This is a genomic window from Pandoraea sp. PE-S2T-3 (assembly GCF_002179965.1).
Lineage (GTDB): Bacteria > Pseudomonadota > Gammaproteobacteria > Burkholderiales > Burkholderiaceae > Pandoraea.
In genome coordinates this window covers 228,771-343,635 of record NZ_NGUQ01000035.1, presented here as the reverse complement: position 1 = coordinate 343,635, position 114,865 = coordinate 228,771, and the positions used below count along the sequence as shown (strand labels likewise).

99 protein-coding genes, 1 tRNA gene and 1 pseudogene (2 of these 101 only partly in view) are annotated in these 114,865 nt (G+C 63.3%); 54 read left to right on the top strand and 47 right to left on the bottom strand.

Going from position 1 to position 114,865, the window contains the following annotated elements:
- Positions 1-245, bottom strand: partial view of a hypothetical protein gene (locus CDV46_RS27725; RefSeq protein WP_249277403.1) — the start only. Its footprint begins 319 nt before the window's first position; the window shows 245 of its 564 coding nt (coding positions 1-245); it begins with the start codon at positions 243-245; its stop codon lies off the left edge, out of view.
- 28 nt (positions 246-273) lie between these two features.
- On the opposite strand from CDV46_RS27725, the gene rpoD reads away from it, so the two are divergent.
- The gene (gene rpoD / locus CDV46_RS21980) at positions 274-2,373 is read left to right on the top strand and encodes an RNA polymerase sigma factor RpoD (protein WP_441339351.1); all 2,100 of its coding nucleotides are present in this window, start codon (positions 274-276) and stop codon (positions 2,371-2,373) included.
- Positions 2,374-2,401: 28 nt separating this feature from the next.
- Positions 2,402-2,477, top strand: a tRNA-Ile gene (locus CDV46_RS21975).
- Positions 2,478-2,569: 92 nt separating this feature from the next.
- Here the strand turns inward: CDV46_RS21975 and CDV46_RS21970 are convergent.
- A complete protein-coding gene (locus CDV46_RS21970) occupies positions 2,570-3,025 on the bottom strand; it encodes a carboxymuconolactone decarboxylase family protein (RefSeq protein WP_087724972.1) in 456 nt (151 codons plus the stop codon).
- Positions 3,018-3,497 carry a cupin domain-containing protein gene (locus CDV46_RS21965; RefSeq protein WP_087724970.1) on the bottom strand — a complete coding sequence of 160 codons (480 nt, stop codon included), beginning with the start codon at positions 3,495-3,497 and terminating at the stop codon, positions 3,018-3,020. The genes CDV46_RS21970 and CDV46_RS21965 overlap by 8 nt, the downstream gene beginning before the upstream one ends.
- 109 nt (positions 3,498-3,606) lie before the next feature.
- Between CDV46_RS21965 and pdxR the strand changes: the two genes are divergently transcribed.
- From pdxR to CDV46_RS21940, 5 genes are all read left to right on the top strand, one after another.
- Positions 3,607-5,007 (top strand): MocR-like pyridoxine biosynthesis transcription factor PdxR, encoded by a 1,401-nt coding sequence (pdxR, locus tag CDV46_RS21960; protein WP_087724968.1) that lies wholly within the window; start codon positions 3,607-3,609, stop codon positions 5,005-5,007.
- Positions 5,008-5,010: 3 nt separating this feature from the next.
- Entirely contained in the window at positions 5,011-5,691 is a 681-nt protein-coding gene (locus CDV46_RS21955; RefSeq protein ID WP_087724966.1) for a Crp/Fnr family transcriptional regulator, read from the top strand.
- Positions 5,692-5,792: 101 nt separating this feature from the next.
- Positions 5,793-6,209 (top strand): RidA family protein, encoded by a 417-nt coding sequence (locus tag CDV46_RS21950; protein ID WP_087724964.1) that lies wholly within the window; start codon positions 5,793-5,795, stop codon positions 6,207-6,209.
- Position 6,210: 1 nt separating this feature from the next.
- The gene (locus tag CDV46_RS21945) at positions 6,211-7,260 is read left to right on the top strand and encodes a 4-hydroxyphenylpyruvate dioxygenase family protein (RefSeq protein ID WP_087724962.1); all 1,050 of its coding nucleotides are present in this window, start codon (positions 6,211-6,213) and stop codon (positions 7,258-7,260) included.
- Between the two features lie 17 nt (positions 7,261-7,277).
- A complete protein-coding gene (locus CDV46_RS21940) occupies positions 7,278-8,147 on the top strand; it encodes a prephenate dehydratase (RefSeq protein WP_441339350.1) in 870 nt (289 codons plus the stop codon).
- A 39-nt stretch (positions 8,148-8,186) separates the two neighbouring features.
- Here CDV46_RS21940 and CDV46_RS21935 read toward each other — a convergent pair whose 3' ends face one another.
- The 3 genes from CDV46_RS21935 to CDV46_RS21925 all read right to left on the bottom strand — a co-directional run bounded on the left by CDV46_RS21935 (position 8,187) and on the right by CDV46_RS21925 (position 13,077).
- The gene (locus CDV46_RS21935; RefSeq protein WP_176399152.1) at positions 8,187-10,562 is read right to left on the bottom strand and encodes an autotransporter outer membrane beta-barrel domain-containing protein; all 2,376 of its coding nucleotides are present in this window, start codon (positions 10,560-10,562) and stop codon (positions 8,187-8,189) included.
- An 81-nt stretch (positions 10,563-10,643) separates the two neighbouring features.
- Positions 10,644-11,852: a hypothetical protein gene (locus CDV46_RS21930; protein ID WP_087724958.1), complete on the bottom strand. Its 1,209-nt coding sequence runs from the start codon at positions 11,850-11,852 to the stop codon at positions 10,644-10,646.
- A gap of 151 nt (positions 11,853-12,003) precedes the next feature.
- The gene (locus tag CDV46_RS21925) at positions 12,004-13,077 is read right to left on the bottom strand and encodes a helix-turn-helix domain-containing protein (RefSeq protein WP_087724956.1); all 1,074 of its coding nucleotides are present in this window, start codon (positions 13,075-13,077) and stop codon (positions 12,004-12,006) included.
- Between the two features lie 172 nt (positions 13,078-13,249).
- Between CDV46_RS21925 and CDV46_RS21920 the strand changes: the two genes are divergently transcribed.
- A complete protein-coding gene (locus tag CDV46_RS21920; RefSeq protein ID WP_087724955.1) occupies positions 13,250-14,242 on the top strand; it encodes a sulfonate ABC transporter substrate-binding protein in 993 nt (330 codons plus the stop codon).
- Here CDV46_RS21920 and CDV46_RS21915 read toward each other — a convergent pair whose 3' ends face one another.
- Complete coding sequence (locus CDV46_RS21915) at positions 14,243-15,370, bottom strand: agmatine deiminase family protein (protein WP_087724953.1); 1,128 nt, start codon at positions 15,368-15,370, stop codon at positions 14,243-14,245.
- A 165-nt stretch (positions 15,371-15,535) separates the two neighbouring features.
- On the opposite strand from CDV46_RS21915, the gene CDV46_RS21910 reads away from it, so the two are divergent.
- Positions 15,536-16,420 carry a LysR family transcriptional regulator gene (locus CDV46_RS21910; RefSeq protein WP_087724951.1) on the top strand — a complete coding sequence of 295 codons (885 nt, stop codon included), beginning with the start codon at positions 15,536-15,538 and terminating at the stop codon, positions 16,418-16,420.
- A gap of 86 nt (positions 16,421-16,506) precedes the next feature.
- Here CDV46_RS21910 and CDV46_RS21905 read toward each other — a convergent pair whose 3' ends face one another.
- From CDV46_RS21905 to CDV46_RS21895, 3 genes are read right to left on the bottom strand one after another with little or no spacing between them, the layout of a single operon-like run.
- On the bottom strand, positions 16,507-17,028 hold the full coding sequence (locus CDV46_RS21905; RefSeq protein WP_087724949.1) for a phage tail protein: 522 nt from the start codon (positions 17,026-17,028) through the stop codon (positions 16,507-16,509).
- Between the two features lie 12 nt (positions 17,029-17,040).
- The gene (locus tag CDV46_RS21900) at positions 17,041-17,577 is read right to left on the bottom strand and encodes a phage tail protein (protein WP_087724947.1); all 537 of its coding nucleotides are present in this window, start codon (positions 17,575-17,577) and stop codon (positions 17,041-17,043) included.
- 9 nt (positions 17,578-17,586) lie between these two features.
- A complete protein-coding gene (locus CDV46_RS21895) occupies positions 17,587-18,138 on the bottom strand; it encodes a phage tail protein (RefSeq protein ID WP_087724945.1) in 552 nt (183 codons plus the stop codon).
- 665 nt (positions 18,139-18,803) lie between these two features.
- Between CDV46_RS21895 and CDV46_RS21890 the strand changes: the two genes are divergently transcribed.
- A complete protein-coding gene (locus tag CDV46_RS21890) occupies positions 18,804-24,155 on the top strand; it encodes an IPT/TIG domain-containing protein (protein WP_087724944.1) in 5,352 nt (1,783 codons plus the stop codon).
- Between the two features lie 83 nt (positions 24,156-24,238).
- Here the strand turns inward: CDV46_RS21890 and CDV46_RS21885 are convergent, their stop codons facing one another.
- Together CDV46_RS21885 and CDV46_RS21880 are read right to left on the bottom strand one after the other, a co-directional pair.
- Entirely contained in the window at positions 24,239-24,571 is a 333-nt protein-coding gene (locus CDV46_RS21885) for a hypothetical protein (RefSeq protein ID WP_140413455.1), read from the bottom strand.
- A gap of 137 nt (positions 24,572-24,708) precedes the next feature.
- Positions 24,709-25,521, bottom strand: coding sequence for a hypothetical protein (locus tag CDV46_RS21880; protein WP_087724942.1), 813 nt, complete (start codon positions 25,519-25,521; stop codon positions 24,709-24,711).
- Positions 25,522-25,907: 386 nt separating this feature from the next.
- Between CDV46_RS21880 and CDV46_RS21875 the strand changes: the two genes are divergently transcribed.
- The 3 genes from CDV46_RS21875 (at position 25,908) to CDV46_RS21865 (ending at position 30,148) form a co-directional block, all read left to right on the top strand.
- Entirely contained in the window at positions 25,908-27,788 is a 1,881-nt protein-coding gene (locus CDV46_RS21875; protein ID WP_087686898.1) for a methyl-accepting chemotaxis protein, read from the top strand.
- Positions 27,789-27,940: 152 nt separating this feature from the next.
- The gene (locus CDV46_RS21870; protein WP_176399151.1) at positions 27,941-28,297 is read left to right on the top strand and encodes a GFA family protein; all 357 of its coding nucleotides are present in this window, start codon (positions 27,941-27,943) and stop codon (positions 28,295-28,297) included.
- Positions 28,298-28,552: 255 nt separating this feature from the next.
- On the top strand, positions 28,553-30,148 hold the full coding sequence (locus CDV46_RS21865) for a methyl-accepting chemotaxis protein (protein ID WP_087724940.1): 1,596 nt from the start codon (positions 28,553-28,555) through the stop codon (positions 30,146-30,148).
- Between the two features lie 253 nt (positions 30,149-30,401).
- Here CDV46_RS21865 and CDV46_RS21860 read toward each other — a convergent pair whose 3' ends face one another.
- Positions 30,402-31,898 (bottom strand): acetyl-CoA hydrolase/transferase family protein, encoded by a 1,497-nt coding sequence (locus CDV46_RS21860; protein ID WP_087686900.1) that lies wholly within the window; start codon positions 31,896-31,898, stop codon positions 30,402-30,404.
- 235 nt (positions 31,899-32,133) lie between these two features.
- Between CDV46_RS21860 and CDV46_RS21855 the strand changes: the two genes are divergently transcribed.
- Positions 32,134-33,066: a LysR substrate-binding domain-containing protein gene (locus CDV46_RS21855; protein ID WP_087686901.1), complete on the top strand. Its 933-nt coding sequence runs from the start codon at positions 32,134-32,136 to the stop codon at positions 33,064-33,066.
- Here the strand turns inward: CDV46_RS21855 and CDV46_RS21850 are convergent.
- Positions 32,994-33,548, bottom strand: a complete 555-nt coding sequence (locus tag CDV46_RS21850) for a hypothetical protein (protein WP_087686902.1) — start codon at positions 33,546-33,548, stop codon at positions 32,994-32,996. The two genes, CDV46_RS21855 and CDV46_RS21850, sit on opposite strands and share 73 nt — an antisense overlap.
- 215 nt (positions 33,549-33,763) lie before the next feature.
- Between CDV46_RS21850 and CDV46_RS21845 the strand changes: the two genes are divergently transcribed.
- Together CDV46_RS21845 and CDV46_RS21840 are read left to right on the top strand one after the other, a co-directional pair.
- Positions 33,764-35,350: an EAL domain-containing protein gene (locus CDV46_RS21845; protein WP_087724938.1), complete on the top strand. Its 1,587-nt coding sequence runs from the start codon at positions 33,764-33,766 to the stop codon at positions 35,348-35,350.
- Between the two features lie 339 nt (positions 35,351-35,689).
- On the top strand, positions 35,690-35,956 hold the full coding sequence (locus tag CDV46_RS21840; protein WP_087686904.1) for a hypothetical protein: 267 nt from the start codon (positions 35,690-35,692) through the stop codon (positions 35,954-35,956).
- Between the two features lie 34 nt (positions 35,957-35,990).
- On the opposite strand, the gene CDV46_RS21835 is transcribed toward CDV46_RS21840, so the two are convergent.
- Positions 35,991-36,710 (bottom strand): hypothetical protein, encoded by a 720-nt coding sequence (locus CDV46_RS21835; protein ID WP_140413454.1) that lies wholly within the window; start codon positions 36,708-36,710, stop codon positions 35,991-35,993.
- A 470-nt stretch (positions 36,711-37,180) separates the two neighbouring features.
- Between CDV46_RS21835 and CDV46_RS21830 the strand changes: the two genes are divergently transcribed.
- The 3 genes from CDV46_RS21830 to CDV46_RS21820 all read left to right on the top strand — a co-directional run bounded on the left by CDV46_RS21830 (position 37,181) and on the right by CDV46_RS21820 (position 40,870).
- Positions 37,181-37,843: a cysteine dioxygenase gene (locus CDV46_RS21830; protein WP_087724934.1), complete on the top strand. Its 663-nt coding sequence runs from the start codon at positions 37,181-37,183 to the stop codon at positions 37,841-37,843.
- A gap of 307 nt (positions 37,844-38,150) precedes the next feature.
- Complete coding sequence (locus CDV46_RS21825) at positions 38,151-39,506, top strand: MFS transporter (RefSeq protein ID WP_087686907.1); 1,356 nt, start codon at positions 38,151-38,153, stop codon at positions 39,504-39,506.
- 149 nt (positions 39,507-39,655) lie between these two features.
- Positions 39,656-40,870, top strand: a complete 1,215-nt coding sequence (locus CDV46_RS21820; RefSeq protein WP_087724931.1) for a multidrug effflux MFS transporter — start codon at positions 39,656-39,658, stop codon at positions 40,868-40,870.
- Between the two features lie 48 nt (positions 40,871-40,918).
- Here the strand turns inward: CDV46_RS21820 and CDV46_RS21815 are convergent, their stop codons facing one another.
- Positions 40,919-41,350, bottom strand: a complete 432-nt coding sequence (locus CDV46_RS21815) for a thiol-disulfide oxidoreductase DCC family protein (protein WP_087724929.1) — start codon at positions 41,348-41,350, stop codon at positions 40,919-40,921.
- Between the two features lie 117 nt (positions 41,351-41,467).
- On the opposite strand from CDV46_RS21815, the gene CDV46_RS21810 reads away from it, so the two are divergent.
- Both CDV46_RS21810 and CDV46_RS21805 read left to right on the top strand, forming a co-directional pair.
- On the top strand, positions 41,468-41,998 hold the full coding sequence (locus CDV46_RS21810; RefSeq protein ID WP_058378005.1) for a GbsR/MarR family transcriptional regulator: 531 nt from the start codon (positions 41,468-41,470) through the stop codon (positions 41,996-41,998).
- Positions 41,999-42,101: 103 nt separating this feature from the next.
- Positions 42,102-42,554 (top strand): hypothetical protein, encoded by a 453-nt coding sequence (locus CDV46_RS21805; protein WP_087724927.1) that lies wholly within the window; start codon positions 42,102-42,104, stop codon positions 42,552-42,554.
- A 35-nt stretch (positions 42,555-42,589) separates the two neighbouring features.
- On the opposite strand, the gene CDV46_RS21800 is transcribed toward CDV46_RS21805, so the two are convergent.
- Positions 42,590-44,983, bottom strand: a complete 2,394-nt coding sequence (locus CDV46_RS21800) for a cytochrome P450/oxidoreductase (protein WP_087724925.1) — start codon at positions 44,981-44,983, stop codon at positions 42,590-42,592.
- A gap of 497 nt (positions 44,984-45,480) precedes the next feature.
- Between CDV46_RS21800 and CDV46_RS21795 the strand changes: the two genes are divergently transcribed.
- From CDV46_RS21795 to CDV46_RS21785, 3 genes are all read left to right on the top strand, one after another.
- Entirely contained in the window at positions 45,481-46,233 is a 753-nt protein-coding gene (locus tag CDV46_RS21795; protein WP_371328733.1) for an IclR family transcriptional regulator, read from the top strand.
- Positions 46,234-46,515: 282 nt separating this feature from the next.
- Positions 46,516-47,370 (top strand): hypothetical protein, encoded by an 855-nt coding sequence (locus CDV46_RS21790; protein WP_140413453.1) that lies wholly within the window; start codon positions 46,516-46,518, stop codon positions 47,368-47,370.
- Between the two features lie 184 nt (positions 47,371-47,554).
- On the top strand, positions 47,555-49,159 hold the full coding sequence (locus CDV46_RS21785) for an ABC transporter substrate-binding protein (RefSeq protein WP_058378009.1): 1,605 nt from the start codon (positions 47,555-47,557) through the stop codon (positions 49,157-49,159).
- A gap of 101 nt (positions 49,160-49,260) precedes the next feature.
- Here CDV46_RS21785 and CDV46_RS21780 read toward each other — a convergent pair whose 3' ends face one another.
- From CDV46_RS21780 to CDV46_RS21765, 4 genes and pseudogenes are all read right to left on the bottom strand, one after another.
- Positions 49,261-50,184, bottom strand: coding sequence for an NAD(P)-dependent oxidoreductase (locus tag CDV46_RS21780; protein WP_087724922.1), 924 nt, complete (start codon positions 50,182-50,184; stop codon positions 49,261-49,263).
- 3 nt (positions 50,185-50,187) lie between these two features.
- Entirely contained in the window at positions 50,188-51,927 is a 1,740-nt protein-coding gene (gene ilvD, locus CDV46_RS21775; RefSeq protein WP_087724920.1) for a dihydroxy-acid dehydratase, read from the bottom strand.
- A 48-nt stretch (positions 51,928-51,975) separates the two neighbouring features.
- The gene (locus CDV46_RS21770; protein ID WP_087724918.1) at positions 51,976-52,755 is read right to left on the bottom strand and encodes an SDR family NAD(P)-dependent oxidoreductase; all 780 of its coding nucleotides are present in this window, start codon (positions 52,753-52,755) and stop codon (positions 51,976-51,978) included.
- Positions 52,752-54,061 (bottom strand): annotated as a pseudogene (locus CDV46_RS21765) (MFS transporter). Before CDV46_RS21765 ends, CDV46_RS21770 begins: the two are co-directional and overlap by 4 nt.
- A 314-nt stretch (positions 54,062-54,375) precedes the next feature.
- On the opposite strand from CDV46_RS21765, the gene CDV46_RS21760 reads away from it, so the two are divergent.
- Positions 54,376-55,332, top strand: coding sequence for a LysR family transcriptional regulator (locus CDV46_RS21760; protein ID WP_087686917.1), 957 nt, complete (start codon positions 54,376-54,378; stop codon positions 55,330-55,332).
- 20 nt (positions 55,333-55,352) lie between these two features.
- Here CDV46_RS21760 and CDV46_RS21755 read toward each other — a convergent pair whose 3' ends face one another.
- On the bottom strand, positions 55,353-56,201 hold the full coding sequence (locus CDV46_RS21755) for an SDR family NAD(P)-dependent oxidoreductase (RefSeq protein ID WP_087686918.1): 849 nt from the start codon (positions 56,199-56,201) through the stop codon (positions 55,353-55,355).
- A 258-nt stretch (positions 56,202-56,459) separates the two neighbouring features.
- Between CDV46_RS21755 and CDV46_RS21750 the strand changes: the two genes are divergently transcribed.
- On the top strand, positions 56,460-57,407 hold the full coding sequence (locus CDV46_RS21750; RefSeq protein WP_087686919.1) for a GlxA family transcriptional regulator: 948 nt from the start codon (positions 56,460-56,462) through the stop codon (positions 57,405-57,407).
- Between the two features lie 511 nt (positions 57,408-57,918).
- Here the strand turns inward: CDV46_RS21750 and CDV46_RS27220 are convergent.
- Positions 57,919-58,149, bottom strand: coding sequence for a hypothetical protein (locus tag CDV46_RS27220; protein WP_176399150.1), 231 nt, complete (start codon positions 58,147-58,149; stop codon positions 57,919-57,921).
- Between the two features lie 952 nt (positions 58,150-59,101).
- Between CDV46_RS27220 and CDV46_RS21740 the strand changes: the two genes are divergently transcribed.
- Together CDV46_RS21740 and CDV46_RS27215 are read left to right on the top strand one after the other, a co-directional pair.
- Positions 59,102-59,905: a MetQ/NlpA family ABC transporter substrate-binding protein gene (locus CDV46_RS21740; protein ID WP_058378018.1), complete on the top strand. Its 804-nt coding sequence runs from the start codon at positions 59,102-59,104 to the stop codon at positions 59,903-59,905.
- Between the two features lie 167 nt (positions 59,906-60,072).
- Positions 60,073-60,237, top strand: coding sequence for a hypothetical protein (locus CDV46_RS27215; RefSeq protein ID WP_157125726.1), 165 nt, complete (start codon positions 60,073-60,075; stop codon positions 60,235-60,237).
- Here CDV46_RS27215 and prpR read toward each other — a convergent pair.
- On the bottom strand, positions 60,234-62,312 hold the full coding sequence (prpR, locus tag CDV46_RS21735) for a propionate catabolism operon regulatory protein PrpR (RefSeq protein WP_254916155.1): 2,079 nt from the start codon (positions 62,310-62,312) through the stop codon (positions 60,234-60,236). The two genes, CDV46_RS27215 and prpR, sit on opposite strands and share 4 nt — an antisense overlap.
- A gap of 433 nt (positions 62,313-62,745) precedes the next feature.
- Here prpR and prpB point away from each other — a divergent pair, with 433 nt between their 5' ends.
- From prpB to CDV46_RS21710, 5 genes are all read left to right on the top strand, one after another.
- Positions 62,746-63,636, top strand: a complete 891-nt coding sequence (gene prpB / locus CDV46_RS21730) for a methylisocitrate lyase (protein WP_058378019.1) — start codon at positions 62,746-62,748, stop codon at positions 63,634-63,636.
- A gap of 25 nt (positions 63,637-63,661) precedes the next feature.
- On the top strand, positions 63,662-64,813 hold the full coding sequence (gene prpC / locus CDV46_RS21725) for a bifunctional 2-methylcitrate synthase/citrate synthase (RefSeq protein WP_087724915.1): 1,152 nt from the start codon (positions 63,662-63,664) through the stop codon (positions 64,811-64,813).
- Positions 64,814-64,875: 62 nt separating this feature from the next.
- Positions 64,876-67,488, top strand: coding sequence for a Fe/S-dependent 2-methylisocitrate dehydratase AcnD (acnD, locus tag CDV46_RS21720; protein WP_176399157.1), 2,613 nt, complete (start codon positions 64,876-64,878; stop codon positions 67,486-67,488).
- A gap of 28 nt (positions 67,489-67,516) precedes the next feature.
- Positions 67,517-68,710 carry a 2-methylaconitate cis-trans isomerase PrpF gene (gene prpF / locus CDV46_RS21715; protein ID WP_087724911.1) on the top strand — a complete coding sequence of 398 codons (1,194 nt, stop codon included), beginning with the start codon at positions 67,517-67,519 and terminating at the stop codon, positions 68,708-68,710.
- 167 nt (positions 68,711-68,877) lie between these two features.
- Positions 68,878-70,326: a bifunctional 2-methylcitrate dehydratase/aconitate hydratase gene (locus tag CDV46_RS21710; protein WP_087686923.1), complete on the top strand. Its 1,449-nt coding sequence runs from the start codon at positions 68,878-68,880 to the stop codon at positions 70,324-70,326.
- Positions 70,327-70,340: 14 nt separating this feature from the next.
- Here the strand turns inward: CDV46_RS21710 and CDV46_RS21705 are convergent, their stop codons facing one another.
- On the bottom strand, positions 70,341-71,522 hold the full coding sequence (locus tag CDV46_RS21705; RefSeq protein WP_087724909.1) for an MFS transporter: 1,182 nt from the start codon (positions 71,520-71,522) through the stop codon (positions 70,341-70,343).
- A 202-nt stretch (positions 71,523-71,724) separates the two neighbouring features.
- Between CDV46_RS21705 and CDV46_RS21700 the strand changes: the two genes are divergently transcribed.
- Positions 71,725-72,630 (top strand): LysR family transcriptional regulator, encoded by a 906-nt coding sequence (locus tag CDV46_RS21700; protein ID WP_087686925.1) that lies wholly within the window; start codon positions 71,725-71,727, stop codon positions 72,628-72,630.
- Positions 72,631-72,672: 42 nt separating this feature from the next.
- Positions 72,673-73,059 (top strand): VOC family protein, encoded by a 387-nt coding sequence (locus CDV46_RS21695; RefSeq protein WP_087724907.1) that lies wholly within the window; start codon positions 72,673-72,675, stop codon positions 73,057-73,059.
- A gap of 14 nt (positions 73,060-73,073) precedes the next feature.
- On the opposite strand, the gene CDV46_RS21690 is transcribed toward CDV46_RS21695, so the two are convergent.
- Entirely contained in the window at positions 73,074-74,225 is a 1,152-nt protein-coding gene (locus CDV46_RS21690) for a glycerate kinase (protein WP_087686927.1), read from the bottom strand.
- A 569-nt stretch (positions 74,226-74,794) separates the two neighbouring features.
- Between CDV46_RS21690 and CDV46_RS21685 the strand changes: the two genes are divergently transcribed.
- From CDV46_RS21685 to glpK, 4 genes are all read left to right on the top strand, one after another.
- Positions 74,795-75,316 carry a hypothetical protein gene (locus CDV46_RS21685; protein WP_140413452.1) on the top strand — a complete coding sequence of 174 codons (522 nt, stop codon included), beginning with the start codon at positions 74,795-74,797 and terminating at the stop codon, positions 75,314-75,316.
- Positions 75,317-75,438: 122 nt separating this feature from the next.
- Entirely contained in the window at positions 75,439-76,263 is an 825-nt protein-coding gene (locus CDV46_RS21680) for a DeoR/GlpR family DNA-binding transcription regulator (protein ID WP_087687243.1), read from the top strand.
- A 211-nt stretch (positions 76,264-76,474) separates the two neighbouring features.
- Positions 76,475-78,025: a glycerol-3-phosphate dehydrogenase gene (gene glpD / locus CDV46_RS21675; RefSeq protein WP_087724903.1), complete on the top strand. Its 1,551-nt coding sequence runs from the start codon at positions 76,475-76,477 to the stop codon at positions 78,023-78,025.
- 103 nt (positions 78,026-78,128) lie between these two features.
- Entirely contained in the window at positions 78,129-79,628 is a 1,500-nt protein-coding gene (glpK, locus tag CDV46_RS21670) for a glycerol kinase GlpK (RefSeq protein WP_087724901.1), read from the top strand.
- An 836-nt stretch (positions 79,629-80,464) separates the two neighbouring features.
- Here the strand turns inward: glpK and CDV46_RS21665 are convergent.
- Both CDV46_RS21665 and CDV46_RS21660 read right to left on the bottom strand, forming a co-directional pair.
- Positions 80,465-81,169 carry a fumarylacetoacetate hydrolase family protein gene (locus CDV46_RS21665; RefSeq protein ID WP_087724899.1) on the bottom strand — a complete coding sequence of 235 codons (705 nt, stop codon included), beginning with the start codon at positions 81,167-81,169 and terminating at the stop codon, positions 80,465-80,467.
- A gap of 56 nt (positions 81,170-81,225) precedes the next feature.
- Positions 81,226-81,645: a VOC family protein gene (locus CDV46_RS21660; RefSeq protein WP_087724897.1), complete on the bottom strand. Its 420-nt coding sequence runs from the start codon at positions 81,643-81,645 to the stop codon at positions 81,226-81,228.
- A 181-nt stretch (positions 81,646-81,826) separates the two neighbouring features.
- Here CDV46_RS21660 and CDV46_RS21655 point away from each other — a divergent pair, with 181 nt between their 5' ends.
- Positions 81,827-82,795, top strand: coding sequence for a LysR family transcriptional regulator (locus CDV46_RS21655; protein ID WP_087724895.1), 969 nt, complete (start codon positions 81,827-81,829; stop codon positions 82,793-82,795).
- Positions 82,796-82,838: 43 nt separating this feature from the next.
- On the opposite strand, the gene CDV46_RS21650 is transcribed toward CDV46_RS21655, so the two are convergent.
- From CDV46_RS21650 to CDV46_RS21635, 4 genes are read right to left on the bottom strand one after another with little or no spacing between them, the layout of a single operon-like run.
- Positions 82,839-84,392, bottom strand: a complete 1,554-nt coding sequence (locus CDV46_RS21650) for an efflux transporter outer membrane subunit (protein WP_087724894.1) — start codon at positions 84,390-84,392, stop codon at positions 82,839-82,841.
- Between the two features lie 7 nt (positions 84,393-84,399).
- Positions 84,400-85,542: an ABC transporter permease gene (locus tag CDV46_RS21645; RefSeq protein ID WP_058378035.1), complete on the bottom strand. Its 1,143-nt coding sequence runs from the start codon at positions 85,540-85,542 to the stop codon at positions 84,400-84,402.
- Positions 85,539-86,501 carry an ABC transporter ATP-binding protein gene (locus tag CDV46_RS21640; protein ID WP_087724892.1) on the bottom strand — a complete coding sequence of 321 codons (963 nt, stop codon included), beginning with the start codon at positions 86,499-86,501 and terminating at the stop codon, positions 85,539-85,541. The genes CDV46_RS21645 and CDV46_RS21640 overlap by 4 nt, the downstream gene beginning before the upstream one ends.
- Complete coding sequence (locus tag CDV46_RS21635; RefSeq protein ID WP_087724890.1) at positions 86,498-87,454, bottom strand: HlyD family secretion protein; 957 nt, start codon at positions 87,452-87,454, stop codon at positions 86,498-86,500. Before CDV46_RS21635 ends, CDV46_RS21640 begins: the two co-directional genes overlap by 4 nt.
- Positions 87,455-87,707: 253 nt before the next feature.
- Between CDV46_RS21635 and folE the strand changes: the two genes are divergently transcribed.
- Entirely contained in the window at positions 87,708-88,274 is a 567-nt protein-coding gene (gene folE / locus CDV46_RS21630; protein ID WP_058378038.1) for a GTP cyclohydrolase I FolE, read from the top strand.
- A gap of 109 nt (positions 88,275-88,383) precedes the next feature.
- On the opposite strand, the gene CDV46_RS21625 is transcribed toward folE, so the two are convergent.
- The 7 genes from CDV46_RS21625 to CDV46_RS26925 all read right to left on the bottom strand — a co-directional run bounded on the left by CDV46_RS21625 (position 88,384) and on the right by CDV46_RS26925 (position 94,711).
- Entirely contained in the window at positions 88,384-88,992 is a 609-nt protein-coding gene (locus tag CDV46_RS21625) for a YbhB/YbcL family Raf kinase inhibitor-like protein (RefSeq protein WP_254916153.1), read from the bottom strand.
- Between the two features lie 13 nt (positions 88,993-89,005).
- Complete coding sequence (locus CDV46_RS21620) at positions 89,006-89,221, bottom strand: hypothetical protein (protein ID WP_087724889.1); 216 nt, start codon at positions 89,219-89,221, stop codon at positions 89,006-89,008.
- Positions 89,205-90,203: a cytochrome d ubiquinol oxidase subunit II gene (cydB, locus tag CDV46_RS21615; protein WP_087724887.1), complete on the bottom strand. Its 999-nt coding sequence runs from the start codon at positions 90,201-90,203 to the stop codon at positions 89,205-89,207. Before cydB ends, CDV46_RS21620 begins: the two co-directional genes overlap by 17 nt.
- A 30-nt stretch (positions 90,204-90,233) precedes the next feature.
- The gene (locus CDV46_RS21610) at positions 90,234-91,628 is read right to left on the bottom strand and encodes a cytochrome ubiquinol oxidase subunit I (protein ID WP_087724885.1); all 1,395 of its coding nucleotides are present in this window, start codon (positions 91,626-91,628) and stop codon (positions 90,234-90,236) included.
- Between the two features lie 229 nt (positions 91,629-91,857).
- Positions 91,858-92,517 carry a DUF1345 domain-containing protein gene (locus tag CDV46_RS21605; RefSeq protein ID WP_087724883.1) on the bottom strand — a complete coding sequence of 220 codons (660 nt, stop codon included), beginning with the start codon at positions 92,515-92,517 and terminating at the stop codon, positions 91,858-91,860.
- A 109-nt stretch (positions 92,518-92,626) separates the two neighbouring features.
- The gene (locus tag CDV46_RS21600; RefSeq protein ID WP_140413451.1) at positions 92,627-94,450 is read right to left on the bottom strand and encodes a CPBP family intramembrane glutamic endopeptidase; all 1,824 of its coding nucleotides are present in this window, start codon (positions 94,448-94,450) and stop codon (positions 92,627-92,629) included.
- A gap of 51 nt (positions 94,451-94,501) precedes the next feature.
- Positions 94,502-94,711, bottom strand: coding sequence for a hypothetical protein (locus CDV46_RS26925; protein WP_140413450.1), 210 nt, complete (start codon positions 94,709-94,711; stop codon positions 94,502-94,504).
- A gap of 1 nt (position 94,712) precedes the next feature.
- Here CDV46_RS26925 and CDV46_RS21595 point away from each other — a divergent pair, with 1 nt between their 5' ends.
- The 3 genes from CDV46_RS21595 to CDV46_RS21585 all read left to right on the top strand — a co-directional run bounded on the left by CDV46_RS21595 (position 94,713) and on the right by CDV46_RS21585 (position 98,504).
- Positions 94,713-95,654, top strand: coding sequence for a hypothetical protein (locus CDV46_RS21595; RefSeq protein WP_087724879.1), 942 nt, complete (start codon positions 94,713-94,715; stop codon positions 95,652-95,654).
- A 402-nt stretch (positions 95,655-96,056) separates the two neighbouring features.
- Positions 96,057-97,445, top strand: a complete 1,389-nt coding sequence (locus CDV46_RS21590; RefSeq protein WP_058378045.1) for an MFS transporter — start codon at positions 96,057-96,059, stop codon at positions 97,443-97,445.
- 126 nt (positions 97,446-97,571) lie between these two features.
- On the top strand, positions 97,572-98,504 hold the full coding sequence (locus CDV46_RS21585) for a LysR substrate-binding domain-containing protein (protein WP_087686943.1): 933 nt from the start codon (positions 97,572-97,574) through the stop codon (positions 98,502-98,504).
- On the opposite strand, the gene CDV46_RS21580 is transcribed toward CDV46_RS21585, so the two are convergent.
- Entirely contained in the window at positions 98,459-99,313 is an 855-nt protein-coding gene (locus CDV46_RS21580; protein ID WP_087724878.1) for a class II aldolase/adducin family protein, read from the bottom strand. The genes CDV46_RS21585 and CDV46_RS21580 overlap by 46 nt on opposite strands.
- Before the next feature lie 142 nt (positions 99,314-99,455).
- Positions 99,456-100,274: an isocitrate lyase/PEP mutase family protein gene (locus CDV46_RS21575; protein WP_087686945.1), complete on the bottom strand. Its 819-nt coding sequence runs from the start codon at positions 100,272-100,274 to the stop codon at positions 99,456-99,458.
- A 574-nt stretch (positions 100,275-100,848) separates the two neighbouring features.
- Between CDV46_RS21575 and CDV46_RS21570 the strand changes: the two genes are divergently transcribed.
- The 4 genes from CDV46_RS21570 to mnmH all read left to right on the top strand — a co-directional run bounded on the left by CDV46_RS21570 (position 100,849) and on the right by mnmH (position 104,829).
- A complete protein-coding gene (locus CDV46_RS21570; protein WP_237172168.1) occupies positions 100,849-101,391 on the top strand; it encodes a cytochrome b in 543 nt (180 codons plus the stop codon).
- Positions 101,388-102,899 (top strand): glycosyltransferase family 2 protein, encoded by a 1,512-nt coding sequence (locus CDV46_RS21565; RefSeq protein ID WP_087724875.1) that lies wholly within the window; start codon positions 101,388-101,390, stop codon positions 102,897-102,899. The genes CDV46_RS21570 and CDV46_RS21565 overlap by 4 nt, the downstream gene beginning before the upstream one ends.
- 49 nt (positions 102,900-102,948) lie before the next feature.
- A complete protein-coding gene (locus tag CDV46_RS21560) occupies positions 102,949-103,608 on the top strand; it encodes a hypothetical protein (protein ID WP_087724872.1) in 660 nt (219 codons plus the stop codon).
- 114 nt (positions 103,609-103,722) lie between these two features.
- Positions 103,723-104,829, top strand: a complete 1,107-nt coding sequence (gene mnmH / locus CDV46_RS21555) for a tRNA 2-selenouridine(34) synthase MnmH (RefSeq protein WP_087724870.1) — start codon at positions 103,723-103,725, stop codon at positions 104,827-104,829.
- A gap of 83 nt (positions 104,830-104,912) precedes the next feature.
- Here the strand turns inward: mnmH and CDV46_RS21550 are convergent, their stop codons facing one another.
- The gene (locus CDV46_RS21550) at positions 104,913-105,746 is read right to left on the bottom strand and encodes an AraC family transcriptional regulator (RefSeq protein WP_087724868.1); all 834 of its coding nucleotides are present in this window, start codon (positions 105,744-105,746) and stop codon (positions 104,913-104,915) included.
- 162 nt (positions 105,747-105,908) lie between these two features.
- On the opposite strand from CDV46_RS21550, the gene aqpZ reads away from it, so the two are divergent.
- The 3 genes from aqpZ (at position 105,909) to CDV46_RS21535 (ending at position 108,343) form a co-directional block, all read left to right on the top strand.
- Complete coding sequence (gene aqpZ, locus CDV46_RS21545) at positions 105,909-106,601, top strand: aquaporin Z (RefSeq protein WP_087724866.1); 693 nt, start codon at positions 105,909-105,911, stop codon at positions 106,599-106,601.
- 124 nt (positions 106,602-106,725) lie between these two features.
- Positions 106,726-107,550: an SDR family NAD(P)-dependent oxidoreductase gene (locus tag CDV46_RS21540; RefSeq protein WP_087724864.1), complete on the top strand. Its 825-nt coding sequence runs from the start codon at positions 106,726-106,728 to the stop codon at positions 107,548-107,550.
- A 115-nt stretch (positions 107,551-107,665) separates the two neighbouring features.
- Positions 107,666-108,343 carry a TetR/AcrR family transcriptional regulator C-terminal domain-containing protein gene (locus CDV46_RS21535; RefSeq protein WP_087724862.1) on the top strand — a complete coding sequence of 226 codons (678 nt, stop codon included), beginning with the start codon at positions 107,666-107,668 and terminating at the stop codon, positions 108,341-108,343.
- Here the strand turns inward: CDV46_RS21535 and CDV46_RS21530 are convergent.
- Positions 108,329-108,970, bottom strand: a complete 642-nt coding sequence (locus tag CDV46_RS21530; protein ID WP_087724860.1) for a LysE family translocator — start codon at positions 108,968-108,970, stop codon at positions 108,329-108,331. The genes CDV46_RS21535 and CDV46_RS21530 overlap by 15 nt on opposite strands.
- 103 nt (positions 108,971-109,073) lie before the next feature.
- Here CDV46_RS21530 and CDV46_RS21525 point away from each other — a divergent pair, with 103 nt between their 5' ends.
- Positions 109,074-109,922: a LysR substrate-binding domain-containing protein gene (locus CDV46_RS21525; protein ID WP_087686955.1), complete on the top strand. Its 849-nt coding sequence runs from the start codon at positions 109,074-109,076 to the stop codon at positions 109,920-109,922.
- A gap of 19 nt (positions 109,923-109,941) precedes the next feature.
- On the opposite strand, the gene CDV46_RS21520 is transcribed toward CDV46_RS21525, so the two are convergent.
- Both CDV46_RS21520 and CDV46_RS21515 read right to left on the bottom strand, forming a co-directional pair.
- Positions 109,942-110,583 (bottom strand): HD domain-containing protein, encoded by a 642-nt coding sequence (locus CDV46_RS21520; protein WP_087724859.1) that lies wholly within the window; start codon positions 110,581-110,583, stop codon positions 109,942-109,944.
- Positions 110,584-110,823: 240 nt separating this feature from the next.
- Positions 110,824-111,729: a LysR family transcriptional regulator gene (locus CDV46_RS21515; protein WP_087686957.1), complete on the bottom strand. Its 906-nt coding sequence runs from the start codon at positions 111,727-111,729 to the stop codon at positions 110,824-110,826.
- A gap of 101 nt (positions 111,730-111,830) precedes the next feature.
- Here CDV46_RS21515 and CDV46_RS21510 point away from each other — a divergent pair, with 101 nt between their 5' ends.
- A complete protein-coding gene (locus CDV46_RS21510) occupies positions 111,831-113,402 on the top strand; it encodes an MFS transporter (RefSeq protein ID WP_087724857.1) in 1,572 nt (523 codons plus the stop codon).
- A 118-nt stretch (positions 113,403-113,520) separates the two neighbouring features.
- On the opposite strand, the gene CDV46_RS21505 is transcribed toward CDV46_RS21510, so the two are convergent.
- Together CDV46_RS21505 and CDV46_RS21500 are read right to left on the bottom strand one after the other, a co-directional pair.
- Positions 113,521-113,796, bottom strand: coding sequence for a hypothetical protein (locus CDV46_RS21505; protein ID WP_087724855.1), 276 nt, complete (start codon positions 113,794-113,796; stop codon positions 113,521-113,523).
- Between the two features lie 158 nt (positions 113,797-113,954).
- Entirely contained in the window at positions 113,955-114,671 is a 717-nt protein-coding gene (locus tag CDV46_RS21500) for a GntR family transcriptional regulator (RefSeq protein WP_087724853.1), read from the bottom strand.
- An 85-nt stretch (positions 114,672-114,756) separates the two neighbouring features.
- Between CDV46_RS21500 and CDV46_RS21495 the strand changes: the two genes are divergently transcribed.
- Positions 114,757-114,865 carry the start of an Ldh family oxidoreductase gene (locus CDV46_RS21495; protein ID WP_087724851.1) on the top strand. It continues 929 nt past the right edge of the window, so only the first 109 of its 1,038 coding nucleotides appear in the window; it begins with the start codon at positions 114,757-114,759; its stop codon lies beyond the right edge, outside the window.

Here is a 114,865-nt window from a genome sequence, read left to right as displayed (position 1 = left end):
ACCACGCGAAAGAGTGCGACCGCCGCAGGGGTGGGGGCTGCGAAATTGGCTAAGCCAGCAGCCAGGCCCACGGTGAAGTCAGCGCCGCCCGTCAAGGCGACGAAGGCGGCGACGAACCCGAAGGCGACGGCCGGCGAGAAACCGCAGGCCCGACAACCCGCTGAAAAAAGCGCGAAGAGCGCAATCACCGCCAAGGCAGCGACCTCGGCGGGCCGCAGTACACCTGCGACGCAGGCACCCAGCAAGACCGGTGCCTCCCGCAAACCCGAAGTTGTGGAAGTCACGACGGCAGAAGTTGCGTTGCGCGTCCCCAAGACGCGTGGCAAAGCCGCGAAGACTCCCGCTCCGGATGAGCAGAACGTCGCAGCGAATACTAACGATCAACCCGTGAACGAAGATCAGACCAAAGTGGAAAAGCAGAAGGCGCGAGATCGCCGGGCAAAAGAGAAAGCACTGCTCAAGGACGCATTTTCCTCGCACCAGCCCGGTACGGCGGAGGAACTTGAGGAACGTCGCGGCAAACTGAAGGCGCTGATCAAGCTGGGTAAGGAGCGTGGCTTCCTGACCTTCGCCGAAATCAACGACCACTTGCCGGACGAGCTGGTTGAGAGCGAGGCGCTTGAGGGCGTGATCGGCACGTTCAACGACATGGGCATTGCTGTGTATGAGCAAGCGCCTGATGCCGAAACGCTGTTGCTCAACGACAATGCACCGAACGCTGCTTCGGACGACGAAGTCGAGGAAGAGGCTGAGGCAGCCCTGTCGACCGTTGACTCCGAGTTTGGCCGCACGACGGACCCGGTTCGCATGTACATGCGCGAAATGGGCACGGTCGAGCTGCTGACGCGCGAGGGCGAAATCGAGATCGCCAAGCGTATTGAAGAAGGCCTGAAGCACATGGTGCAGGCCATTTCTGCGTGCCCGACGACGATCGCCGAAATTCTGGCGATGGCCGAAAAGGTCGAGCGTGAAGAAATGCGCATTGACGAAGTGGTCGATGGCCTGATCGATCCGAATGCAGACGCCGTTGCGGCGGCGGCTGCGGCTTCTGACGACGAAGACTTCGACGCTGACGCGGAAGAAGAAGAGGAAGCCGAAGAAGAGGCCGACGAGGAAGACGACAGCAGCAGCGGCGGCGGTGCTTCGGCAGCGCAGGTCGAGCAGCTCAAGCGTGACTCGCTGGCCAAGTTCGCCGCGATTGCCGATTGGTTCGGCAAGATGCGCCGTGCGTTCGAGAAGGAAGGTTATCAGTCGAAGCCGTACGTGAAGGCTGGCGAAGCCATCCAGGCCGAACTGATGACGATTCGCTTCACGGCGCGTACGGTCGAGCGTCTGTGCGACACGCTGCGTTCGCAAGTGGACGAAGTGCGCAACGTCGAGCGCGCGATTCTGTACATCGTGGTCGACAAGTGCGGCATGCCGCGCGCCGATTTCGTGGCTCGCTTCCCGGGCAACGAAACGAATCTCGACTGGATTTACACGGTCGTGGCCGACAACAAGGCGTACAGCACTGTGGTCGAGCGTAACGTGCCGGCCGTGCAGGAACTTCAGCAGAAGCTGATCGACCTTCAGGCGCGTGTGGTGTTGCCGTTGGCGGAGTTGAAGGACGTCAACCGCAAGATGTCGGAAGGCGAGCGTCGTGCGCGCAAGGCCAAGCGTGAAATGACCGAGGCAAACTTGCGTCTGGTGATTTCGATCGCGAAGAAGTACACGAACCGTGGTCTGCAATTCCTGGATCTGATTCAGGAAGGCAACATTGGCCTGATGAAGGCGGTGGACAAGTTCGAATACCGTCGCGGTTACAAGTTCTCGACGTATGCCACGTGGTGGATTCGTCAGGCCATTACGCGTTCGATTGCTGACCAGGCCCGTACCATCCGTATTCCGGTGCACATGATCGAAACGATCAACAAGATGAACCGGATTTCGCGTCAGATCTTGCAGGAAACCGGTGTTGAGCCGGATCCGGCAACGCTGGCCGAGAAGATGGAAATGCCGGAAGACAAGATCCGCAAGATCATGAAGATCGCGAAAGAGCCGATCTCCATGGAGACGCCGATCGGTGACGACGACGATTCGCACTTGGGCGATTTCATCGAAGATACCGGCACGGTGGCGCCTGCGGATGCGGCATTGCATGGTAGTATGCGCGACGTCGTGAAGGACGTGCTTGATTCGTTGACGCCGCGCGAGGCCAAGGTGCTGCGCATGCGTTTCGGTATCGAGATGAGCACGGATCACACGCTCGAGGAAGTGGGTAAGCAGTTCGACGTGACGCGTGAGCGTATTCGTCAGATTGAAGCCAAGGCGCTGCGCAAGCTGCGTCACCCGAGCCGCTCCGACAAGCTCAAGTCGTTCCTCGAAGGCAATTGATTGCTGCTGAGCGAGCGCCGGTAGTTAAGGGCCGTTAGCTCAGCGGTTAGAGCAGGGGACTCATAATCCCTTGGTCGCTGGTTCGAACCCAGCACGGCCTACCAAAGAAGTAAAAGAAAAGCCCTTGACGGTGACGTCAAGGGCTTTTTGCTTTTCAAGTCCGTCCCACCTATGCCCCGGAGGGACTCAACATGCCTCAGCGATCCACGGCCGCCTGAGGCGTATTGCGAAAGCTGATGGCCATGCGGTTGTACGCATTCATCAGGCTGATGGCGAGCGTCAGGTCGACCAGCTCACGCTCATTGAACACCTCACGTGCTTCGGCATACTGAGCATCCGGCACACCCGTTTGTGCGACGAGCGTGACCGATTCGGCCCACGACAGTGCCGCACGCTCGCGGGCGTCGAACAGATTGCCCGCTTCCCGCCATGCCTGCACCAGCGCGAGCTTTTCCACTTTCACCCCTTTCTTCAGCAGGTCTCGCGTGTGCATGTCGAGGCAGAACGCGCAGTTGTTGATCTGCGAAACACGCAAGTACACAAGCTCGACGAGTTCCGGTGGCAAGCTGGATTGCGTGACGTAGCCATAGACACCGCCGAGCGCTTTCGCACCACCGGGGGCCACTTGGTTGTAATCGAGCCGCTTACTCATGTGAGCCCTCCTTCGTAGCGCCTGCGGCAGGCAGCGGGGTGGTCAAGTCTTTGTCTTGCGTATCGACGACAAACACGGCGAGCAGCTTGGCGGGTTTCGTCTTGCTGGCGTTGCGGCTGACCCGGTGAATCGCGCCCGGGGTCTCAAAGAAGGTTTCGCCAGCACGATACACACGCTTGGGACCGTCATCGACCTGAGACTCGATCTCGCCCGAAACGACATAAGCATAGATAAACGCAGACTTCGCATGCGCATGCGGCAGTGAAGCGCCCCCGGGCGCGTAGTCGACGACCACGGCCTCAAGCGATTTACCGGGGACGTTCGGCAGCGCATGCGCGAAGTTAGGCGTAACGGTCTCACCGCTACTGTGGGCGTTCGATGCGCTATGAGCACTCGCCGGGGCCACCAGCGAAAGGTTGGCCGCGACCGCTGCTACAGCGACCGCGAGCGAGACGATGAGACGATGTTTCATGAGCACGTTCTCCTGTTTGCGTTCTGCTATTCTCGTGCCGGGTTGGGCCAACAGAAAACACCAAGAACCAACATTCTTGCTGTACCACCAGCCCTGCCGGGAGAGGCCAATGACGCTTCAGATTCAACTCGACCGCTCAGCAGCAACGCCACTGTCCGAGCAGATCCGGTTGGCGATCAGCGCTGCCATCGAGCGCGGCACGCTGGCGCCGGGGGCGCGTTTGCCGTCGTGGCTCGACCTTGCCGCACAGCTCGGCGTGGCGCGAGGCACGGTCAGGCTCGCCTATGACCGGCTGTCGGACGCGCAACTCATCACGGCGTCGCGCGCCGCAGGCACACGGGTGGCGGAGCGGCCGCCAAGCGGCAAGACGCTCAACACCGCTTACGATCCGAGCCCCTTCATGCGGACCTACGAAGGGCTCACTGCCGGGCCGGCCATCTTCCAGATGGGTGTCTCGGCCCAGCAGACGCTGCCGGCGAAGCTCTTCACCCACGTTCGTGCCTTTGCCCTTCGCGCCGAGTCCAGCCCCTCCGTCGTGTATCCGGACCCACGCGGTGAACCGAACCTGCGTCGGGAAATCGCGGCGTACGTCAGTCTTGCACGCGGCATCGCATGCTCGCCCGATCAGGTCATCGTCACGAGCGGATTCAGCGGCGGGCTGGGTCTCGCACTGCGAGTGCTGGGGCTGGAGGGGAAACAGGCATGGGTTGAGAATCCGGGCTTCCCGTTCGCCAGACACGGCCTGACGTTGGCCAATCTCAAACTCTGTCCCGTACCGGTCGACAACGAGGGAATCGACGTGGCCTACGGCATCGCCAACGCACCCGATGCGTCGCTGGTGCTGGTGACGCCCGGCCAACAAGCACCGCTAGGCCCGACGCTATCGTTGGCGCGACGTCTTCAACTGTTGGACTGGGCGATGAAAAACGACGCGTGGATCATCGAAGACGATTACCTCAGCGAGTTGCAGTTGAGCGCCCGTGCGGCACCCGCACTGGCGTCGCTGGACCGAGGCCAACGGGTGATTCATATTGGCTCGTTCAGCAAGACCATCAGCCCAGCGCTACGGTTGGGGTTCGTCGTCGTTCCGCCGCCGCTCGCCTCGAAGTTTGCCGAAGTCACCGCATGTCTGGCGCCTGCGCCTTGGCCGTCGGTGCAGCTCGCTGCCGCCAAGTTCATGGCGGAGGGCCACTATCTGCGGCATCTACGGCGGTTGAAGCGTCTATACTTCGCGCAACGCGCGGCGCTACTCCAGAGCCTCGAAACACACGAACTGGAAACCGTATCCGCCGGCCTTGCCGTATTGGTTCGCTTGCCCGATGGCGTGTCGGATGTCGACGTGGCGAGAGCGTTGCTGACCTACGGGCTGGGGCCGGCGGCCCTGTCGCCTTGGTACGTGACGCCCGAGACTGCCCGGTCTGGGCTATTGCTGGGCGTGGCCACCGCACCTGAGACCAACTTGGAAAGGTCCTCGGCGCGCCTCGCCGATGTCATACGCCGCCTGAGATGACTCATGCACACGAAAAAACTCGCGCTTCCCACGACGCAAACTTGGCATCTCGACGACGCGACGGCCGATATCTGGACACAAGCGGCCCATCTCGGACACAGAAAGAAATACGTCAAAGGCACCGTCATCTACCGGCAGGGAGAGCAGGGCTTCACCTTCTACTTCCTGCTCGCCGGGCGCGTGCAGGTCTCCATTTTTCAGCACGATGGTGCCGAGTTCATTCTTGAAGTCATGGGGCCGGGGTCGATGTTCGGTGAAAGCCCTGCGGTGGAGGGCGATAGCCGCATTGCCACCGCGATCACGGTCGAAGATGCCGAGCTCATCGAATTCGACATTCGCGCGATCTTTAACGCGATTCCAACGCGTCCCGAACTGGCCGTATCACTGATGCGCATCATTGCGCTCAAGCAACGCGTGCTTGCGTCACGCATTCAATATCTGGCGCTGCCCAAACCGGAAATGCGTATCGGCGAACTCCTCGCCCGCCTTGCCGACCTTTATGGCGAAGTGCACGACGGCCGCACGCTGATTTCGATTGCTCTGACCCACGAGCAGATCGCAGCGATGACCGGCGCGACGCGTGTCACCGTGACGCGCGCGTTAAAGCGCCTGACCGACCTTGGCGTGATCGAATTAAAACAACGCCGCATTTGGGTCATCGATCGCTCACGACTTCTCGGGTGATTTGGTAGCGCGATATACAGACTTGGCGTTTTCGCCTCGATAGAGTGATGTGCATGCAGTCCCTTGCGAATTGCCCATTCCCCTAACGATAAGGAATCACCATGAGCCATATCGAGCGCCTGCGCCTGCCTGAAGACGATGCCACGTTCGGCGGCAATCGTATCTTCGATCTGTTTCAATACTCCCCGGCGGTCACCGCCAACGGACTCGTGTTTATCGCGGGTCAAATCGGCCTGCGAGCCGACGGCACCATTCCCGAGTCACCGACGGAGCAAATCGACGCCGCGTTCAAGCGGATCGCTGCGGTACTGACTCAACTCGGCCTGGACTTCACCGACGTGGTCGAGTTGGTCTCATACCACACGGACCTGACGAGCCATCTGCCGGACTTCCGCGCGGTGAAGGCGCAATACATCCGCTCAGATTTCCCGGCATGGACCATTCTTGGCATCGCCGCGCTGGCTCGCCCCGAGCTGATCGTTGAAATCAAGGTCGTTGCCGCAACGCGCAAGGGCTGACATGAGCGACCCAGTCAAGACGGACGGTTTCGCGTTTGTCGAATTCGTTGCCGAGAATCCCCGAGGGCTCGTAGAGCTATTTCAGAACCTTGGTTTTCGCCTTCGCGGCAAGGCACAGGGTGACATCTATCTGATGACACAGGGGGCGGCGGCGTTCATCGTGAACGGGATGCCGAACCGCTTCCGCGAGACGCATGGCACGTCGGTGCGGGCCATCGGCATCCGTGTCAATGACGCAGCGCGAGCACAGTCACAAGCGTTCGCAGGCGGGGCTGAGGTGGCGCTGGCGAGCAAGGACGGCGCCTTCGTCGTCGATGCCCCGGCAATTCTCGGCATCGGGGACAGCCTGGTGTACTTCGTGGATTTCGACTTCCGGCAGGTATTCAACATCTCTGCCGAGGCATGGAATATCGCCGATGCCGGTGCCAGCATCGTGGCGGTGGACCACACGTCGAACATCGTGCATCCGGAGAACCTCGACCACTGGGCGAACTTCTATCGCGACACGTTTGGCTTTGCGGAGAAGCAATATCTGGAGGTCAGGGGACACATGTCGGGGATGCGCGCGCGCTCCATGGTTAGCCCGTGTGGCCGCGTGTCGATTCCGGTGGCAGCGGCGGCCCATGACAAGCCCGGGGTGCTGAACCAGAACGACGAGTTTATTCGTGACTATGGCGGGGAGGGCATCCAGCACATTGCGCTGTTGACCTCTGACATTGAAAACACGATCGGCAAGTTGAGTCAGGCGGGAATTGAGTTTATGCAGGCGCCTTCGCAGACGTATTACGCTGGCATTGCGACTCGCCTGCCCAATCACGGTCTGGACATTGAACGCCTTGCCGGCCGGGGTATTCTCGTCGACGGAAAGGGGCCCAAGCGCGTGCTTCTACAGCGTTTCACGAAACGGCAAATCGGCCCTGTCTTCTTCGAAATCATCGAGCGACGGGGCGAGGACGGGTTCGGCGAAGGCAATTTTAAAGCCTTGTTCGAATCGCAGGAGAATGACCAGCAGGAACGTGGTTTGAACGCCAGCGAAAGCGCGCGTATTTGAATCGAGGAGACATGACGATGTGGAAAATGACCCGGCTTTCATTCGTGATCGCCATCGCAAGCGCGGCATGTATTTCAAATGCCGGTGCGGCGGGGCACACAGGCTATTTGGGGCCGGCGGGCTCGTGGACACATCAGGCGTGTCTCGATCTTTATGGCGCTTCCGACTTGGTGCCACTTGCGCGCGATGAATTGTTCGCGCAATACCAGTCGGGTCAAGTGAGCCGTATTTGTGTGCCTGTGACGACGTCTGCCGTTGGCGTCACGCCGTACCTTGACGACGTTCTCGCATTGCCCGGTGTGCAGATTGTCGCGGAGTATCCCAAGATGCTCGGCTACAGTCTGCTCGCCAACCCGGGCACCAAACGCGAGGACATCAAACAGGTGCTGGCGCATCCCGTTGCGCTGGAAGAGGTCAAGCCCTGGCTGGACAAGGAAATGCCCGACGTCCAGCGTGTGCCGTCGGCAAGCGGCGGCGCAGCCGCGCAAACGGTTGCCAAGGGTGGACGCCATGATCAGGCGTCGATGGGGCCCAAGGTCGGCGGGGAAATCTATGGCCTTGTGGCGCTGGCGAATGGGATCGAAGAGGGGCCGCAAAACGTCACGCGATGGTGGGTCCTCGGCCGGGACATGCCGGCACCCACGGGTAACGACAAGACGTCGCTGCTTGTCGAGACATCCGACGCGCAGTTCTCAACGGTTCTCAAGGCCATTGGTGGGAGCGGCGTGAAGATTCTCGATATCTACGAGCGTCCGAGCAAGAAGACGCTGGACACCCATAAGTACGTCGTCGAAGTTGCCGGGCACGCAAAAGTGGGCGCACTCGCCACATTCCTGGCGGCGAATTCGAACATTCGTGTGCTCGGCTCCTACCCGCGAAAGTATTAAGCGGTAGCTGCGCGGGCATTGCCAGATGCCAGGGGCCGGTCAGAACCGATAGTTCGCCCGCAAACTACCTTGCTGCACCGATGCGCGCGACGTATTGAACACAGTGTCGTAGTTCAGGGAAATTTCCAGCGACTTCGTCAGATGCATCTTCGCCCCCGCGCCTGCCGTCAGATAGCCGCGGGGCAGGGATGCCCCCGGCGCGGCAAACAGCGTGCCGTCCGGCGACGTGACGACGAGCGCGCGGTTGGCGTCGAGCAGTTCGTGCGCATAGCCAACGCGCAGTTCTACGTCGACCGGGTTCAGGCTATCGCCGAAGGCCTTGCCCAACGTCACGCCGACATACGGCTGAAGGCTGTGCACGTTGTCCGTGCCAACGCTCAGATCTTTGCCGCTCGCACCGCTTTCCGCAAACCCGTTCGCATGGACGTAGGCATATCGCAGCCCGACACGTGGCGTCACCGTCACGCCAGCGAACGACATCGGCAGGCTGCCTTGCAAACCAAGGTTGACTTCCTGTCCCATGTGGTCGCCCTCGGCTGTCCCCTGCGCACCGAACGGCCGCTTTTGCGACAGGAACGCAAGACCGGCACCTACCGTCGCCGCCAAGTTGACCGGACCGACGTCGCGGCTGCCGTACAGCGATGCGCGAATGGTGTCGATCGTGCCGGTGTTGCCCGTGCTGTCCTCTTTGACGTCCGCGTGGGAGAACCCGCCCGCCACACCGACCGTGTACTCGCCCAGCCGCTGATCCAGCCCCGCGAGGAACCCGTATCGGTTGGCATTGAATCCCGGCTCGCCATTCGCGCCGCCCACCTTGGTTCGGCTCCCCGTGGCATCGATCCAGCCTTGCCGGTCTTGTCTATCACTCCCCGTCGTCCCGGGCGATGACAACCCCATTCGCCCCATCCGCTCCAGCAATGTCGATGCTTGTGCTTGCGCACCCAACACCGCCGTGGTGCCCAGTGCCGCGTAAATGCTTGTGCCCGTCGGCGCAATCACTACCGGTGTACCTGACGCAGCGGCCGCCAGCACCAGATCGACCGTGTTCGGTCCGTAAGCCAGCGACGATGTGAGGTTGCCGATATTGGCCGTGCCGGTGCCGGTCGTGTTGGCGAACGTGCCGCTCACGCCGTTCGCCGAGACCAGTGTGTAGGTCTTCGCGCTATAGGTGCCGGGATCGTAGGTGATCGCCAGCGTGCCGCCGAGCGTGGCGCTGCCGCTGACCTTGAGCATCGAGGCCGCCGTCGGACTGACTTCGATGGCGAGTGTGGCGCTGCTCGCCTGCACATAGTTGCCGGTGACCGACAACGTGCCGATGGAGCCACCCGGCGCGACCGTCCCGTTGTTCGTGACGTTGCCGGTAATCGAGCCATGGCCGCGAAGCGTGCCGGCCGTATCGACGAGCACATTGCCGCCGAGCACGGCCGCCGGTGTATTGATATCGCCAACTTCGAGCGTGCCACTGGCGATTCGGGTCGTGCCGGTGAACGCCGCGTTATTGCCGTTGAGCACGAGAGACCCGCTCCCTTGTGTCGTGAGCGTGCCGGTGCCGATCAAGCTGCCGCTGAAAGTGCCGCTGGGGTTCGTCAACGTCAGCGACGACGCGCCGATATTGACGCTGCCGGATCCCGACACGTTAGCAATCGAAATGGCGGCGCTCGTACCCGAGACGACCAGTGAGCCGAGCGCGACCACATTACCCAGCAGATTGCTGCTGAGGCCCGTGAGTACAAGCGTTGCCCCGCTGTTGATGAGCGTCGTGCCGGTATAGGTGTTGGTACCGCTCAGCGTTTCGGTGCCGCTGGCAATGGTCAGCCCGCCGCTGCCGGAAATCGTCCCGGAGAACGTGCCGCTCGCATTGGTCAGCGTGAGTGTCTGCGCGCCCAACAGGACGTTACCCGCGCCCGACAGGCTGATGATCGACGCACCGGCATTCGTGCCGGAGATATCGAAGGTGCCGTTGTTGAGCACGTTGCTCGAATTGGCGATGCTGCCGACCCCCGTCAAGGCCAGCGTGCTCCCGGTGATGGTCGTCTGACCCGTGTAGGTGTTCACGCCCGACAGCGTAAGGCTCACACCGTTGATGACCGCCAGCCCCCCGGCGCCGTCCAACACGCCCGCGTAGGTGTTCGCCGAACCCGTCGGCGCACTGTTGCCCACCGTGATCGAGTACCCCGCCGTGTTGACGACGGTGTCACTGGTACCGGCCAACGTGCATAACGTCCAATCTGCATAGAGTTTGACCAGCTCGCCGTTTCGGAGGACATACGAATAATTGCTGATGCCGCCGACCGGATCACCGCCCGGCGGGTAGGCCGGTTGCATGTAGCGGATCGTCGGATCGCACGCCGCCGAGGCGTGTCCCCACACACTGGCGAATGCGACGGCTGCGATGATCCTGAGGGGTGTTTTCATGCGGGAACGGGTCATTGTTCTTTATTTATCTCGATATATTTTTTTGTGACGACACGCCGAGTTGGCTGTCGACGGCGAATCTCAGCGTGCGATCCCGTGAATGGGCGTCATCGAGTTCATGTCAACGCAGGTGGTGCCTTCGCTTTGGGTCATCGGGATCGACTTCAATTCACCATCGCCCCGCCCGGTACGCTCGATACGCTCAACGACGAAACGCCGAATCAAATTCGATTTGTCTTTGGTCAGCGGGTAGTTCGCAGGCTTCGCGTTGGTGTAGTCGCGGTTGTCGACCCAGTTGTGGAACGCCATGGGTTGGTCGACTCTCAGCAAATGGGTCGCGACTGCGTTTCCATCGATGGCGTAGATCACTGCGTTGGCCGACCTTTGCGCATTGATCGGCATCGAAACCAGCATGACGGCGTATTGGTGAAAGCGGTCATAGATGCCATTCGCGGCGGCATCGGGCAATTTTGTCTGGCAGAACGCCCACTTGCCGGCAGCGTCCTTGCCGATGGTTTGTGCGTAGACACCTCTCGCCCCATCGGCCCCGGGCTGGCTGTATTCCATGAACCACGCCAGTTGCATGTCTGCGGGATTCATCGTCGTATTCCAGAAACCCCAACCGCGGCTGCCGCCTTGGTCACTGGTTTCGGCCTTGATGTCTGCCGTCATGCGCACAGCGAGCGAGCGCTGCAAAGAAAAGGGATTATTGAAGGCCGCATCGCGCACGGCTTTCCACGGCGACTCGGCATCGAACGCGGAGAACGCAAACGTGTTCTGGTTCAGACGCGGGACGGGTGCCGCACGCGTGATCCATGAGTTGGTAACGCCGGTCGGTGCCACGCTTGGCGTCTTCGGATCGCTTACCCGATACGGGTAAGGGAGACCGCAATTAAAAACGATCTGCGCATAAAGCGACCGGCCCCACGCGGTTTTCTTCAGGGAATCCAGGCTGCCGTCGTCGTAGCGCGGGCACGAGTTGTTGTACATCTCGGCATTGACGTAGGCCGTGTTGTCAGGCGAAGCGAGTGCGGTGAGCTTTACGCACGGGGTCGCAGCGGAACACGCGCCGTCTGCCGTCGTCACGTTGAAGCCGTGCGTCGCAGTGGAGTCCTCTCGCCAGAACCATGTGTTGAATGTGGCGGTATCGGTCGAGTAATCGTAGTTGTCCCGATACACCGTCGTCCATCCGCTGCCGACGGCAAAGCCGGATGGGATTCCCGTCAACGCAAACGTCAGCGCGAATGCGAATTTGCCTGCCAGTCCGGCATGTCTTGTTGTGTACCCCATTTGGCTCTCCCCGATTTGTGCGTCACTTTAGACGTTGCGTTGACGTCAGCACATGTCAGGTAAACGGCGAAAAAACTGGCCGCCTTTAGCCCTATTACTCGCCCGAAAAGCCGGAGAGATCGTGTTTTTACACTCCGAAAAGCCGAAGGGATCAAAGTTCCGAGGGCAGAATGCCGTGGTGCTTTTTGAAGGCGGCAGAGAATTTGCTCGGGTTGTCGTAGCCGAGCCTTGACGAGAGTTCTTTGACCAATAGCTGCTTGTCCGCCAGCAATGTGCGCGCCAGCATCATTTGCTGGGCTTGGAAGTATTGATAAACGGGCGCACCAAACTGATTTTTGAATTCGTCCTTGAGCCGGGTTTTGGAGATTTCGAATTTTTCGGCGAGAAAGTCCAGCCCCGGAAATTTCTCCAGCAGGTGGTTGTCGAGATAGTTGGCGACACGATGCGTCGTGAATCGGTCCGCGTGGTCGACGGGCAGATGATTCCCCACGACATCTTGCGCTTTGCATAGCCGCAGAAAATCGATGATCAGATTCAGGACAGAGAGTTTTATTTTCAGCAGGTCGGGCCGTTGCGTCTCGACACCTATCTGGGTCAACTGATCGAACAAGGCGAAATGTTCGAGCGGCACCTCTCGTTCCGCGAGTGGCCAAAGCAGGTAATCGGCATCCGACTCGATGAACCGGTCAAGACTGGCCTCGGCAAAAAGCTCACTCGGAATCAGGTTCTTTTGCAGCCATCGCTCGTTGAAGAAGAGGGTGATGAAACGGCTGTCGTCCCCTTTGAAGTTCACCGAGCAGTTCCGCACGAAGGGCTTGAAGAACGTCCAGCTGTATTTGGGGAACAGCACCTCGCCCTCGTGAAACTTACGGTACGTGCGCACGACGTTGCTGATGTTGTTCAGACTCAGCATGTAGTAGTCATTATTCTCGGCGTCGTCGTGAATCAAATCGAAGGCCACATTGGCCTTGTACCGCATCTTCGAATAAATCAGCCAGAACCCGTCTTCCAGTTCGCGATAGTGGAGTTGCCCCTCCATTAACGGGGTCGCGGTCAGCAAGTATTGCTGGCTCACCGAGTGCGTGACGAACGGCAGCCCCTTGAAACTGTCGACCAGCTTGTCGGGCGCCTTGCCACTGTAGGGAAAGTGGTAGAACCCTTTGCTGTAGGTGAAGTAGTACTTTTGGAACTGGCGGAACCAGAGTTTTAATTTGCCCGAGAGCATGCTGTTTTCCAGTCAATTCAATGGGGCGGCTAAAGGCTCGATTGTAATAGCTGGGATACGCGCTTTCGAAAAGATGTAGCCGCAGCGTCATAAGCATTCCACAAGCGATTCGTTCCCCTCGCGGCGGTGGCCGATTAGTCTGGACGGCACACTCAACTTCGATGGATTCGCCATGTCTGCCCACTTCTCCGCGGCTCGCCGCCGTTTGCTGACGACCGGCGCTGCGGCGCTTGCCTATGCCGCTGCCGCCCCGATCGCCTCCGCACAATCGGGGGCGCCGGGGGCCGCAGGCGCGACCGGTGGTCGAGTGCTTCGTATCGGCAATCAGAAGGGGCTGCTTACGCTGCTCAAGGGGCGCGGCACGCTGGAAAAGCGGCTGGCGCCGCTGGGCGTTCACGTGACATGGACCGAATTCCCGTCGGGGCCGCCGCAGCTCGAAGCGCTCAACGTCGGGTCGATCGATTTTGGTGATGTCGGCGAAGCCCCGCCGGTATTTGCCCTCGCGGCCGGGGCGCCGTTCGTCTATTTCGGGCAGGGCGCCCAGCGGCCCAACGGCGAAGGGTTGCTTGTGCCGAAGGCCTCGCCGATTACGTCGTTTGCGCAGTTGAAAGGCAAGCGCGTCGGGTTCACCAAGGGCTCGAACACGCACTATCTGTATGTACGCTTGTTGCAACAGGCGAACCTCAAGCCGCAGGACGTCACGCCGGTGTTCCTGCAACCTGCCGATGCGCGCGCGGCGTTTGAGCGTGGTGCTATCGACGCGTGGCTGATATGGGACCCCTTCCTCGCGGTCGCGCAGAAGTCGCTCGACGCGCGTCTCGTGGCCGATGGCACGGGCCTCGTTGGCAATCGCCTGTACTTCTTCACGTCGCGCACCTACGTTCAACACAACGAGGACGTCTTGCGCGTGGTCATCGAAGAACTCAACAGCGTCGACAAATGGGTCGAGGCGAATCGTGCGGCGGCCGCATCCGAATATGCGCAGTTGTGGGGTGTGCCGCGCGATGCGGTCGAGTTGGTGCTGTCGCGCCAGCGCTTCGGCATCGAGCGGATCACGCGTGCCACGCTGGCCGAACAGCAGCAGATCGCCGACGCGTTCCTTGAGCTCAATCTGCTGCCCAAGCGCATCGACGTCGCACAAGCCGCACCGCCGTCATTGGGGTGATCAGGCGGGCTGCTGCTGCGTCGTGCAGTGAATACCGCCGCCGCCCCCTGCAATGCCGTCGATATTGATCTGCACGATCTCTCGCTTCGGGAACAGATCGCGCAGCTTGTCGCGCGTGCTCTTGTCGGTCTGACTGTCGCCGAACTGGGGCACGATCACCGCGCCATTGCACACGTAGAAGTTGACGTAGCCGGCGGCAAACTCGTCCGACTCATACGTGCTGCGCACGCTGTTCGGGCCGGGCAGCACGACGACTTGCAGCTTGCGGCCTGCGGCATCCGACGCCTGTCGCAGAATGTCGAGGTGGCGCACGGTCACCGCATGGTCGTAGGAACTCGTATCGCTCTCCATATGGGCGATCACCACCCCCGGGCGGGCGAATCGTGCGTAGAAATCGGTGTGGCCGTCGGTAATGTCCTTGCCCGCGATCCCCGGTAACCAGATGATCTTGCGCAGGCCCAATAGCCGCTTCAGTTCCAACTCGCATGCCGCCTTGTCGACGCCGGGGTTGCGGTTGCGATTGAGCACGCAACTCTCGGTGATGATGGCGGTGCCTTCGCCGTCGACCTCGATGCCACCGCCTTCGAGCACCAGACGTGAGCCCAACAGGCGCACACCGGCTTCCTGTGCGACAAACGCGGCAACCTTTGCATCGTCGGCATGCGCCTGCTTCTTCCCCCAACCGTTGAAGTTGAAGTTGATGCCTGCCTTTTCTCCGTTGCGCCCCCGGACAAACACGGGCCCGGTGTCACGTATCCACAAATCGTCGATCGGCTGCACGATCAGGTTCACCGCGTCGCCGCATTTGCGTTGGGCCACGTCGTAGTCTTCCTCGCGCACGAGCATATTGACCGGCTCGAAATCGCCAATCGCCTGAGCGATCCGCGCTAACCCGTCTTGAGCCGCCTGCTGCATGCGGCGCCCCCAGATGTCCTCGCTCGGCCCGAAGGCCATCCACGTGGCTGTGTGACGTTCGCCTTCGTCCGGCATCGTCCACGACAACGCATTGCCGTCCGGCGCGCCAGCGGCGAAGGCGCTACGGGCCAACCCGCCGGTGACGGCACCACTCACCAGTGCGGCGCCCGAGGCCATCAATCCGCGCTTCAGAAAACGACGTCTTGCTTGCATATCTCCATCCTGTCGATGCATTCCCGCACGAGATTACGCCATCGAGGGATCGCCGGTGCGTCGGCAAATCAGGCAGTTGACGCAGTTTGCGTCATCTATTCGATAATAAAAAGCGAGGTTTATTGCTATGATTAATCAACTTTCCTCATATCTTGGTGGGCATCGATGACTCGGCAGCGTATTCCTTCGCTCAAATTGCTGATGGGCTTCGAGGCGGCGGCCCGCCACGGCAATTTCTCTCGGGCGGCCGACGAGTTGCATATTTCGCAGTCGGCCGTCAGCCATCAGGTGCAGCAACTGGAGGCGGAAATCGGTCAGCCGTTATTTCGCCGCGTCGGGCGAGGCGTGGAATTGACGGTCGCAGGCGAAGTGCTCCAGCGCAGCGTGCAACGCTCGGTCGACACGTTGCGGAATGGGCTCGGCCGCATCGCGACCTATCTCGACCCCGGCCTCGTCGCCATCGCGGGCCCGGCGTCATTGCTGCATGGCTGGCTGAGTCCGCGCATCGAGCAACTTCAGGCGAGCAGCCCGGCACTGTGTCCGATGTTATCGACCGACGAAGCGGCGCGGTTCATCGACGAGACGGACATCGACATTGCCATCAGCGACCGGCCGCTTCAGCAAACCGGGCTGTTGGAAATACCGTTCCTGCAAGACGAGTGGGTCATCGTCGCCGAGCGAGACTTGGCAGAACGACTGGCAGGCATCCCCCACGATCAGCATCCCGCGCACGCTTCGCTGATCTGTCTGGAAGAGAGCTTCACGCGTGACGAAACGGCGGCGCTGTTTCGCGATGCGCTGGCGCCGTTTCGCAAGCGCGCCATCTATGACGACGAACGTCTCCTGCTCGATGCCACGTTGCGCGGGCAGGGCATCGCGTGCATCTCGCGATTGCTGGCGGACGAAAGCCTGAAACAAGACCGCCTGCGCGTGCTTCCCGGCTATCCCCGCATAGCAGGGCGCACATGGTGGGTGTCGCGCGTCGAGGGCGAGCCGCGCTCGGCATTCGTGACGGAAGTCTTCGACTGGCTGATCGCGCAAGCCGCATAACGTCTGACGGGAAATAGAAAACCGGCACCCCGCCAGCGAATGGCGGAAGTGCCGGTTTTAAAACAACGACGATTTCGATGCGCGCTTTAAGGGCGCGGCGGGAACTCGCCGTTTTTAATCGCGATACAGAAGTTCAACGGCAGATACGGTTGCATGTTGTTGTGCGCACCGCCTGTGCAGGCGGGGCCGACCGTCAACGGCGAGAGCGATACGAGCGACAGATCCGACGTGTTCTCGCGATACGCGTTGTTGCCGCCGACAACAAAGCGGGCGGGCAGCTTGTCGCTGGCCGAGTCGCCTGCCGGACGCGTGGAGTTCACATAGGCCGTATGCGTGTGCAGCGGCATGTGCTGGTCTTGGAGCGTCACCGTCGGACTCCCCTCCACCTTGCCTATCTGGGCCGCCTCCGTGGTTCCCCGCGATACCAATCCACGCAGATCCGGCACCGCGAACGTGGTCCTGCCGTCGCCGCCGTACGTCGTGCCAATTACGGCATAGAGCTCGGGGAAGAAGCGAATCTGAAGGATCGTTCCGTCGCAGACAGCCCAGTCGACCGGCGCATAGTTGAAGGCGTAGAGCCGAATTTCGCCAATGTAGTAATCGTCCATGGAGCTCTCTGGTCAGCCTTGCGATGGGTAGAGGCCGGAGACGCAGATGATGTAGTTCATCGACGCCGTGGGCATGACGTTGGGGTGCGCAGTGGGCTGAGCATTGCCGGCCGGTGCAATGGCGGGCGCCGCCAGTGCTGCCTTGGTGGGTGCGGAACGTACCCCCGAGTCATAAAACACCGAACTGGTTTTAGCGAGCGTTACGCCCGGGCCCGGCGTGGGCGTCGTGGCGTCGGCCGTCGAGGCGTTGATCGTATGCAAGTGGCCCGGCACGTCCGACGGCTGGAGCGCGACCGTGTCGCTGCCGACCTGTTGGCCGATGAGCCGCTGCGTGGCTCCGGGCGCTTGTCCCGCGCCGATGGGCACCCGCAGTCGCAGGTCGGGCAGCCGGAAGGTGCTTCTGCCGTCGCCGCCGTACGTCGTACCGATCAGCGAGAACAGCACCTCGTAATCGGAAGCGATGTTGAGGAGTTCCCCGTTGCAAAACTTCCACCCCTGCGGGGCGTAGTTGCCGGCGAACATGCGAATTTCACCAATGTAGGCTTCCATGTCCGGCTCCTAGGGGCGTGGCGGGTAGAGGCCGCCCTGAACACAAATGATGTAGTTCAGGACCAGCGAGGATTGCATGTTGTTGTGGCCGGTGGCATCGCTCGTCGCGCCACTTGCTTCGGGCGACTCGGCTGTCAGCGTTTGCGCCGATACCGGGCCATAAAGGGCGGTGCCATCTACGGTCGGTGCGCCCGGCTGCGAGATCACACTCTTGGCGAGCAGACGGTCTTTGCCGGTACCGGCGAGCGGCTGCGTGGCGTCGTTGGTCGCCGCACGAAACTCATGCGAATGCGTGGGCACCTGCTGCGCATTGAGCGCCACCGTTTCGGTACCCCCGGGCAGGCCTTGGTTGTACGTCCCTGGCAGCCGATGCATCGCGACGCGCCCACGCAGGTCCGGCAGCCCGAAGGTGACTCGGCCGTCGCCACCGTATTGCGTGCCAAGCAGGGAGAACAGCACCTGATTGATATTCACGTTGAGCATGCGCCCGTCACACGGTAGCCAGCCCCTTGGTACGACCGGAAAAGCACACAAACGTATTTCCCCGAGATATGAGTCCATCCGTTTCTTCCTGGTTAAGTGGCGACGCCACGATCTTCGAATTCTTATAGGCGCGCATTTTGCCACCGACATATTTCATTTCAAATATATTTCGGCTCCCTTATTAAATTTCGATGAGTAAAACGATTGTTTGGAAATGCCTGATTTTTAATAAAAAAGACATCGGTGTATTGGTGAATACCCTTGTCTCATTGAGGCAGGTTAGGTTTGCAGAGAATCGTGCTTGACGCGCAAGGCAATGGTGCCTACCCTTGCGCAGAAATTAGTCAGGTGTCCGTCAGTTCATTCCGGGCATTCACGAATAAACGATGCTGCGGGCATTTCCGGAGCACGAAAGCAAAATTACAAATGGGTCTTTGCCGCATAACGGGCGGGGACTTCGGGGGAAGTCAAATGAAAACGCAATACCAACGGGGCGAGTCGGTATTCATACGATGGGTGTTCTGCCCGTCTGCCGGCCGCAATGCACGTGTGTTGCCCGGCCTGTCTCAAATACCGACGCGACAAGTCATTCCCGATTGATCTGAGCCAGCGAACGCCGCGAGTCAGCACTCGCGGCGTTCGCTTGCGTGCTCGCTTCTCACGCGCCTGCGTGACAAGCCAGTGTTCTGCCGCTCACGCGTGTCGGCTCTCCGCCAAGTCATTTGCTTCTCTCCCGGTTCGCCATGTTGCCTAGTCTTCAATTTCCTCTCGCGTCCGTACGCCGTCGGTCCTCAAATACGCCCGTCGCCTGGTTTCACTGGCTGCGTGCGCTGCTGACCCTGCTGGTGTTGTTCACCGCGTCGTCGTCGGCGTGGTCGCAGGCATGCGTCACATGGACGGCCACGTCAGCGCAGCTCTCCGGCGGGAGCTATCGCTACACGTTGCCGCTCAATGACGCATGCGATCCCACGGCGGAAGGCTTGTACACGTCGCCGGGGCAGATCGTTGGTACTGCGCTTGCGGCGGATGGCTCATCGTTGTCCGTCGATCTCGGCACCTTCCCTTACGACATCCTGGTCTTCTCGCCGAAACTCGGCACCACGCAGACCTCGTGGACGTTCACGTTGTACCGGGCCAGCGACGCGCCGGTCACGGTGGCCATCAATTTCCCTGTGCCAACGGTCACCTCGCTTTCCCCGAGCGGGGGTCCGAACAGCGGCGGTACGGCCGTGACGATCACCGGGACCGGTTTTACCGGGGCCACCGGGGTTAACTTCGGTGCAACCCCCGGGACAGGTGTTGTGGTGCTGACCGATACGACGATCGTCGCGACATCCCCTGCCGGAACGTCACCCGTCGACGTCACCGTCACCACCAGCGCTGGCACCAGCGCCATAAACGCGCCAAACGACAGGTTCACATACACACCGACGGTGACGGGGGTGTCGCCGACGTCAGGGCCCGCCGGCGGCGGTGTGTCGGCAACGATCACGGGAACCGGCTTTACCAATGCCACATCGGTGACCTTCGGGACGAACGCCGCGCTGCCCTACATCATCGTGAGCGACAGCACGATCACGGTGTCGAACGTGCCCGCCGGGACGGGCACTGTCGACGTGAAAGTGACCAACAGCGCTGGCACCAGCGCGACTAACGCGAGCGATCGGTTTACCTACCTCGCGGCGCCCGTCGTGACCTCGGTGACACCGAATGCCGGTGCGCCAGGCGGCGGAGCGAGCGTCAGGATCCAAGGTTCGGGGTTCAGCACCGGCGGCGTGCCGTCGGTCAAGTTCGGCAGTACACCGGCGCCGAGCTTTACCCTCGACAACGATGCGCAAATCACCGTCACGTCTCCCGCGGCGGCGGCGGGCACCATCGACGTTACGGTCACCAACAACAATGGCACCAGCGCGACCAGTGCCGCCGATCAGTTCACCTACGCGGGCGTCCCCACCGTGACATCGCTCGGGACGAAGGAAGGCCCGCTCGCCGGCGGCACGACGGTGACGATCAATGGGACTGGCTTAAAGACAACGACCGCAGTGGCGTTCGGCGCGGTCAGTGTGCCCTTCACGGCTGTCAGCGACACGCAGATCACGGTGACATCGCCCGCGAACGCGAGCGCAGGCGTCGTCGACATCGTTGTCACCACACAGGGGGGCACCAGCGCGACCAGCAGCGCCGATCAGTTCACGTACATGGCCCTGCCCACGGTGACGAGCCTTGCGCCGACGTCCGGCCCGGCGGCCGGAGGTACGACCGTGGCTATCAGCGGCAGTGGCTTCACCTCCACCGCAACCGTGAGTTTCGGTGGAACGGCGGCGACGAATGTCCAGTTCGTGAGCACATCCCAGCTAACGGCTCGCTCACCTGCTGGCACGGGCACCGTCGACGTGAGGGTCTCGACCAGCGGCGGCACCAGCGCGACCACCTTGAACGACCAGTTCACGTATCGGCCGGCGCCGACGATCTCCAGCCTCTCGGTGACCGTGGGGTCCCCGGCGGGCGGCACACAGACCAAGATCACGGGTACCGGATTTACCGGCACAACCAGTGTGACGTTCAACGGCTCACCGGCGACGACTTTCAATATCGACAGCGACACGCAGATCACGGTGACATCACCTGCCGGCTCGGCGGGAACTGTCAATGTCGTGGTGACCACGCCGAATGGCACAAGTGCCGTCGGTCCGTCGAGCCAATTTACCTACGCGGCGCCACCGACGGTTTTGAGTTTGGGGCCCACTACCGGCTCAACGGCCGGTGGCGATTCGGTCACGATCACGGGCTCGAATTTCTACAACGGGGTCACGACAGTCAAGCTCGGTGGTAACTCCGCAACGATTACCGCGATCAGTTCGACGTCGATCACGTTCACGACACCGGCGGGCTCGCTAGGTCCGGCAACGCTCACGGTCGATACGCCTGGCGGAACCTCCACGACAGGCGGCGCCTTCACCTATGTCGCGGTGCCTGTCGTGACTTCGCTTTCCCCGCCGTACGGGTCGACGAGTGGAAGCACCCCCGTGACCATCTCGGGCAGCGGTTTCACGGGGGCGACAGCGGTGAAGTTCGGGGCGACGGCCGCAGCCTTCACGGTCAATAGCGATTCGCAAATCAGCGCGACGGCACCGGCGGGTACCGGGGTCGTGGACGTGCGCGTGACGAACCCAGCGGGCACGAGCGCCATCGTGACGGCGGACAATTACACCTACGCCGGTTTGCCAACGGTGCAATCGACGGTGCCGGCCTACGGGCCAGTGGCCGGTGGCACGACCGTGACCATCACCGGCACGAATTTCATCTCCGGCGTGACGGTCGTGATGTTTGGTGCTCAATTGTCGAACAGCGTGACGGTCAACAGCTCGACGTCGCTGACGGCCACAGTACCGGCGGGCACGGCAGGCGCTGCCAACATCCTCGTCACGACGCCGTTGGGCAGCAAGACGGTGGTCGGCGGCTATACCTACTACGCGGCACCTGCCGTCACGTCGATTTCGCCGACGAGCGGCCCGGCGAGCGGCGGGACATCCGTCACGATTACGGGGACGGGCTTCAACAATGTGACGGGCGTGTCGTTCGGTGGCACGTCGGGCACGAACATTACGGTCAACGGCACGACACAAATTACGGCAACGGCGCCGGCGGGCTCGGGTGTCGTCGACGTGCGCGTGAGCGCCGCTGGGGGGACGAGCCCCGTTACGGCGGCGGATCAGTTCACTTATCTCGGCGCGCCTGCGGTGACCAGCGTCACCCCCAATACTGGCCCAACGACGGGGGGCACGCCCGTGACTATCACGGGCACGGGGTTCACCGGTGCCACGGCGCTTAAGTTCGGTACGGTCAACGGGTCCTCCGTCACCGTCCTCAGCGCAACGCAGATCACCGCGGTATCGCCGCCGGGTACCGCAGGCGTGACCAACATCACGGTGACGACGCCGAACGGCACGAGCAGTACCACCCCTGCCAATCAGTTCACCTACACGTCGCCCGCTGCGGTCACCCTGGCGCCGACGACATTGCCGACGCCGGTGGCGGGGCAAGCCTACAACCAGACGATGACGGCGTCGGGCGGCACCTTGCCGTACCGATTTACCGTGACGAACGGCACATTGCCGGTGGGTTTGACGCTAAATGTCACGACCGGTGCGCTCACAGGTACGCCGAGCGCCACGGGGACCAGCACGTTCACGATTTCGGTCACCGATGCCAGCACCGGACCGGGCACGCCACTGACCGCCTCGCAGAGCTATACCTTCAACATCACGGCGCAGGCTGCATCGGCACCGGCGATCGATGTGAAGGCGCTGTCCAACGCGCCGATCACGATTCACGCGACGGCGAACGCCGTAGGCGGCCCGTTCACCCGCGTGGCCATCGTCACACCGCCGGCCAGCGGTACGGCAGTCGTCAACGGTGAAGACATCGTCTACACCCCGGCGGCCAATACGAATGGCGTGGTCACGTTCGCCTACGCGCTCACTAACGCTGCGGGTACCTCGGCACCGATTTCCGTCACGGTGACGGTGCAGGCGGTGCCGGTGACGGCCCCGGGGCTGCAAGCGAGCGTCAGTGCTAACGAGGCGACCAATATCGACATCACGACCGGTGCGACGGGTGGCCCGTTCACGGCGGCGAACGTCATTGCGGTGTCGCCAGCGAATGCAGGCACGGCCACCATCGTGGCGGTTGCCGGTGCGGCGCCGGTGAGTGCAGGCGGCGTTCAGCGGCTTCGCGCTGCTGTGGTCGCGCCCACGCAGTACAGCGTGCGCTTTGTGCCCGCGGCTGCCTTCGCGGGCATGGCCGTGATCACGTACACGTTGTCCAACGAGAACGCCACGTCGGCACCGGGCACGTTGCAAGTGACTGTTGCGCCGCGTAAGGATCCGTCGACGGACCCGGACGTGACCGGTCTTATCGGGGCGCAGGTGGAGGCGGCACGCCGTTTCGCCACGACACAGATCGGCAACTTCAACCAACGTCTCGAAGCGTTGCACGGCAAGGGGCGCGCCCCGTCGAGCAATGGGCTGAATGTGGTACTGCCGTCGCCGGATCGCGATCGCAATGTGTCGCGCTGTCAGGATGTCGTGGGTATCTCCGAGCGCGACGCGTGTCTGCGCGGTGATGTCAGTCCGCTGGCGCTCAACAAAGCGAAAAGCCTCGACGTGCGCGACAAGAGCGTGGGTTCAAGCGGGGTCGGTACGGGGGACAGCAGCGTGCCCGATCTGCCGGGCGAAGGCGCCAACGACGACAAGCGTTTCGCTTACTGGACGGCAGGTTCGGTGGACTTCGGTTTCGCCAACATGGCGGCCAGTTCGGCCGCACAGCGCTCGGGCTTCAAGTTCACGACGGGCGGTGTCACGCTCGGTGCCGACTATCGGTTGTCCGACCAGTTGTCGCTCGGGGCGGGTGTGGGCTACGGGCATGACGCGACCGATATCGGCAGTTCGGGCACGCGCAGCACGGGCGATAGCTACAGCGGCGCGCTGTATGCGAGCTTCCGTCCGATCCCGACGTTGTTCGTCGATGCGGTGGCGGGCTTCGGGACGCTGAATTTCAGCTCGCGTCGCTGGGTGATCGACGCGAACGACTTCGCGAGCGGCAAGCGCAACGGCCAGCAGTTCTTCGGCTCGCTGTCGGCGGGTTACGAGTTCCGCAACGACGACTGGCTGTTCTCACCGTATGGCCGTCTGACGGCGTCGCGCTCCACGCTGGATCAATACAGCGAAACCGGCGCGGGGCTAAATGCGCTCACGTACTTCAAGCAGAACGTGAACACCTTGTCGGGCACGCTCGGTGTGCGTGCCGGGTTTGCCAAGGCCACGCCAATTGGCACCTTCTCGCCGTATATCCGGGTGGAGTTGCAGCACGACTTCAACGGTCAAAGCATGGCCGGGCTGGCCTATGCCGACATTGCAGGCAGCGGGCCGGTGTACTTCGTGCCGGGCAGCCCGTATGGCAGCGATCGCGTGCAGGTCGGGTTCGGTTCGAAGTTGCGCACCGGCGTGCTCGTCTTCGGGCTGGATTACAGCGTGACGACGGGGATGGGCGGCTTGCAGCAGGGTGTGCGATTGACCTTCACCGCGCCGTTCTGAGCGGTGAGAGGGGGGCTTGATCGATAAGCCCGTAAAACCTGTAGAACGAGAAAGGCCAGCCCGTGAGGCTGGCCTTTTTTCGTTTAGTCCAACGCAGGCTCTTCGGCGACCTTGCGCTGTTGCAATCGGCGGAAGAATGCGGCGTTGTGCACGTCGGCGACGTCGAACACGCTATCGGCAGCGCGCATGACGGCCGCGTTGAACAGCAGGCGGGTCTCTGCCTGACAGGCTGCGGCACCGACTTGCGCCGCGACTTGTCTGGCAATCTCACCGATCATCGCGCGCTTGATGACGTCGAACGAAGCATCCGGCCGTCCGTCGAGATGATTCATATGGGCGAGCAGCATTCCCAACACCTGCGCGTGAACGAGTTCGGCGGCCCGCTGCTCCATGGCCAGTACGTCATTCTCAGTCATGAGTACCCCCGATGAACGATGTGTTGTGCGAAGGGAAGCTTCGCCAGCATAGCACCGCCCGTGGGGGCTCGCTGGGACCTCCCCGGCACCTCGTTCAGATCGCGTTCACCCCGCGTGCGCCCCGGCCCGATGGGCTTTTACAGCCATGCCGCCGGCACGCCGCCGCGCTTGCGCCGCTCTTCGGCACCGGCGTGCCAGCCGGGATAGCTGTCGGTGGCCACGCCCAGCGAAATCAATGCGCCGGCGACCTTCTCGTTCTTCGCATCCTTGGCGACGGCGTAAAGATTCGGCGGCGTGTCCGGTGCGCCCGGGTGGCTGCGCGACACCAGACTCGGGTCGCTCAGATTGACCCCGTATTTCTTGAAGAGCGTCAGTTGTTCTACCGCGTTCGGGTAGTCGTCTTTCACGACGAGATAGGGCAGGCTCACGTCCATGCCGGTCCCGGGCATCGTGACGCCCATGCCGCCGCGCAGAAACAGCTCGATCGCGCGCAGGTCACCCATCCGGCTCGCCTTGGCGAACTCGTAGAGGTCCCACTTCATGCCGATGTTGTTGAGTTCGACGCGCGGGTCGTCGCTCTTGCCGTTCTTGATATCGAGCAGCAGCTTCTGCACATTGGCGACCCACTGAACATTGGCGGCACCCAGCCCGCCTTGCTCGGCGTGCCGGCTGCTCGCGATCGCGCCGAAACTGAACGCGCCCGCGCACAGTCCGGCGCAAACGACCAGACTGCCATGCATGCGTTTTTGTCCGCCGATCAGGCGTGTGGCGAGCAGCACGGCAAACACCAGCACCGCGAACCCTGCCACGTAATTGATGTAGGGAAAGAACGGCCGGACGAAGTCGAGCACCGGGATCAGGATGGCGGTGGAAATTGTCATGACGGCGTTGATCGGACCGATATGGTCGGTGACCCACCGTCCCCCTTCCACGTACGTTTGCGTTTTCATTATTTTCGAGAAGCGTGGTGTTTTGACGTTATGGCGCCGCGAGCGCGCGCACGATGATACCTGCGCACCATCATCGTCACGATGACGGGCGCTGTCATCCTGTCAGCACTGACAGGGACACGCAACTGGCCCCGCCGGGAGCGGCCCGCTTGGCATGCCTGATGTTTCGCTATCCGTAACGTCGCGGCCGGATGCGGTTGCACCTTCGTGCGAGATTATCGTGAAACGGGTTTCCCTTTTTGAGGTGATTTCGGGTTAACACCTAAAGTTTCGCCGGGTCTGGCCGTAAGTCATGAGGTGGAACCTCCCACCTAGTGGAACCGGTGGCCTGGGGCGCCGGTTCTGGTCTTTGAACTCCTAGCCGCAGGCCTGCCAGTCCATTCAGCATGACAGTATCTTCGCTTAGAACGCGGATCATTCTGATCGCGTGTGCCACCGTCGTCGGTGCGCTGATTCTCTCCGGCATTACTACCTACCTCATCGTGCGCACCAGCATGATGTCGACCATTTCCAACACGCTCGACGCCGTGGCGCGCGGCAACACCCTCGCCGTCGAGCGCTGGGCGGCTGCCAAGGGCCAGTCGGTGGTCGGCACGGCGGCTGCCGTCGAAAAGGGCGAGCAGGGCGTTGCGCTCACCAAGCTGCTTGGCGCGACCAACGGCTTCCCCATCTCCAGCATCGGCTGGAGCGACAAGTCGTACTTCTCGAGCGGTCCCACACCGCCCGACTACGATCCGACCGCACGCCCCTGGTACAAGGGCGCCACCGCGGCAGGCAAGCTGACCGTCGTCAAGCCGTACGCCGACATCGCCTCGGGCAAGCTCTACGTGTCGTTCGCTGCGCCGATTCTGCGCGACGGCCAGACGCTCGGTGCCGTGAGCGGTGCCGTGCCGCTCGATGCTGTGCAGGAAGTCGTCAAGGCCGTGCATCCCACACCGTCGAGCCTGGCCTTCGTGGTCTCACGCGACGGTCTCGTGATCGCGCACCCCGACGAAAAGCTGATGCTCAAGCAGTCGAGTGATCTCGCGCAAGCCCTCACGCCCGACGCGCTCGCCAACCTTGAACGCGCCAAAGACCCGATGGAGGTGCAGTTGGGCGGCGACGCCAAGCTGCTCAAGGTGCAGCCGGTGCCGGGTACCGACTGGCTGTTCGTGGTCGCCCTCGACAAGGCCGAAGCGACTGCCGGTCTGTCGCAAGTGCTTAGCGCGACCATCATCACGTTGATCGTGCTCACGCTGTGCGCCATCGGTATCGCGAGCTTCTTCACGTCGCAGGCGTTCAAGCGCCTGTCGCAAGTGCGCGACGCGATGGATACCATCGGCTCGGGCGGCGGCGATCTGACGCGCCGCCTCGATGTCGTCGGCAATGACGAAGTGGCGCATATCTCGCGATCGTTCAACGCGTTTGTCGACAAGATCAGCACGGTGATGATCGACGTGCGCTCCGGCGTGCACGGCATGACCTCGGCGACGAGCGAAATCGAAATGGGCAACCGCGATCTGTCGCAACGCACCGAAGCCTCGGCCGGCACCTTGCAGGAAACGTCGGCGGCCCTGACCGAGTTGACGGCCAGCGTGAAGCAGACCGCCGAAGCCGCCGAACACGCCACGCGTCTGGCAAACGATGCCAGCGAAGCCGCTGCGCGCGGCGGAGACGTCGTCACCGGGGCTGTGACGACGATGAGCGAGATTGCGCAGTCGTCGGAGCGCATCACCGAGATCATCAGCGTGATCGACGGCATCGCGTTCCAGACGAACATTCTCGCGTTGAACGCTGCCGTGGAAGCGGCGCGCGCTGGCGAGCAAGGCCGTGGTTTTGCCGTGGTGGCAGGCGAAGTGCGCACGCTGGCACAGCGCAGCGCGGCGGCTGCGCAAGAGATCAAGACGCTCATCGAAGCCTCGGTGCAGAACGTCAAGAGCGGCACGCAGCGTGTGCAGGCGGCGGGCAACACCATGGGCGAGATCGTCGATGGCATTGGGCGCGTACGCCGCCTGATCGTGGAGATCCACAGCGCGATGACCGAGCAGAGCACGGGCATCAGCCAGATCGATCGCAGCGTGGCGGAAATGGATCAATCGACGCAGCAAAATGCTGCGCTGGTGGAGGAATCCGCCGCCGCATCGGCCATGTTGAGCGAGCAGGCTCGCAATCTCGCCGATACGGTTGCGCTGTTCCAATTGCGCGAGCATAGCCGTCACGGCGTGACGGTCATGCACACGCGCACCGGGTCGGGTTCGCATCGCGACGAACCGGCACTCGCGGCCTAAGCCGAAGCCACTTCCCTACGTCTCCTGAGCCGGCAGCCAACGAACCGGCGGTGATTTACCGCCATTCGTCATCGCGCTGCCCGCCCGCCAGATTTTGTCGCAGAATAGGACGCTGTCTGGCGGGTATCTCATCTTCATTCAGGAGACACATCATGACGACTCAGCAATACGAAGGCGGCTGTCATTGCGGTGAATTACGATTTTCCGTAAATATTGATTTGTCCAAAACAATTGCGTGCAATTGTTCGATTTGCAAAAAACGTGGATTGATTCTCGCATTTGCACCGCGCGGTGAATTCACGCAGACGTCCGGTGTGGATTCGAATCGCGAATATCTCTTCAATAAACATCTGATTCGCCATCAGTTCTGCCAGAAGTGCGGCGTCGAGGCGTTTGCCTTCGGAGAGATGCCCGACGGCACGAAGATGGCGGCAGTCAACGTACGCTGCATCGACGGCATCGATCTCGATACCGTGCACCCCACGCCGGTCGATGGTGCCAGCTTGTAATTGCATCTCATTCCGAATTCCTGTTAATAGACGGAATCGTATATTTAAGCGGATACCATTATTTGGATTTTGCTGATGATGGTTTGTCATGCAAAACCGGAAAACGAAACGGCGCATCAATCGCGCCGTTTTTAATTTCCGGAAATATTGTGAAAGTCATTCCGTGGGAATCGAGGGATTATTGACTCAAGATTATTGAATGGACTTCCGTTATGCCATGCGATTGTTCGTGTTTTATCGCATTCTGGAGTTGGCATGAAGTTCTTGGGTAGTCTCAAAATCGGCACGCGCCTGACCATCGGGTTCGCCATCACGCTGGTGCTGCTGTGCATCGTGGGCGGTATGGCCGTGTATCAGGCATCCCGCATTTACGGCGGCACACGCGATCTCGCCGACAACTGGCTGCCCAGCGTGCAGACGCTCGGCACCGTGCAGGTCGGCGCCAACGCGGCACGGCGTGCCACGCTCGCCGCACTGTTGACCACAGTGGAGCAGAGCCGGATCGACGAGACGAACAAGCGCGTAGCGGCCATCGAGTTGGTCAACAAGACAATTTCGGCTTACGGCACTCTGGTGGCCTCCGACGAGGACCGCCGTGCCTACGAGGCCGTGCGCGAGGCGTGGTCCAACTATCTCGCCATCGATAATCGCGTCGCCGAACTGGCCAAGGGCGACGAGGCCGCGCAGGGGCAGGCGCGCACGCTCGCCATGACCGACGCGGTGCAGTCTTTCGCCGTGCTCAGCCAGAAGCTCGCTGAACACGTGGCGGTCAATCGCGCGGGCTCGGTAGCGGCGGGGGATGCCGCAGCAGCCGACTATCACGCGGCGTTTATCGCGACCATCGTGCTGATCGTGCTGGCGCTCGGGGTGAACATCGTCATCGCGCTGGTCATTACCCGTTCGATCACGGTGCCAATCGGCCGCTGCGTCGATATTGCCCAGACGGTGGCGCGCGGCGACCTCAGTTCGCGCATTGATGTGCATGGGCAAGACGAACTCGCGATGTTGCTCGGCTCGCTGCGCGACATGAACGGCAAGCTGGCGCAGGTGGTCGGGCAGGTGCGCAACACCAGCGAGAGCATTGCCACCGGCTCGGCACAGATCGCGGCAGGCAATACCGATCTGTCGTCGCGCACCGAACAGCAGGCCGCATCGCTTGAAGAGACGGCGGCCAGCATGGAAGAGCTCACGACGACGGTCAAGCAAAACGCCGACAACGCCGAGCAAGGTAATGTTCTGGCTTCGAATGCGTCGCAGATTGCGCTGCGCGGTGGTGACGTCGTGCGTCAGGTGGTCGAGCGGATGCGCGAGATTTCCGAAGGGTCATCGCGCGTGGGCGACATCACCAGCGTGATCGAAGGTATCGCCTTCCAGACCAACATCCTCGCCTTGAACGCCGCCGTGGAAGCGGCGCGCGCCGGTGAGCAAGGCCGTGGCTTTGCCGTGGTGGCGGGCGAAGTGCGCACGCTGGCCCAGCGCAGCGCTAATGCCGCCAAGGAGATCAAGGAGTTGATCGACGCGTCGACCCGTCAGGTGAACGAGGGCGCAAAGCTCGTTTCGGAAGCCGGCACGACGATGGACGAAGTGGTGCAAGCAGTGAAGCGTGTGACCGATCTGATGGCGGAAATTGCGGCGGCGTCGACGGAGCAGCGCACCGGCATCGAGCAGGTCAATCAGGCGGTGATGCAGATGGATACGGTTACGCAGCAGAACGCGGCGCTGGTGGAAGAAGCCTCGGCGGCGGCGCAGTCGATGGCTGCCCAGTCGAGCGGCTTGCGCGAGCTGGTGTCGATCTTCAAGCTCGATGGCGCAGCCAATCAGTCCAACACGCCGCATCGCTTGTCCGCCTGACGTTTTCAACCGGCCAATAAAAAGCGGCTCGCCGACGTCAGCCGGCGAACCGCGAATGCCAGAACGCTCTCACCAGCGTCCGGCCCACGGGACCGCATGCGTCCCATGTTCTTTCTGCCGCGACATTGGCGCGGGCGTATCTCGCTCGGCCGGCACGAGGCTCGTGCGGCCGTCACCGGCAACTGGCCGCCTGCCCCCCGGCGTGGCGGTCGTTGCCTTGTCGATTGTCTTGCGTGCGTGTGATCGGCGGCGCTTACTTGCCTGCGAGCATCGACCCGCGATCGCGCAGGTTGATGTGCATCTCGAAGGCGCGTTCCAGCGCATGCGGCGTGTGGCCACCGTAACGCTGGGCGTCGCGGTAGTAGTCGCGCAGTACGTCGCGATACGACGGATGGGCGCAGCGGTCGATCACCAGATTGACGCGCTCGCGCGGTGCGAGCGTGCGCAGATCGGCGAGCCCTTGCTCCGTCACGATGATGTCGACGTCGTGCTCGTTATGGTCGACGTGCGGCACCATCGGCACGATGCTGGAAATCTTGCCGTCCTTCGCGACCGACTTGGTGGCGAAGATGGCCATGCGGGCGTTGCGCGCAAAGTCTCCCGACCCCCCGATACCGTTCATCATGTGCGTGCCGCCCACGTGGGTGGAGTTCACGTTGCCGTAGATATCGGCTTCGAGCGCGGTATTGAGCGCAATCAGCCCCAATCGGCGAATGACTTCCGGATGGTTGCTCACTTCCTGCGGGCGCAGCACGAGCTTGTCGCGATAGCGTTCGAGATTGCCGAATACGCGATCCTGCACGGCCTGCGAGACAGTGATCGAAGACCCCGACGCGAAGTCCATCTTGCCCGCGTCCATCAATTCGAACGTGGAGTCTTGCAGCACTTCCGAGTACATCGTCAACTGCTCGAACGGCGAATCGATGAAGCCGGTGAGCACGGCGTTGGCAATGGTGCCGATACCCGATTGCAGCGCGGGCAGCGTGCGGGGCAGCCGCCCGCGCGAGACTTCGTGCTGGAAGAATTCGATGAGATGACCGGCAATGCGCTGCGTCTCGGCATCGGCGGGCAGGGCATTGGAGGCGCTGTCCGGGGTGTCGGTAATGACGATGGCGGCGATCTTCTCCGGGGCGATCTTCACGGCGGCCGTGCCGACACGATCGCGCACGTCGACGATCGGCAGCGGCGAGCGATGCGGGCGCTGTCCGGGGATCCAGATATCGTGCATGCCCTCGAACGCGAGCGGCTGCGCGAGGTTGATCTCCACGATGACCTTGTCGGCGAGGATGGCAAAGCTCGCCGAGTTGCCGACCGACGAGCTGGGCACGAGGCTGCCGTCTTCGGTGATGGCCACGGCTTCGATCACGGCCACGTCGAGCTTGCCGAATTGACCGGTACGCAGGAATTCGACGGTTTCGGACAGATGCTGGTCGACAAACATGACTTCGCCGCGATTGATCGCGCTGCGCAGCGTGGTGTCGACTTGAAACGGCAGGCGCTTGGCCAGCACGCCGGCTTCGGTCAGGGTCTTGTCGGAATCGTGGCCGAGCGACGCACCGGTGATGAGCGTGAGCTTCATCGGGTGGGCTTTGGCACGCTTGGCGAGCGCAATGGGCATGTCCTTGGCGTCGCCGGCGCGGGTGAACCCGCTCATGCCGACCACCATGCCGTCACCGACCAGCCGGGCAGCATCGTCTGCGCTCATCACCCGGTCGCGTAGCGACGCCAGGCGGATGCGGTCTTCATACATCTTGAGGCTCCTCGTCTCTTTCTTATCCGATCATCCGGTCCGCATTCCGCCGCTTGAGGCTGAACTCGGCCGATCGATCGCTTTGACGCAACGGCGGTGGGTACACCTGTCACGCTTGACTCGAAGTGTATTGACCCATCGGCTACATTTCCAATATATTGAAAGCGTTATTTGAATACTTTTTATGTATTGATTGGGTTCGCCCTTATGGGGCTGGGCTGACGCGGGAGTGGGTATGGAATTGCGGCATTTGCAATATTTCATTGCGGTCGCCGAAGAGCGGCATTTCACCCGCGCTGCGGCGCGCGTGGGCATTCAGCAGCCGCCGCTCAGTCTTCAGATCCGGCAACTGGAAGAGGAGTTGGGCGGGCCGCTATTCGTCCGGCTGCCGCGCGATGTGGTGTTGACGGAGCTGGGGGAGGCATTTTTGCCTGAGGCGCGGCATATTCTCGAGCGCGTCGAGCGGGTGAAGCGGCAGATGCAGCAGATATCGCGTGGCGATGCGGGCCATATCCGTATCGGCTTTGCGGGCGCGACGTACTTCGAACCGACTATTCCGGCATGGATTCGTGATTTCCGGGCGCGCTATCCGGACGTGCAATTGCATCCCCAGCAAAGCAATACGGCGAGTCTGCTGGCGGCGTTGGTGAACGAGGAGGTGGACGCGGCGTTCGTGCGCACGCCGGTCGACGCGCCGCCGGGCATCGTGACCGTGCCGGTGGTGGATGAGGCGATGGTGCTGGTGCTGCCGCTGGGGCATCCGATGTGCGCACGCGAGCGCGTGCCGCTTGCGGCGCTGGCGCAGGACGAGTTCATCCTGCTGCCGCGCGAGATCAGCCCTGCGCTGTATGACCGTACGATTGCGGCGTGCGAGGCGGCCGGGTTCCGGCCGAAGCTGGGGCAGGAGGCGCCACAGATTACGTCGATCGTGCCGATGGTCGCGGCGGGCTTCGGGGTGTCGCTGGTGCCCGCGTCAGTGAGTCAGATTCGTACGCCCGGCATGGGATTTTGGCCCATTGATGCAGCGATGGGCGAGGTGCCGCGTGCACCGATCAGCCTCGCGTTTCGCGCCGCGCATGGCTCGGCGGCGCTCGGTCACTTTATTGCGATGTCGCCATCGGGCTTGCCGGACGGCGAGATCGGCGGCATCGCGTCACTGGGGGCCTGATCGCCAGCGGGCTTTGCTTCGTTGGTTATCTCGTTGGCAGCACGCGCACCGGGCGAACCGGCCGCAGGGCTGATGGCGGGCGCCGCGGCAATCACCCGCGTGGGCGCCAGCACGATCCCATTGAGCGAGCGGCCCGTGCTGCTCGATTTGCCACCGTCGGCGTAGTCGCCATAGCCACGGTGGCTTGGGCTTGTGACGGCATCCGCACGCGTCGGCAACCAGCCCCTCACACGCAATTGATTCACCAGCATGGGATGAATCAGCAGTGAGTAGAGCAGGCACGTGAGCGGCAGCGAGACCACCAGTGCCGACTCATCCCAGACGAACGCCGGGCCGAGCGCAAGCACCACCCAGATCAGTGCGTGCCAGCCAAAACCATGCGCCAACAGGTAAAGCGGTCCGAGGAAGAACGCCGCCACGCATGACAAATAGGTGATCTCGACGACATCCCCGCTTGCCGGGTTGCGAAATTTGAGTGTCATCGCGAGGTGGGGGACGCTGTTGAGCAGAAACCCACGTTACACGAGTGACGACCCCATTTCGTCCTACCCCGTCCTATCCTTTTTTTCGCCCTCCCGCCCTCAAGTCATGTGGCAATCCGATGTATTTGAGCGCCGGCAACTTGCGGTGGAACAGGTAGGCTACACTTCGACCATGCCCCGTCGGGATCCGGGGCCCTCTGGGGACTCCCACTGCCATGCGCACTCTTCGAAGGCTGACCCGTTGGCTCCCCGTCCTCATCGGTGCCATCGCAGGCGTGATCGTCATGCTGGTGGCCGCACAAGTGGTTCAGACGCGCGTCGACGATTTTCGCCTGCGTTTGTTCGTGCGCGACATCATGGGCTACATGAACGACGCTTCGATCTCGCGCCGTAACGCACTGTTTCAAGCCCCTCAGAACACCGACGTTCCCTGTACCGATGAGGATATCCTCGGCCTGCGCCGCGTGGCGATGCGCAGCCCGTATTTTCACGATATCGGGCGAGTCCACGACGCGAAGCTGCTTTGTACGGCCATGGTCGGGCGTCTCGCTACGAACCCCACGCTGCCACCCCCAGACCACGAAACACTTAACGGCGTGAAGCTCTGGCACACCATCACCGGCGTCATCACGCCCGGCGTCCAGGTCGATGCGGTCGGTTGGGGCGACATCGTGGTGTTCAGCTCTCCGGTGCTGCCGCCGCGACTCGGCACCCCCGATCGTGGGTTTGCATCGATCGCCTCCACTTACGACAAGCGGTTTCAGTTCTGGCGTGCCGGTCTGTTCGACGATCAACGTCAGGTCGAACTCGGTGTGACATCGCGGTGGTTCGAAATCGGCCCAGTGCGTCATTACGCGACGTGTTCGAACGCGGTGGATGTCTGCGCGTCGGCGGTCTACACGTCATCGAGCATTCTGCATAACCCGATCGGTCTGGCGATGGCGTTCGGCATCGGCGCGGCGCTGGGCGGCGCAGTGGGTCTGTCGTGGCGATCGCGCAAACGCTACCGCATGTCGGTGGACTGGGCGACGCAACACGCCGCCGAGACCGGGGGCATCACGGTGGTGTATCAGCCGCTGGTTCGCCTGCGCGATCGCAAGATGATCGGCGTGGAGGCGCTGGCCCGCCTGAACGATAGCGCGGGCAAACCGATCTCTCCTGAGATGTTCATCCCGATTGCCGAGCGGCGTGGTGTCATCGGACTGGTGACGCGGCAAGTCGCGCGGCGTGCGCTCATCGACATGCACGGGCGCGCCTTGGCCGATTCCGAATTTCACATCAGCATTAATCTCGCCGCCGAAGATGTCGTGGACACGACGTTTCACACGTTCCTGAATCACATTGCGGCGTCATTACGCGTGCCACGGACACAAATTGCACTCGAAATAACGGAGCGTTCCACCGATAGCATGAAACGTCTGGGAGATGCGTTGGATCGGTTGCGTGCCGACGGTTATCAAATTCATATTGACGACTTCGGCACTGGCTTTTCGAATTTAGCTTACCTGTCGACGCTCCATGTCGATGCCCTGAAGATTGACCGCATGTTCACGCAGGCGATTGGCGCCGATACGGTGGGCAGCGCGATTGTCGATCAGATCTGCAAGATGGCGGCGCTGTTGAAAGTGGGCGTGATCGTCGAGGGCGTGGAAACGCGCGCACAGGCCGTTTATATGCTCGCGCATTGCCCCGAGGCAGTGGGGCAGGGGTGGCTTTTCGGCAAAGCCGTTCCGGACGATGAATTGCCGTCGCCGGAAGCCCTTATGAAAGCGATGGCAGACGATGCGGAGACGGTCGCTTAAATCTTGCAGAGCGCCGGGATTGGGTTTTTCGTGCGTGTGTTTCTGTGAACTATTTGTGGCGGCTCTCCGGTGGTGAGAGAAATGGCCGGCAAAAATTGGTAATGATTATTTTCGTTATATCGGGCGAATTACCGAGAATAACGACACGCATTCGGCGCTAGATTGGAACCACCGTGGTCCTGATGTGCCCCCGACCTCCACGGACTATCCGGCTCGCCGATCTGGCGGGCCGCTTTTTTTTCCCGTGATGCACCATGATTTGTTCGCATGTTAGGATTCTCCAAAAAAGCAGCATTGGTTTTGTGACGCCACAGCTGTCGATTTGCAGATGGGGGACATATGGATAAATCTTTTCGTTTTTCTTGGCACTACGTGAGCGACACGGCTCCCGGCGTGCCGTTCGACCTTGAGGGCGCGGTCACGCCGCGCGCCGACGACCGCTTTGACGGTGCCGTCGATGCTTACTCAGACGGGAATTACATCGGCCGATGCGAGTATTCGAGCATTGAAGCCAGTGATGCGTCACTCGCCGCCGAACAAATCCGTAAACGCATCGAGCGACGCATCGAAGATCGCGTCGCTCGTGAGCATCCGGTCACACATTGACCGCGTTGAAAGCCTTGAATGCCAGCTGGCGCGTTTAGCGCCAGCGCCGGCAGCAGCCACCTCCCCAGTGGCCACCCCAACCGCCTCCCCAGCCACGCCCCCACGAGAATGAGAGCGATACGTTGCTGCCCCATGGCGACGGGGCGAAGCCCGGGTAAAACGGCGCATAGTCCGGGAATGCCGGATAGGCCGCATAGGCGGGGTAGGTCGCGTAAGTCGGATACGTCGCGTAGGTCGGGTAGGCCGCATAGGCGGGATACGTCGCGGGATAGGTCGCATACACCGGCGCGTTTGACGGCATTTGCGACGACTGCGGCGGCACGTAATCAGGCGGCACGGGCGAACCGTTCGGATACACGGGCGCGCGTTGCGGCGATGGCCGATAGTCTGGCGGCACCGGCGAACCATTCGGATAAGCAGGCGGCGTAGCACCGTTGCCGCTGCCCGGTCGATAGTCCGGTGGCACCGGCGAGCCGTTCGGATACGCCTGATGCGCAGATTTTCCCGGTGGCGGTGGCGGCATGCTGATGCCGGGCGCGGGTTGGGCTTGCACTGGCGCTGCCGAAACACTCGGCGTGGGCACGGGGGCCGTGGACACATCGGTCGCGGAACCGGCTGAACCGGGGGCTGCGCGCATGGCTTGCGGCGCATTGGGATCTTGCGAAAACGTCAGCGCACCGCCTGGATATTGCACGACGTAGCAACCGGCGAGCGGCAGGGCACAGAGCAAAGCGGCGAGCGGAGCGATTTTCATGGCGAGGAGTGTAACGCAGGAAATCGCAGCACCGTGGGCCAGCGCCACAATATTGAACTGCGTTTGCATTACGATCGATTAAGCACGCGCTAACCACTTGTGAATCATGTGGCGCGGGTTGCACCTGTTCGAAATCGACAGGCAAAAAAAACGGCCAGCGCGTTGCTGGCCGTGAAATCCACCAGGAGGAGGTGGAGGAGACAGGTGCAACTATATCAGGGAAATCCCTGAACGGGTAAACCTGCGACGAAAAAATATGTAGAAAAACCACAACTGCGACAATTCGTCGCTTTTTGGGGCGCCAAACCCGCAATTCCACGCCTGATATACCTCTCAGGTGCGTCAGCCGAGCCATTTCCCGTGCGGGGGATGGAGAAAAACCACAAAGTCCGGGCAGCGCGTTACCGCAGCTACCGCCGCTACCGCCGTTACTGCCGCTACCGCCGACCGTCTTCGAGGAGAGGTATCCAATGTCTTCCAACGCTAGAAAGTGGGGCAATCACACTGCCGTCGCGCCGATCTCCCGCGGACCCGCGCCGTTGCCCGGCACACGTGCCGATGCGCTGGCGCCCTTGCAGACGTTCGTCGCCACCCTGACGGCGTTGGTCGATCGCCAGCCCGATGAGCCCACGATCGTGGCCGAGGGGCGTGCCGCGTTGGCGGCGCTGATCGCCGACGACACCTGGCTTCCCGAGGAATACACACGCCCCGATCCGGCGCGTTATACGCAATACCGGCTCTATGTCGACCCGCAGGCTCGCTTCAGTGTGGTGAGTTTTGTCTGGGGGCCGGGGCAGTCGACGCCCGTGCACGACCACACGGTCTGGGGGCTGATCGGCATGCTGCGCGGGGCCGAAGATTCGCTGCCGTTCGCCCGTGCCGGCGACGGGCAGCTGGTGTCGGCCGGTGACCCGGTCCGGCTCTCGCCCGGCACCGTCGAAGCCGTTTCCCCCTCGCTCGGCGACATTCATCAAGTGCGCAACGCCTTCGATGATCGCGCGTCGATCAGCATCCACGTCTATGGTGCGGACATCGGCCGGGTGGAGCGCGCCGTGTACTTGCCGGACGGCACCCGCCGCAGCTTCATCTCCGGCTACGCCAATCCCGACAGCCCCAATCTCGTCGCGCGCTGAGCGCGTCTTCCAGCCTGCCAATTCAGCGTTCTCGATGGATTCCCCGACGGCTTGCCCGCCGGCGAATCCGTTCGCCATTTGCCTTGAGAATCTAAGTGTTAACACCAAGCATCGAATTACGTTCGGCGATATAAACTTCCGCAAAGCGTAATTTCATGCGTGTGAGGATTTGCCGTGCCCGTCCTTCGACCCGACGCATGAAATGCTTCGCCCGCCTACCGGCGCGGCGAGGTGCCCGGCGCACGGCAGAGACAACACCAGCCGGCGCATCGACCGGGACGCAGTGACAAGAACGTTTGGAGACAGGATGAAAGCAGCAGAAGTGAATGTCGGCGCGCTGATCGACGAAAGCCGTCTGGGCGGTTATCAGTGGTGGGTGATTGCGCTGTGCGCCATGTGTCTGGTGGTCGATGGTTTCGACGTGCAGGCCATGGGCTATGTGGCCCCGGTGGTGATTCGCGAGTGGGGTATCGCGAAGGAAACGCTCTCGCCGGTGTTTGGCGCGGGGCTGTTCGGCATGCTGGTGGGCTCGCTCACGTTCTCGGCGCTGGCTGACAAGCTGGGCCGCCGTCCGGTGCTGATCGGCGCCACCCTGTTCTTTGCCGTGTGCATGATCGTCACGGGCTTTGCCAATTCGATTACCGAGCTCGTCGTCTGGCGTTTTGCGGCGGGCCTGGGTCTGGGCTGCATCATGCCGAATGCGATGGCACTGGCAGGCGAATACAGCCCGCGCCGCATTCGCGTCTCGCTGATGATGATGGTGTCGTGCGGCTTTACGCTGGGTGGCGTGGTTGGCGGCCTGATCACGGCGGCGATCATCCCGAGTCTGGGCTGGCGCGCGGTGTTCTTCATCGGCGGCGCGATTCCGCTGGTGCTCGGCTTCCTGATGTGGGCCTCGCTGCCGGAGTCGATTCAGTTCCTGATGTTCAAGAAGAGCGACGCGGCGCGCATTCGCAAGCAATTGCAGCGCGTGGCACCGTCGGCGAATCTGCCGGCTGACGCCCGCTTCGTGCTCGACGAGCAGAAGGCCAAGGGCGTGCCGTTCATCGAGTTGTTCAAGGATGGCCGCGCGCGGATGACGCTGCTGCTGTGGGTCATCAACTTCGCGAACCTGCTCGACATGTACTTCCTGTCGAACTGGCTGCCGACGGTGATTCGCGACGCCGGTTATTCGACGCAGGTGGCGGTCATGGCCGGCACGGCGTTGTGGACGGGCGGCGTGATCGGCACGTTGCTGTTGGGCCGTGTGATCGACCGCGTGGGCTTCACGAGCGTGCTGGCCGTCACGTTCCTGATCGCGATTGCGGCGACGGCAGCGATCGGCAATCCGGCGGTGATGGTGTCGATGGTGGCGGTGTTCGCGGCGATCTTCTTCGCGGGCTTCTCGATCATCGGTGGTCAGCCGGCGCTCAACGCCTTGGCCGCGACGTACTACCCGACGTCGCTGCGCTCGACGGGTATCGGCTGGAGCCTCGGCGTCGGCCGCATCGGCTCGGTGCTGGGCCCGGTGCTGGGCGGTGCGCTGATGCACCTGCAATGGTCGTCGTCGTCGCTGTTCCTGGCGGCAGCCGTGCCGGCCTGCATCTCGCTCATCGGTGTGCTGGCGATTGCCCGCATGCAACGCGGCGACGGCGGCAAGATGCGCGCTGCGACGGCGAGCTAAGTCGTGATGGTTCTTCTGCCGTGTCCGTGCGCTTGAAATTGAGCGCAAGGTAACGTGGCTCAACGCCCGCCAGCGGTATCATGGCGGGCGTTGTGCTTTTTGCACCGCGTCTCGAGCACGCTATCAGCACGTTATAACTAAAACGAAAAATGACACAGACGTCCGAACTCTCTCCCGCCTTGCCGACCGAGCGTGTATTGCTGGGCATTCTTGGCTTGTTCATGATGATTGCCCCGGCGTCGACAGATATGTATCTGCCGGGGCTGGTGACGATGCGCCACGAACTTGGCGCGAGTGCGGCGGCCGCGCAGCTCACGCTCTCGTATTTCTTTCTGGGGTTTGCGTTCGGGCAACTGCTCTGGGGGCCGCTGGCGGATCGCTTCGGGCGGCGCTGGCCGATGGCTGCGGGCATCGCGCTCTATATCTTCGGCAGCGTGGGCTGCGCATTCTCCGACACCATCGATCACATGATGATGTGGCGTTTCGTGCAGGCGCTCGGCGGCTGCGCGATGCCGGTCATTGCACAGGCGATCGTGCGCGATGTGTACGGCGCACGAAACAGCGCCCGCGCGTTTTCGATCATGTTGCTCGTGATGAGCGTGGCACCGATTGTGGCGCCGCTGCTGGGCGGCCAGTTGCTGCGCTTTACGACGTGGCGGGTGATCTTCGGAATTCTTGCGGTGTTTGGCGTGGTGGCCATGCTGGCGTTGTGGCGTTTGCCGGAAACCGGCGCGGTGCATGCGCGCACGGTGGGCGGCCCGCGTGCCATCGTCATGTCGTATTGGCATCTGCTGCGCGACAAGCATTTCGTCGGCTACATGGTGGCGGGCGGTGCAGTGTTCGGCGCATCGTTCACGTACATCACCGGCACGCCGCTGGTGTACATGGAGTACTTCCACGTGTCGCCGCAATTCTTCGGCGTGCTGTTCGGTATCAACATCGTCGGTATGGCCTCGATGACGATGTTCAACTCGCGCCGCGTCGGGCAGATCGGGTCCTATCGCCTGATGCGGGCCGGCATCATCGGTTGCGCGGTGGTGACGTCGGTGCTGTGCGCGACGGCGTGGCTGGGCATGGCGATCCTGCCGTTGATGGTGGCGCTGTTGTTCCTGTTCATGTCGCTGCGCGGCATCATTACTGCGAATTCGGTGGCCGGGGCGATGGCGAACCACCCGACACGCGCGGGTGCGGCGGCCGCGCTGGTCGGCAGCGTGCAGTACGGTTTCGGTTTCGCTGCGGGTGCGCTGCTCGGCGTGCTCAATGACGGCTCGCCGCGACCGCTGGCCACTGTCATGTGCGCCTTCGCGTTGCTGGCATTGGTGTCGATGCTGCTGATGTTGCCGGGCAAGCGCGCGGCGGCGTGACGGTGCGTTGATCGCGACATCAAGCCGCCGCCGCTGGCGGCTTACGGCCTAGGGCTTACGGCGCGGATCGCCATAGACCTTGGTAGCACAGGTGCCATCCACGCAATCGGGCGCGGCGCGTACCCCAAGCCACCGGGAGACGCGAAGGCGGTTGCGCGCAAACAGGCGGTAGAGCACGCGCGCCGCAGACCGCAGCGCAGGAACCCGCAACGGTGCCACCAGCCAGCCGCGTCCGGTCAGCGTGTAGGCGGCGAAGATGGCATCGATGCCGATCAGACACGCCCCCTCGGCGTCCCACGCATGCATCTGCGCATTGAGTGCGGAGAGACTCACGCCGAGTGGTGCGGGGTCGAACGCCGGCGCGGAAATATCCACGAACGCCAATCTCTTTGCCCGATCTCTGGCGCGCAGTTGTCCGATTTCCCTCACGCAGATTGGACAATTGCCGTCGAAGTACACCGTCAGTGCCGTAGCGCCCATCGCAAACCTCCGATTTCATTTGTTTCTGTCATTAACGAAATTAGGCCGCAACGACGCCGTCGTCAAGATGAAATTTCTGTCTTGACAGAAATTTCCGTAATGTCTAGATTTGAGTCCATGGAACTCACACCGATCACTGAACGATTCATTCTGCACTGGGGCGAGATGGGTTCGCGCTGGGGCGTCAACCGGACTGTGGCGCAGATTCATGCGCTGCTTTATCTGGCCGGACGGCCCGTCCCTGCGGACGAAATTACCGACACGCTTCAGGTGGCGCGCTCCAACGTGAGCACGAGTATCAAGGAGCTTCAGTCGTGGCGGCTCGTGCGCACGGTGCACGTGCTGGGAGATCGCCGGGAGCATTTCGAGACGTCGACCGACATCTGGGAGTTGTTCAAACTGATCGTGGAAGGGCGGCGCCAGCGTGAAATCGATCCCACGTTGACGATGTTGCGCGACACGCTGATGAGCCCCGAGATGTCGGCAGAAAGCCGCGAAACCGAGCAGCGCATGCGCGATACGCTGGACTTTCTCGAAACACTCACGACGTGGTCGGACGAGATGCTGCGGCTCAAGCCCGAGACACTGATGAAGACACTGGGCGTGGGCGCGAAGATCAGCCGCACGGTGCGGCGCAAGAAGTCGTAAAGCAGAGAGGCAGGTAGACCGGCGGGCGAAACATCAGAGGGTCGTCCGCATTTTTTTACTTCAATATTTCTGTTTATACAGAAATTACTGTAGGAGGTGTGAAATGCAATCGATGCTTTTCTTCGCCTTGTCTTTGGTGATTCCCATGACCAGCGGGTTGTTGGTGACCCGATACCTTGGCCCGGTGCTTGGCAGAGTGCTCACGGATCTGTGCGGTACCCGCGAGCGTGCTGATTTCTGGGTGCGAATCTGTATGGTGTTGCTGGTGGCGTTGCCGCTCTTTCTGGTGCTGCTGGTCTCGCCGGGCAGGGTCTGTCGACTGGATGCCGTTGAGTGCGCGGTCAACCTGATACGCGGCGCAAGCTTTTTCACGGTGATCGGTTTGTTGCTGGGCGTCTGGATCATTGCCTCGACGGTGCGCCGCTACTTGCCGAAGCCGGGCGCCAAGGCGCAAACGGAGAGTCTGGCGCCCGCCCCGGTCCCGGCGTTGACCTCGGGCCCGGCCCCGGCCCCCTCCCCAGTTCCAGTGCCGATGTCGCAGCGCGCCCAGCAATAAACCGCTGGGCGTGCCCGAGACCTGCGCCGTCTCTATTACAGCGCCAGCACCAGCTTCTTCCCGCAGGCGCGCGAGCAGCACGACATCATCTTCGTGTTCGCATCGCGCTCTGCGCGGGTGAGCACCACGTCGCGGTGGTCGACATTACCCTCAAGCACCTGCACTTCGCACGAACCGCACAAGCCTTCTTCGCAGTCACTCTGCACGTCGATGTTGGCGGCACGCAGTGCAGTCAGCAGCGTCTGATCGGCCGGCACCATCACCGTAATGCCCGAATCCTTCAGCGTGACTTCGAACGCGTGTTCCTTCTCCGGATCGAGCGTGCCCAGTTGCGACTGGAAGTGTTCGACGCGCAGGGTGTCTTCCGGCCAATGCGCGCAGCACTCGGCCAGACCGTCGAGCATGCGCACCGGGCCACAGGCATAGACCTGCGTGTCGGCGCGCGGTGCCGCAAGCAAATTCGCGTAATCGGCGCGCTGGCCTTCGTCCTTGACCCACAGATGCAGACGTTCGCCGTGCTGAGCCTGAAGCTCGTCGATGAGCGCCATGGTGCGGCGGCTGCGGCCGCTGTAGTGAATCTCGTAATCGATGCCCAGCGCCTTCGCACGACGTGCCATCGCAGCGATCGGCGTCACGCCGATGCCCCCGGCGACAAAGATGGCGCGTGGCGTCGTTTCATCCAGACGGAAGTGATTGCGCGGACCGCGAAGGCGCAGGCGGTCGCCGGTTTGCAACCGGGTGTGCACCCAGTTCGAACCGCCCCGGCCTTCCGGCTCGTGCAGCACGGCGATCTCGAACGCACCCGCGTCTGCCGGGTCACCGCACAGCGAGTATTGACGCGACAGGCCCGTGTCGCCGCACTCGATATCGATGTGCGACCCCGGGGCCCAGCGTGGCATGGCACGCCCATCGGGGGCAACCAGACGCAGCTTCACGATGCCTTCGGCAACGGGCGTCACGGACTCGACCACGACCGGACGCGTCACGCTATGACCCGACGGCTCGCCAATGCGCACCGGCGAGTGGTTCGTCAGCACCGACGGGTCGGTGCGTTCCGGGTTCATCGCCGGATTCCACTCGACCCACACGTGCTCGGGGCCACGGAACGATGTGTTCGGCACATACGAGAACTGCTGTTCAGACAGCTTCATATGCGGCAGACGGCGCGTGAACTCTTCGAGGAAGATCTGCATTTCCATACGCGCAAGGTTCTTGCCCATGCACTGGTGCGAACCGTAGCCGAAGGTGAGCTGATCGCTCGCGTTCTCGCGGCGAATGTCGAACAAGTCGGCGTCGGCGAAGTGGCCTTCGTCGTGATTGGCCGACGACGTGACGATAAGCAGCTTCGAACCCGCCGCGATGTCGATGCCGCCGATGGTGACGTCCTTCGTGGCAAGCCGTCGCCACGCGGCCACGGAGCCGTTGTGGCGCAGGCATTCTTCCACCGCATTGGGAATCAGCGACGGGTCTTCGCAGATTTCGCGCCAGACGTCCGGATGCTGCAACAGCAGCTTCATCGCGTTGGCGGTGGCGTTGGCCGTGGTCTCGTGCGCGGCGACGATGCCCGCCATCATCATGGAATGCAGGTAGGAGTCGGTGACGACTTCGGGGTAATCCTTCTGCTTGCGAATTCCGTATTGCATCCAGCCCGGGCCGTCCGGCTGCTGGCGCATCTTGTCGAGAATCTTGCCCGCCAGTTGCCAGAAATTACCGACGGCGTGTGCGACGGCCACCTGTTCTTCGGGCTTCGGACGTCCCCACGTGTTGACGGTGTGCGCGATGGAATACTCGCGCAGCTTGTCCATGTCTTCTTCGGGCACGCCGAGAAAGTGCAGGGCGACGGTCAGCGGCACTTCCCACAGCATCTGGTCGACGAGGTCGGCACGGCCATCGTCGATGAAGCGATCGACATACTCGCGGGCCAGTTGGCGCACGAGCGGTTCGTGATGCTTGAGATGCTCCGGCGTGAACGGCTCCATCAGCACGCGACGGCGCGGCATGTGTGCGGGCTCGTCTTCATTCACGAGGGTGCGGTTGAGCGCGAAGCCGTACGACGCGAGCACGGCGTTGGCTTCGGGGCCGGTCGGCGTGATCTTCTCAAGCGCAATCGACGGGCTGAAGGTCAGGTTGTCGCGGAAGATGGCCTTGATGTCGTCGTAGCGCGTGACCACCCAGTAGCCGAGCTTGGGGCTGTAGAACACCGGCTCCTGATCGCGCGCCCAGCGCACGTACTCGGGCGGGTCTTGCTGATAGCCGTCTTCGAACGGATCGAACTCGGCGGCGCGGGCACTGATGGGGCAGCCGTTCGGTGCGACGGTGGCAGCAGGCGAGGCCGCCGGTGCCTGATGGAACGGGCAGCCAGCGGCGCGCGCGGCTTCGGCTGCGTTAGCTTCGTTAGCTTCGGTATTGGGGGAAGTGCTTTGGCTCATCCGGTCACGCTCTCTGGGTCCAGTGCGGCGTCGCCAACTTACGGCCTGCGACGTCACACGCAATCAAACAAGTGTAGAGGAGCGTCGCCGGTTCGGCCCAGCGCATGACACATGACACACGGCTCAGCCATCATCGTCATCGCGGTTACCTACGGCACGCGCGCAAGGCGGGGACGTCTCCTCAGCTCGATGCGATACGTTCTCTTACGTCACCTTTTCGTCGGCAGACGGACGTTCGCATTCTGTAAATCTATTAAGCGTAAATATAATACGCATTGCGTAAATAAGTGGACTGGGGTTAACCTCTACGTCTCATGACGTCGGACGACGCGGCATTGCGTCATAAAATCTCGCCGATGACAACAAACAAACGACCCACCGCCGGCCGACCGCGTAGCGCGGCCACGCTTTCCGCTGCTTCCGGTGCTGCGGGCGCCGACAGCGATGCTCCGCGCGAGCGCGGCCGGCGCCAGCGCGTGCAATCCGCCGAGACCGGCATGGTGGTGCTCAAGGGCCTCGCCAGACTGGGCGGACGCGCGAGCCTCACGGTGCTGGCGCAGTACGTCCAGCAAAGTCCGGCGAAGGTGCACCGGTATCTGATGAGTCTGGTGGAAGAGGGGCTCGTCGCGCAGGACACGGATTCTCAGCATTACCATCTGGGCCTCGAAGCGATGCTGATCGGTGTGGCCGCGATGCGGCAGGCCGATCCGGTGCGTGCCGCAGAGCCAGCACTAGTCCGGCTGCGCGAGTCGTTCGAAGTCACGTGCTTCATCGCGGTGATGGGGAATAAAGGCCCGACGATCGTGCGCTTTGAAGAACCCGGGCTGCCGGTGACGATCAACGTGCGCATCGGCTCGGTGATGTCGGTCCTCTGGTCGGCCGCCGGCCGCGTGTTCCTCGGTCTGCTGGACGATCCCCAAGTGCTGGCGATGGCCGAGGCCGAACTCGCCAACGCGACGCCGGAACATCGCGCCCAACTCGATCCGGTTGATCCGATCGGCACGCTTCGCCAATCGGTGCGTACGGCGCAAGGGGCCAGTGTTCGCGATACGAACCTGACCGGTATCAGCGCGCTGGCTGCGCCCGTGTTCAATTACGACGGCCGCCTCGTGGGCGTGATCACGGCTCTGGGCGCCACCGGCGGCTTCGACCCACGCCTCGATAGCCCCATCGGGGAAGCGGTTCGCCGCGAAGCACTCGCCGCCAGTCACGCGCTCGGCTACCGGCCACCGCTGCCTGCCAGCGCCTGATCGCCAGCGTTTAAGCGGCCCGGGGGCATCGTCCCCTCGGCGCTGTCGCCCCAGTTCCCGCCATCCCAGCACCGCATGCCCCCATCGGGGCATGACGTCTATCTAGGGCGTTTCCTATTGTTTTTGAGGGTTTTGTGACCTGCATCGCGTGGACGCACGTGCTATCATTTGATAATGATTCTCATTAACAATTATCGGAATCAACCTAATGAATGGCCGACGATGACATGAAGCCGCGCTGGCCGTCATCGGAGACCTCGCCCGTGGAGGTCGCAAATGCTCATGTTGAAACGTACCGTCGATCTCACGCCTCGCGTGTTGTCGATTCCATCTCCCGCGTTGACCTACGTGCCGCTTGGTGAGTTCGGGCAAGGCGCGCGCAAGGTGTCCGGCGGCGCCCGCCACCGGGCGCTTGCCAGTAGCGACGCAATCGACGGGGAAGTCGGCCCCGCCAATAGGCAATCGCCGCAATGTGAAGGCGACGAACTCTGGCTCTGGCGCTTTTTACTGGCCGGCCGCCCGTTCGGTGCCACCGGGGCCGCCGTCGGCGGGCCGGACGACGGCGCGACATGGCTCTCGCCCGCCGAGCATGCGCTGGCCCGCCGTCTGCCGCGTACCCAAATGCGCCACCGCTTCATGTCGGAACGTATCGCGCTGCGCTGGATCTTCGGCCGCTGGTTTCGCTGCACGCCCGCCGCCGCCCCAGTCCCCGCGGCGACGCCCGGGGTTTCCTCCTTCGAATGCGACAGCCCGCACGGCAAGGTGTGGATCGACATGGCGCATGCAGGCCTCTGGCTGTTTGTCGCCCTCGGTCACGGGCCGCTGGCTCTCGCCGCGCATGCGCCCGTCGGCGCGGTCGCGGAGATCGCCGACGACAGCGAGGTGCTGGCTTCGCAAGACCCCTTCGCGGTGGCGCGCGACGCTGCCCACCGACTGTGTCTGGCGCGACTGGCAGGCGAGGGCGAATCGCTCGCGTCAGGCGCCAACGTGCCGCTGCTTGCGCACCCTTACGTGAGCGTGCCCTACGCGGGGCGCACGCGCTATCTCTACGATATTTCCGTCGGCTCGCGCCTGACGGTGGTGGCCGCACGCGACACGATCGTGCATCGCATGCGTGGCTTTGGTTGGCAGAACTGAGCGATAGCCGGCGGCTTCATCTCTTGACGGTGAGTGTGGCGGGTGAGTCTGGCGGGTATGACAGGCGTGGTGAAACGTGATGGCGGTAGCGGGGGCGAGGGCGGCATCGGCAGCCCGCGGGAATTTGCGCTATTCTGCCCCGTTGTTGTGCCATCCCGTCATCGACTTCCTGGAGAAGAAGCTCATGCGCCGTCGCTATCGTCATACGCTCGCTGCTGTCCTAACGGTTCTTTCCCTGCCGCTGATTCCGCTCGCGGCTCACGCCAAAGCCCTCACGGTCTGTACTGAAGCCAGCCCTGAAGGCTTCGACGTGGTGCGATACAACTCGCTCACCACGACCAACGCGTCGGCCGATACGGTGTTCAACCGCCTCGTCGAATTCGACGCCGCACAGGCCAAGGTGGTGCCGAGTCTCGCAACGAAGTGGGAAGTGAGCCCTGATGGCCTCACCTACACGTTCACGCTGCGCCCGAACGTCGCATTCCATAGCAATGCGGACTTCAAGCCGACGCGTGCGCTCAACGCCGACGACGTGGTGTTCACGTTCGACCGCATGCTCAACCCGGACGCGCCGTGGCACAAGCTCACGCCGTCGGGTTTCCCGCACGCACAATCGCTGTCGCTGCCCAAGCTCATCAAGTCGGTGCAGAAGGTCGATGCCGACACGGTGCGCTTCACGCTGTCGGAACCCGACGCCACGTTCCTGTCGATGCTGTCGATGGGCTTCGCTTCGATCTATTCGGCCGAATACGCCGACAAGCTGGTCGCGACCAACAAGACGGATGACCTGAATGCCCGCCCGATCGGCACGGGGCCGTTCGTTTTCCGTAGTTATCAGAAAGACGCGATCGTGCGCTTCGATGCCAACAAGGCGTACTTCGCGGGCAAGCCGGCTTCCGACCAGTTGATCTACACCATCGTGCCGGACGCCGCCGTGCGTGCGCAGAAGGTGAAGGTCGGCGAGTGCCAGATTGCCCTCTCGCCGAAGCCGCTCGATGTGCAGGCGGCTCGCAGCGACAAGGCGCTGAAAGTGGTGGAAACGCCGGCGTTCATGACGGCCTTCGTCGCGATCAACACGCAGCACAAGCCGCTCGACGACAAGCGTGTGCGTCAGGCACTGAACATGGCGTTCGACAAGCCGAGCTACGTGAAGCAGGTCTTCGAAGGCACGGCGACCCCGGCGGTGAATGTCTATCCGCCGAATACGTGGAGCTATGCGAAGAACGTCGCCGACTATCCGCACAGCATCGAGAAGGCGAAGAAGCTGCTGGCCGATGCCGGCTTCCCGAACGGCTTCGATACGACGATCTGGACGCGTCCGAGCGGCAGTCTGCTCAACCCGAATCCGAAGGTGGGCGCCGAGATGTTGCAGGCCGATCTGGCGAAGATCGGCGTGCGCGCACAGATTCGCACGGTGGAGTGGGGTGAGTTGATTCGTCGCGGCAAGGCGGGTGAGCACGACCTGCTGTTCATGGGCTGGTCGGGCGACAATGGCGACCCGGACAACTTCCTGACGCCGCAATTCAGCTGCGCCGCAGTGACGTCGGGCACGAACTTCGCACGCTTTTGCGACAGCAATCTGGACAAGCTGATTGCAGATGGCAAGCGCACGCACGATATCGCCGCTCGTACGGTCAAGTATCAGGCCGCACAGAAGGTGATCAAGGACGATGCGCTGTGGATTCCGCTGGCCCATCCGAACGCCGCAGTGATCACGCGCGCCGGGGTGACGGGCTATCAGGTCAGCCCGTTCGGCCGTCAATACTTTGCCAACGTGGAAGCGAAGTAAGCAGCTAAAGCCGCAGCGCTACGCCGGTAGCACTGCGCAGTAAGACCGAACCGCCGCGCTGACTCGAAGTCATCCGAATCAGCGCGGCGGTTCTTTTTTCATCAATTTCCGCGCTGACCCTCTGCGTGATTCTCCGCTTCACTCTCTTCCTCTGCGATTCGGAAAATCTGTGAGAGATCGGCATCGGCCATGCCGCGATCGGCAGCGTCTTGCAGCAGACGGCGGACTTCGGGAATCACCCGTTGCACGGTCGCACTCGTGTCGGCCAGTTCGGCAATCGCATCCAGGTCTTTGAGTATGACCCGGACCGTGCCGGTCGCGTGATCGGGCGGCGTGACCATCCGCGGCCAGAGCGTTTGCATCAACACCGAGTCGGCCCAGCCGCCGAACAGGGCTGACGGCACTGCGCCCGTATCGATACCGTTGCGCTTGGCGAGCACGAACGCTTCAGCGAGCCCGGCCAGCGTGGTGGCAACGATGGCCTGATTGGCGAGCTTGGTGGTTTGCCCGGCACCCACGTCGCCCATGCGCGTCACTCGTGCCGAGAACGCCCGCAACGTCGGCGTCACGGCGTCCACGGCATCTGCCGCGCCACCGGCCATCACCGCCAATGTGCCGGCTTCTGCACCCCCGGTGCCGCCAGAGACCGGGGCATCGATCCAGACGTTGCCCGTCGCTTCCGTCCAGCGTGCCGCCAATGAGCGCGTGAGCGCCGGTGACAGCGTGGAGTGATCGACGAGATAACGCGGGGGCTTGGCTGCGTGCACGAGCCCGTGCTCGCCAAACACCACGTCTTCCACCGCCTTGCCGTCGCCCAGACACAGCAGGGCAATGTCGACCTGCTCGCCGAGCGTCTGCGGGCTATCGCAGGCGCGCGCGCCCGCCGTGGTCAGTGCGGTCAGCTTGGCGGCGGACCGGTTCCAGATGGCGACGTCGTGCCCGGCGGCCAGCAGCCGTTGCACCATCGGCTCGCCCATGCGGCCGATGCCGCAGAACCCGACTCGTAGGGGATGCTTCGATTCCATGCGTTATTCCTTGGCGGTGGTTGGCGTCTCCCCGATCGACGCTTCGTAGGGCCATTCGACCGCACCCGAGTGCGTGACGGCACCGAGCTTGGCCGGACGCACCAGCGCTTCGTACTTCTCGAGCACACCGCCGAGGCGGCCGCGCACGAATGGCTTGGTGCCGGCCGCGCGGGCGGCTAGTTCGTCGTCGGAGAGTTCGACGTCGAGCTTACCCTTGATCGCGTCGATATGGATGCGGTCGCCATCGCGCAGCAGACGAATTGGCCCGCCAGCGGCCGCCTCCGGGCCGACATAGCCGATGCACATGCCTCGCGTCGCCCCCGAGAACCGGCCGTCGGTGAGCAACGCCACCTTCTCGCCCATGCCTTGCCCGTAGATGGCCGCCGTAACGCTAAGCATCTCGCGCATGCCGGGGCCGCCCTTCGGCCCTTCGTTGCGAATCACCAGCACGTCCCCTTCGCGATAGGTGCCTGCCGCGACCACGGCCATGCAGTCTTCTTCCGTTTCGAAAACGCGTGCCGTGCCCGAGAACACCAACTGCTTGAGCCCGGCGGTCTTGAGTGCGGCGCCGTCCGGCGCGAGATTGCCGCGCAGCACGACCAGCCCCGCATTGGGTGACAGCGGTTCCGTGTGCGGTTTCACCACGCGCCCATCGGGGCCAGGGAAAGCGCGCAGTGCGGCTTCGAGCGTTTCGCCGCTTTGCGTGAGCGTGTCGCCGTGAATGTGACCACCGGCCAGCAGCGCGTTCAGCACGGCCGGCACACCGCCCACATGATGCAGATCAACGGCCAGATAGCGCCCGCCCGGCTGCATGTCGCCGATGAGGGGCGTGCGCGCCAGTACTTCGGAGACGTCGTCGAGCGTGAATGAAATGCCGGCCTCGTGTGCGATGGCGGGGATATGCAGCATCGCGTTGGTCGAGCCACCGGTGGCGGCCACGGCAGCGCAGGCGTTTTCGAGGCTCTTGCGCGTGACCAGATCGCGCGGCAGCGGCCCGCCATTGCGCAGCGCGCGCATGACGTTTTCACCCGCGCGGCGGGCGATGGCGATGCGCTCGCTGTACACGGCCGGCACCATCGCCGAGCCCAGCGGCGCAAGTCCCAGCACTTCCGCAACCATCGCCATGGTGTTCGCGGTGAACTGTCCCGGACACGACCCGGCAGTCGGCGTGCAGCGCTTTTCGATGCCACGCAGGGTATCGAGCGACATATCGCCACGCTGCGCCGCGCCCACGGCTTCGATGGCGGTGAGAATGGTGGCCTGCGTACCATCCGGTGCGACGCCCGGCAGCATGGCGCCGCCAAAGAGAAAGACGCCGGGCACGTTCACTCGCACCATGCCCATCAGAATGCCCGGCAGCGTCTTGTCGCAGCCGGCCACGCCCACGAGCGCGTCGTAGCAGTGCGCGCGCACGAACAATTCCACGCTGTCGGCAATGGTTTCGCGCGAGACCAGCGAGAAGCGCATGCCGGAATGGTTCATCGACGTGCCGTCGGAGACCGAGATCGCGGACCCGCGAATCGGTACACCGCCACCCGCCGCGACGCCGAGCCGAACGTTGTCGGAGATCTGGCCGAGCGACATGGAGCAGGGCGTGTTCTCGCCGAAGGTGTCGACAATGGCGACAAACGGCTTGTCGATGGCCTCGTCGTCAAGACCGGTGGCGCGCAGGAAAGCGCGGTGCGGTGTGCGCGTAATGCCTTCGGTGACCGTGCGCGAACGGTGTTTGTGCAGATCAGTCATGGGGAGTCCTGTTGTTCTGTGGGGGCTGTGGCGCCGTCATGCTCAGGCTCAGGTATTGAGCAGCAGGCCGTTTTCGATCGCGAGCACCTGCCCGGTCATGGCCGGCGCATGGGCGGCGAGGAACCACGCCAATTCGGCGATTTCCGCCGGTTGCGATACCCGCTTGAGCGGCGCGTTCTCGCGCATGCCGTCGACCACGCGCCCGTAGGCTTCGTCGCCCAGCACGCGGCGCAGCAGACCGTCGTCGACCATGCCGGGGGCAATGGCATTCACGCGGACTTGCGGGGCGAGATTGCGTGCCAGCGATAACGTCAGCGAATTGACCGCACCTTTGGACGCCGCATAGGCAATCGACGACCCCGTGCCATTGAGCGACGCCAGCGACGAAATGTTGATGACGGCGCTCGACCGGGCCGCCGAAGCGCTCTCGCGCAGCAACGGCGTGGCGGCGCGCGTCATCTGGAACATGCCGATGAGATTCACGCGATAAATCCGCTCGAACTCGTCGGCATCGATGGCTTCGAGATCGCTGTGGGCAATCACGCGCGTGGTGCCTGCGCTGTTGACGAGCGCATCGAGACGGCCCCACTGCTCGGCGACACGCGCCACCATGCGGCGGCAGGCGCTGTCGTCGGCCACATCGGCATCGACGACGAGCGCCTGCGCGCCCGCGTCGCGGCATTGCGCGGCCACGGTCTCGGCGGCGTCTCGCGTGCTGTCGTCGAAATTGTTGATGGCCACGGCCCAGCCGTCACGGGCAAAGCGCAACGCGGTGGCGGCACCGATGCCGGTGGCGGCACCGGTGACGAGACAAACGGGAAAACTCATGCGTGACTCCGTTGCGGCTTGAGCGTCATCACGAGGATGGCGCCTGCCACCAACGCGCACGCCAGCACGATCATGCCCGGCAGCAACTGGCCGGTACTGTCTTTGAGAAAACCGATGACATACGGGCTGACGAAGCCCGCGAGATTGCCGGTCGAGTTGATCAGGGCGATGGCGGCGGCAGCGCCTGCGCCACCCATCATCGCCGTGGGAATGCCCCAGAACACCGGCGCGATGGAGTTGATGCCGATGGCGGCCACGACGAGTGCCGCCATCGACCACCAGAGATGTTGTGCCAGCAGCACCGACGCGAGCATGCCCGCCGCGCCAAGCAGGCAGCAAATGGCGACGTGAAGGCGGCGCTCGTTGCGGCGGTCCGCATGACGTGCGACCAGAATCATCGCGACCGCGCTGATCAACGAAGGCACTGCCGAGAGCAGCCCGATATTGCCGAGATTGGCGACGCCCGCCGCGCGAATCATCGTCGGCAGCCAGAACACCAGCCCGTAGTTGCCCATGGCGATGCAGAAGTACAGCAGGCCGAGCATCCACACTTTGCCGCTGCCGAAGACTTGCCGCACGCTGTGATGCGCGCGCGTGCGGTCATCGGCGGCGAGGTCGGCGGCGAGCAGACGCTTCTCTTCAGCGGAGAGCCACTTCACGGTTTCGATGCGGTCTTGCAGCACGAAGAATGCTGCGATGCCGACGACGAGCGAGGCGAGCCCTTCGATCAGAAACAGCCACTGCCAGCCGGCCAGCTCCTGCACGCCGCCGAAGTGCTGCATGATCCACCCCGACAGCGGGCCGCCGATGGCACCCGACACGGGAATGGCCACCATGAACAGCGCGATGATCTGCGAGCGCTTGCTCGACGGGAACCACTTCGACAGATACAGCACGATGCCGGGAAGAAGCCGGCTTCGGCCACGCCGAGCAGGAAGCGCAGCACATAGAACGACACCGGCCCCTGCGTGAACATGGTCAGGCACGAGATGATCGACCACGTGACCATGATGCGGGCGATCCACATACGCGCGCCCACACGATGCAGGATCAGATTGCTGGGCACTTCAAAAATGAAATACCCGAGGAAGAACACACCGGCGCCCGCGCCATAGACCGTCTCGGACAGCGACAGGTCGGCGAGCATTTCCAGCTTGGCGAAGCTCACGTTCACGCGGTCGATGTAGGCGACGATGAAGGCGAGAAAGAGGAACGGGATGATGTGCCAGGTCAGCTTGCGATACAACGCATCGCGTTGCACCGGGTCGACGGCTGCGCTTGCGCCGCCGCTCAGGGACGTGCTCATGGGTGTTGTCTCCGTGGACGCGTGCCGTAGGGCACGTCGAGTTATCTGGCAGCGTGGTGTTCGCGCATCAGGTTATGCGAGGTGAGGTGGTTTGTTCGACATCGCGGAAGCTCCCGGGAAGCGGGAGACGTCCGCTGAATGCCGTCAAAAGCCCTGCACGACAGCGCTGCTCGCTGAAAGGGTAATGTCAGGCACGCGCTCCCCGCAAATCACACTTTCACCCTGCGGCATTACCGTTTGGTTATGATGTCGGCGCTTGTGCCATTCTTTTGCCGCCAAGGGGCGGCGTTCACCGATCTCGCGAGGCATCTGCCGTGGCAACGACCGACAACACCATCGAGCGCTTCTTTCGCAGCGGCCTGAAGCTTGGCCATCTGCGCATTCTGGTGACGTTGGGCGAGTTGCGCCAGGTGACGCGGGTGGCTGCGGCGTTCCACGTGACGCAGCCAGCTATCTCCAAGCAGATTGCCGAAGTGGAAGAGGCGCTGGGCGCACCGGTCGTGCAACGGGTTGGCAACGCGGTTGAGCTGACAGGCATCGGGCGCGTGCTCGTGGAGCGGGGCACGGAAATACTGCGGCAGATCGAACTCGCGCGGCGCGATGTGAGCGCGCTGACTGCGGGGACGGCAGGCCACGTGCGCTTCGGTGCCGTGGTGACGATTCCCCAACCGCTCATCGCCCACGCCGTTGAGTTGTTTACCCGGCGCGCACCGACGGCATCGTTTTCGTTTGTCGAAGCCACGCTCGACCGGCTGCTCAAGATGATGGACGAGGGCAATCTCGACCTCGCGCTGGGGCGCAATCGCGTGGCCGGGCATTTGCCGGTGATGCGCCACGAGTCGTTGCATCACGAGCCGTTCGTCTTTGTGGTGGGCGCCCGCCACGCGTTGGGCGGCCCCGATACGGTGGTCAGTTGGGACGACCTGCATGACGTGCGCTGGATCACCCCGATGCGCGGCTCGCCTGCCTTCGCCACGATGGTCGAAATGCTGGCCGAGCACGGCGTGACGCTGCAACATCCGGCCATCGAATCGAGTTCTCTGGCGTTGAATCTGTCGTTACTGCGCGGCGGCGATTTTGTCTCGATCCTGCCGCTCTCGCTGGCTCGCCGTTACGTGCAGCGGGGCAGCATGCGCGTGTTGCCGCTGCCGCCGCTGGCCCCGCTGGGCGAGGCAATCCTGTACTGGCGCGAAGACACCACCACACCCGCCGCGCAACTCTTTGCCGCTTGTCTGCGCGAATCGTCGGCCGAATTGATCGAGGCGGGTTGAGCGGTGCCTTTGCCGGGTGCTTAAGCCGTCGCCAGCGCGGCGCGTTTCACGCCATAGCGCGCCCCCGGCGTGCCATGCCCGAGGTGCTGCGAGAGCGAACGGCGCGAGGCTTCGTGGGCGGTCCACTCGGCACCGTCCTGCAACGGCGGAATGGTGACGATTTCCCCCTGATCGAGTCCGGCCAGCGCGGCGTCGACCAAGTCTTGCGACGACATCAGCCATTCCTGCGGCAACTCGCCGTGCGGCTTGCCCGCCACATCCCAGAATTCCGTCACCGTGGCGCCGGGCAGAACCGCCTGCACGCGCACGCCTTTATCCGCCAACTCGTGATGCAGCGATTGCGACAGCGTGAGCACGAAGGCCTTGCTTGCGCCGTAGACGCCGTTGAGCAGCTCGGGCGCGATGGCAACGATCGACGCAATATTGATGATCGTGCCGCGCCCGCGCGCGACAAAACCCGGCACGGCGGCATAGGTGAGGCGGGTGAGGGCGGTCACGTTGACGTCGATCATCGTGTTCATTTGTTCGACGTCGGCTTGCAGCAGCGGCGCAACGGCACCGAAGCCGGCGTTGTTGACGAGCGTGTCGATGCGGGCGTCTTCGCGCAAGCGGGCTTCCACCCGGGCCTGTCCTTCACGGGTGCCGAGATCGGCGCTGAGGATGTCGACGTGGCGGCCGGTTTCGGCCTGAATGCGTTGGGCGACTTCGCGCAGGCGGCCGGTGTTGCGGGCCACGAGAATCAGATCGTGGCCGCGACGGGCAAGACGGTCGGCATAAATAGCGCCGATGCCGGAGGACGCGCCGGTCACGAGGGCGGTGCCCGGTGCGTGTGAGGGAGTGGCTGTGGTGTTGACTGTGGCGTGCGACATGATGAATTTCCTATGCGAATGAGTAACAAGTCGAGTGCGTGACTGAGTGCGTTGGCCGCGTGGTTCGCAATGACGCCAGTAGCGGAGTTGCTGCATGACGCTGGCCAATGACTTCAGTGTGGTCTCGATTGCCAATGTCTCAAATGACAGGAAAACCACTTTTCAGGACATTTTTGTCCGGCGCTGAATTGCGCCGCCGACTAGAATCCAAAGCATTGCAATCTCTCGCGCCGGCCTGCACCCGGCACGTTGTCAGCCATGGCGTTACGTATCGGGTTGGTGGTGTATCCGGGGTTTCAGATGATTTCGCTCGCCGCGATGTCCGTGTTCGAGATCGCCAATTTTGGGCGGCCGGCGCCGCTCTACGACGTGAGCGTTGTCTCGGTGTCGGGTGGCTTGGTGCGCGATTCGGCGGGGATTTCCGTGGCGACCGAGGCGATTGGCCGTCGGCGCTTCGACACGCTGTTGGTCGCGGGGGCGACGATCGTGATGCCGACCGAGCCGGAATTGATCGCGGCGTTGCGTCGTGTCGCGCCGCGCATGCGGCGAATGGCGAGCATCTGTTCCGGCGCCTTCGTGCTGGCCGACACGGGCCTGCTCAACGGGCGCCGCGCAACCACGCACTGGGGACAGGCGCATGCGCTCGCGCAGAACTATCCCGAGGTGATCGTCGAAGAGGACCGCATCTTCATCAATGACGGCCACGTGTGGACATCGGCCGGCATGACGGCGGGCGTTGATCTGGCGCTGGCACTGGTCGAGGCGGACTTTGGCGGCGACGTTGCACGTGAGGCATCGCGCCAACTGGTGGTGCACTACCGGCGTACTGGCGGGCAGTCGCAGTTCTCGACGTTATCCACGCTGGAGCCGAATTCGGATCGGGTGCGCACCGCGCTCGCCTATGCCCGTGAACATTTGCGAGAACCGTTGTCGGTGGAGCAACTGGCTGCACAGGTGCATTGGAGCGCACGCCACTTCAGCCGTGAATTCACGTTGCAGACCGGGCTGACGCCGGCCAAGGCCATCGAGAAGCTGCGGCTCGAAGCGGCGCAGGCGTTGCTGGAGGACGGCGAAGCGTCGATTGCGCGAGTGGCCGATATCACTGGCTTCGGCGATGAAGAGCGCATGCGCCGTGCGTTTGTCCGCACGCTGGGCAAGCCACCGCAGGCGCTGTTGCGCGAGGCGAGGGAGCGCGTTCGCGCCTGATCCGGGCGGGCGCGCTGCTCACAACCACGGGTAACACGCGCCAGCCCGGCGAGGCACGCACGGGTGTATCGCGCGCCACGGACGTGACCATTCGGCCGTCATGCCGCGCTAATCCAGCATTCATGCGGGCTTCATGCGAAAACGGGCCGACAAAACCGGCCGCTTTCGCCGAGGCACAGGTTGTAAGCGTTTCATGAACGAAACACTTTCTGCACCTCGACCTTCGATGTCTCGCAAATCAAATTAATAGTTCTTTATAAATCAATGGGTTGAGTGCTCTGGCACGAAATTCGCGTGCATGAAGCGTGTATGGCGAAGCGCCAACCCGGATTTCCGCAGGCTGTTGGCAAGGGGTTCCTGTGCATTGGTGCACGGGCCGGCCCAGTATTGCCCGCGTTTTTCGTAGCTGCGCTCACGCCGTAATGCCGGACCTTTTGGCGGGGTCGGGTGTGTTCCGAAGTGAGTCGTGCGCGTGCGCGGGGAGGGGACCATGAACGGGTTCAAGGCGACATTAGTAGGTACAGCAGCAGCGCTGATGCTCTGCGGAATTGCGATCAATGCAACCTATGCGGCCGGTGGCGGCGGGGGTGGACGCGGCGGAGGCGGTGGCATCGGCTTCGGCGGCGGCGGCGGTATCGGCAATGGCGGCTTCGGCGGCCTCGGCGGATTTGGCGGCACCGGAACCGGGACGGGCACAGGCCCCGGCGGTGTCGGGATTGGCGGCTGCGGCTGCGGGAGCCACGGCAGCAGCTCTGGTGGCAGCAGTTCCGGTGGCAGCAGCTCTGGCGGGAGTAGCTCCGGCGGGAGTAGCTCAGGGGGTAGCAGCTCTGGCGGCAGTAGCTCGGGCGGCAGTTCCAGTGGCGGCAGCTCCGGCGGTAGCAGCTCAGGTGGTAGTTCCGGCGGCAGCTCAGGCGGCAGTTCCGGTGGCAGCTCGGGCGGTAGTTCCGGCGGCAGCTCAGGGGGCAGCTCAGGTGGCAGCTCAGGGGGTAGTTCCGGCGGCAGCTCCGGTGGTGGCAGTTCCGGCGGCGGCATCGGCGCTAGCGGCAGCAGCGGCGGTGGCGGTGTTGCGGGCCCGGGTGGGCGCGGATTGGGCGGGGCGGCGGGCGGCGGTGGACTCTCCGCGTTCGGCGGTCCGGGCAATGTCGGCGCAGGCGGCGGATGTTCGATGAATGGCCAGGGCGGCGAAGAGCCGTGCCCCTGAGTCAGTGGCGGTGGCGGGCCCGCACGCGTTCGGCACAGCGCGTGCGGGGTCTGTCCAGAGATCAAGTTGGCTAACGAGTTTCGCAGGTTGTTCGTCGGTTCCTGACGCGACCGGCTGCCGGTGTTACCGTCAGCCGTGCCACCCCCCCGGCCCGTGATCAGGCTGTTCTCCCGGCGAAGCGCCCCTTCGGTTATCCGAAGGGGCGTTTTTTTGTGCGCGAGCACTGATCCATGTCTCGATCCACTTCCCCGTGATTTGCCTGCGCTATCGATATCGCCAAGGGATATCGAAATGCCGATAATGTATTTCGCGTTAACCCCTATCTATGGCAGCATCCGGGGTCTGGGTCGCTGCCGGCTGGCCTTAGGGGGAACAGGCGCTAACCGCGCGCTGGCACCTGTGACGGCACCTCGCAGCCGTTACACCGCGCAGACGACCCTTGCGACCCAACAGGTTCCAATAAGTCAAACAAGCTTCGAAGGAGAAATCGAACATGCTGTCCCGTCAACTGATCAACGCATTCATCGGCGCAACGTTTGCGCTCGCTTCGCTCGGCGCTTCGGCCCAAACGGCCGACAAGCCCCTCAAGGTCGGCACCATGGCCGGCTCGGATGCGCAGATCTTCGAAGTCGTGAAGAAAGTGGCCCATCAACGCGGCCTCGAAATCAAGATCATCGAATTCAGCGACTACGCCCAGCCGAACGCCGCGCTCGACGCGGGCGACCTCGACGCGAACGGCTTCCAGCACAAGCCGTTTCTGGACAGCCAGGTCAAGGACCGTGGCTACAAGCTCGTGACCGCCGGCCTCACGTACGTTTCGCCGCTGGGGTTCTACTCGAAGAAGTACAAGTCGCTGAAGGATCTGCCCAACGGTGCCAAGGTCGGTATCCAGAACGACCCGTCCAACGGCAGCCGCGCGCTGCTGCTGCTTCAGAAGGAAGGTCTGATCAAGCTGCGTGCCGGCCTCGAAGGCAAGAACGCCACCCCGCTCGACATCGCCGAAAACCCGAAGAAGCTGAAGATCGTCGAACTGGAAGCCGCCCAACTGCCGCGCGCACTGCCGGATCTGGACGCTGCGTCGATCAACACGAACTTCGCTGCGCAGGCCGGTCTGGTGCCGCAACGTGACGCCATCGCCATCGAAGACCTGAAGGGCCCGTACGCCAACCTGATCGCCGTGCGTGCGCAAGACCTGAACAAGCCGTGGGTCAAGCAACTGGTCGATGCCTACCACTCGGACGAAGTGAAGGAATTCATCAAGACGCAGTTCAAGGGTGCGCTGATCGCGACCTGGTAAGTCTTGACGGCGCTTCGGGCGCCGACGCAGGCTATGTCATAAAAAGCGGGCTCAGTCGTGAACTGAGCCCGCCTTTTTTTCATGCCGTGGCAACGAATAAATGACGTCGCAGGCGGGGCAACCCTTGACTAGAATGGAATCGACATTCCGATCGACAGGAGGTTGCCATGTCCATGATCAATGTCTCGATGATGCTGGTAGCGCTACTGGTGGGTTTCGCGATCGGCATGCTCGTAGATCACTTCTGGGTGACGCACCACGACGAGTCAGGCCCCGAGCACAAACGCCTCGACTGGCACGATATGTGGGAGCGTATCCGCCACCAGCATTAACGCAGCTTGCGCCACAGCGTCGAACGGCTGATGCCCAGCGCTTCGCATGCCGCCATGCGGTCACCGCCGCAGGCGGCAAGCGTCGTGTGAATGCGCTCAAGTTCGGCGGCAGCGCGGCGTTCACGGCCGGTCAGCGGTGCCTCGGCAGGTGTGTTCGCCTGATCTGCGTTCGCACGTATTTCCCGGCTGCCGTTCGTTTTTGAAACATCCTGCAAATCCCGCGAAGTCTCGGACTCCGCCGCGCCGCCCAACTCCGGCGCAATCTCGATCAATCGCGCACGGCTGATTTCGCGCGCATTCACGACGTCGGCACACACCACCGCAATACGCTCCAGCAGGTTCTCCAACTCGCGCACATTGCCCGGCCAGCGATACATGGCGAGCAGCGGCAACAGCGACGCTTGCAGCGCATCGACGCTCATGCGCGCCCCTGCCCGCGCAAGCGCCCGTTCGAGAAACAGGGGCGTGAGACGCGGCAAATCCTCCATGCGCTCGCGCAGCGGCGGCAGCACCATGCGCAGGATGTTGAGCCGGTAATACAAGTCCTCGCGAAACACACCGGCTGCCACTTGCTGGCGCAAATCGCGGTGCGTCGCAGCAATCACCCGAACGTCACACGGAATCGGTTCGTTGGCGCCCAAGCGCAGCACTTCCCGCTCCTGCAACACGCGCAACAAACGCGTCTGTAACGGCATCGGCATTTCGCCGATTTCATCGAGAAAGATCGTGCCGTTATGGGCGGTCTCGAACAACCCCGCCTTGCCTCCGCGCCGTGCGCCGGAGAACGCGCCGTCCTCGTAACCGAACAACTCGCTTTCCAGCAATGTCTCGGGAAATGCCGCGCAGTTGATCGCGACGAACGGATAGTCGCGCCGCCGGCTCGCGTTATGAATGCCTTGCGCCAGCAACTCCTTGCCGGTGCCGCTCTCGCCGTGCACCAGCACGGTCGAATCGGTTTGCGCATAGCGGCGTGCGAGGGCGCGCACTTGTGTCATGGCCGCCGAGTCGCCGATCAGGTCGTCGAGCCGGTAGCGTGCCACCAGATGGCGTGGCCGATGCCGTGAGCGCAACGAGCGGTCCACCCGCGCAAACGCTTGTGAATCCTGACAAGTGAGCAGTGCCCCCGTAAGCGTGCCCTGATCGAGCAGCGGAATGCGGTTGACGACCCACGTCTTGCCCGCCATCGTGACGATCGCCTCCAGTTCCGCGCTCGCGCTTTCCAGCGTGCGGGAAATGTCGAGCCCGGGGGCAATCGAGTCGAGCGGCCGGCCGACGACGTCGGCAACTGTCACGCCCAGCATGCCCGCCATCGACGCATTCATCGCTTCAATGCGTCCGTTCAGATCGACCGCCACGACGCCTTCGCGAAGGTGGCGCAGCACCGTGTCGAGCCGCTCGCGGCGTTGCGCTTCAATGCGCCCGAAGCGAGCCACTTCAAGCGCCGTATCGAAGGCAGCGCGCACGGAGTCCTGCGAATACAGAAACACGCCGGTGAGACCCGCGCGTTCGGCGAGTTCGGTCACGAGGCCGGGGCCGACGATGACTTCCGCGCCCTCATCGCGCAGACGGTGAACAAGGTCGTCAGCATCGTGCGCATCGAGATAGGCGTGCTGTGAAATGTCGAGGCCGAAGGCATGCTTGAAGCGCTCGAATTCCGGCGCCGGGCGTGCATAGGACACAAGGGCGATGCGCGAGGCCGGCGACGTCGAGGGCAGCGCGCGGCGTGCGCGCGCCAGCGCATGCATCACGTCGAAGCCGGTCACTTTGACGAGCACCACGGGCAACGCGACACGCTCGCGCAGAAAGGCCCCGTTCGAGCCCGCCGCGACGATACCGTCGACACTGCCTGCGGGAAGCCGCTCAAGCGCTTCGATGACCGCTTCGTAACCCTTGTCGATGATCTCCACGTCGGCCTGCGCTGCGTAGTCGGGAACGATGTCGCGATACAACTCGCCGAGCTTGCTGATGCCGACCGCCCAGATCACCGGCTTGCGCACGGCGGTGGCAGGCAAGGCAATGCCTGAGCGCGACAATGCAAGCGGCAGACGGGAAGCGTCGGAGGTGGAGGCGGGCATACGCAGATCCTGAGTGGCTTGGCGACGCAGGAAGGGGGGGGCAACATCCCGCTATCGCCGTGAAACGAATCGCGTTATCGTAGCACGATGTCTCAAATGTTCCATTTCATGTTTCAAAATGAAACGCATTGCGACATATGGGAAATTGCCAAGCGAGACCGAGCCTTGCGGCACTTGACGTAAACGTCACAAGCGCGCCAAATTTCCGCTGCTAAATGAATGTGTTAGCGGCGAGGCGAGAATTGCCGCCGCAGTGAGGCCGCTCGCTGGCACGCCCATTGCTATCTACAATCCGCTACCCAAGAACTATTCGCCGTTTCGGGCAGTACAGACGGCACCCGCACGTATCAACACACACTCACCGCGCCTGCGGTCATCGCCATCGAACGCCGGTGGTCGATGCCATCAGGCGCAACACGACCGAGGGACTCAAGTGACGCATACCATTCGTTCGGCCGGCGCCGCCTTCCGCGAGGCCGTCAAGACCGAGCAACCGTTGCAGGTTGTCGGCGCGATCAACGCCAATCACGCCTTGCTGGCGAAAGCTGCGGGCTTCAAGGCGATCTATCTGTCCGGCGGCGGTGTCGCTGCCGGTTCGCTGGGCTTGCCCGATCTGGGGATTTCCACGCTCGATGACGTGCTTACCGACGTGCGCCGCATCACCGACGTATGCGATCTGCCGCTGCTGGTGGATGTCGACACCGGTTTCGGCCCGTCGGCGTTCAACATCGCGCGCACCGTGCAATCGCTGATCAAGTTCGGCGCAGGCGCCATGCACATTGAAGATCAGGTCGGTGCCAAGCGTTGCGGCCACCGTCCCGGCAAAGCGATCGTGACCCAGCAGGAAATGGTCGACCGTATCAAGGCCGCCGTCGATGCCCGCACGGATGAGAACTTCGTGATCATGGCGCGTACCGATGCGCTGGCCGTCGAAGGCCTGCAAGCGGCGATCGATCGCGCATGTGCGTGTGTCGAAGCCGGTGCCGACATGATCTTCCCCGAAGCCATGACCGAACTGCCGATGTATCGCCAGTTCTCCGATGCCGTGAAGGTGCCGGTGTTGGCCAACATCACCGAATTCGGCTCGACACCGCTCTTCACCGTCGAAGAACTCAAGAGCGCGCAAGTCGGTCTGGTGCTGTACCCGTTGTCGGCGTTCCGCGCCATGAACAAGGCAGCGCAGAACGTCTATCACACGATTCGTCGCGACGGCACGCAAAAGGCCGTACTCGACACGATGCAAACGCGCGCCGAGCTCTACGAGAGCATCGGCTACCACGCTTATGAACAGAAGCTCGACGCCCTGTTCGCACAACAGAAATAACCGAACCCCTGATCTGGAGGAAAGCATGAGCGAGACGACTGCAACCGGTTTCAAGCCCAAGAAGTCCGTGGCCCTGTCGGGCGTGACCGCCGGTAACACCGCGCTGTGTACGGTGGGCCGTTCGGGTAACGATCTGCACTACCGTGGCTACGATATTCTGGATCTGGCCCAGACCTCGGAATTCGAAGAAATCGCCTACCTGCTGGTCTACGGCAAGCTGCCGACGGTGCCCGAACTCAAGGGCTACAAGGCCAAGTTGAAGTCGCTGCGCGGGCTGCCCGCTGCGGTCAAGACGGCGCTGGAAGCCGTGCCCGCTGCGGCGCACCCGATGGACGTGATGCGCACTGGCGTGTCGGTGCTCGGCACGGTGCTGCCGGAGAAAGACGATCACAACATCCCGGGCGCGCGCGATATCGCCGACCGCCTGATGGCCAGCTTCGGCTCGATGCTGCTGTACTGGTTCCACTTCAGCCAGAACGGCGTGCGCATCGACGTGGAAACGGACGACGACAGCATCGGCGGACACTTCCTGCACCTGCTGCATGGCGAGAAGCCGTCCGACCTGTGGGTGCGTGCGATGCACACCTCGCTGATTCTCTACGCCGAGCACGAATTCAATGCGTCGACGTTTACGGCGCGTGTGATTGCGGGCACGGGGTCGGACATCCATTCGGCCATCACGGGCGCTATTGGCGCACTGCGCGGCCCGAAGCATGGCGGCGCCAACGAAGTGGCGTTCGAGATTCAGAAGCGCTACGACTCGCCGGACGAGGCGGAAGCCGATATCCGTGCGCGCGTGGAAAACAAGGAAGTGATCATCGGCTTCGGTCACCCGGTCTACACCGTGAGCGATCCACGCAACAAGGTGATCAAGGAAGTGGCGCACGAGCTGTCGAAGGATCAGCAGAACACGAAGATGTACGACATTGCCGAGCGTCTCGAGACGGTGATGTGGGACGTCAAGAAGATGTTCCCGAATCTGGACTGGTTCAGTGCCGTGAGCTACCACATGATGGGTGTGCCGACCGCGATGTTCACGCCGTTGTTCGTGATCGCACGCACGTCGGGCTGGAGCGCGCACATCATCGAGCAGCGCATCGACAACAAGATCATTCGTCCGAGCGCCAACTACACCGGGCCGGAAGATCAGAAGTTCGTGCCGATCGAAAAGCGCTGAGCGCTGTCCGGCTTAAGGTCGGACTCGTCGGACCTGCCGGACTTATAACTTCCTCACAAATGATGAATACCGACTACCGTAAATCCCTGCCCGGGACGTCGCTCGACTATTTCGACGCCCGGGCCGCCGTCGAGGCGATTGCCCCGGGGGCTTACGACACGCTGCCCTACACCTCGCGTGTGCTTGCCGAAAACCTGGTGCGCCGCTGCGATCCGGCGGCGCTGACCGAGTCGCTCAAACAACTGATCGAGCGACGCCGGGATCTGGATTTCCCGTGGTTCCCGGCCCGCGTGGTCTGCCACGACATTCTCGGCCAGACGGCCCTCGTCGATCTCGCCGGCCTGCGCGATGCCATCGCGGCGCAAGGCGGCGACCCGGCGCTGGTCAACCCTGTCGTGCCGACACAACTCGTGGTCGATCACTCGCTTGCCGTCGAATGCGGCGGGTTCGATCCGGACGCGTTCGCGAAGAACCGCGCCATTGAAGACCGTCGCAACGAGGACCGTTTCGACTTCATCAACTGGACCAAAAAAGCGTTCAAGAACGTCGACGTGATTCCCCCGGGCAACGGCATCCTGCACCAGATCAATCTGGAGCGCATGAGCCCCGTGGTTCAGGTGAGTCAGGGCGTGGCGTATCCCGACACGCTCGTGGGCACCGACTCGCATACCCCGATGGTCGATGCGCTGGGCGTGATTGCCATTGGCGTCGGCGGCCTTGAAGCCGAGAGCGTGATGCTGGGCCGCGCGTCGTGGATGCGTCTGCCGGATATCGTCGGTGTGGAACTGACGGGCAAGCCGCAGCCGGGCATTACGGCCACCGACATCGTACTCGCGCTGACCGAATTCCTGCGCAAGTCGAAGGTAGTGTCGGCGTATCTGGAGTTCTACGGTGAGGGCGCTGCCAACCTGACGCTGGGCGACCGCGCAACGATCTCGAACATGGCGCCTGAATTCGGCGCGACCGCGGCGATGTTCTACATCGACGCGCAAACCATCAAGTACCTGAAGCTGACGGGCCGCGACGACGCATTGGTCGAACTGGTCGAGACCTATGCCAAGCAGACGGGCTTGTGGGCCGACACGCTGACCGGCGCGCAGTACGAACGCGTGCTGACGTTCGATCTGTCGAGCGTCGTGCGCAACATCGCCGGGCCGTCGAACCCGCACAAGCGTGTACCGACGAGCGAACTGGCCGAGCGCGGCATTAGCGGCAAGGTCGAGAACGAGCCGGGCCTGATGCCCGACGGTGCCGTCATCATCGCGGCCATCACCAGCTGCACGAACACCAACAACCCGCGCAACATGATTGCGGCCGGGTTGTTCGCCCGCAACGCCAACCGCGCAGGCCTCGCACGCAAGCCGTGGGTGAAGAGCTCGCTCGCCCCCGGTTCGAAAGCCGTCACGTTGTATCTGGAAGCCGCCGGTCTGCTGCCCGAACTGGAGCAACTCGGCTTCGGCGTGGTCGCCTATGCCTGCACGTCGTGCAACGGCATGTCGGGTGCGCTCGATCCGGTGATTCAGAAAGAAATCATCGCGCGCGATCTGTACGCTACGGCCGTGCTGTCGGGCAACCGCAACTTCGACGGCCGCATTCACCCGTATGCCAAGCAGGCGTTTCTGGCATCGCCGCCGCTGGTCGTGGCTTATGCGATTGCGGGCACGATCCGTTTCGATATCGAGAAGGATGTGCTCGGTGTCGACGGCAACGGCCGCCCGGTGAAGTTGGCCGACCTGTGGCCGAGCGACGAAGAGATCGACAGCATCATTGCGCAGAGCGTGAAGCCGGAGCAGTTCCGCCGCGTGTACGAGCCGATGTTCGCAGCGTCGGTCGATAACGGCGAGCGTGCCGACCCGCTGTACGACTGGCGCGAGATGAGCACGTACATTCGCCGTCCGCCGTATTGGGAAGGCGCGTTGGCGGGCGAGCGCTCGCTCAAGGGCATGCGTGCGCTGGCCGTGCTGGGCGACAACATCACCACCGATCACCTCTCGCCGTCGAACGCCATCATGGCCGATAGCGCGGCGGGCGAGTATCTGACGAAGATGGGTCTGCCGGAAGAAGACTTCAACTCGTACGCGACGCACCGTGGCGACCACCTGACGGCACAGCGTGCGACGTTCGCCAACCCGACGCTCAAGAACGAGATGGTGGTAGTCGACGGGCAGGTCAAGGCGGGCTCGCTCGCGCGCATCGAGCCGGAAGGCAAGGTCACGCGCATGTGGGAAGCCATCGAGACATACATGGCGCGCAAGCAGCCGCTGATCGTGATTGCCGGGGCCGACTACGGCCAAGGGTCGTCGCGTGACTGGGCGGCCAAGGGCGTGCGTCTGGCGGGCACCGAGGCGATTGTGGCCGAGGGTTTCGAGCGCATTCACCGCACCAATCTGGTCGGTATGGGCGTGCTGCCGCTGGAGTTCAAGCCGGGCACCGATCGCAAGACGCTGGGTATCGACGGCACGGAAACGTTCGACGTCATTGGCGAGCGCACGCCGCGCGCCGATCTCACGCTGGTGATTCATCGCCATAAGAACGGCCGTGACGAGCGCGTAGAGGTACCGGTGACCTGCCGTCTGGATACTGCGGAAGAAGTCTCGATCTACGAAGCGGGCGGCGTGCTGCAACGCTTCGCGCAGGACTTTTTGGAATCGTCACATGCGTGCGCTTCGGCCTGAATCAAGCGAAGCACCGAGGAGAAACGAGATGGCGCATCAGCCGCAAATCCGCATTCCCGCCACGTATATGCGTGGCGGTACCAGCAAGGGCGTGTTCTTTCGCCTGCAAGACCTGCCCGCCGCGGCGCAAGTGCCGGGCGCCGCGCGCGACGCGTTGCTCATGCGTGTGATCGGCAGCCCCGATCCGTATGGCAAGCAGATCGACGGCATGGGCGGGGCCACGTCGAGCACCAGCAAGACGGTGATTATCGCGAAGAGCGAGCGGCCCGGTCACGATGTGGACTACTTGTTCGGGCAAGTGTCGATCGATCAGCAGTTTGTCGACTGGAGCGGCAACTGCGGCAATCTGTCGGCCGCCGTGGGGCCGTTTGCCATCAGCGCCGGGCTGATCGATGCGTCGCGCGTGCCGCACGATGGCGTGGCTGTCGTGCGCATCTGGCAGGCGAACATCGGCAAGACGATCGTCGCGCACGTGCCGATGACGGCCGGTGCGGTGCAGGAGACGGGCGACTTCGAACTCGACGGCGTGACGTTCCCGGCCGCCGAAGTGCAACTCGAATTCCTCGACCCGGCCGCGGAAGAAGAGGGTGACGGCGGCGGGGCGATGTTCCCGACGGGGCATCTCATCGACGATCTCGAAGTGCCGGGTGTCGGCACCTTCAAGGCGACGATGATCAACGCGGGCATCCCGACGATTTTCCTCAATGCCGAGGACATCGGTTACCGGGGCACCGAGTTGCAGGACGCGATCAACAGCGACGCGAAGGCCCTCGCCATGTTCGAGACGATTCGTGCCCATGGGGCGATTCGCATGGGCCTGATCAAGGACGTGTCGGAGGCGGCCAAGCGTCAGCACACGCCGAAGGTGGCGTTTGTGGCGAAGCCGGCCGATTACACGGCGTCGAGTGGCAAGGCCGTGAAGGCAGGCGACGTGGATTTGCTGGTGCGCGCGTTGTCGATGGGCAAACTGCATCACGCGATGATGGGCACGGCAGCCGTATGCATCGGCGCGGCGGCATCGATTCCGGGCACGCTGGTCAATCTCGCGGCAGGCGGCGGCGAGCGCAGTGCGGTGCGGTTCGGGCATCCGTCCGGCACGCTGCGCGTGGGCGCCGAGGCCGGTCAGGTCGATGGCGAGTGGACGGTCACCAAGGCGATCATGAGCCGCAGCGCACGCGTGCTGATGGAAGGCTGGGTACGGATTCCGGGCGACGCGTTCTGACGGCAGTGCCACGACGGTAGCGGGTTTCGGCGGCTGGCAAGCGTTGCGCTTGTCAGCCGCTTATCATTGGGAATCACGAAACGCCGCTGCGGAGGTTTCAGTGCCGGGCGGTGTTGATCAAACGTCACACGAGCCACACGAGCCACACGAGCCACAGGAGGCAGCCGATGTCCGCTGGCATTTCGAATGTGCGTCCCGCACCCGACAAGGTACTCACCGACATTGTCGACTACGTCCTCACTTACGAGATCCGCAGCGATCTCGCCTTCGACACCGCCCGCAACTGCCTGATCGACACGCTGGGCTGCGGCTTCGAGGCGTTGTCATACCCCGCCTGCACCAAATTGCTCGGGCCAATCGTGCCGGGCACGGTGGTGCCGAACGGCGCGAAGGTGCCCGGCACGCCCTATCAACTCGATCCGGTACAGGCCGCGTTCAGTCTGGGCGCGATGATCCGGTGGCTCGATTTCAACGACACGTGGCTGGCTGCGGAATGGGGGCACCCGTCCGACAATCTCGGCGGCATTCTCATGACCGCCGACTGGCTTTCACGCACGGCCGTCGCGGAAGGCGGCAACCCGCTCACGATGCGTCATGTGCTCGCGGCGATGATCAAGGCCCATGAAATTCAGGGCTGTCTGGCACTTGAGAATTCGTTCAATCAGGTCGGGCTCGATCACGTGGTGCTGGTAAAAGTGGCGTCGACGGCGGTGGTCGGCGAAATGCTCGGCCTCACGCGTGACGAGCTGATCAACGCGTTGTCGCTCGCGTTTGTCGACGGCCAGAGTCTGCGCACGTACCGGCACGCGCCGAACACCGGCAGCCGCAAGTCATGGGCTGCGGGCGATGCCACGAGTCGCGCAGTGCGTCTTGCGTTGATGGCGCGCGCGGGTGAAATGGGCTATCCGTCGGTGTTGACGGCGAAAACGTGGGGCTTCTACGACGTGCTGTTCAAGGGTAAGCCGTTCGCATTCCAGCGGCCCTATGCGTCGTATGTGATGGAGAACGTGCTGTTCAAAATCTCTTTCCCGGCAGAGTTCCACGCGCAGACGGCGGCCGAGGCGGCGATGACGCTGCACCAGCAGTTGCAGAACGCGGGGCGTAATGCGGAGGATATTCAGTCGGTGACCATCCGCACGCACGCGGCCGCGATCCGGATCATCGACAAGCAGGGGCCATTGTCGAATCCGGCCGATCGCGACCACTGCATTCAATACATGGTGGCTGTGCCGCTGCTCTTCGGCCGGCTCACGGCAAACGATTACGAAGACGTGGTGGCTGCCGATCCGCGTATCGATGCGCTGCGCGCCAGAATCGTTTGCGTGGAAGATCCCCAGTTCACGCGCGACTATCACGACCCGGACAAGCGTTCGATTGCCAATGGTTTGACGGTGACCTTCAACGACGGCACCACGCTGGCAGAAGTGCTTGTCGAATATCCCATCGGTCATAAGCGTCGGCGCGATGAAGGGATTCCGCTACTCGTGGAGAAATTCAAGACGAATCTGGCGCGCCGATTCGCGGCGCGTGCACAGGCTCGCATTCTCGAGGTGGCGTTGGATCAACAGCGACTCGAAGCGATGCCCGTGCACAAGTTTGTGGATCTGATGGTGTGACGCTGTGGGTCAGCTCATTCCGCGCTCGCACCGGCCTGCGCCGTGCGGCGCGGTGTGCCGAGCCAGTGGATGACGAGTGCCGTCACCCCCAGCGCGATACCGAACCAGACGATGCCGGTCCAGCCGTAACGCGTCATCAACCAACCGCTGAGCGTGGCACCTACCGCGCCGCCAAAGAATGTGGCCGTCATGTAGAGGCTGTTGATGCGGCCTTGTGCCTTCGGATCGACGGCAAATGCCCGCGTCTGATTCGACACCAACCCGGCCTGCACGCCGATGTCGAGCACCACCACGCCAATCACCAGCAAGGCCAGCGACGTCTGCGCGCCGCCCAGCAACACATACGCCAGCGTCACGATACCGATACTGGCGGCAATCACGCCACGCGGCCCGATCTTGTCGGTCGCCCGTCCGCCGAACGACGCAGCGAATGCGCCGGCTGCGCCGATGATGCCGAAGCCACCGGCCCATGCGCTGCCAAGATGCCACGGGCCGTCGGCAAGCAAGGCCGCCAGATTCACCCAGAAGGCATTGAAACAGGCCCACAGCAGCGACTGAATAATCATCGATTCGCGAATCGGCCGGTTGTCGCGCATCAACGGCCAGAGCGACGCCAGCAACTTGCCGTACGACAGGTTCGTGCTCGGCACGCCCTTCGGCAGCAACGAGGCGGCTGCGATGAAGACCGGAATCATGAATGCCGCTTCGAGCGCATACACCGCTCGCCATCCGTACGCTTCACCGACGGCGCCTGCAATCGTGCGGCCCAGCAGAATGCCGACCATGATGCCGCTCACGACGGTGCCGACCGAACGTCCGCGCTGGCTCGGCGGCGACATCACGGCCGCGAACGGCACCAGTTGTTGTGGCACGCAACTCACAATGCCCAGACCGAACGACGCGGCAATCAGCGCCCAGATGCCCGGTGCGACGGCGGCGGTTGCGGCAAACACGAAGGCGAGGGCGATCTGCGTCAGCACGAGTTTGCGGCGGTCGTAACGGTCGCCGAGCGGCAGCAGCAGCGCGAGCCCGGTCGAGAAGCCGAGCAGCGCCGCAGCGGCAACGAGATCGACCGTTGTCAGATCAACCCCGAGATTCTTGGCGATCAGCGGCAGGATCGGCTGCGTGCAATAGATGTTGGTGACGACCGCACCTGCGATGATCGCCATCATGACGATCTTGCCGCGCGATGCCATTTCGGGCGCGGGATGCGGTGGTGTCGGGAGAGTAGGTTCGCGCACGATGGGCTCCTGAAATATCGATGGATGGGTGCTGGCGCCGGCGCGATGTCTCGTGTCGCCGCGCACGCAGAACCCTTAGCCGCAACACTACGCGCTTGCATCCAGAGAGAGAATCCATCACGATCGGGAATCATCTTTCCAAAATTCGGTAGGATCCATGAACCGGCTAGAGTCGATGTCCATCCTGATTGCCGTAGTCGACGCGGGCAGCCTGTCGGCCGCGGCGCGCCGGCTCGACATGCCGTTGGCAACCGTCAGCCGCAAGGTGGGGGAACTGGAGGCGCATCTGAAAACGCGGCTGTTGCATCGCACGACGCGCCAGTTGTCGCTGACGGAAGCGGGGGCTTCTTACGTGGCGGCATGCCGCAGGATTCTTGAAGAGGTCGGCGAGGCCGAGCGCGCTGCCACCGGGGAGTACGCCACGCCGAAAGGCGAACTGGTGGTGACCGCACCGGTGGTTTTCGGGCGCTTGCATGTGTTGCCGGTGCTGGCCGAATTTCTCGCGCAATATCCGGAGATCGATGTGAGTCTGGTGCTGACCGACCGCGTCGTGCATCTGATGGACGAGCACACTGATGTCGCGTTGCGCATCGGCGAGTTGCCCGACAGCTCGCTGGTGGCGGCGGGCATTGGCACGGTGCGCCGGGTGATCTGCGCGAGTCCGGCCTATTTGGCAAACCACGGCACACCCGCAAAGCCGCGTGAACTTGCGGGCCATGCGTGCATCACATTCGAAGTGCTGGCATCACGGCGCGCGTGGGTGTTCGGCGCGGGCAAAGGTGAGCAGTCGATTCCGATTCACTCGCGCCTGGCGGTCAACACGGCGGAGGCGGCCATCTCAGCGGCAGTGCTCGGCGTCGGGCTCGTGCGGGTGCTGTCCTATCAGGTCGCACAGGCGTTGCAGGACGATACGTTGCGCGTGGTACTGGACGACTTCGAATCGGCACCGCTACCGGTCAGCCTTGTCCACAAAGGGCAGACCCCGCTCCCGCTCAAGCTGCGCGCATTTCTCGATTTTGTGACACCGCGACTTCGTGCGCGCATCGCGCCTGATGCGCGTTGACATTGCCGTTCAGCAAGTTTCTGACTGACAAGGAGCTTTCGGATGATCGATCACATGGAGGTGATGGTTAGCGATTTCGCGACGAGTCGCGCGTTCTATCGGGACGCACTGGCGGCCATCGGCTATTCGCTGATTGCCGAGAAGTCGGCGGCGGAGACGGGGAACACCGATATCGCGGGGTATGGAGAGAACGGCCACCCCGACTTCTGGATCAGTCGCGGCACGCCGAACCGGCCCGCGTTGCACGTGGCCTTTCGTGTGCCGGCGCGGCATATCGTCGATGCGTTCCATCGGGCGGCCGTGGCAGCAGGGGGCACCGATAACGGTGGCCCCGGTCTGCGCGAGCGTTACGGCCCCAACTACTACGCCGCGTTTGTGATCGACCCGGACGGGCACAACATCGAAGCCGTCTGCTACGCGTCCGATTGAGCGCGTCGCCGGACTTAGCCCTTGTGCGTGTAGCGCAAGCGAGTCATCTGCTCGGCGCTGTCGGTCAGCAGACCGGCGGCATCGGCAATCGCCTTTTCCAGCGTGGTCGGCCCGAAGGTCAGCGAGAAACATCCCGAGAACACACGCGAGAGGCTCTCTAGTGCGGTGCGGTCGATGGCGCCCGAGAGCAATGAGGCGGTAGCACCGGCCTTAATGGCGACTTGCGCGGCGATCATCGGTGTCTTGCCCGAGAGCGTCTGACCGTCGCTGCGGCCTTCGCCGGTGATCAGCCAGTCGGCACCCTCCACCGCTTGCGGCAGGCCCACACGTTCGGCGACCACTTCGGCGCCGGAGCGGAACTGCGCACCCAGCAGGTGCAGTGCAAAGCCCAGACCACCGGCGGCACCGGCACCGGCACGGCTCGCCGCCTCATTGGCGCTGAACGCGCGGTGCGCATGCCCGGCGAAGTGCGCAATCGCGCGGTCGAGCGGTTCGACTTGCGACTCGCTCACGCCTTTCTGCGGCCCGAAAATCGCCGTCGCGCCCTGCGATCCGTTCAGCGGATTGTTCACATCGGACATCGCAATCAGTTCGCAGTCCTTCAGACGGCCATCGAGTCCGTTCAGATCGATCGACGCCACACGGTGCAGCGCGGCCGGCACCGGCGGCACCGCCTCACCGGCTTCGTCGAGCAGACGGGCACCGAGGCCGACCAGCAAGCCTGCACCGCCGTCATTGGTGCTGCTGCCACCCAGACCGATCAGCACGCGGCGTGCGCCGGTATCGAGCAGCGCACGCAACAGTTCGCCAAGTCCCACGGTCGAGCGCTCGGCCACGGGCGTTTGCATACCCACCGGATCGGTGATGCTCACGACATTCGCACTCTCGAGCACGCCCGTGCCGTCCGGCATGACGCCGTACTCGGCGGTGACCGATGCCTGACCGGCACCGCGCACCGACAGCGGCACGCGACGCCCGCCCGCGGAGAGCAGCGCTTCGAGCGTGCCTTCGCCGCCGTCGGCCATCGGCCGCAACCGGATCTCGGCCTGCGGTAGCACGCGGGCAATGCCGGCCGCAATCGCGCGCGCAACTTCGGGCGCGCTCAGCGAACCTTTGAACGAATCGGGGGCGATGACGATGATCGGGGCTTGCGCATTGCTGGACATGGCAATCGGGATGGTCGGAATAGGTTGGACAGAGTCACTGACTGGTGCCGCAGCGCTTGGCCGGAGCGTGGCCCGCCAAGGCGTCCGCTTGTGGCGGACCGACCGGCCGGACGGTTTGTCCGGAGACCGGCGAGGCTGGCTCTCACGTGCTGGATCTTGCGGATCTTGCGTTTTCTCGGGGAATTGTCAGCCCCGAGGCGGCGCGGCGCAGTGTGACAGAAACCAGCAATATACGCGATTCGGGCCACCGCGCATTGCGTGAATTGCCATGCTATGAATAACACGAGTAAGATGAGCGCCAGCCGGCGGTGCGTCGTCCTATGCGTCACATTGCCGAAGATTCCGGACGTGCACGTACCCATACCGGGCATTCCAAAGCAGTACCAAAGTAATCTCAACGAACATAACGGCGCGAGCCACGGCCCGTCACGGATGCCCAGCATCACGTGAGCGTCGGCCATCGGCGCCGAGACCAGATACGAAGCTGTCGCCACGCCCGCCCTTGGTTTTGCCTGTATTTGCAGGCCCGGCGCAACGTGTGCGGTGGCATGGCCAGCGTGGAGCGGGGCATGAAGTGGGGCACTGAAACCAATATCGGCGCGACGCTCGTCGCGCCTCGTCGCGGGGTGCGCGCGTCAGGGCGGGGTGCGCTGGCAGTGGGCTCGGCGTGGCTCGCGGCAGCACTGCTCGCCGCCTGCGCGCAGACCGCACCGATGCCGGCGCACGACGATCCGCCCGTGGGCAGCGTCGCCGACGTTGCACCGGAAAATGTAAAAGTCGAGACGTTGCCCGCCTATCGCGACACGATTGCCGACGCGAGAAACAACGGTGCCGTCTGGCAAGGGTCGTCCAAGAAGACCCTCACTCGCGTGAGTGCCTGCACGGCCAAGCTCTGGAAGAAACAACTGCCTTACGCGCGCATCGACCGCACGAAGGCCGGCACCGGGCAGACGCTGCAACTGTCGTCGAAAGACGAGGGCGTCCTCGCCATTCTCGATCTTGCACCGCACAAACCCGGCAGCGAAGGCTCGCTGTATCTGGGCTCGACCGGCTCGCAATCGCTGGCCGACGCCGTGCGGCAGTGCCTCTGATTCTCGGCGCACCTGCCAAACGTCTTGCGGCTGTCACTGTGGTGTCACAGTACTGCGCGGTATGATGGCGGCAAACGTGCACCCGCTCCGGGTGCACGATGGCTTTCTCTTCGCGCGTGCCGATGTCTCCTACCGAATCCATCGATGTTCCCGATGTTGCGACCGTGGCGCAGGACGCCGGACAGGCGTCGCTGAACCCGCGTCAACAGTCGCTCTTCGATGCCGTGCGCCGCGACGGCTTTCTCACGGTCGACGAACTCGCCGCACGCTTTGACGTCACGCCGCAGACGATCCGCCGCGATATCAACTTTCTGGCTGAACTGAAGTGGGTACGCCGCTACCACGGCGGCGTGGGCCTGCCGGGCGGTGCCGAGAACGACGCCTACGATGCGCGTCAGACCCAACTGGCCGACGAAAAGCATCGCATCGCCGCGCGCCTTGCGGAGCAGATTCCCGACCACGCCTCACTGTTCATCAATCTGGGCACGACCACGGAAGCCGTGGCGCGCGCATTGTCGCGTCATCGCGGGCTGCGCGTGATTACCAACAATCTGCATGTCGCTGCGATGATGAGCGGCTATCCCGATGCGGAAGTCATCATTGCCGGCGGCGTGGTGCGCGCTCGCGATCAGGGGGTGACGGGGGAAGCGACACTCGACTTCATTCGCCAGTTCAAGGTCGACTTCGGCATTATCGGCATCTCCGCCATCGATGCCGACGGTACGCTGCGCGACTTCGATTACCGGGAAGTGCGCGTGGCCGAGGCCATCATCGCGCACTCGCGCACGGTGTTTCTCGCCGCCGATCACAGCAAGTTCGGCCGTCCCGCGCTGGTGCGGCTCGGGCATCTGTCGCAGATCGATGCGCTGTTCACCGACCGCGCGGTGCCCCCCGCGATGGCGCAGGTGATCGCCGACGCCGGCACGCAAATCCACATCGCCGACTGAGCGCGATGGGGTGCAAAGACGGCGTCTGACGGCCGCGGATAGTCAAACATGCGCGAAATCCAACAACCTCACCGTGAAATGTGCGATTTCGAACGTCATGAGACGTCATATGTTAAAATTCGAATATTAATGTTCGAAAACGAACATTTTGCGATCCCCAGTCAACTTGACGCCAATGCCCCGGAGTGACGACGTGCAACCATCCGCCCAAATGCCAACGGACCCAACGCTAGCCCCCTATGACCTGTTGGTCGTGGGCGGTGGCATCAACGGCGCCGGGATTGCACGCGACGCGGCCGGTCGCGGCCTGCGCGTGATGCTCGTCGAGCAGGACGATCTCGCTTCGCATACGTCCTCAGCCAGTACCAAGCTCATTCATGGCGGGCTGCGCTATCTGGAGTACTACGAGTTCGGGCTGGTGCGCAAAGCGTTGCAGGAGCGTGAAGTGCTGCTGCGCGCCGCGCCGCACATCATGTGGCCGTTGCGTTTCGTCATGCCGCATATGCCGAACCTGCGTCCGGCGTGGCTGATTCGCGCGGGGCTGTTCCTCTACGATCATCTGGCCCGGCGCGAAATTCTGCCGGGCTCGCGCGGTATCGACCTGCGTCAGCATGCGGCCGGTGCGCCGTTGCGCCGCGATATCACGCGCGGTTTCGTCTATTCCGATGGCTGGGTGCAGGACGCACGGCTGGTCGTGCTCAACGCACAAGATGCCGCCGAGCGTGGCGCGACAGTGCTCACGCGCACGCGTCTGGCAGGTGCCGAGCGCGGCGAGCATATGTGGACCGCCGAGTTGGCGTCGCTGACGACCGACGGCACGGAAACATCACGGCAGACGGTGCGCGCGCGCGCCATCGTGAACGCCGCCGGTCCGTGGGTCGGCCACCTGCTGGGCGATGTGCTGCGCCAGCCCGCGACGCACAGTGTGCGCATGGTCAAGGGCAGCCACATCGTCACGCGCAAGCTGTTCGATCACGACCACGCCTATATCTTCCAGAACCCCGACAAGCGCATCATTTTCGCGATTCCGTACGAACGCGATTTCACGCTGATCGGGACGACCGATATCGAGTATCACGGCGACCCCGCCAAGGTGGCGATCAACGACGACGAGATCGCGTATCTGTGCAAATCGGCCAGCGATTACTTCACCAAGCCCGTCGTGCCGACGGATGTCGTGTGGACTTACGCAGGCGTGCGTCCGCTGCTCGAAGAGGAAGTGTCGAACCCGTCGGCCGTCACGCGCGACTACACGCTTGAACTCGATGCTCCGGCCACGCGTGCACCGCTGCTGTCGGTGTTCGGCGGCAAGATCACGACGTACCGTCGCCTCGCAGAAGAAGCGCTGTCGCGACTGCATGCCCCGCTGGGTATCAAGCAAGGCGATTGGACCGCAGGCGCGCCGCTGCCCGGTGGCGACATGCCCGAGCCCGATGCGGGTGCGTTCGAGGTGTCGTTGCGTGCGCAGGTGCCGTGGCTGCCGGAAGCCCTTGCGCATCGCTACGCCCGCACGTATGGCACGCGCACGCATGTGCTGCTGGCCGATGCCCGCTCGCTCAACGATCTCGGCGAGCGTGTGTGCGGCGATCTCTTCGAGGCCGAGTTGCGCTACCTTGTGCAATACGAGTGGGCGCGCACGGCACAAGACGTCCTCTGGCGCCGCACCAAGCTGGGCCTGCACGTCGGCAAAGAGGGCGAAGCCAGCGTCTTGCGTTGGTTCGAGCGCCAAACGGAAAACACGCCGGAACTGGCGACCCGCTGAAGTCGATTAGAACGATAGGATTGCCCCCGCGCATCGCATCATCGCGCGGGCGGCAAGCCAACCTACCGCCGCACCGGCGGGCTGTATTCAGGAGACGACCTACATGTCAGGACCCTATATCCTCGCGTTCGATCAGGGCACGACCAGTTCGCGTGCGTTGTTGTTCGATCGCGACGGGCATGTCGTAGCCACGGCGCAAAAGGAATTCCGTCAGATCTATCCGCATCCGGGCTGGGTCGAACACGACCCGCGCGAAATTTGGTCGACTCAAGCCGGTGTGGTTGCCGAAGCGCTAACGCATGCCGGAGTTGGCGGCGTCGACATTGCGGCCATCGGCATCACCAACCAGCGCGAGACGACCATCGTCTGGGATCGCCGCACGGGCGAGCCGGTGTACAACGCCATCGTGTGGCAGGACCGCCGCACGGCCGACTTCTGCGAGCGGCTGCGTGCCGACGGTGCGCAGGATATGGTCGCGAGCCGCACGGGCCTGCGTATCGATGCGTACTTCTCCGGCAGCAAGATTCGCTGGATTCTCGACAACGTGGCCGGCGCACGCGAGGCGGCAGAAGCCGGTCATCTGGCGTTCGGCACCGTCGATAGCTGGCTCGTCTGGCATCTGACCGGCGGCAAGCTGCACGTGACCGACGTGTCCAACGCGTCGCGCACCATGCTCTTCAACATCCACCGTCTCGAATGGGACGACGAGTTGCTCGCGCTGCTCGGCGTGCCGCGTCAGATGCTGCCCGAGGTGCGTTCGTCGAGCGAGGTGTACGGCCATACCACCACGTCGTTGCTCTCGAAACCCGTGCCGATTGCGGGCATCGCGGGCGATCAGCAGGCGGCACTGTTCGGGCAGATGTGTCTGCGCCCGGGCATGGTGAAGAACACTTACGGCACCGGCTGCTTCATGGTGATGAACACCGGCGACAAGCCGCAGGCATCGAGTCACAACCTGCTCACAACGGTGGCGTGGAAGATCGGCGATCGTGTCGACTATGCGCTCGAAGGCAGCATCTTCATTGGTGGCGCCGTCGTGCAATGGCTGCGCGACGGACTGGGCATCATTCGTCACTCGCGCGACGTCGAGGCGCTGGCAACCAGCGTGCCCGATGCCGACGGTGTCGTGCTGGTGCCGGCCTTTGCCGGGCTTGGCGCGCCGCACTGGCAGCCGCATGCACGCGGCACGCTGTTCGGCGCGACACGCGGCACGACGGCGGCGCACGTTGCGCGCGCGGCGCTTGACAGCATTGCGTTTCAGACGCTCGACGTGTTGCGCGCGATGGAAGCGGACGCGGGGCTGCACGTCGCCGAATTGCGCGTCGATGGCGGGGCGGCAGCCAACGATCTGTTGATGCAGTGGCAGGCGGACCTGCTGGGGGCCGACGTCGTGCGCCCGCACGTGATCGAGACCACGGCTGCCGGGGCCGCCTACCTCGCGGGGCTGGCGGTCGGTTTCTGGCCGGATATCGATACATTGCAACGCCAATGGCAGTTGCAACAGCGCTTCTCGCGCAAGCTTTCGGAAGAGGAAGTGAATCGCGCTGTCAAAGGCTGGCAGCGCGCAGTGAGAGCCGCAAAAGTGTGGGCAGAGGAAGGCTGAACTTCAGCCCCGCTCCCCACATCAACGCATTGCCCGTCCGGGCGCGACCTGGCGGCGATCGCCGGCCGCTTCGTGACGGCGATGCCGCCAACTGGCGCAACGCTCGCGCGGATGACTGCGGGCTGACTTGGCCGGGCTCGCGGGCGCGAGCGACCGGGCACAGGGACTAAGGGCGCAAGGCCCGGTTCGGCGCATCTGCATGATCCCCTCCCCGACAGTTACCGTCGCATGCCGCGACCCTTCTCACTGGTTCACTGGTGCAATCCGCCCGCATCCGGGGCGCTCCCGGCGAGGGTGCGGCGTCGGGCGTGCCGGGGCCATGTGGCGTGCATGGCGATGTTCCCGAAGCATGAAACCCTGGCGAAGAGACTTCTCCGGAGGCGGACGGCTTGCCCCCTACACGATGCGAGAAGCGTGCCATCCGATGCAACTCCATGAATTTACGCAGAAATTTACCAATCGAAACGAGGTATCTCGACGAGTTCGATAAAAAACGTTTCAGGAATGAAAGATAAATACGGCAGCGGCGGGGGCGTTTGAACCGGAGGCGGTATCCGGGCGCTGCGGCAGGGCGCGCGTCACGATTGTTCGTGCCGGTGACGGCAAATTAGGCAATGCACTTGACACTCAATGCCGACGGGCGTTTGCGCCGACACATGCATCGTTATGCAAAGGGTTATCAACAGTAGTTGTGGATATCCTTGGCGCAATGATCCGCAGGCGAAAGCCGCCCACGGATCATTGGCGGCACGGTCAATGCTCGGGGCCGCCCATCGGGGGCGTGCCCCGGTGTAACAGCTCTGCTTTGACGTGAAGTGATGTGACGTGTTGGGACCTCAGGCGGCCGGCTTCTTGCCGACGGTGAAGGCGATCTCGCCCACACCTGCCACTCCTGCGGTGACCTTGTCGCCCGGTTCGAGCGGACCGACGCCGGCGGGGGTGCCGGTGAAGATCAGGTCGCCCGCCACGAGCTTCACGCTGCGCGAGATTTCGGCGATGAGATCGGGCACCGACCAGATCAACTCGTTCAGATCGCCGGCCTGACGGTTGTCACCATTCACGTCGAGCCACACGCGGCCGTCCTTCGGATGGCCCACTTCGGCCACGGCATGCAGCGCGCCGCACGGTGCCGATGCATCGAACGCCTTGCCCCAGTCCCACGGACGGCGCGTGTCCTTTGCCTGTTGTTGCAGATCGCGACGCGTCAGGTCGACACCCACGCCATAGCCCCACACGAGCGAGAGGGCTTGCGAAGCGTCCACGTTCTCGCCGTCGGCACCAATGGCCACGACCAGTTCGATCTCATGGTGCAACTCGCTGGTGAGCGGCGGATAGGGCAGCGTGCCCTCGGCAGCCACCACGGCATCGGCGGGCTTCATGAAGAAGAACGGCGGTTCGCGATCGGGGTTGCTGCCCATCTCACGCGCGTGGGCGGCGTAGTTACGGCCCACGCAGAACACGCGGCGCACGGGGAACCGGGCATCGCTGCCGGCAACTGCAACCGACGCCTGCGGCGCCGGCGAAATGACGAATTGGCTCATGAGAAAACTCGTGGCGTTATTAAAACTTCGGAAACTCTGGAAATGGTCCCCGCGGATTACTTGGCAAACACCTGCGACAGATCGGCAAACGCCTTGAACTCCAGCGCGTTGCCGGCCGGGTCGTAGAAGAACAGCGTGGCTTGCTCGCCCACTTGCCCGGCAAAGCGCACATGCGGCTCGATCACGAAACGGGTGCCTGCCGCGCGCAGACGCTCGGCGAGCGCGTGCCACGCGGGCATGTCAAGGATAACGCCGAAATGCGGAACAGGAACTTCATCGCCGTCGACCGGGTTCGTGATGCGCTTGCCGGCTTCTTCCGGCGAAAGGTGCGCGACCAGCTGATGGCCGAAGAAATCGAAGTCGATCCAGTGATCCGAACTGCGGCCTTCGGGGCAGCCCATCACGCCGCCGTAGAAGCGGCGGGCGGCTTCGAGGTTGTCGACAGGGAAGGCGAGGTGGAACAGGGGCGTGGCCATAAAGGTCTCCGGTGCAATGTGGGGTTGAACGGCGCTTCGGCGGCGGGGTGCGGAAAAGGCAGCGCCGTGCGTCGAAATCGGGCCGCCAGACAGCGCGGGCCTATTTGCGGTAAATTCTATCCATCGATAAAAATAATAAGAAACGAATAATTCGGCGACTCAGCATCAAAAATTTCGATTAATGATCCGATACCTCAAAACCTTTGTCACGGCAGCCGAAACCGCCTCGTTCTCGGCGGCGGGGGCGCGTCTCGGTTTGACGCAATCCGCCGTCAGCGCGCAGATCCAGCGGCTGGAGGACGATCTCGGTGTCCTGCTCTTCGAGCGCACCGGGCGCGCGGTGTCGCTCTCCGACGACGGACGGCGTCTGCTCGCGCAGGCGCAGGGCGTCGTGTCGGCCTATCAGTCGATGCGCGGGGAAGCCGGAGCGCAGGGCGCGCAGGCGGCGCTGGCACCCATCCATATCGGCGCCATTCTGACCGTGCAACTGGGTTTGCTGCCCGGTGCGATTCAACGCTGGTCGGCGGGGCCTGCCAGATCGGCTGGGGCATCGGCGAGCGCAGCGTCGGTAACGTCATCGGCATCGTCCCCCGCGTTGCCGCATCTGAACATCGTGCCGGGCATGTCGGTGCAGTTGCTCGCGCAGATCGACGCGCGCGAACTTGATTTGGCCGTGATGATCCGCCCGCGCATCGGCGTGCCGGCTGACATGAAATGGATCACGCTGATGCACGAGCCGTACGTCGCCATCGCGCCCAAGGGCACGCGGGGCACCGTCGCCGACTGGGCGGCGGCGCTGCCGTTCGTGCGTTATAACCGGCGCTCGTACGGCGGCGATCTGGTCGAGCGATACCTGCGCCGCCATCGGCTGTGGGTGCGCGAGGGCGTTGAGCTGGATGAACCCGAAGTCATCCTGCGCATGGTGCGTGCGCGGCTTGGCTGGGCGATGGTGCCCGCGACGTTGATCGGCTTGCCGTCCGACGGTGTGGCCACAGGAAAGGCGACAGCGGCCGGCGTGCAGGTCTTGCCGCTAAGCGGTGTGCCGCTGACCCGCGAGTTGGGGGTGCTGGCGCGTCAGTCGGCGCTCAAGCGCGAGCCGGTGGCGGCGCTGGTGAAGTGTCTGACCGACGAGGCGCAGTCGCGCGGATAAGCGGCCAATAAGGCAGACGACCGGTTATCGCCAATCACCGGTGTCACTTCTGCGAGGGCGTTCCCGCTGCACTCGCGTTGGCTGCTTCGCCCGTCCCGGCGGTGGTTCCCGCGCCATCGATCACTCCACCGCCCAACGCCTGCCAGAGCGCCGCAGTGTCTGCCAGACGCGCACCTTGTGATTCGAGTTGGGCGCGTGTGGCATCCAGCGCCTGACGCTGCGCGTCGAGCAACGAGAGATGACTGATGCCGCCAGCGCGATATCGATCGGCGGCGATTCGGTAAGCCGTCTCGGTGCGCTTCGCAGCGTCGGCCCTTGCCGAAAGCGTATTGGCATCGGCCTCAAGCGCGCGCATCGCATCGGCCACTTGGGCAAGGCCGAGCAGCACTGTGTCCTGATACGACGCCAGCGCGGCGTCGTACGCGGCCACGGCCGAGCGCCGTTGCGCACGCAATTCCCCGCCCCGAAAGATCGGCTGCAACAGGTTCATGCCGATACTCCAGATATTGATGCCATCGCCGAGATCGGCCGTGCGCATGCGTTGCGTGCCGAAGCTGCCTGAGAGCGTGAACTGCGGAAACAGGTTGGCCGTGGCCACGCCCACGTCGGCGCTCGCCTTGTGCAACATCGCTTCGGCGGCGCGAATATCAGGGCGGCGCTGCGCGAGCGTCGAGGGCATGGCTACCGGCACGCTCTGCGGCAAACGCAACGACGTGAGATCAATGGCAGGCGACGTGAAGGCACCCGGCGGCTTGCCGAGCCATCGCGCCAGTTGGTGATCGTATTGGGCAATCTGCAAACGCAGCGGCGGCAACTGCGCTTGTGTTTGTGCGACGAGCGCGGCCTGATTCTGCACGTCGAGCACGGCAACGCCGCCTGCGCGCTGGCGTGCCTGTGTGATGTCGAGTTGCGCCTGTTGCGCGGCTAACATGCCCTCCTGCGCAGAGAGCTGTGCGCGCAGCGTGGCTTGGCGCAATGCCGCCGTGACCACATTTCCCGCCAACGTCAGCCGGGCGGCTTCAAGCTCAAAGCGCTGGTAGTCGACTTGCGCAGCCAGACCTTCGAGCGCCCGGCGCGTGCCACCGAACACGTCGAGGGTGTACGAGATGTCGATGCTCGCGTTGTAGAGCGTGAACGGCCCCGGGTTCGGCACGCCGGTGATGCCCATCGATTGCAGATCGACCTGTTCACGCGTGGCCGAGAGCTTGAGGTCTGCCGATGGCAGCAGCCGTGCACCCGCCTGCCCGCGATAGTCCTCCTGCGCCTGACGTAACTTGGCTTCGGCTTGCATCAGCGTGGGGCTGTCGGCAAACGCCTGCGCCACGAGGGCATCGAGCGTGGGCGAGGCGAAGCGGGTCCACCAGTCGAGCGGCACGTTCGCATCCGGCGTGAAGGTCTGCGCCTCGCCCTGCCTGCTGCCGGCGCCAGCCGTCGTCAGCGGGGCGGTGCCGGTCGTGTACTGCGCAACGTCGGGCGGCGTGGGCGTCTTGAAGTCGGGGCCAACGGCGCAGGCGCTCAGCAACACAGCGCCTGCCAGCATGGCGGCAGCGGTACGGGGTTGGCCTCGGCTAAATCGGCTCACTCGAATTGCGCGCATAGTGGCCTCAGTCGAGCGTGCGTTTGTAGAACTTCACCGCCACGGTCATCAGCACGGCGGAGAAGACCAGCAGCGGCCACAGATCGTGCCACGCGTCGCCCCAGCCGTTGCCCTTGAGCAGAATGCCGCGAATCAGCCGGTTGAAGTACGTGAGCGGCAGCACGTTGCCGATGGCCTGTGCCCACTCAGGCATGCCCCGAAACGGGAACATGAAACCCGACAGCAGCATGTTCGGCAGAAAGTAGAAGACCGTGAGTTGCATCGCCTGCAACTGGTTCTGTGCGAACGACGACACCGTGATGCCGACGGTCAGATTCGCCGCAATGAACACGAGCGCCGACAGATAGATCGCGATCACGCTGCCCACGAACGGCACATGAAACACGAACCGCGCGGCGAGCAGGATGATGGTCGCCTGAATCAGGCCGATGGCGATGTACGGCACGATCTTGCCCAGCATCACTTCGATGGGCAGCACCGGCGTGGCGAGCAGATTCTCCATGGTGCCGCGCTCGCGTTCGCGCACGATGGCGAGGCCGGTCATCATCGCGAGCGTCATGGTCAGAATGACGCCCATGAGCCCGGGAATGATGTTGTATTGCGTGATGCCTTCGGCGTTATAGAGCCGGTGCACCTGCACGTCGAATGCGCTTTGTCCGCCCGCGAGCGAGGCGAGCCCGCCTGTCAGGTCCTTTTGTGCAACCGACTGCGCAATCGCCGGCAGGGCACCCAGTGCCGAGGCCATGGCCATCGGGTCGGTGGCGTCGGCTTCCACGAGTAGCGCAGGGCGCTCACCGCGCAGCAGGCGTCGTGTGAAATCGGCGGGAATATTCACCACGAACTGCACGCGTCCCTGCGCGAGGGCGGTGCGTCCGGCTTCTTCGCTGTCGAGTGTTTCGGTAAAGCGGAAGTACTCGGAATGCTCCATCGCTGCCACGAAGCTCCGCGTGAACTCGCTGTTGTCGTGAATCAGCGCGGCGGTGGGCATGTGCTTCGGATCGGTATTGATCGCGAAGCCGAAAAGCGTGAGTTGCACGAGCGGCACGCCGATGATCATGGCAAACGTCACCCGGTCACGGCGCAGTTGCAAGAACTCCTTGCACACGATGCTCCACCAGCGCGAGAGCGAGAACCCGAACGTCGCGTTCATGCGTCGTCTCCGAAGTTGTCTTTCGCGTGGCTCATCAGATAGATGAACACGTCTTCGAGGCTGGTGTCGATGGGCGTGACGGTGAGGCCCTTGGCGTCGGCCTGCGCGCGCAGCGTTTTCTCCAGTGCGGCCGCATCCTGACCGCTGACGTGCAAAGCGCTGCCGAACGCGACGGTTTGCGCTACGCCCGGTTGTTCGCGCAGCTCACGCGCCAGATCGACCAGGTTGTCGCCGTGCACGGTCCACGTGGACAGGTGCTGGCTTTCGATGACCTCGGCCGCCGTGCCTTGCGCGAGCAACTCGCCGTACGAAATATAGGCGAGCTTGTGGCAGCGCTCGGCCTCATCCATGTAATGCGTGCTCACGAGGACTGAGATGCCTTTCGCGGCCAACTCGTGCAGTTCTTCCCAGAAGTCGCGCCGGGCGGTCGGGTCGACGCCGGCAGTCGGTTCGTCGAGCAGCAACACACGCGGTTCGTGCAGCATGCACGCCGCCAGCGCGAGCCGTTGTTTCCAGCCACCGGAGAGCGAGCCGGTGAGTTGTTTTGCGCGGCCTTTCAAGCCCAGATTCTCGATGGCGCGGTCGACGGCTTCACGGCGATTCGGCATGCCGTACACGCGGGCGACGAAATCGAGATTCTCGCGAATCGTCAGGTCTTCCCAGTAGGAGAAGCGCTGTGTCATGTAGCCGACCTCGCGCTTGATCTGCGCACTCTCGCGCACGATGTCGTAGCCCAGACAGGTGCCGCTGCCAGAGTCGGGCGTGAGCAAACCGCACATCATGCGGATACACGTGGTCTTGCCGCTGCCGTTCGGGCCGAGAAAGCCGAAGATTTCGCCGCGCCGCACTTGCAGCGAAACATCCTTGACGACATGTTTGTCGCCGAAATGCTTGTTCAGACCATTCACGTCAATGGCGAGCGAATCGTCATGCGCGTGTGGTGCCGGGGCGGCGCTCATGGCCGGCTCACCTGTACGGGCTGGCCCGGGTTGAGCTTGACCGCATCTGCCGGCGCCGGATGCGCCTCGACCATGTACACGAGCTTGTCGCGCGTATCGTTGCTGTAGATCACCGGCGGCGTGTATTCCGCTTCGCTGGCGACGTATGTGATGCGGGCGTCGACACCGGCGCCGCACCCGTCACAGGCGATATGCACGGTCTGGCCGGCCTGCAAACCGCCCAGTGCCGACTCGGGGACGAAGAAGCGGACCTTGATGTTCTGCGGCGGCAACAGGCGCACGACCGGGCTGCCTGCATTCACCCATTCGCCGACGCGGTACATCGTGTCGTACACGCGCCCGTCGGCCGTGGCCACGGGGTGCTTCTGCGCGAGTTGCCAGTCGGCTTGAGCGAGCGATGCGCGCGCCACGTCGACCTGTGCCGCTTGCGCCTGACGTTGCGCTTCGCGTCCGGGCAGCCGTGCTACGGCGAGACTGCTTTGCAACTCCTGCACATGGGCCACGCTGCTGCGGGCATCGGCGCGGCTGGCGTCGAGTTGTTCGCGCGAAATACCACCGGCGGCGTATTGGGCCTGATCGCGGTCGAACTGCGCAACGGCCTTGTCGCGCGTGGCGATGGCTTGCGTAATCTGCGCCTGCGAGACGGCGATTTCGTCGGGACGCTTGCCGGTGTCGAGGTCGCGTAACTGCGCTTGCGCACTGGCGAGCGTTTCGCGCGCGTGGGCCTGCGCGGCGAGTTCATAAGTGGATTCGAGATCGAAGAGGGCGTCACCGGCCTTGACCTGCTGGCCGCGCGCGACCGAGAGCTTCTGCAAGGTGCCGGCCTGCGACGAGGCCACGTTGACGAACTCGCCTTCGGCATAGCCCTGCCACGGCTTGGTGCCGCTATCGCCGCACCCGGTCAGCGCCAGCAGGGCGGCCAGTGCGGCAACGGTCATCACGTTGGTGCTCATGGGGGTCTCTCCCGGCATGATGCGTCTCGTGTCTCTGGTCTCGTGTCCTGAACCAGGAGGTTGTCCGCTGCCACCTTAGCGCAAAAGCGCGTGCTGCCGCAATTCGGGCAAGCGGGGCTGTCCGTCGGGACCGAAGGGCTGTCCATGCGCGGCCCGGGACTCTCTGCTATTGTGCGCACATATCCGGTAGCGCACGGGGGCGCGTGCCGTCAGGGCGCAGCGTGCCGGACCTCATGCAAGGAGCTTGATTTTTATGTCTCACGACACGTTCGACGAAAACGACTGGAAGCGATTCCTCAAACATCTCGGCGAAGACCCGGACCGCCCCGGCCTGCACGAAACGCCTGCCCGCGTGAGCAAGGCTTGGCGCCAATGGACGTCCGGCTACGGGCAAGACCCGGCCGAGGTGCTCAAGGTCTTCGAAGACGGCGCAGAGCAATACAACGAATTGATCGTCGTGCGCGGTATTCCTGTGTACAGCCATTGCGAACACCACCTTGCCCCGTTCTTCGGCAAGGCGACCATCGGCTATCTGCCGAACGGCAAGATCGTGGGGCTCTCGAAACTCACGCGGCTGGTCGATTGCTTTGCACGCCGCTTGCAGGTGCAGGAGCGCCTGACCGTGCAGATCGCCGATGCGTTGATGACGCACCTGCAACCGAAGGCGGTCGGCGTGGTGGTGTCGTGCCGCCACATGTGCATGGAGAGCCGTGGCATTCGTACGGCGGGCGAGGAAACGGTGACGTCGTCGATGCTCGGCGAATTGCAGCCGAACCTCGCACTGCGCACGGAATTTCTCGCGCTCGCACGCGACAAGTAAAGCGACTCACGAAGTCAGCCGACGCATCAGCAAAAAGCGCCGACCGGATTGCCCGGGCCGGCGCTTTTTTCATGTGCGGCTGACGTTGCGCCGCCGCCGTCGGTGACCGTTATCGCGCGTAGCGGGCGACGATGGTCGAGCCGTTGAGCGTATGGCCGGCGAGCGCAGCCGTCAGGCCGTTGGCGTCGAGGCCCGGCGGCAGGCGGCCCGGTTCGAGATCGGTGGCCGTTACGCTGATGATGTAGTGATGCGGCGAGTCGCCCACGGGCGGGCAGGCGCCGCGATAGGCGGTGGCGCCGCTGATGTTCTTGCCGACGGTGACCTGTGCGGTCGTTTCGTTGCCTGCACCGGCGGCCAGCCCGGTAGTGGTGGCCGGGATATTGTAGGCGAGCCAATGCACCACACCGCCGCCCTTGGCCCCGTCGGGGTCTTTCATCGTCACGACGACGCTGCGCGTGCCTTGCGGCAATTGCTTCCACTCGACGGGCGGGCTGACGTTTTGTCCACCGCATTCGCCAAGCCCCGCGTGCGCGGCGGGCAGCATGCCGTTATCGGGGAATGCGCTCGACGACACGCTCATGCCTTCGGCCGCTTGCGCAACGCTCGCGCCTGCCGACAGCACACCCAAGGCCAGCGCGATCGCCATCGCGCTGGCATGGCGGCGGGTGCCGAGACGCTTGCGGCCGGACAGTCCGGGGACTTCTAACATCAGATTCATGGGCGTTCCCTCCTCATTTGGCGGAAGCAATGATGAGCTTGAATGGTAGTGCAAGCAATGCCGTGCCCGCTACACCCGCGCACCAGAGGGCGACGAACCACCCCCAGCGAACCAGCGCCTGCCGCCATGCCGGGACGACGGCGGCCGTGCGTGCGCTCGTCCCCGCGACGTCTTGACGTTCACGATCGCGGCGCACGGCGGGCCGCGTGAGATCAGTGATAGTGCGCATCGTGAGCCACCTTGCCGCGAAAGACCCAGTACGCCAGCATCGTGTAGGCGAGGATCACGGGAATGATGAACGCTGCGCCCCACAGCGTGAACGACAGGCTCGATGCCGGTGCAGCAGCCTCCCACAGCGTGACGCCCGGCAGAATCGCGTACGGGTACGCGCTGATGAGCAGCCCGCTGTAGCCGAGAAACACGAGACCGATGGCGAGCCAGAACGGCGTGGCGTCATGCGCGCGGCGGAGCACACGCCGCATCACGAACGTGGCACCGGCCACGAGGAACGGCACCGGCAGCATGCGCCAGAACCATTCGCCGTCGAACCAGCGCTCGGCCACGAGCGGCAGACGCAGCGGGGTCCAGAACGAGACGATCACCATCGTGCCGACCAGCGCCAGCGTGAGCGGCCACGCGAGCGTGCGCAGGCGGCGCTGCAAATCGCCTTGCGTCTTGCCGATGAGCCAGCACGCGCCCAGCAGGGCATAGGTGATAAGCAGCCCCAGCCCCGTGAACAGGTTGAAGGCGGTCAGCCATGCGAAGGCATCGCCCGAGAACTGACCGTTTTCCACCGGAATGCCCGACAGATACGCGCCCAGTGCCACCCCCTGAAAAAACGTTGCACCTGCTGAACCGCCGATAAAGGCGAGATCCCACCATTGCCGCGTGCGGCGCGACTTGCCGCGAATCTCGAACGCCACGCCGCGAAAGATCAGGCAGACCAGCATGAAGACCAGCGGCAGATAGAGCGCAGAGAGCAGCACCGAATACACCATTGGGAACGCGGCGAGCAGGCCCGCGCCGCCCAGCACGAGCCATGTCTCGTTGCCGTCCCACACGGGCGCGACCGAATGCATCATGACGTCGCGTTCGCTGGCGTCGGGAAAGAACGGGAAGAGAATGCCGATGCCGAGGTCGAAGCCGTCGAGCACGACGTAGAGAAAGAGGCCGAGTGCGATGATGGCGGCCCACGCTAAGGTCAGATCCATGAGAATTCTCGAGTTGGCGGGTGTCGATCGTCAGTAGGCAATGGCGAGCGGGGTGTCGGGTTGCTTGCCCTGCTCATCCTGCTTGCCCGGCGTATCCGTGGTGTCAGCCGAATCGGGGCCGCCGCGCAATATCTTCAGCAAGTAGTAGATGCCCGTGCCGAACACGAGGAAGTACGCGATCACCAGCACCAGCAGCGACACCTGCACCTGCTGTGCGCTCACGGGAGAGAGCGCGTTGGCGGTGCGCATCACGCCGTACACCACCCACGGCTGGCGTCCCGCTTCGGTCGTGACCCAGCCGGCAAGCAGTGCGATAAAACCGGTCGGCGAGAGCCACAGCACGGCGCGTGCGAATCCGCGTGATGTGAACAACTTGCCACGCCGGCGCAGCCACACGGCGGCGATGGCCACAGCGATCATCGCAAGGCCGAGGCCGACCATCACGCGAAAACTCCAGAACACCAGTGGCACGTTAGGCCGTTCGTCCTTCGGAAATTCCTTCAGGCCGCGAATCTCGCCGTCCCAGCTATGCGTGAGGATCAGGCTGGCCAAGTGCGGCACTTCCACGGCATAGCGGGTCGTTTCGGTCTTCATGTCGGGCCAGCCGAAGAGGTTGAGCGGTGTGCCGCCCGTCTTGGTCTCCCACAGCCCTTCCATGGCCGCGAGCTTGGCCGGTTGATGCTCACGTGTGTTCAGACCGTGCAGGTCGCCCACGAACGCTTGCAGCGGCGCAAAGATCAGCAGCAGCCACATCGCCATCGAGAACATCGTCTTCACCGCCGGGTCGCGGCGCCCGCGCAGCAGATGCCATGCGCCGGTGCCCGCGACGACCAGCGCGGCCACCACGAACGCGGCAATGCTCATGTGCGCGAGACGATACGGAAACGACGGGTTGAAGATCACGTCCCACCACGACAGCACCACCACGCGCCCGTCGACGATTTCGTAACCCTGCGGGGTCTGCATCCAGCTATTCGACGCGAGAATCCAGAACGTGGAAATCAGCGTGCCGACGGCCACGCACAACGTCGCGCCGAAGTGCGCACGCGGGCTGACGCGGTTCCACCCGAAAAGCATGATGCCGAGGAAGCCGGCTTCGAGAAAGAAGGCGGTCATCACTTCATAAGTCAGCAGCGGCCCCGTCACGGCGCCGGCAAAACTTGAGAAGCCCGACCAGTTGGTGCCGAACTGATACGCCATCACCACGCCTGAGACCACGCCCATGCCGAAACATACGGCGAAGGCCTTCGACCAGAATTTGCACAGGTCGAGATAGTGCTGCTGGCGTGTCTTGAGCCACATGCCTTCGAGCACGGCGATAAAGCTGGCCAGCCCGATGGAGACGGCGGGGAACACGATGTGAAACGAGACCGTGAACGCAAACTGAATGCGCGCGAGGTCGAGAGCTTCGGGAACGACTGTCATGATGCGCTCTATGTAAGTAGATGGCCCTGTCTTGTATGTATTTATTGATGGTATTTCACCATCTGTTTGCGTACATAGTAGGGCTTGCTGCATTGCAGCACGCGTGACAAGTCGTCGCATGTGGCGCAATGACGCGCCACAGCGATCCCTCAAATAGCTCGCTATTTGTATGTTTTATAAGGGATTTATGTCGGCGCCCCGTGCGACGTCATGTCACACGGGGCAGGGCTCAACTGAGCAGGCTGGCCCCGATATTGATCGACAGGCCCAGTACGGCCAGATTGAAGAAGAACGAGAGGATGGCCTGCGCGAGCGTGGCGCGACGCATGCGCCGCGAGGAGAGGCCGACGTCGGCGGTTTGCGAGGCGACGGCGATGGTGAACGAGAAATACAGGAAGTCCCAATAGTCCGGGTCGCAGTCGCGATCGGGCCAGACCAGCGCGTAGGGCGATTCGGTATCGGTGAAGTACAGGCGGGCGTAATGCAGCGTGTAGATCGTCGGCACGAGAAACCAGCCGGCGATGAGGGTTGCGGCGGCAAACAGCACGTGTTCCGACGCTTGATGCGGCACGCCACTCTTGGCGTTCGCCAGTTCATGCACGATCGCCACCACACTCGCCAGCGCCGACAGGCAGACCACCGTGAGCACGATCACCGCGCTCTGGTCTTCCTGCTCGGCAAAGCGCTCGATGCTGCGTTTGGGCGCGGTGACCATCATGAACCAGATCATCGCCAGATACGACCACGCGCCCGCGTTCCAGCCGATCAGCGTACGCGTGACCGGGCTGAAATGATCCTGCACGAAGATGCCCACCAGCACGCCGATAGCAATGGCAATGAGCAGCCGGGGGTGGAAGCGAACCAGATGCGGGAAGAGCTTGGCGTTCATTGGCGAAGTCCGGACGGCGGCCGGGGAGGGCCGCCAGTGCACAGATTATCGCGCACGCTGCCTTCGCCGACGCACTCGCCACTGTCACCATTCATTTCTGGCGCCGCGGCTATCCCCGCGCGAGCACCATCAAGACGAAGATCGTGTTGTTGATGGCGTGCATCGCAATGGAGGCACCCAGTCCGTGGGTCTTCTTCGCGAGCCATCCGGCGGTGAGACCGAACGCGAAGAGGAACAGGAAGTGCTTCGCGTCGGCGTGAACGGACGCAAAAATAGCCGCCTGCCAGAGGTTCGCCGCAACGAAGCTCATATGGCGGGTCAGGCCGCCGAGCAGGCATCCGCGAAAGACGAACTCTTCGACGAAGGGCACCGCCACCGCGATTAGCAACAACGCGAGCCCGGGGCCGCCCAACTGCGCTGCACCGCGCACGACGAAATCGTTCACGGTTTGGGGCGCCGTGGGGAGCATGTGGCGTGCGATTGCCCATGCGCTAAGCGCGGCGAAGACAAGCAGCACGGCCGGCCAGATGAACCAACGAGCTTTCCATGGCCCGGAACCGAGCCACTGACGCCAGCCGAAGCGCCAGACCATGCGCGCCAGTGCGAGCGCGATGACGCCGAGGGTGATGAAGTGGGCAATGGCCAGCTTCGGTTGCGCGGGCGGCAGGCCGTTGCTGGTGCCGGCACCGGGAGGCGTCGGCGCGAACTGTCCCATGACGAGCGCAGGAACAACCCACGAGGCGAGGCAGAACACGGCCAGTGCATACCAGGCATGGCGCAAGCCGATGCGCTCGAAGATCGCCGCGAGCGGACGGCCCTTGCGCGCTCTCACCGTGCCGACGTAGTGGGCCGGGAACATCAGAATGCCCGGCGCCAGCACGATGCAAACACTGGTGCCCAGCAGCGTCAACAGCAGCGCCGCGAAGACTGGACGCATGGCGGCGCCCGGATCGATCGTCAGCAGGACGGCATACGATCGTGCCAGTTGCCAGCGGCTGCCGGTGTCGTGTTCGAGCGAGGACTGAATCGCCGCCGCTGCTGCCTTGCCGTCGCGGGCCGCGAGGCCGACCGAGAGACGCAGCGCACGGAGTTGCGTTGTCTCGGGGCCGCCGGGTTTGGATTCGGACAGCGCACGTTGGGCGCTGGCGACGTCACCCGCCTGAAGGTAGGCACGCGCGCTCGTATAAGGATCGATTTTGAGGCCGGCGTCCTGCATGCGAATCAGCAGGTCACGGGCGGTCGTGCCCGGCAGCACATCGTGGGCCGTGTTGATGCGCCCGCTGGCCATCCAAGGCAGATTCGGCACCGGCGCCTTCATCAACAAACGCTTGGCCTCGGCCTTCTCGCCGGTGGTGGCGAGGTGGCGCACGGCGATCAACAGCACGGGCGTCTCTGTCGTCAACTCGGCGGCGTCGACGGCCTGAATGCCCGCGTTGATCTTGTCCTGAACGGCTTCGTAGGCGTTGGCGAGCGCGGCGTGCAGACGGGCGCGATCCTGCTGCGGCCATTGTCTGGCGTTGGGCAGAAGCGCCATGCCTTGCTCGACGGCCTCTTTGCCGTAGACGCCTTGCAGCAGATACAGCGCCACTTCCGGCACGTTGCTGAATTTGTCTTTCAGCGTTTGCCGGCAGGATTTGAGGTCGGCCTGCGCCTGCTCGGTCCAGTGCGAGTCCTCGGACCACGCGTAGTTCTGGATGAACTGACAGCGCGCTAACGCGAGCGCCGAGTCTGCGGGACGGGCGCGGGCCGAAGCATCGAGCGTGGCGACGATCTCGCGATACTTGGCGAGCGAGGCGGCGTCGACCTGCCGGGTCATGGCGTCCTGATCCGGCAGCGCATTGCCCGAGGCTGGCGCAGCAAGCAAAGGGGTGAACGAGGGAAAGCCGAGGGTGGCCAATGCCACGCAAAGAAGGAAGCGAGACAAGCGATGCACGCGTGATTTCCCCAGAATGTTGTTGTCGCCAACCGCCGCGTTCGCGAACCGTCAGCCTGATTGGCTTAACGACCGATGGGGCGCGAACTGTAATGTGCGCCCGGTTTCGCGATTCACTGCTTGGAGGAAGTCCTCGGGAATCGCCGCCGGGCGTCGCTTGTCGCCGAGTGCGGCGCGGCGCATGATAAGCAGCGCCTGAATGCCGATGTCAGGTGCAGAAGAGGGGCCGACAAGATCGTTGAGACAAGCGAGGTCGATCACGATGAACGCAAAATGGGAAGCCCTGCTGACCTGGTGGCAGCGGCGGCGCGAGAACGGGGCGTCGGACGGTGTGTACTACAGCACGATCATGTTGATCGCGCTTGGGCTCGCTGTTCTTGTGATCTCGACGCGGGAGATGTCTGTCGTCCCAGCCATGCTCGTCGTCGCCAAGTTCGCCCTGATCGGGTCAATACTGGCCCGGATGTTTCGAGGAAATCTGCTCGCCACCCTGGTGATGTTTGTGGTGACGATGGTGATCATCTATGTGCTTTTCTTGCTGCTCGTTGTCTATTTAAGCTCGCGGCATCATGACCGTGTCAGCACCTTGCCCCCCGCGTTGTCGCTGCTGCACCCGAATGCTGATGGCGCAGAACTGGTCGACTACCGTTTGGGCGAACGTCTCGATGTGCCCGAATGCCCGAGCGCAGCAGGGAGTCTCCAGCGCAGCTATCAGGGGCCGGACGGCGGGGCATGCTTTCGTCATCTGACCAGTGAACGCATCGGCAGCCCATTGGGCACTGACGAGAATATCGTCGTGGACCGGCTCGATCTGGCGCGATTCGAAGTCTTCAGCGCGGTTCAGCCGGTTTGCGTTGCGCTACGCGATGGGCGCATCGTCGGCGTCGCCGTGCATGTCGCCGAGCGGCGACGCTACGACGTAGTGCGCTCGATGCAGGACACTTTCCAGCAGCCGGCGGCGCACGTGCGGTGGCAGGCCGTTGCCCGGAGCGACAGCTATTACGATCGTGATCTCTGGACGTCGGCCCAAGTCAGAAGCGCGATGTACACGCTGACGGTGCCGCCCTTTGGCCGTTCGGCGGGCTCTGTCGATTCGATGCTCGTGATGGAGTCACCGGAGGGGCCGCGCCCATTCGCGGCCACCCGCATGTCGCTGGGCGATTGCCCCGCCATTGCCCTCGACTATCAGGCCGACGCAAGTTAAGCCACGTCAAGCCACGGTTTTGCCCGGAAATGCACGCCAATGGTGCGCCGCCGCATCGCGATGCGGCATTGTGCCCGTTGCGATGTCATGCCCGGCGTAGTGTTTCGCTGCTGAAAACAGCAACCTCGCGCATTCTTTCGTCTTCGGCAATGCCCCGAAAGCCCCGATGCACGGGCTTCATAGGAAATTCTTCGCATCGCTGACCTCCCCATGGCACGCCACTTGCTAATCCTTGCATAAGGCCAATGGCGGCTGAGTGAAGACAAGCGAATTTTCTGCACCGCATGAACGGCCTCGCGAGAGCGGGGCATTCGGGGCAACGGCGTCCCGAGGCAATAGGCCTGCTTACAGGCATATCGCTTCGGGACGCCTTTTTTTTGGCATACGAACACGAGGGTTCCCATGAGCACGCTCACGCAATCGTTGAAAAGTGGCAACTGGCGCGCGCTGGTTGCGTGTTTTCTTTACTTCGACACGGGCTTTACCGTCTGGGTGATGCTCGGCCCGCTGGCCCCGTTCATCGGCAAGGACATTGCGATGACACCGGCGCAGACCGGTTTTCTCGTGGCCGTGCCGGTGCTCGGCGCGGCAATTCTGCGCGTGACACTGGGCAATCTCTATCAGGCCTTCGACGGCCGCAAGATCGCGTTGATGGGCCTGACATTGTCGGCGATTCCGTCAGTGGTGCTGCTGCTCATGCCGGGCACGCCGTCATACACGTTGCTGCTGGTGTTGGGCGTGTTCCTCGGGATCGGCGGCGCGAGCTTCGCGGTGGCACTCCCGATGGCAGGCAGCAACTATCCGCCGAAGGTGCAGGGCCTCGTGCTCGGGCTGGCAGCGGCCGGCAATATCGGCGCGGTGCTCGACGGGTTCATGTTCCCGGGGCTTGCCGAACAATTCGGCTGGGCCCGTGCCGCAGGCGCTGCACTGCCGTTGCTGGCGCTTGCCGCGCTCGCGCTCGTGTTCTGGGCCAAGGATCAGGGCGTGAAGTCGGGCAGTGCGCCGCGCGCGTTCACAAGCTTCTTCATTACGGTGTTCGGTCTCGTGGCGCTGGTGTTGTGCGTGCATGCGGGTGCGTTCGGCGAAGGCAAGGCGGGCGTGCTGCTGCTGCCGGTGCTCGGTGCATTGCTCGCCATCGCAGTGTTGCCGCGTCACTACCGCGGCGTGCTGGGTGAGCGGGATACGTGGGTCATCATGCTGGTCTACAGCATTACGTTCGGTGGCTTCGTCGGCATGTCCTCGTACGTGAGCACGCTGCTCATCGCGCTGTACGGCATGCAGCGCATCGAGGCCGGCTTGTTCATGGCGTTGCTCGCGTTCCTCGGCGCGTTGGTGCGCCCGATCGGCGGGCTGGTGGCCGACAAGATTTCGGGCGTGCGTGCACTGGTGCTGCTGCTTGCCGCGATTTCGATCTGCGACTTTGTGTTTGCCGCATGGATGCCGCCGCAAGGTGCCGGTATTGCGCTGCTGGTGGTGATGTACCTGTGCTTCGGGCTGGGCAACGGTGCGACGTTCCAGTTGGTGCCGCAGCGCTGGCAAGGCAAGACCGGCCTGATGTCGGGCATCATCGGCGCGGCCGGCGGTATCGGCGGCTTCTATCTGCCCGTGATCATGGGTATGGCGAAGGAGTCGACAGGCAGCTATCAGATGGGCTTCGCTACGTTCGGTGCATTGGCGGGCGTGGCGTTCGTGCTGGTGGTCGTCTTGCGCACGCACTGGATGTCGTGGGCGTTGCCCAAGGAAGTGCCGGGCGGGGCGGTGTTGGCGGGCGGTGTCGCGCACGTCGAATAAGGTTTCTACCGACGCAGGAACGGCCCGTCAGCGCCAACGCGCGGCGGGCCGATTTGTTTTGCAGCACGGCGTGAGCGGCGCATCGAATAGACTGTCGGGCACGAATGGAATCCCGCAGGAGACATCATGCGTCTGGGTGTGCCCAGCCTCTCGGCGTTGCAGGCTTTCGAGGCCAGCGCCCGACATCAGAATTTTGCGCAGGCCGCGCAGGAACTCGCCCTCACGCACGGGGCGGTTTGCAAGCGTGTGAATGAGCTGGAAGGGCACTTGGGCGTGGCGCTGTTCGAGCGCGTGAAGCAGCGTCTGGTGCTCACGCCAGCCGGGGCTGAGTATGCGAAACGCATCCGGGTGCATCTCGACCAGATTCGCCGCGATACGCTCGACGTGGTGCAACAGGGACGCGAAACCGAGTTGGAAATTGCCGTTGGCGTGACGTTCGCCGCGCAATGGCTGATTCCCCGGCTGGACGATTTTTACGCCAGCACGCGCGACGTGCGCCTGCATATCATCGGGCGCGACCAGCCGGTGTTCTTCGACGACTCCGCTTTCGACGCCACGATCTACTTCAGCACGCGCCTATGGCCGGGCATGCCCGGCACGGCACTCATTACCGACGACACGTTGATGCTGGTCGCGGCCCCTCGATTGCTGGCGGGGCGGCCGTCGTTATCGAACGACGAGATTGCGGCGCTGTCGTGGATTTGTGTGCGCGACCTGCCGCGCGCATGGGACGACTGGCTGGCCACGCAAGACGCCGCGCAGTTGAAGCCCCAACGCAGTGCGCAGCGCTACGACATGTTCATCATGGCGATCAACGCTGCCGTGGCCGGTCTGGGTGTGGCGCTGTTGCCGCGCGTGCTGATCGAGCGCGAACTGGCGAGCGGCGCGCTGGTGCAGGCGCATGCGCACACGCTCGCCAACCCGCAGACCATCTATTTCTCGTATCCCGCACAACGGCGCGACTGGGCGCCGTTGCAGCAATTCGACGTTTGGCTGCGCCGTGCGGTCGACGACTATCGCGCGGCCAGATCGGGGCTTTCGCGCAGCACCTGCTCGTAGAGTCCCTGAAAACCCAGCCACGCGACGTAATCCGAACCGAGCAGGCGATGCACTTCGCGTGCTTCGGTTTCGGACAACTCTTCCAGCGGCCCGGCGGCTTCCGCCAGCAACTGCACCTGCGCGCAGCGCTCCATGGCGAGAAAGCGATAGGCGGCCGCATCGACCGACGAGCCGACCGTGAGCAGCCCGTGGTTGAGCAGCACCGCGGCACGTTTGTGTCCCATGGACTCGGCGATGCGGCGGCCCTCGTCGGCGCCCAGCACGAGCACGTCGCCGCGAAAGAGCACGTGGTCGTCGTAGAACAGGCAGGCTTCCTGATTGATCGGAGCGAGCGGGCGCGTGCGTGCGGAGAACGCGCGTCCATGCGTGGTGTGCGTGTGCGCCGCCGCTTCGACGTGGGGCAGGGTGGCGTGAATACCGGCATGAATTGCCATCGCGGCCGCGTTCACGGGACCGTCGCCTTCGTGAAGCCGGCCTGCTTCGTCCACGAGAATCAGATCGTCGGGATGAATCGATGAAAAGTGCTGGGCGTAGCGATTGACCCAGAAGCGGTCGTGAAACTCGGGATCGCGCACGGTGATGTGTCCGGCGATGCCTTCCGCGAGGCCGAAGCGCGCGAAGATCCGGAACGCCACCGCCAGTCGCAGCTTGCGATCGGCGCGCGCGTCGGCAACGTTATCGAAGACGCGGGGTTTGGGCAGCGGTGCGCCGAGTGGCGTGGGGATGGCGAAGGCGTCAGAGACATCGGGCGTCGCGTGAGCGGCTGACGTCTCGTGAGGCAACGGCGGCAAGGGGGGCGGCAAAGGCATACGGCACTCCGTGGGGAAGGGATGCCGGTCGCACCGCGCCAGATGGCTAACGGTACGCCGGCTTGCCGCCCATTGTCCGAAGGGGACCGCGCTGCGTCTATCGACGAAAAGTCATGGGAGAGATACGGCGTTAGATGCAGCGTTACTTGCCGAACAGCCCGTTGAGGGTGGCCCCGCTGGCCGCGCCGTTGAAGCCGTCGAACCGGCCTTCGGCGAGCGCCGTCGCCGCACTCATGAAACTGCCCCATGCCGTGCGGGCCAGTGCGCCGCCCACGCTCACACGCCGTACGCCGAGGCTGCGCATGTCTTCCAGCGTCAGCGGCGAATTCGCACCGATCAGCACGTTGACCGGCTTCGGTGCGACCGCGGCCACTACGGCGCGGATCTGTTCCGGTGTCTGGATGCCCGGCGCGTAGAGGCAGTCGGCCCCGGCTTCGGCGTAAGCCTTGAGACGGGCAATGGCATCGTCGAGATCGGGCACCCCGGCGAAGAAGTTCTCCGCGCGGCCCACGAGCAGTGTGTCGCCACCGGTCTCGTCAATGGCGCGGCGTGCCGCCTTGATACGCTTGACGGCCTCGTCGATCGGGAACAGCGGCGCGTTGACGTCGCCGGTCGAGTCTTCGATGGACAGGCCGGCGACGCCGGTCGCCACCGCGAGCTTCACGCTTTCGGCGACCTCGTCAGGTGTGTTGCCGAAACCGCTTTCGAAGTCCGCATTGACCGGCAGGTCGGTGGCGGCCACGAGGGACTTCAAATGGGCGAGGACAGTGTCGCGCGTCACGGCATTGTCGGGATGACCGGTCGACCATGCGAAGCCCGAGCTGGTCGATGCAATCGCCTGAAAACCGGCATGTTCGAGATAGCGGGCGCTGCCGGCATCCCACGGGTTGGGGATCACAAAACAACCGGCAATATGCAGTTCACGGAAGGCGGCGCGTTTTTCGGCGGTGCTGCGTGGCATGGCAGTCTCCTCTGGCGGATGGCGGCGGCATCCGAGGCCTCGCGCCGGTGCCCGGTGTCGAGTCTGATGCGCACGTCTGAAGGCACGATCATCGCGGTTTTGCCGCAGGCTCGCAAGCGCCGGGCAACCCGGCTTTCCTTTGTCCGCCTTTGCGTTTCTTGCGCGATGGCTTCGCATGACTTGATCGCCCGGAAAACCGTCACCGACCGGGTGTTTCGGTGTGCTGGTTTTAGCTGCCGATGTTGATGCGCGACTCATAGCCGGTTTTGAACGCTCTAACCAGTGTTGAAACGGTTTTGCGGGCGCGCCAAGCGCGATATTTGTGTTCGGGCGAAACTTCGGCAGACACGCCGAATCAATCTCGGTAATTCGCGGTAACAAGCTTTTTTGCGGCAATGCGGGAATAAGCGCGCTTCAACGGGCGTTATGCAATCATCTTCCCCAGTTTCTCAGGATGCCCGTCGTGAATTCACTACCCCCATCACCCGCTTCGTCCGCTTCGTCCTCTTCGTCCTCGCCTCGCCATGCCAGCGGCGTTGCGCTGTATGAAGACGCGAAATACACGCGCGTTGCCATGTTGCTGCACTGGGCGGTGGCGTTGCTGATGCTCGGCAACGTCGCCATTGGCCAGACCATCGCGTTGCTTTCCGACGCCACGCTCGAAAAGATCGACGTGCGCTTCTGGATCGATCTGCACAAGTCCATCGGCATCACCGTGCTCGGTCTGGCCATTCTGCGCATTCTGTGGCGCGTAACGCACCGCCCGCCTGCGCTCTCGCACGTCTTCGCGTCGTGGGAGCGTGCAAGCGCCCATCTGGTGCACTGGCTGCTCTACGTGCTGATCTTCGCGTTGCCGCTTTCGGGCTGGGCGCACGATTCGGCGTGGGTGGCTGCGTCGACACACCCGCTCGTGCTCTTCGGCACGTTCCCGTTCCCGCGCATGGGCTTTCTGATGGCGATGAGCGACGCCAGCAAGGATTACTGGCATGGCGTGCTTGGCAATGTGCACACGTACTGCGCCTATTCGCTGTATGTCTTGCTCGCGTTGCACGTCGGCGGTGCGCTCAAGCACCAATGGATCGACCGCCACTCGGTCCTGAACCGGATGCTGCCATGAGCGTGACGACGACCCGGCTCGATGCCGCGCGTGAATTGCATTCGCCGCGCTTCACACTGCCCGCGACGCCGTTGGCGAGTTGGCTGGTCCATGGCACGGTCGCTGTGCTCTGGTGTTTGCTGTTTGCGCAAGCGTTCGTGCTGAAAGGCGTGTTTGCGTGGGGCACGGGCGTGGCCTACGTGGCCTATGACACGGTGCTGCTGGCGTTTGTCTTCTGGAAGGCGTGGCGATTGATGCGCCCGGACCCCGAAGACGCAGCGACTTCGCTGGCGCGTGCCGATGGTCAATCCGTCAGCACGAAAGCCACGGCGCTCACGATGGGCGTGGTGGTCGCGGCGCACAACGAAGCGGCGGCACTGCCGGTCACGTTGCAGGCGCTCATGTCGCAGCAGCGCGTGCCTGACTTGATCGTGATTGCCGACGACGGCTCTCGTGACGGCACGGCGGCGCTGCTGGTCGAACACTACGGGTTGACCGATCCGGGCGAGGGCGCACTGAGTGCGCCGAGCCGCACGTATCCGAACCTGCGTTGGCTGCGCGTGCCGCACGGCGGCAAGGCGCGCGCACTCAATGCGGCGCTGGTCGGCGTGGACACCGATATCGTGATGACCGTCGACGCGGACACGCTGCTCGATGCCGGGGCCTGTGCCGCCATGCACGACGCGTTTGTCCGTCGTTCGAATCTGGTTGCGGCGACCGGCGTGTTGACGCCCGTGTGCGGCCATACGGTCGGCGCGCGGGTGTTGCAGTTCTTCCAGACGTACGAATACATCCGCAATTTCATTTCGCGCTTTGCGTGGATGCGCGCCGATGGTCTGTTGCTGATATCCGGCGCGTTTGCGTGCTTCCGCCGCGAGGCCGTGCTTGCCGTGGGTGGGTTCGATCCGGCGTGTCTGGTCGAAGACTACGAGCTGATTCACCGCCTGCGCCGTTATTCGGTCACGCATGGACTGGGTTGGGACGTGCGCGTGATTGGCGGTGCACAGGCGGTGACCGACGCGCCCGGCACGCTCGCGAGTTTTCTGCGTCAGCGGCGCCGCTGGTTTGCCGGTTTCCTGCAAACGCAGTACTGGTATCGCGACATGGTGGGCAATGGCCGCTACGGCAATCTTGGGCGGTTGATGCTGCCGGTGAAGGCGTTCGATACGCTGCAACCGATCTATGGTTTAACTGCGTTCGCGTTGCTGGTCACGTTTGTCTGCGAGGGGCATTACGGTGTGGTGCTGCCCGTGTCGGGCATCATTCTCGGCAAGATCGTGATCGATCTGGGCTTCCACCTGTGGTCGGTGCATGCGTACCGCCGATGGACGGGACACCGCACCGGCACGAGCCTCGGTCTGGCGTTCGTCGCCGCGGTCCTTGAGCCGTTCTCGTTCCAGTTGATGCGTCATGCGGGTGCGGCGCTGGGCTGGGGGCACTTCCTCACCGGGCGGCAACATTGGGGGGTACAGGTGCGACGCGGTATTCTCTCGGGTGAGCGCGGGGCATCGGTACCTCGCGACGGTTGATTCCTTCATTTCCCTAAACGTCGCCAAGCGCGACCTGACCCGAGACCTCATGATGCGAACGCAGACGTGGCTGGCGATGGCAGGTGCGTTAGGCAGCGTGCTGATGGCTGCCGGGTGCAGTGCACCAGTGGTCAAGCCCGCCGGGCCGGACTATGCGGCGTTGGGCGGGGCGGCCGAAGTGCGCGGCGATTGGGACGCCGCGCGGCGCAACTTCGGTCAAGCCGTGCTTGTGGCGGATCAGACCGGATGGCCGGCGGCACAGCGCGCGGCGATGCACTACGACTACGGCCGGGCGTTGGGCGTGACGTGTTACTACACCGAAGCCGAGCGAGAACTGAGTCTGGCCTACGACCTCGATATCCTGACGGGACAGTACCGCTATCCGGCACTCGTAGAGTTGGGGCGGCTGGCGCTGGCACAGCGCCAGTTTGCGCAGTCGGCCAACGACTTCTCGCGCGCCCTGGGCTCGCTCGACCGGGCGCAGGCGGTGCGCCACGCCCCATTTGCCTATGCCGAACTGCTGGACGATTACGCGCTGGCGTTGGGCGGGATGGGCGAAGCCGAAGCGGCGACGCGCGTCATCGACCGGGCGGCCAAGGTGCGCGCCGAATTGACTACTCAGTACCTGCAAGCGACATCGCGAACGCCATATGGCACGCAATGCGGCAAGTTTGCGGCGGAGTCCGTCGTGCCGCGCCGGGCGCAGTAGCACCGGGGGCGAATCGGCGCGGGCAGGCAGCGCCAGGTGGCGCGCATGCCATAATTCGGCCAATCCCTTGACCTTCACGTGTTGCGATGTCGATCGCAATACGGTCCCGCCCCCTTGAACAATCTCCTCGTTCCTCTTGAAAAAGCCGGTGATTTCGACGAAATCATCGACGTGCGCTCGCCGTTGGAGTTCGCGGAAGACCATATGCCCGGCGCGATCAACGCCCCGGTGCTGAGCAACGAGGAGCGCGTGATCGTCGGCACGATGTACCGGCAGGTCTCGCCGTTCGAAGCCACCCGGGTGGGCGCGGCCATGGTCGCGCGCAATATCGCGGCGCATCTCGAGACGACCTTCGCCGACCGGCCGCGGAACTGGCGCCCGCTGGTGTACTGCTGGCGAGGCGGCAAGCGCTCGGGGTCGATGACGGTCTGGATGAATCTGATCGGCTGGCGCGCCCGGCAACTCGATGGCGGGTACAAGACCTACCGCCGCGAAGTCGTGGCGTCATTGGAAACCTTGCCGCCCTCGCTGAAGTACGTGGTGTTGGCGGGGCATACGGGCACCGGCAAGACGCGGTTGTTGCATGCGCTCGCTGACACCGGTGCGCAGACGCTCGATCTGGAAGCGCTGGCGATGCATCGCGGCTCGTTATTGGGTGCAATGCCCGACGCGCCGCAGCCGTCGCAGAAATCGTTCGATACGGCACTGGTCGGCACGTTGCGAGCGTTTGATCCACAACGTCCCGTCTTCGTAGAAGCAGAGAGTCGTCGTATCGGGCTGATTTCGTTGCCCGAGTCGCTGATGGCGTCGCTACGCGGCACCACGTGCGTGGAAGTTCGCGCACCACATACCGAGCGAGTTGATCTGTTGATGCAGGATTACGGACACCTCTTTGCGCAGCCGGAATATTTCCGCGCGCAGTTGCTCAAGCTGGTGCCGTTGCACGGGCGTGCTGTGGTGGGCGAGTGGCTCGAACTGCTCGATGCGCAACGTCAGCGAGAGTTGTTCGAGACGCTGGTGATCAAGCATTACGACCCGGCGTATTCGCGCAGTTCGCGCAAAATGCTCAGCGGTCCGCCGCCTGCTATGCCGTTTGAATTCCACCCGCTCGTGCCCGATTTGCGCGCACAGGCGCAGGCCTTGCTGACGTGTGTTGAAAGCAGCGAGGCGACCGGTGCGCGCGGCCCCGATCGCCTGACGTCGGCCGACGCTGCCGGCTGACGATTTCCTGACGACTTACTTCGACTGCGCGATGGCGTCCGTGCCCGCGCAGTTCACCCGCACGCTCTTTCGTCCTTTCGCCCTCACTTCACCGGCAGGCAGATACGCGTTTGCAACGCTGCGGGCGGCGTCGTGCGCGGGTCGTTGAGGTACTGCTCGAACATCGGGAAGTCGGCGGGCTCCAGACCGCTGCTCGGCAACCACTCTGAAAAGAGCCAGTTGTACGGCTTGCTCATTTCGTTGTACGGCCCGGTGTAGGTCAGGATCGCGCAGCGGCCCGCCGGGATCTCGAAGCGTTCGAGATCGTTGCCGAGCTCGGCGTCCGGGGCCACCGACATGCCCGCGAGCGAGCGCAACTGATCGACGGGGACTTGTTCCGGGTCGTCGAAATACACGCCGAAGCCGGTCGATTCCGGCCGGGCCAGCCCGAGTGCGCCGGCAAGCATGAACGCGCGCACGAACACCGGGCCAATTTCCTGATAGTCGCCTTGATGCTTGAGGACGGCGAGCGTCGTGGCGGGGACCGATTCGATGGTGATGGGATACATGGTGAGCTCCAGAGGATTGAAGGGTCCGGAGCGGGCGTCACGATATCGTCCCGGCGGCATGCCGAAGTACGCACCGAAAGCCCGGTTGAAAGCGGCGTCCGACGCATAGCCGGCACGCGACGCCACAACACGCATGGAATCCTCTGACCCGGCCAGCGCGACCGCCGCGCGGTGCATCCGGATGCGTTGCACCGTGCCGTTCACCGTCTCGCCCATCAAGGCGCGATAGATGCGGTGAAAGTGAAACGGCGACAGGCACGCCAGATCCGCCAGTTGATACAGATCGGGGGCGGTGTCGGGATGACTGGCCAGCCATTGCAGCACGGGCTCCATGCGCTGGGCATACCGAACGTGGGTCTCAGGTTTCATTTGCGCTCCTTGGTCTGCAATGTAGCCAGAGGCCGTTTGCCGATTTTGCGATTTTGCGATATTTCACAATTTCCAAGCGTTGTCTCGATGGTTTGGCCTACGTAGCCCTAGTATCGCGCCTCCATGGCCGTAACAGGCAAGAGAGAACTCATCGGAGGCATCATGTTTCGACGTATGTTGGCAGAAGGCATCGGCACATTCTGGCTGGTGTTCGGCGGTTGCGGCAGTGCCGTACTCGCCGCGGCATTCCCGCAACTCGGCATCGGCTTCGCCGGTGTCGCATTGGCGTTCGGTCTGACGGTGCTCACGATGGCCTATGCCGTCGGTCACATCTCCGGCGGCCATTTCAATCCCGCCGTGACGCTGGGGCAATGGGCCGGTGGATTGTTCCCGGCGAAGGACATCGCGCCATACATGGGCGCGCAGGTGCTTGGCGGCTTGGTGGCCGGGGGCGTTCTGTTCGTGATCGCGAGCGGTGCGCCCGGATTCGACCCGTCGGCATCCGGCTTCGCAGCCAACGGCTATGGCAGCCACTCGCCCGGCGGCTACTCGCTGGCGGCGGCCGTGGCGATCGAACTGGTGCTGACGGCCTTCTTCGTCGTGATCATCAACAGTGTCGTGTCGCGCGCGGCACTCACGGCAGTTGCCCCGATCGCGATCGGTCTGGCACTCACGCTGATCCATCTGATTTCGATTCCCGTGACGAATACGTCGGTGAACCCTGCACGCAGTACTGGCGTTGCCGTCTTTCAGGGCGGCTGGGCAATCGATCAATTGTGGGTGTTCTGGCTCGTACCGTTGGCCGGCAGCGTCATCGGAGGACTGGTGTCGCGTGCCTTGCGGTCTTCCTCCTGAAATTCGACGTTGACAACTAACACTGTTAGATTAGACTAACGGTGTTAGTCTTGCTGCCGCCTCGATGCCGTTTGAGGATGGCGGCATGTTTGCTTGTCAATTGCATCCATTGAGGACGAATGCCATGTCAGAGAAGGTCTGGTTTATCACCGGTGCATCGCGAGGATTCGGGCGAGTCTGGGCCGAAGCGGCACTACGGCGGGGCGACAAAGTGGTGGCGACGGCCCGCTCGCTCGCCGACATCGAGGATCTGGGCATATACGGCGATGCCGTGTTGCTTCTGCCGTTGGACGTGACCAATGGCGATGCCGTGTACGGCGCAGTTCACCGGGCGCATGCGCATTTCGGACGGCTTGACGTGGTCCTCAACAACGCGGGCTATGGGCTCTTCGGCATGCTGGAAGAGACGAGCGAAGCACAAGCCCGCGCGCAGATGGAAACGAACTTCTTTGGCGCGCTATGGGTGATGCAGGCAGCGCTGCCGATCTTGCGGGCGCAGGGGCACGGGCACATTCTGGCCGTATCGAGTTTTGCGGGCGTCGTGACGTTTCCCAGCGCATCGGTGTATGTCGCATCGAAGTGGGCGCTCGACGGCATGTGCGATGCGCTGTCGAAAGAAGTGGCCGGCTTCGGCATCAAGGTCACGCTCATCGAGCCGGGTGGGTATGACACGGACTGGCGCGGCAGTTCGGCGCAACACGTGACGAAGCTCGATGCCTATGCGGAATTGCGCGGTCAGCTTGCGGCGGCGATGGGCAACCGCAAGCTCGGTGACCCGGCCGCAACCGCGAACGCGATCCTTGCCGTGGTCGATGCCGATGAACCCCCGTTGCGGCTCTTGCTCGGCGCGGGCACCGTCGATATCGCGACACGCACGTATCAGGAGCGAATCGGCGTCTGGCAACAGTGGGCCGACGTCTCGGCCGCCGCACACGGTGGCGCTGGCTGACCCACGTAGATCGATCCACGCCGAGCGATCGCCTGCCATTACCCGCCGTCGTCGATACCCCCCGCACTGTCGGCGCGATGATAAGCTAACGCCGTTAGTTTTGACGGGAAACACCATGGCGATTCAACGGGACGACGTCGTACAGACGGCGCTGGCTTTACTCGATGGCGGGGGAATGGAGGGCGTGACGTTGCGCAAGGTGGCGCAGGCGCTCGACATTCAGGCGCCGTCGCTCTACTGGCACTTCGCCAACAAGCAGGCGTTGCTCGATGCCATGGCCGACGCGATGTTGCAGGATGTCGCGCGTCATGTGCCGCCGGATGCGGACTGGCGAGCGGTGTTGAATGCCGTTTCACTTGAGATTCGACACGCCTTCAACGCCTATCGGGATGGTGCCCGGGTGTTCGCCGGGACGTACGAGACGACGGAAAACGTGTTGCGCACAGGCGAGGCGATGATCGCCGCCTTCGTGCGCGCGGGGGGCGACATCGAGTTGGCGACCACAACGGCGTTCAGCGTGGTCTATTACGTCGTGGGTTTCGTGATCGAAGAGCAGGCGTTCAAGGCGGAAGCCTCAAGCGAAAAGGCAGCGGAAAGCGTGGCGCGCAAGACGGCGTTCCTGAATGCCGCCAAGCAGACATATCCGCTCAGTTGGCAGGCCCGTCAGCATTTGTTCGCGCCCGACTTCGACAAGCGATTCTCGGTGGGCATCGACCTGTTGCTCGGCGGGTTTGTGCAACAACTGGCCAACGGCAACAAGAAAAAGGCCCCGCGTCGTTCACACGCTCGCTGAGAACGTGTCGATCAGCATGCGCGCGGCCAGCGCCGCGAGCACTGTGCCCATGAACCACCGTTGCAGGGTCAACAGGGCCGGGCGCTGCGCGAGAAATTTGGCCGTACTCCCCGCGCCGATCGCGACAGCGCCGTTCACCAGCACGAACGCCAGAATCACGACCGAGCCCATGGTGATGGAAGTCTTCAGCAGGTTGCCGCCCTGATCGCGGACGAACTGCGGCACCAGCGTCAGAAAGATCATCGCAAGTTTCGGGTTCAACAGGCTCGTCGTCGCCCCCATCACGAAGAGCCGGCGTGGCGGCTCGTACGAGAGCTCACGCGCTTCGAACGGTGAGCGCCCGCCCGGTTTGACGGCCTGCCATGCGAGATAGAGCAGGTAGGCCGCGCCCGCCACGCTTAGCGCACTCATCCCGTACGGCACGTGCATGAACAGCGCCGTAATGCCGAACGCCGCACTCAGCATGTAAAAGAGGTAGCCGATGATCACGCCCGCCAGCGAGACCAGTCCGGCCGCCCGGCCCTGCGCGATCGAGCGCGACATCACATAGATCATGTTCGGGCCCGGCGTAATCGCCAGCAGGCCACAGATGGTGAGAAACGCATAAAACGAGGCGGCATCGCGCATAGTCTTGCTCGACAGGAGGCAGTGATCGCGCTCAGTATCGGAGTCTGCCTGACCTCGGTAAAGCAATATAATCTGAGCCAATTCGTCAGATTTTCTGAGTAATATGAAAAAGCTCGATCTCGATGTGCTGGAAATGGTGGTGGCCGTTGCGGAGACTGGTTCGTTCGTGCGCGGTGCCGAGGCGGTGCATCGCTCGCCATCGGCGCTCAGCATGCAGATCAAGGCACTGGAAGACGATCTGGGCAAGCCGCTGTTTATCCGGAACACCCGGCGATTGGCCGTGACGGCCGAAGGGCAGACGCTGGTGGACTATGGGAGGCGAATGCTCGAGATGCGCAGCGAGGCGTGGGCGTCGATCGTGCGGCCCGAGATCAAGGGCCGCGTGACCATCGGCGTGCCCGACGACTATGCGTCGTCGCTGCTGCCGCAAGTGCTCCGGAAGTTTGCCGTCGCGCACCCACGTGTCGAGATTCGCGTGATCGGGCTGGCCAGCAATGCGTTGGTGCCTTTGCTCAAAGACAACACGCTGGACTTGGCCTGCCTGACCAAGGTGAAGGGGCTGCCGGGAGAATTCATCCGGTTCGAGCCGTCGGTATGGGTAGGCCCGCCAACGCGGCCCGTATGGAAAGAGCGCCCGCTGCCAGTGGCGTTATTCGCCCCCGGCAGCACGGCGCGCGCGACCGCCATCGCGGCACTTCAGCGTGCGGGTATCAAGTACCGCATGTCTTACGAGAGCCCCAGCCTGCTCGGACTCATCAGCATGGTGGAGGCGGGGCTGGCGGTCGCACCGCTCGCACGATGCAGCGTGCCCGCGCATCTTGTTCAGCTCTCGCAGAGCGACGGCCTGCCCCCGCTGGACGATCTCGAAGTGGTGCTGGCGCGCAGTGCAACCTCCAATCGCCCGCCGTGCGACTTTCTGGCGGAGCAGATTCTGACCGAACTGCGCACCTGAGCATGACACCTCCGGCCCGTCAGCCGATCCACGCGGAATTGCGAATCACGCTACAGAAATTACCGCGATGGAAATGCGGGTCCTTGTCGGCCAGCACGTCAGCCTTGACGTTGCCGAACGTCGTGTCCGGCTTGTGCTTGATGCCGTCGTAGAACGCCTGAATGATGTCTTCCTTGAAGTGAGCCGTGCGCGGGTGGGCACGTACAACGGCCTCTCGTTCGACCTCGCTGTACTCGGGATAGGTCAGGCCCAGCACATCCATTTCTACGCCCGCAGTCACCAGCGCGATCACCGGGTGCATATGCTGCGGAATACCGGGCGTCGTGTGCAGCGCGATCGCCGTCCACACCACGTCGATGTCCTGTTGTGCAATGCCTTTGCTTTTCAGAAAATCACTCGCCGCATTCGCACCGTCGACTTCGAATCGTTCGCACGCGCTGCTGTGTTGATGGGTGAGCCCCATGTCATGAAACATGCAGCCGCAATAGAGGAGTTCGGGGTCGAACTTGAGCCCGCGATGCTGACCGGCGAGGGCGGCGAAATAGAAGACGCGGCTTGAGTGATGGAACAGCAGGGGGGATGCGGTATCGCGCACGATCTCCGTGATTTCACGCGCGAACTGACTATCGGGCACCGCAATACCGGCAACATTGGCAGACATGATGAACCTCCAGAAGGGGACAGCCCGGACAATTCGAACTGTGCGGACACTTCCAATTCTGCGCACCGACGCCCCGGATCGCTACCGGCTTGCGGGGCCCATTTCCGCCAGATACGTGTTCATGTCGGCCAGCCGCCAAGGGAGGCTATCGGCGAAATAGAGGCTAAAAATGGCCGGTGGTCAGATGCAACGAGCGCGGTGTCGACCCATGCGTAAGGGGGAGCAGCGAGACGGCCGTGCTTAATCGAGATCGATTCGTGGAAGATTCGCCACGAGCGCATCGATGGCGCAACGTGTTTTCAGCGGCATGTAGGGCGTTTTCGGCCATACCGCATGGATCGCCAGCGGTCGCACACCGCAACGCTCTCTTAGCGCGACAAGTTCGCCGGTGGCGACATATCGTGCCATGAGCCAGCACGGTATCTGCACGAGTCCGAGACCGGCAACGCCAGCGCCGGCAATCGCCTGCACGTCGTCAAGGCTCACTTGCGGCTTGACTTGCAACTCGTGCTCCACGCCCTGCGCATCGTGCATGCGCCATGTGCTCACCACGCCGCCGCGCGAATACATGATGCCCGCATGACCGGCAAAGTCGTCGATCTCGACGGGGCTGCCATGCTTCGCCAGATAGGCTGGCGAGCCGCCGATGCTCACGTCCTGAATGCCCAGACGCCGCGCCGCCAGACTCGTGCTGTCGCGCAACTCGCCGATGCGCACCGCGAGATCGATGTTCTCTTCGACGAGGTCGACCGCCCGGTCGGTGAACGAGATATCGATCTGAAGCTCGGGGTGCTGGCGTGCGAGATCGAACAACACTGGGGCGACGCAATGGTGCCCGAACGCAATCGGTGCGCTTACCCGCAACTGGCCCCGTGGCGCACTGTGTCCACTCTCCAATTCGGCCTCACCCGCCTCCAACTCGGCAAGCGCTCGCACGCATCGATCGTAATAAGCCTGCCCGGCTTCGGTGAGCGTCTGACTGCGCGTGGTGCGATGGAGCAGACGTGCCCCCAACCGGTCTTCCAGCCGCGTAATGACTTTGCCGACGGCCGAGCGCGTCAGGTTCAGGCGCTCGGCCGCGAGCGTGAAGCTGCCGGCTTCGATCACCTGCACAAAGACCGCCACACCGTCCAGATTGATTGACATATTCGGTCCTTGTGGTTGCGTTTTATGGGAAAAACTGTCGTCAATGGGGAATCTGATTCCCGATATAGTACATCGGCCAAATAATTTTCTCTGCGATACCTATGACGCTTTCTCGAGACCCCAAAAACGCGCTGGCGCTAGCGGCGATCTGCCTGACATCGTTGATGTTCGGCCTTGAAATTTCCAGCGTGCCGACCATCCTCCCGACCCTTGAGCGCGTGCTGCATGCCGACTTCAAGGCGCTTCAATGGATCATGAATGCCTACACGCTGGCGTGCACGACGGTACTGATGGCCACGGGCACGCTGGCCGACCGCTTCGGACGCCGACGCGTCTACGTCGCCAGCATCGTGATTTTTGCGGTGACATCACTCATCTGCGGGTTGGCGCAAAGCGCCGCGGTGCTGATCGTCAGCCGGTTTCTGCAAGGTGTGGGCGGCGGCGCGATGCTGATCTGCATGGTGGCGGTGCTGTCGCATCAATTTCGGGAAGGGCGTGAGCGCAGCCGGGCGTTTGGCGCATGGGGCATCGTGTTCGGCAGCGGACTGGGCTTCGGTCCGATCGTCGGCGGGTTGATCGTCGCTGTGTCGAACTGGCAGTGGGTGTTCCTGATCCACGTGGTGATTGCGATGGTGGCGCTCGGCCTCGTGTTTGCAGGCGTGAAGGAGTCGCGCGATCCGCACGCCGAGCATCTGGACGTGCCGGGCATCGTGACGCTGTCGTTGTCGACGTTCGGCCTCGTCTACTACATCACGCAGGGGCCGGACCTTGGTTTCGACAGCCCCATCGGATTGAGCATCATCGGTGCGTCTGTTCTGAGTTTCATCGCGTTTCTCATCGTAGAGAAGCGCAGTCCCCGGCCGATGTTCGATTTTTCGGTGTTCCGTGTCCGCGCGTTTTCCGGGGCGATGTTCGGCTCGATGGGGATGAACTTCAGCTACTGGCCGTTCATCGTTTATCTGCCGATCTACTTTCAGGGCGCGCTCGGCTATAGCAGCGTGAACACCGGGTTGGCGCTGCTCGCCTATACGGTGCCGACACTCATCGTGCCGCCGTTCGCCGAACGTCTTGCGCTTCGGATTGGCGCACGTAAGGTGATTCCGCTGGGTATGTTTACGATCGGCCTTGGCTTCCTGCTGATGCGCTTCGGCATTGATGTGGCGCATGCCAGTTGGCTGACCGTGTTGCCGGGCTGTGTGTTGTGCGGTGCCGGACTGGGGATGACCAACACGCCGGTGACCAATACGGCGACCGGGGCGGTGTCGTCGAACCGCGCAGGGATGGCGTCGGGCATCGACATGAGCGCGCGGTTGATCAGTCTGGCGATCAACATTGCGGTGATGGGGTTCGTGCTGCTCGAAGGCGTCAGCGCCTATCTCGCTCGCGCGCTGCCGGCGTCTTCAGATGCACTGTCGCTGCGCTGGCTCGCGGAGAAGGTGGCGGCGGGCAGTCTCGATCAGTTGACGCAGGGCAACGCGGCATTGTCGGCGGCCGACCCGAACGGGGCCATCGTTCATGGCGCGTTGGTGCACGGCTTCGGTCTGGTGATGTTGTACGGCGTGATCGGCGCGTGGGTGCTGGCAGCGCTGAGCTATGTGGCGTTCGGGGCAGGCCCGCGTGCGCAGCGTCAAGAAGCGGCTTTCGACGACGGCGTGCGCCCGCCGAGCCTGTAAGAAAGACAGACGCCGGAGGTTGTCTCCGGCGTCGATTTGCGTTTTCAGAATACTAAGGAATACTCAGGAAAACACAGGATTCTTGTCGGCCAGACCGACGACTTCGTCATAGATGTGGTCACGCGTTCGACCATCGACGCGTTGCCAGAGCCGGGCCAGCCAGTATCATCCTGAGCTTGGTGACGACGGCAGCGCTCACCGGTGTGGCGGGAAACTGGATGTTCTCGCCGACCAGCTTGCCGTCGAGATACGCGTGGGCGTTGGCCCTGACGTAGACCTTGGCCTGCATCAGGCTGGTGGCCCGTGAGGCGAACGCGAGATCGAGACAGGTCAGTGTCCAGACGGAATCTCGTTGCTCGCCATAGACATGAAGCAGTATGCGTTCCTTTCTCATGATCGACTCCTCGTTGATGCGTGCATGACCGGATCTTTGGCTGATCCTGGTGGCTTTTGCGTGGGAAGTCGGTTCGCTATCGAACCGACGCGCCCGCAATTCCCCCGTACGGTCGAGGCAACGTCGGAATCTGTGTCTCGCCTGCGGCGGTAAGACGATCAGAGACTATCGAAGAACGGCGCCATGCGATCGCGCGAGCACGCAATGTGATGCGCCATCGCGTCGCGGGCCGCTGTGGCATCGTGAGCACAGAGGGCTTTCACGATGTCGGCGTGCTCGGTGATTGCTTCTTCCGTCACCCGCGAATGAAAGCGCAGACGGAAGACATGCATATGCGCATGAAGACGCGACAGCGTCTCTGCAATCAACTCGTTGCCGCTGCACGCCGCAATCCACGCGTGGAACTTTGCATCCTGTAGCGCAAACTTCCCGTAAGCCACCTGCGCATTGCCGCCCGAGACGTTCTCCATGCTCTCGGCCAGCGTCTTCAATTCGGTCAGCGCCGCGTCATCCATCAACTGGGCTGCCTCGGCCGCGGCGTAGGGCTCCAGCAGCATGCGCATGTCGTAGATCTGCTTGAACCGGTCTCGCGTGGGCATGGCGGCCGCGCTATAGCCGACGTTATGGGTCTTCACCACCAGCCCCTCGTTCTCGAGGCGGATCAGCGCGGCGCGTATCGGCGTTTGCGAAACCCCCAACTCTCTGACGAGTGCATCGACGGCGATTCGGCTTCCCGGCGCAATGGCGAGGGAGATCAGCCGGGAGAGCAGCGTCTCGTAAATCTCATCGCCCAGCGCGCGTCGAGCCGACAGGTGGCTCGCGTCGTGCTCGGCAGCGGCGAAAAAGGTGGTCGATCTTGGATCTAGGTTGGACATGGATGGCTCTCCGGGATAACGCGCTTGACCGTGCCAGATTATAACCCTATCCTGTCGCAAATCAGATATCCGATCGGATCGTATTTTGACAGCCAATCTTTTATCGTGTCAGGAGGCCACCGAGGTCTCCGTTCAGGCACTGACGCGTCACGGGGTTTCTCAAGAGAACGCCCGCATTCAGACAGAACAATGGG

Excerpts from the sequence above, each read along its gene's own strand:
- CDV46_RS21550 (WP_087724868.1), bottom strand. The coding sequence starts at position 105,746 with ATGAAACCTGAGACCCACGTTCGGTATGCCCAGCGCATGGAGCCCGTG.
- CDV46_RS21595 (WP_087724879.1), top strand. The coding sequence starts at position 94,713 with ATGAACGCAAAATGGGAAGCCCTGCTGACCTGGTGGCAGCGGCGGCGC.
- CDV46_RS21755 (WP_087686918.1), bottom strand. The coding sequence starts at position 56,201 with ATGTCGCACGCCACAGTCAACACCACAGCCACTCCCTCACACGCACCG.
- CDV46_RS21945 (WP_087724962.1), top strand. The coding sequence starts at position 6,211 with ATGAGCGACCCAGTCAAGACGGACGGTTTCGCGTTTGTCGAATTCGTT.
- CDV46_RS21575 (WP_087686945.1), bottom strand. The coding sequence starts at position 100,274 with ATGCCACGCAGCACCGCCGAAAAACGCGCCGCCTTCCGTGAACTGCAT.
- CDV46_RS21860 (WP_087686900.1), bottom strand. The coding sequence starts at position 31,898 with ATGTATGAAGACCGCATCCGCCTGGCGTCGCTACGCGACCGGGTGATG.
- CDV46_RS21640 (WP_087724892.1), bottom strand. The coding sequence starts at position 86,501 with ATGAGCGCCGCCCCGGCACCACACGCGCATGACGATTCGCTCGCCATT.
- CDV46_RS21905 (WP_087724949.1), bottom strand. The coding sequence starts at position 17,028 with ATGGACGATTACTACATTGGCGAAATTCGGCTCTACGCCTTCAACTAT.
- CDV46_RS21690 (WP_087686927.1), bottom strand. The coding sequence starts at position 74,225 with ATGTCCAGCAATGCGCAAGCCCCGATCATCGTCATCGCCCCCGATTCG.
- CDV46_RS21710 (WP_087686923.1), top strand. The coding sequence starts at position 68,878 with ATGTCCGCTGGCATTTCGAATGTGCGTCCCGCACCCGACAAGGTACTC.
- CDV46_RS21870 (WP_176399151.1), top strand. The coding sequence starts at position 27,941 with ATGACGACTCAGCAATACGAAGGCGGCTGTCATTGCGGTGAATTACGA.
- CDV46_RS21660 (WP_087724897.1), bottom strand. The coding sequence starts at position 81,645 with ATGGCCACGCCCCTGTTCCACCTCGCCTTCCCTGTCGACAACCTCGAA.
- CDV46_RS21645 (WP_058378035.1), bottom strand. The coding sequence starts at position 85,542 with ATGAACGCGACGTTCGGGTTCTCGCTCTCGCGCTGGTGGAGCATCGTG.
- CDV46_RS21515 (WP_087686957.1), bottom strand. The coding sequence starts at position 111,729 with ATGTCAATCAATCTGGACGGTGTGGCGGTCTTTGTGCAGGTGATCGAA.
- CDV46_RS21605 (WP_087724883.1), bottom strand. The coding sequence starts at position 92,517 with ATGAACGCCAAGCTCTTCCCGCATCTGGTTCGCTTCCACCCCCGGCTG.
- CDV46_RS21685 (WP_140413452.1), top strand. The coding sequence starts at position 74,795 with ATGAAGTGGGGCACTGAAACCAATATCGGCGCGACGCTCGTCGCGCCT.
- CDV46_RS21560 (WP_087724872.1), top strand. The coding sequence starts at position 102,949 with ATGATGCGAACGCAGACGTGGCTGGCGATGGCAGGTGCGTTAGGCAGC.
- glpK (WP_087724901.1), top strand. The coding sequence starts at position 78,129 with ATGTCAGGACCCTATATCCTCGCGTTCGATCAGGGCACGACCAGTTCG.
- CDV46_RS21920 (WP_087724955.1), top strand. The coding sequence starts at position 13,250 with ATGTCTGCCCACTTCTCCGCGGCTCGCCGCCGTTTGCTGACGACCGGC.
- CDV46_RS21510 (WP_087724857.1), top strand. The coding sequence starts at position 111,831 with ATGACGCTTTCTCGAGACCCCAAAAACGCGCTGGCGCTAGCGGCGATC.
- prpF (WP_087724911.1), top strand. The coding sequence starts at position 67,517 with ATGGCGCATCAGCCGCAAATCCGCATTCCCGCCACGTATATGCGTGGC.
- CDV46_RS21695 (WP_087724907.1), top strand. The coding sequence starts at position 72,673 with ATGATCGATCACATGGAGGTGATGGTTAGCGATTTCGCGACGAGTCGC.
- folE (WP_058378038.1), top strand. The coding sequence starts at position 87,708 with ATGTCTCACGACACGTTCGACGAAAACGACTGGAAGCGATTCCTCAAA.
- CDV46_RS21840 (WP_087686904.1), top strand. The coding sequence starts at position 35,690 with ATGGATAAATCTTTTCGTTTTTCTTGGCACTACGTGAGCGACACGGCT.
- CDV46_RS21785 (WP_058378009.1), top strand. The coding sequence starts at position 47,555 with ATGCGCCGTCGCTATCGTCATACGCTCGCTGCTGTCCTAACGGTTCTT.
- CDV46_RS21590 (WP_058378045.1), top strand. The coding sequence starts at position 96,057 with ATGAGCACGCTCACGCAATCGTTGAAAAGTGGCAACTGGCGCGCGCTG.
- CDV46_RS21830 (WP_087724934.1), top strand. The coding sequence starts at position 37,181 with ATGTCTTCCAACGCTAGAAAGTGGGGCAATCACACTGCCGTCGCGCCG.
- CDV46_RS21530 (WP_087724860.1), bottom strand. The coding sequence starts at position 108,970 with ATGCGCGATGCCGCCTCGTTTTATGCGTTTCTCACCATCTGTGGCCTG.
- CDV46_RS21965 (WP_087724970.1), bottom strand. The coding sequence starts at position 3,497 with ATGAAACATCGTCTCATCGTCTCGCTCGCGGTCGCTGTAGCAGCGGTC.
- CDV46_RS21970 (WP_087724972.1), bottom strand. The coding sequence starts at position 3,025 with ATGAGTAAGCGGCTCGATTACAACCAAGTGGCCCCCGGTGGTGCGAAA.
- CDV46_RS21790 (WP_140413453.1), top strand. The coding sequence starts at position 46,516 with ATGTTGAAACGTACCGTCGATCTCACGCCTCGCGTGTTGTCGATTCCA.
- CDV46_RS21535 (WP_087724862.1), top strand. The coding sequence starts at position 107,666 with ATGGCGATTCAACGGGACGACGTCGTACAGACGGCGCTGGCTTTACTC.
- CDV46_RS21940 (WP_441339350.1), top strand. The coding sequence starts at position 7,278 with ATGTGGAAAATGACCCGGCTTTCATTCGTGATCGCCATCGCAAGCGCG.
- CDV46_RS21610 (WP_087724885.1), bottom strand. The coding sequence starts at position 91,628 with ATGACAGTCGTTCCCGAAGCTCTCGACCTCGCGCGCATTCAGTTTGCG.
- CDV46_RS21835 (WP_140413454.1), bottom strand. The coding sequence starts at position 36,710 with ATGAAAATCGCTCCGCTCGCCGCTTTGCTCTGTGCCCTGCCGCTCGCC.
- CDV46_RS21580 (WP_087724878.1), bottom strand. The coding sequence starts at position 99,313 with ATGCCTTTGCCGCCCCCCTTGCCGCCGTTGCCTCACGAGACGTCAGCC.
- CDV46_RS27215 (WP_157125726.1), top strand. The coding sequence starts at position 60,073 with ATGTCCATGATCAATGTCTCGATGATGCTGGTAGCGCTACTGGTGGGT.
- CDV46_RS21500 (WP_087724853.1), bottom strand. The coding sequence starts at position 114,671 with ATGTCCAACCTAGATCCAAGATCGACCACCTTTTTCGCCGCTGCCGAG.
- CDV46_RS21565 (WP_087724875.1), top strand. The coding sequence starts at position 101,388 with ATGAGCGTGACGACGACCCGGCTCGATGCCGCGCGTGAATTGCATTCG.
- CDV46_RS21780 (WP_087724922.1), bottom strand. The coding sequence starts at position 50,184 with ATGGAATCGAAGCATCCCCTACGAGTCGGGTTCTGCGGCATCGGCCGC.
- CDV46_RS21885 (WP_140413455.1), bottom strand. The coding sequence starts at position 24,571 with ATGACTGAGAATGACGTACTGGCCATGGAGCAGCGGGCCGCCGAACTC.
- CDV46_RS21665 (WP_087724899.1), bottom strand. The coding sequence starts at position 81,169 with ATGAGCCAATTCGTCATTTCGCCGGCGCCGCAGGCGTCGGTTGCAGTT.
- pdxR (WP_087724968.1), top strand. The coding sequence starts at position 3,607 with ATGACGCTTCAGATTCAACTCGACCGCTCAGCAGCAACGCCACTGTCC.
- CDV46_RS21740 (WP_058378018.1), top strand. The coding sequence starts at position 59,102 with ATGCTGTCCCGTCAACTGATCAACGCATTCATCGGCGCAACGTTTGCG.
- ilvD (WP_087724920.1), bottom strand. The coding sequence starts at position 51,927 with ATGACTGATCTGCACAAACACCGTTCGCGCACGGTCACCGAAGGCATT.
- CDV46_RS21915 (WP_087724953.1), bottom strand. The coding sequence starts at position 15,370 with ATGCAAGCAAGACGTCGTTTTCTGAAGCGCGGATTGATGGCCTCGGGC.
- CDV46_RS21805 (WP_087724927.1), top strand. The coding sequence starts at position 42,102 with ATGCAATCGATGCTTTTCTTCGCCTTGTCTTTGGTGATTCCCATGACC.
- CDV46_RS21810 (WP_058378005.1), top strand. The coding sequence starts at position 41,468 with ATGGAACTCACACCGATCACTGAACGATTCATTCTGCACTGGGGCGAG.
- CDV46_RS21820 (WP_087724931.1), top strand. The coding sequence starts at position 39,656 with ATGACACAGACGTCCGAACTCTCTCCCGCCTTGCCGACCGAGCGTGTA.
- CDV46_RS21525 (WP_087686955.1), top strand. The coding sequence starts at position 109,074 with ATGAAAAAGCTCGATCTCGATGTGCTGGAAATGGTGGTGGCCGTTGCG.
- CDV46_RS21910 (WP_087724951.1), top strand. The coding sequence starts at position 15,536 with ATGACTCGGCAGCGTATTCCTTCGCTCAAATTGCTGATGGGCTTCGAG.
- CDV46_RS21570 (WP_237172168.1), top strand. The coding sequence starts at position 100,849 with ATGTTGCTGCACTGGGCGGTGGCGTTGCTGATGCTCGGCAACGTCGCC.
- CDV46_RS21930 (WP_087724958.1), bottom strand. The coding sequence starts at position 11,852 with ATGGGGTACACAACAAGACATGCCGGACTGGCAGGCAAATTCGCATTC.
- CDV46_RS21520 (WP_087724859.1), bottom strand. The coding sequence starts at position 110,583 with ATGTCTGCCAATGTTGCCGGTATTGCGGTGCCCGATAGTCAGTTCGCG.
- CDV46_RS21950 (WP_087724964.1), top strand. The coding sequence starts at position 5,793 with ATGAGCCATATCGAGCGCCTGCGCCTGCCTGAAGACGATGCCACGTTC.
- CDV46_RS21880 (WP_087724942.1), bottom strand. The coding sequence starts at position 25,521 with ATGAAAACGCAAACGTACGTGGAAGGGGGACGGTGGGTCACCGACCAT.
- glpD (WP_087724903.1), top strand. The coding sequence starts at position 76,475 with ATGCCAACGGACCCAACGCTAGCCCCCTATGACCTGTTGGTCGTGGGC.
- CDV46_RS21845 (WP_087724938.1), top strand. The coding sequence starts at position 33,764 with ATGCGCACTCTTCGAAGGCTGACCCGTTGGCTCCCCGTCCTCATCGGT.
- cydB (WP_087724887.1), bottom strand. The coding sequence starts at position 90,203 with ATGGATCTGACCTTAGCGTGGGCCGCCATCATCGCACTCGGCCTCTTT.
- CDV46_RS21770 (WP_087724918.1), bottom strand. The coding sequence starts at position 52,755 with ATGAGTTTTCCCGTTTGTCTCGTCACCGGTGCCGCCACCGGCATCGGT.
- CDV46_RS21895 (WP_087724945.1), bottom strand. The coding sequence starts at position 18,138 with ATGGACTCATATCTCGGGGAAATACGTTTGTGTGCTTTTCCGGTCGTA.
- CDV46_RS21505 (WP_087724855.1), bottom strand. The coding sequence starts at position 113,796 with ATGAGAAAGGAACGCATACTGCTTCATGTCTATGGCGAGCAACGAGAT.
- CDV46_RS21850 (WP_087686902.1), bottom strand. The coding sequence starts at position 33,548 with ATGACACTCAAATTTCGCAACCCGGCAAGCGGGGATGTCGTCGAGATC.
- prpR (WP_254916155.1), bottom strand. The coding sequence starts at position 62,312 with ATGCCCGCCTCCACCTCCGACGCTTCCCGTCTGCCGCTTGCATTGTCG.
- CDV46_RS21865 (WP_087724940.1), top strand. The coding sequence starts at position 28,553 with ATGAAGTTCTTGGGTAGTCTCAAAATCGGCACGCGCCTGACCATCGGG.
- CDV46_RS21795 (WP_371328733.1), top strand. The coding sequence starts at position 45,481 with ATGGTGGTGCTCAAGGGCCTCGCCAGACTGGGCGGACGCGCGAGCCTC.
- CDV46_RS21680 (WP_087687243.1), top strand. The coding sequence starts at position 75,439 with ATGTCTCCTACCGAATCCATCGATGTTCCCGATGTTGCGACCGTGGCG.
- CDV46_RS21650 (WP_087724894.1), bottom strand. The coding sequence starts at position 84,392 with ATGCGCGCAATTCGAGTGAGCCGATTTAGCCGAGGCCAACCCCGTACC.
- CDV46_RS21875 (WP_087686898.1), top strand. The coding sequence starts at position 25,908 with ATGACAGTATCTTCGCTTAGAACGCGGATCATTCTGATCGCGTGTGCC.
- CDV46_RS21700 (WP_087686925.1), top strand. The coding sequence starts at position 71,725 with ATGAACCGGCTAGAGTCGATGTCCATCCTGATTGCCGTAGTCGACGCG.
- CDV46_RS21955 (WP_087724966.1), top strand. The coding sequence starts at position 5,011 with ATGCACACGAAAAAACTCGCGCTTCCCACGACGCAAACTTGGCATCTC.
- aqpZ (WP_087724866.1), top strand. The coding sequence starts at position 105,909 with ATGTTTCGACGTATGTTGGCAGAAGGCATCGGCACATTCTGGCTGGTG.
- CDV46_RS21890 (WP_087724944.1), top strand. The coding sequence starts at position 18,804 with ATGTTGCCTAGTCTTCAATTTCCTCTCGCGTCCGTACGCCGTCGGTCC.
- CDV46_RS21935 (WP_176399152.1), bottom strand. The coding sequence starts at position 10,562 with ATGAAAACACCCCTCAGGATCATCGCAGCCGTCGCATTCGCCAGTGTG.
- CDV46_RS21705 (WP_087724909.1), bottom strand. The coding sequence starts at position 71,522 with ATGGCATCGCGCGGCAAGATCGTCATGATGGCGATCATCGCAGGTGCG.
- CDV46_RS21825 (WP_087686907.1), top strand. The coding sequence starts at position 38,151 with ATGAAAGCAGCAGAAGTGAATGTCGGCGCGCTGATCGACGAAAGCCGT.
- CDV46_RS21625 (WP_254916153.1), bottom strand. The coding sequence starts at position 88,992 with ATGAATCTGATGTTAGAAGTCCCCGGACTGTCCGGCCGCAAGCGTCTC.
- CDV46_RS21655 (WP_087724895.1), top strand. The coding sequence starts at position 81,827 with ATGATCCGATACCTCAAAACCTTTGTCACGGCAGCCGAAACCGCCTCG.
- CDV46_RS21925 (WP_087724956.1), bottom strand. The coding sequence starts at position 13,077 with ATGCTCTCGGGCAAATTAAAACTCTGGTTCCGCCAGTTCCAAAAGTAC.
- CDV46_RS21585 (WP_087686943.1), top strand. The coding sequence starts at position 97,572 with ATGCGTCTGGGTGTGCCCAGCCTCTCGGCGTTGCAGGCTTTCGAGGCC.
- prpC (WP_087724915.1), top strand. The coding sequence starts at position 63,662 with ATGAGCGAGACGACTGCAACCGGTTTCAAGCCCAAGAAGTCCGTGGCC.
- CDV46_RS21815 (WP_087724929.1), bottom strand. The coding sequence starts at position 41,350 with ATGGGCGCTACGGCACTGACGGTGTACTTCGACGGCAATTGTCCAATC.
- CDV46_RS21800 (WP_087724925.1), bottom strand. The coding sequence starts at position 44,983 with ATGAGCCAAAGCACTTCCCCCAATACCGAAGCTAACGAAGCTAACGCA.
- CDV46_RS21540 (WP_087724864.1), top strand. The coding sequence starts at position 106,726 with ATGTCAGAGAAGGTCTGGTTTATCACCGGTGCATCGCGAGGATTCGGG.
- acnD (WP_176399157.1), top strand. The coding sequence starts at position 64,876 with ATGAATACCGACTACCGTAAATCCCTGCCCGGGACGTCGCTCGACTAT.
- CDV46_RS21900 (WP_087724947.1), bottom strand. The coding sequence starts at position 17,577 with ATGGAAGCCTACATTGGTGAAATTCGCATGTTCGCCGGCAACTACGCC.
- CDV46_RS21750 (WP_087686919.1), top strand. The coding sequence starts at position 56,460 with ATGGCGTTACGTATCGGGTTGGTGGTGTATCCGGGGTTTCAGATGATT.
- CDV46_RS21635 (WP_087724890.1), bottom strand. The coding sequence starts at position 87,454 with ATGAGCACCAACGTGATGACCGTTGCCGCACTGGCCGCCCTGCTGGCG.
- CDV46_RS21855 (WP_087686901.1), top strand. The coding sequence starts at position 32,134 with ATGGAATTGCGGCATTTGCAATATTTCATTGCGGTCGCCGAAGAGCGG.
- CDV46_RS21620 (WP_087724889.1), bottom strand. The coding sequence starts at position 89,221 with ATGCGCACTATCACTGATCTCACGCGGCCCGCCGTGCGCCGCGATCGT.